This is a genomic window from Micromonospora haikouensis (assembly GCF_900091595.1).
Lineage (GTDB): Bacteria > Actinomycetota > Actinomycetes > Mycobacteriales > Micromonosporaceae > Micromonospora > Micromonospora haikouensis.
The window spans coordinates 137,337-252,679 of sequence record NZ_FMCW01000002.1 but is presented as its reverse complement, the minus strand read 5'-3'; the positions used below and the strand labels follow the sequence as shown (position 1 = coordinate 252,679).

95 protein-coding genes, 2 tRNA genes, 2 pseudogenes, 1 CRISPR repeat array and 1 riboswitch (1 of these 101 only partly in view) are annotated in these 115,343 nt (G+C 74.4%); of the genes and pseudogenes, 40 read left to right on the top strand and 59 right to left on the bottom strand.

The genetic code is table 11. The features are described 5' to 3' along the window. From GA0070558_RS02825 to GA0070558_RS02810, 4 genes are all read right to left on the bottom strand, one after another. Positions 1–1,350, bottom strand: the 5' portion of a protein-coding gene (locus GA0070558_RS02825) for an ABC transporter permease (RefSeq protein WP_256091725.1). The gene continues 444 nt to the left of window position 1, outside the view; 1,350 of the gene's 1,794 nt are visible here — the first part of the coding sequence; its start codon is at positions 1,348–1,350; the stop codon falls past the left edge of the window. Then, positions 1,347–2,420 (bottom strand): ABC transporter ATP-binding protein, encoded by a 1,074-nt coding sequence (locus GA0070558_RS02820; protein WP_091275255.1) that lies wholly within the window; start codon positions 2,418–2,420, stop codon positions 1,347–1,349. Before GA0070558_RS02820 ends, GA0070558_RS02825 begins: the two co-directional genes overlap by 4 nt. A 151-nt stretch (positions 2,421–2,571) precedes the next feature. Next, a complete protein-coding gene (locus tag GA0070558_RS02815; protein ID WP_077938857.1) occupies positions 2,572–3,618 on the bottom strand; it encodes an extracellular solute-binding protein in 1,047 nt (348 codons plus the stop codon). 61 nt (positions 3,619–3,679) lie between these two features. After that, the gene (locus GA0070558_RS02810) at positions 3,680–4,843 is read right to left on the bottom strand and encodes an ROK family protein (RefSeq protein WP_091275251.1); all 1,164 of its coding nucleotides are present in this window, start codon (positions 4,841–4,843) and stop codon (positions 3,680–3,682) included. Between the two features lie 249 nt (positions 4,844–5,092). Between GA0070558_RS02810 and GA0070558_RS02805 the strand changes: the two genes are divergently transcribed. Further along, on the top strand, positions 5,093–7,597 hold the full coding sequence (locus tag GA0070558_RS02805) for a sugar-binding protein (RefSeq protein ID WP_141722154.1): 2,505 nt from the start codon (positions 5,093–5,095) through the stop codon (positions 7,595–7,597). A gap of 103 nt (positions 7,598–7,700) precedes the next feature. On the opposite strand, the gene GA0070558_RS02800 is transcribed toward GA0070558_RS02805, so the two are convergent. From GA0070558_RS02800 to GA0070558_RS02785, 4 genes are all read right to left on the bottom strand, one after another. Next, on the bottom strand, positions 7,701–10,031 hold the full coding sequence (locus GA0070558_RS02800) for a hypothetical protein (protein WP_091275243.1): 2,331 nt from the start codon (positions 10,029–10,031) through the stop codon (positions 7,701–7,703). Beyond that, positions 10,028–11,032, bottom strand: coding sequence for a glycosyltransferase family 2 protein (locus GA0070558_RS02795; RefSeq protein ID WP_256091724.1), 1,005 nt, complete (start codon positions 11,030–11,032; stop codon positions 10,028–10,030). Before GA0070558_RS02795 ends, GA0070558_RS02800 begins: the two co-directional genes overlap by 4 nt. Positions 11,033–11,136: 104 nt before the next feature. Then, positions 11,137–12,873, bottom strand: coding sequence for a glycoside hydrolase family 3 protein (locus tag GA0070558_RS02790; RefSeq protein ID WP_091275239.1), 1,737 nt, complete (start codon positions 12,871–12,873; stop codon positions 11,137–11,139). Between the two features lie 138 nt (positions 12,874–13,011). After that, entirely contained in the window at positions 13,012–13,503 is a 492-nt protein-coding gene (locus tag GA0070558_RS02785) for a DUF3145 domain-containing protein (RefSeq protein WP_043966937.1), read from the bottom strand. Positions 13,504–13,828: 325 nt separating this feature from the next. Here GA0070558_RS02785 and GA0070558_RS02780 point away from each other — a divergent pair, with 325 nt between their 5' ends. From GA0070558_RS02780 to GA0070558_RS02760, 5 genes are all read left to right on the top strand, one after another. Continuing rightward, positions 13,829–14,158, top strand: coding sequence for a hypothetical protein (locus GA0070558_RS02780; protein WP_091275236.1), 330 nt, complete (start codon positions 13,829–13,831; stop codon positions 14,156–14,158). Between the two features lie 262 nt (positions 14,159–14,420). Then, entirely contained in the window at positions 14,421–15,344 is a 924-nt protein-coding gene (locus GA0070558_RS02775; RefSeq protein WP_091275233.1) for an alpha/beta fold hydrolase, read from the top strand. A 204-nt stretch (positions 15,345–15,548) separates the two neighbouring features. Then, positions 15,549–17,666 (top strand): HelD family protein, encoded by a 2,118-nt coding sequence (locus GA0070558_RS02770; protein WP_091275228.1) that lies wholly within the window; start codon positions 15,549–15,551, stop codon positions 17,664–17,666. A gap of 106 nt (positions 17,667–17,772) precedes the next feature. Continuing rightward, the gene (locus GA0070558_RS02765) at positions 17,773–18,687 is read left to right on the top strand and encodes a cation diffusion facilitator family transporter (protein WP_043969258.1); all 915 of its coding nucleotides are present in this window, start codon (positions 17,773–17,775) and stop codon (positions 18,685–18,687) included. Between the two features lie 153 nt (positions 18,688–18,840). After that, positions 18,841–18,970, top strand: a riboswitch (cyclic di-AMP (ydaO/yuaA leader). A gap of 4 nt (positions 18,971–18,974) precedes the next feature. Next, positions 18,975–20,048: a coiled-coil domain-containing protein gene (locus GA0070558_RS02760; RefSeq protein WP_091275224.1), complete on the top strand. Its 1,074-nt coding sequence runs from the start codon at positions 18,975–18,977 to the stop codon at positions 20,046–20,048. A gap of 49 nt (positions 20,049–20,097) precedes the next feature. Here GA0070558_RS02760 and GA0070558_RS02755 read toward each other — a convergent pair whose 3' ends face one another. Next, on the bottom strand, positions 20,098–20,547 hold the full coding sequence (locus GA0070558_RS02755; protein ID WP_043966927.1) for an SRPBCC family protein: 450 nt from the start codon (positions 20,545–20,547) through the stop codon (positions 20,098–20,100). A gap of 77 nt (positions 20,548–20,624) precedes the next feature. Continuing rightward, entirely contained in the window at positions 20,625–20,987 is a 363-nt protein-coding gene (locus tag GA0070558_RS02750; RefSeq protein WP_043966924.1) for an STAS domain-containing protein, read from the bottom strand. A gap of 340 nt (positions 20,988–21,327) precedes the next feature. Between GA0070558_RS02750 and GA0070558_RS33245 the strand changes: the two genes are divergently transcribed. Together GA0070558_RS33245 and GA0070558_RS02745 are read left to right on the top strand one after the other, a co-directional pair. Continuing rightward, entirely contained in the window at positions 21,328–21,474 is a 147-nt protein-coding gene (locus tag GA0070558_RS33245) for a hypothetical protein (RefSeq protein WP_165878219.1), read from the top strand. Positions 21,475–21,629: 155 nt separating this feature from the next. After that, on the top strand, positions 21,630–22,037 hold the full coding sequence (locus GA0070558_RS02745; RefSeq protein ID WP_091275222.1) for a hypothetical protein: 408 nt from the start codon (positions 21,630–21,632) through the stop codon (positions 22,035–22,037). Between the two features lie 133 nt (positions 22,038–22,170). Here GA0070558_RS02745 and GA0070558_RS02740 read toward each other — a convergent pair whose 3' ends face one another. The 3 genes from GA0070558_RS02740 to GA0070558_RS02730 all read right to left on the bottom strand — a co-directional run bounded on the left by GA0070558_RS02740 (position 22,171) and on the right by GA0070558_RS02730 (position 29,972). Next, positions 22,171–24,963 carry a cellulose-binding domain-containing protein gene (locus GA0070558_RS02740; protein ID WP_091275219.1) on the bottom strand — a complete coding sequence of 931 codons (2,793 nt, stop codon included), beginning with the start codon at positions 24,961–24,963 and terminating at the stop codon, positions 22,171–22,173. A gap of 228 nt (positions 24,964–25,191) precedes the next feature. After that, the gene (locus GA0070558_RS02735) at positions 25,192–26,982 is read right to left on the bottom strand and encodes a hypothetical protein (RefSeq protein WP_091275610.1); all 1,791 of its coding nucleotides are present in this window, start codon (positions 26,980–26,982) and stop codon (positions 25,192–25,194) included. 188 nt (positions 26,983–27,170) lie between these two features. Then, positions 27,171–29,972 carry a LuxR family transcriptional regulator gene (locus GA0070558_RS02730; protein WP_091275216.1) on the bottom strand — a complete coding sequence of 934 codons (2,802 nt, stop codon included), beginning with the start codon at positions 29,970–29,972 and terminating at the stop codon, positions 27,171–27,173. Positions 29,973–30,164: 192 nt separating this feature from the next. Here GA0070558_RS02730 and GA0070558_RS02725 point away from each other — a divergent pair, with 192 nt between their 5' ends. From GA0070558_RS02725 to serS, 5 genes are all read left to right on the top strand, one after another. Continuing rightward, entirely contained in the window at positions 30,165–30,656 is a 492-nt protein-coding gene (locus GA0070558_RS02725; protein WP_256091722.1) for a hypothetical protein, read from the top strand. After that, complete coding sequence (locus tag GA0070558_RS02720) at positions 30,653–31,828, top strand: alcohol dehydrogenase catalytic domain-containing protein (RefSeq protein WP_091275213.1); 1,176 nt, start codon at positions 30,653–30,655, stop codon at positions 31,826–31,828. The genes GA0070558_RS02725 and GA0070558_RS02720 overlap by 4 nt, the downstream gene beginning before the upstream one ends. Before the next feature lie 47 nt (positions 31,829–31,875). Continuing rightward, complete coding sequence (locus GA0070558_RS02715; RefSeq protein ID WP_091275207.1) at positions 31,876–33,054, top strand: saccharopine dehydrogenase family protein; 1,179 nt, start codon at positions 31,876–31,878, stop codon at positions 33,052–33,054. A 141-nt stretch (positions 33,055–33,195) separates the two neighbouring features. Continuing rightward, positions 33,196–34,359 (top strand): DNA polymerase III subunit beta family protein, encoded by a 1,164-nt coding sequence (locus tag GA0070558_RS02710; RefSeq protein WP_256091740.1) that lies wholly within the window; start codon positions 33,196–33,198, stop codon positions 34,357–34,359. Positions 34,360–34,616: 257 nt separating this feature from the next. Then, complete coding sequence (serS, locus tag GA0070558_RS02705) at positions 34,617–35,903, top strand: serine--tRNA ligase (RefSeq protein ID WP_077938841.1); 1,287 nt, start codon at positions 34,617–34,619, stop codon at positions 35,901–35,903. On the opposite strand, the gene GA0070558_RS02700 is transcribed toward serS, so the two are convergent. The 4 genes from GA0070558_RS02700 to GA0070558_RS02685 form a co-directional block, all read right to left on the bottom strand. Then, the gene (locus GA0070558_RS02700) at positions 35,887–36,840 is read right to left on the bottom strand and encodes a cytochrome c biogenesis CcdA family protein (RefSeq protein ID WP_439709561.1); all 954 of its coding nucleotides are present in this window, start codon (positions 36,838–36,840) and stop codon (positions 35,887–35,889) included. The genes serS and GA0070558_RS02700 overlap by 17 nt on opposite strands. 61 nt (positions 36,841–36,901) lie before the next feature. Next, positions 36,902–37,570 carry a TlpA family protein disulfide reductase gene (locus tag GA0070558_RS02695; protein WP_091275198.1) on the bottom strand — a complete coding sequence of 223 codons (669 nt, stop codon included), beginning with the start codon at positions 37,568–37,570 and terminating at the stop codon, positions 36,902–36,904. Positions 37,571–37,649: 79 nt separating this feature from the next. Then, positions 37,650–39,116: an NADH-quinone oxidoreductase subunit NuoF family protein gene (locus GA0070558_RS02690; RefSeq protein WP_043966916.1), complete on the bottom strand. Its 1,467-nt coding sequence runs from the start codon at positions 39,114–39,116 to the stop codon at positions 37,650–37,652. After that, complete coding sequence (locus GA0070558_RS02685) at positions 39,113–40,966, bottom strand: hypothetical protein (protein ID WP_091275195.1); 1,854 nt, start codon at positions 40,964–40,966, stop codon at positions 39,113–39,115. The genes GA0070558_RS02690 and GA0070558_RS02685 overlap by 4 nt, the downstream gene beginning before the upstream one ends. A 302-nt stretch (positions 40,967–41,268) precedes the next feature. On the opposite strand from GA0070558_RS02685, the gene GA0070558_RS02680 reads away from it, so the two are divergent. Further along, positions 41,269–42,717 (top strand): alpha-amylase, encoded by a 1,449-nt coding sequence (locus GA0070558_RS02680; protein WP_091275191.1) that lies wholly within the window; start codon positions 41,269–41,271, stop codon positions 42,715–42,717. Positions 42,718–42,812: 95 nt separating this feature from the next. Continuing rightward, on the top strand, positions 42,813–43,718 hold the full coding sequence (locus tag GA0070558_RS02675) for a L,D-transpeptidase (protein ID WP_091275187.1): 906 nt from the start codon (positions 42,813–42,815) through the stop codon (positions 43,716–43,718). A gap of 33 nt (positions 43,719–43,751) precedes the next feature. On the opposite strand, the gene GA0070558_RS02670 is transcribed toward GA0070558_RS02675, so the two are convergent. Next, positions 43,752–44,006 (bottom strand): hypothetical protein, encoded by a 255-nt coding sequence (locus tag GA0070558_RS02670; RefSeq protein ID WP_091275184.1) that lies wholly within the window; start codon positions 44,004–44,006, stop codon positions 43,752–43,754. Next, positions 44,003–44,323: a DivIVA domain-containing protein gene (locus GA0070558_RS02665; protein WP_091275180.1), complete on the bottom strand. Its 321-nt coding sequence runs from the start codon at positions 44,321–44,323 to the stop codon at positions 44,003–44,005. The genes GA0070558_RS02670 and GA0070558_RS02665 overlap by 4 nt, the downstream gene beginning before the upstream one ends. A gap of 362 nt (positions 44,324–44,685) precedes the next feature. Here GA0070558_RS02665 and GA0070558_RS02660 point away from each other — a divergent pair, with 362 nt between their 5' ends. From GA0070558_RS02660 to GA0070558_RS02645, 4 genes are all read left to right on the top strand, one after another. Next, a complete protein-coding gene (locus GA0070558_RS02660) occupies positions 44,686–45,564 on the top strand; it encodes a helix-turn-helix domain-containing protein (protein WP_176734083.1) in 879 nt (292 codons plus the stop codon). Next, positions 45,557–45,757, top strand: a complete 201-nt coding sequence (locus tag GA0070558_RS02655) for a DUF397 domain-containing protein (protein ID WP_091275174.1) — start codon at positions 45,557–45,559, stop codon at positions 45,755–45,757. The genes GA0070558_RS02660 and GA0070558_RS02655 overlap by 8 nt, the downstream gene beginning before the upstream one ends. A 172-nt stretch (positions 45,758–45,929) precedes the next feature. Then, positions 45,930–47,238: a CRISPR direct-repeat array (repeat unit 28 nt; unit sequence CTGTTCCCCGCGCACGCGGGGGTGATCC). 124 nt (positions 47,239–47,362) lie between these two features. Continuing rightward, positions 47,363–47,620, top strand: coding sequence for a type II toxin-antitoxin system VapB family antitoxin (locus GA0070558_RS02650; protein ID WP_256091739.1), 258 nt, complete (start codon positions 47,363–47,365; stop codon positions 47,618–47,620). Beyond that, positions 47,617–48,036, top strand: coding sequence for a PIN domain nuclease (locus GA0070558_RS02645; protein WP_091275167.1), 420 nt, complete (start codon positions 47,617–47,619; stop codon positions 48,034–48,036). The genes GA0070558_RS02650 and GA0070558_RS02645 overlap by 4 nt, the downstream gene beginning before the upstream one ends. 653 nt (positions 48,037–48,689) lie before the next feature. On the opposite strand, the gene GA0070558_RS02640 is transcribed toward GA0070558_RS02645, so the two are convergent. Further along, positions 48,690–50,759 (bottom strand): prolyl oligopeptidase family serine peptidase, encoded by a 2,070-nt coding sequence (locus GA0070558_RS02640; protein ID WP_256091721.1) that lies wholly within the window; start codon positions 50,757–50,759, stop codon positions 48,690–48,692. A gap of 111 nt (positions 50,760–50,870) precedes the next feature. Here GA0070558_RS02640 and GA0070558_RS02635 point away from each other — a divergent pair, with 111 nt between their 5' ends. Continuing rightward, positions 50,871–52,013 carry a site-2 protease family protein gene (locus GA0070558_RS02635; RefSeq protein ID WP_091275161.1) on the top strand — a complete coding sequence of 381 codons (1,143 nt, stop codon included), beginning with the start codon at positions 50,871–50,873 and terminating at the stop codon, positions 52,011–52,013. 9 nt (positions 52,014–52,022) lie between these two features. Here GA0070558_RS02635 and GA0070558_RS02630 read toward each other — a convergent pair whose 3' ends face one another. Together GA0070558_RS02630 and GA0070558_RS02625 are read right to left on the bottom strand one after the other, a co-directional pair. After that, on the bottom strand, positions 52,023–52,946 hold the full coding sequence (locus GA0070558_RS02630; protein WP_256091720.1) for an alpha/beta hydrolase family protein: 924 nt from the start codon (positions 52,944–52,946) through the stop codon (positions 52,023–52,025). Between the two features lie 86 nt (positions 52,947–53,032). Continuing rightward, a complete protein-coding gene (locus GA0070558_RS02625) occupies positions 53,033–54,298 on the bottom strand; it encodes a D-arabinono-1,4-lactone oxidase (protein WP_091275600.1) in 1,266 nt (421 codons plus the stop codon). A gap of 148 nt (positions 54,299–54,446) precedes the next feature. Here GA0070558_RS02625 and GA0070558_RS02620 point away from each other — a divergent pair, with 148 nt between their 5' ends. Both GA0070558_RS02620 and GA0070558_RS02615 read left to right on the top strand, forming a co-directional pair. Further along, positions 54,447–54,875, top strand: coding sequence for a hypothetical protein (locus GA0070558_RS02620; RefSeq protein WP_091275157.1), 429 nt, complete (start codon positions 54,447–54,449; stop codon positions 54,873–54,875). A gap of 69 nt (positions 54,876–54,944) precedes the next feature. Then, positions 54,945–55,385, top strand: a complete 441-nt coding sequence (locus GA0070558_RS02615) for an Rv0361 family membrane protein (RefSeq protein WP_091275153.1) — start codon at positions 54,945–54,947, stop codon at positions 55,383–55,385. Between the two features lie 70 nt (positions 55,386–55,455). On the opposite strand, the gene GA0070558_RS02610 is transcribed toward GA0070558_RS02615, so the two are convergent. The 4 genes from GA0070558_RS02610 to GA0070558_RS02595 all read right to left on the bottom strand — a co-directional run bounded on the left by GA0070558_RS02610 (position 55,456) and on the right by GA0070558_RS02595 (position 61,247). Further along, positions 55,456–57,081, bottom strand: a complete 1,626-nt coding sequence (locus GA0070558_RS02610) for a hypothetical protein (protein WP_091275149.1) — start codon at positions 57,079–57,081, stop codon at positions 55,456–55,458. 146 nt (positions 57,082–57,227) lie between these two features. Continuing rightward, on the bottom strand, positions 57,228–58,157 hold the full coding sequence (locus tag GA0070558_RS02605) for an LLM class F420-dependent oxidoreductase (RefSeq protein ID WP_091275145.1): 930 nt from the start codon (positions 58,155–58,157) through the stop codon (positions 57,228–57,230). 113 nt (positions 58,158–58,270) lie between these two features. Continuing rightward, positions 58,271–58,933 (bottom strand): response regulator, encoded by a 663-nt coding sequence (locus GA0070558_RS02600; protein ID WP_256091719.1) that lies wholly within the window; start codon positions 58,931–58,933, stop codon positions 58,271–58,273. Then, positions 58,923–61,247, bottom strand: a complete 2,325-nt coding sequence (locus GA0070558_RS02595) for a sensor histidine kinase (protein WP_091275141.1) — start codon at positions 61,245–61,247, stop codon at positions 58,923–58,925. The genes GA0070558_RS02600 and GA0070558_RS02595 overlap by 11 nt, the downstream gene beginning before the upstream one ends. Before the next feature lie 377 nt (positions 61,248–61,624). On the opposite strand from GA0070558_RS02595, the gene GA0070558_RS02590 reads away from it, so the two are divergent. Then, positions 61,625–62,797, top strand: coding sequence for an acyl-CoA dehydrogenase family protein (locus GA0070558_RS02590; RefSeq protein WP_091275138.1), 1,173 nt, complete (start codon positions 61,625–61,627; stop codon positions 62,795–62,797). Between the two features lie 110 nt (positions 62,798–62,907). Here the strand turns inward: GA0070558_RS02590 and GA0070558_RS02585 are convergent, their stop codons facing one another. Beyond that, positions 62,908–63,480: an FtsX-like permease family protein gene (locus tag GA0070558_RS02585; protein WP_256091718.1), complete on the bottom strand. Its 573-nt coding sequence runs from the start codon at positions 63,478–63,480 to the stop codon at positions 62,908–62,910. A gap of 837 nt (positions 63,481–64,317) precedes the next feature. Here GA0070558_RS02585 and GA0070558_RS34930 point away from each other — a divergent pair. Next, a pseudogene (locus GA0070558_RS34930) lies at positions 64,318–64,476 on the top strand (ATP-binding protein); the annotation flags it as partial. A 193-nt stretch (positions 64,477–64,669) separates the two neighbouring features. Continuing rightward, on the top strand, positions 64,670–65,278 hold the full coding sequence (locus GA0070558_RS02575) for a response regulator (RefSeq protein ID WP_091275597.1): 609 nt from the start codon (positions 64,670–64,672) through the stop codon (positions 65,276–65,278). A gap of 102 nt (positions 65,279–65,380) precedes the next feature. On the opposite strand, the gene GA0070558_RS02570 is transcribed toward GA0070558_RS02575, so the two are convergent. After that, positions 65,381–65,755, bottom strand: coding sequence for a VOC family protein (locus tag GA0070558_RS02570; RefSeq protein WP_077938810.1), 375 nt, complete (start codon positions 65,753–65,755; stop codon positions 65,381–65,383). Between the two features lie 345 nt (positions 65,756–66,100). Between GA0070558_RS02570 and GA0070558_RS02565 the strand changes: the two genes are divergently transcribed. From GA0070558_RS02565 to GA0070558_RS02535, 7 genes are all read left to right on the top strand, one after another. After that, complete coding sequence (locus tag GA0070558_RS02565) at positions 66,101–66,346, top strand: FitA-like ribbon-helix-helix domain-containing protein (RefSeq protein WP_074474644.1); 246 nt, start codon at positions 66,101–66,103, stop codon at positions 66,344–66,346. After that, positions 66,343–66,771, top strand: a complete 429-nt coding sequence (locus GA0070558_RS02560) for a type II toxin-antitoxin system VapC family toxin (RefSeq protein ID WP_256091717.1) — start codon at positions 66,343–66,345, stop codon at positions 66,769–66,771. The genes GA0070558_RS02565 and GA0070558_RS02560 overlap by 4 nt, the downstream gene beginning before the upstream one ends. Positions 66,772–66,911: 140 nt before the next feature. Continuing rightward, the gene (locus GA0070558_RS02555; protein ID WP_091275133.1) at positions 66,912–67,763 is read left to right on the top strand and encodes a siderophore-interacting protein; all 852 of its coding nucleotides are present in this window, start codon (positions 66,912–66,914) and stop codon (positions 67,761–67,763) included. A 63-nt stretch (positions 67,764–67,826) separates the two neighbouring features. After that, positions 67,827–68,765 (top strand): ABC transporter substrate-binding protein, encoded by a 939-nt coding sequence (locus GA0070558_RS02550; protein WP_091275129.1) that lies wholly within the window; start codon positions 67,827–67,829, stop codon positions 68,763–68,765. After that, positions 68,762–69,811 carry an iron chelate uptake ABC transporter family permease subunit gene (locus GA0070558_RS02545; RefSeq protein WP_256091716.1) on the top strand — a complete coding sequence of 350 codons (1,050 nt, stop codon included), beginning with the start codon at positions 68,762–68,764 and terminating at the stop codon, positions 69,809–69,811. Before GA0070558_RS02550 ends, GA0070558_RS02545 begins: the two co-directional genes overlap by 4 nt. Further along, positions 69,808–70,884 carry a FecCD family ABC transporter permease gene (locus tag GA0070558_RS02540; RefSeq protein WP_218106947.1) on the top strand — a complete coding sequence of 359 codons (1,077 nt, stop codon included), beginning with the start codon at positions 69,808–69,810 and terminating at the stop codon, positions 70,882–70,884. Before GA0070558_RS02545 ends, GA0070558_RS02540 begins: the two co-directional genes overlap by 4 nt. Further along, positions 70,881–71,759, top strand: a complete 879-nt coding sequence (locus GA0070558_RS02535) for an ABC transporter ATP-binding protein (RefSeq protein ID WP_218106950.1) — start codon at positions 70,881–70,883, stop codon at positions 71,757–71,759. The genes GA0070558_RS02540 and GA0070558_RS02535 overlap by 4 nt, the downstream gene beginning before the upstream one ends. Here GA0070558_RS02535 and GA0070558_RS02530 read toward each other — a convergent pair. The 3 genes from GA0070558_RS02530 to GA0070558_RS02520 all read right to left on the bottom strand — a co-directional run bounded on the left by GA0070558_RS02530 (position 71,689) and on the right by GA0070558_RS02520 (position 73,568). Continuing rightward, on the bottom strand, positions 71,689–72,492 hold the full coding sequence (locus GA0070558_RS02530) for a hypothetical protein (RefSeq protein ID WP_091275125.1): 804 nt from the start codon (positions 72,490–72,492) through the stop codon (positions 71,689–71,691). The genes GA0070558_RS02535 and GA0070558_RS02530 overlap by 71 nt on opposite strands. Positions 72,493–72,969: 477 nt before the next feature. Further along, positions 72,970–73,263, bottom strand: coding sequence for a type II toxin-antitoxin system RelE family toxin (locus GA0070558_RS02525; RefSeq protein ID WP_091275123.1), 294 nt, complete (start codon positions 73,261–73,263; stop codon positions 72,970–72,972). Positions 73,264–73,283: 20 nt separating this feature from the next. Continuing rightward, the gene (locus tag GA0070558_RS02520) at positions 73,284–73,568 is read right to left on the bottom strand and encodes a type II toxin-antitoxin system Phd/YefM family antitoxin (RefSeq protein WP_077938803.1); all 285 of its coding nucleotides are present in this window, start codon (positions 73,566–73,568) and stop codon (positions 73,284–73,286) included. A 344-nt stretch (positions 73,569–73,912) separates the two neighbouring features. On the opposite strand from GA0070558_RS02520, the gene GA0070558_RS02515 reads away from it, so the two are divergent. Both GA0070558_RS02515 and GA0070558_RS02510 read left to right on the top strand, forming a co-directional pair. Continuing rightward, positions 73,913–74,191 (top strand): type II toxin-antitoxin system Phd/YefM family antitoxin, encoded by a 279-nt coding sequence (locus tag GA0070558_RS02515; RefSeq protein WP_091275120.1) that lies wholly within the window; start codon positions 73,913–73,915, stop codon positions 74,189–74,191. Beyond that, a complete protein-coding gene (locus tag GA0070558_RS02510; RefSeq protein ID WP_091275118.1) occupies positions 74,188–74,598 on the top strand; it encodes a type II toxin-antitoxin system VapC family toxin in 411 nt (136 codons plus the stop codon). Before GA0070558_RS02515 ends, GA0070558_RS02510 begins: the two co-directional genes overlap by 4 nt. Before the next feature lie 285 nt (positions 74,599–74,883). Here the strand turns inward: GA0070558_RS02510 and GA0070558_RS02505 are convergent, their stop codons facing one another. The 6 genes from GA0070558_RS02505 to GA0070558_RS02480 form a co-directional block, all read right to left on the bottom strand. Next, a complete protein-coding gene (locus tag GA0070558_RS02505; RefSeq protein WP_077938802.1) occupies positions 74,884–75,198 on the bottom strand; it encodes a transcriptional regulator in 315 nt (104 codons plus the stop codon). Beyond that, positions 75,198–75,638: a type II toxin-antitoxin system RelE/ParE family toxin gene (locus tag GA0070558_RS02500; RefSeq protein WP_091275116.1), complete on the bottom strand. Its 441-nt coding sequence runs from the start codon at positions 75,636–75,638 to the stop codon at positions 75,198–75,200. Before GA0070558_RS02500 ends, GA0070558_RS02505 begins: the two co-directional genes overlap by 1 nt. A 45-nt stretch (positions 75,639–75,683) precedes the next feature. Next, positions 75,684–75,757: transfer RNA gene (locus GA0070558_RS02495), tRNA-Ile, on the bottom strand. Positions 75,758–75,890: 133 nt separating this feature from the next. Beyond that, positions 75,891–77,132 (bottom strand): NAD(P)/FAD-dependent oxidoreductase, encoded by a 1,242-nt coding sequence (locus tag GA0070558_RS02490; protein WP_091275113.1) that lies wholly within the window; start codon positions 77,130–77,132, stop codon positions 75,891–75,893. Then, on the bottom strand, positions 77,122–79,236 hold the full coding sequence (locus tag GA0070558_RS02485; RefSeq protein ID WP_077938799.1) for an MMPL family transporter: 2,115 nt from the start codon (positions 79,234–79,236) through the stop codon (positions 77,122–77,124). Before GA0070558_RS02485 ends, GA0070558_RS02490 begins: the two co-directional genes overlap by 11 nt. A gap of 312 nt (positions 79,237–79,548) precedes the next feature. Beyond that, positions 79,549–79,621: transfer RNA gene (locus tag GA0070558_RS02480), tRNA-Asn, on the bottom strand. A gap of 285 nt (positions 79,622–79,906) precedes the next feature. On the opposite strand from GA0070558_RS02480, the gene GA0070558_RS02475 reads away from it, so the two are divergent. The 3 genes from GA0070558_RS02475 (at position 79,907) to GA0070558_RS02465 (ending at position 82,029) form a co-directional block, all read left to right on the top strand. After that, a complete protein-coding gene (locus tag GA0070558_RS02475; protein ID WP_077938798.1) occupies positions 79,907–80,335 on the top strand; it encodes a hypothetical protein in 429 nt (142 codons plus the stop codon). 153 nt (positions 80,336–80,488) lie between these two features. Beyond that, positions 80,489–80,767, top strand: a complete 279-nt coding sequence (locus tag GA0070558_RS02470) for a hypothetical protein (protein WP_218106946.1) — start codon at positions 80,489–80,491, stop codon at positions 80,765–80,767. 77 nt (positions 80,768–80,844) lie between these two features. Continuing rightward, a complete protein-coding gene (locus tag GA0070558_RS02465) occupies positions 80,845–82,029 on the top strand; it encodes an ROK family transcriptional regulator (protein ID WP_091275110.1) in 1,185 nt (394 codons plus the stop codon). Between the two features lie 141 nt (positions 82,030–82,170). On the opposite strand, the gene GA0070558_RS02460 is transcribed toward GA0070558_RS02465, so the two are convergent. The 21 genes from GA0070558_RS02460 to GA0070558_RS02360 all read right to left on the bottom strand — a co-directional run bounded on the left by GA0070558_RS02460 (position 82,171) and on the right by GA0070558_RS02360 (position 109,036). Next, on the bottom strand, positions 82,171–83,178 hold the full coding sequence (locus GA0070558_RS02460) for a sugar phosphate isomerase/epimerase family protein (RefSeq protein ID WP_043966839.1): 1,008 nt from the start codon (positions 83,176–83,178) through the stop codon (positions 82,171–82,173). A 268-nt stretch (positions 83,179–83,446) separates the two neighbouring features. After that, entirely contained in the window at positions 83,447–85,162 is a 1,716-nt protein-coding gene (locus GA0070558_RS02455) for a ThuA domain-containing protein (RefSeq protein WP_091275107.1), read from the bottom strand. Between the two features lie 75 nt (positions 85,163–85,237). Next, complete coding sequence (locus GA0070558_RS02450; RefSeq protein ID WP_091275104.1) at positions 85,238–87,955, bottom strand: carbohydrate-binding protein; 2,718 nt, start codon at positions 87,953–87,955, stop codon at positions 85,238–85,240. Between the two features lie 397 nt (positions 87,956–88,352). Then, complete coding sequence (locus GA0070558_RS02445) at positions 88,353–89,432, bottom strand: polyprenyl synthetase family protein (protein ID WP_077938794.1); 1,080 nt, start codon at positions 89,430–89,432, stop codon at positions 88,353–88,355. 32 nt (positions 89,433–89,464) lie between these two features. Next, the gene (locus GA0070558_RS02440; protein WP_091275101.1) at positions 89,465–90,856 is read right to left on the bottom strand and encodes an alkaline phosphatase family protein; all 1,392 of its coding nucleotides are present in this window, start codon (positions 90,854–90,856) and stop codon (positions 89,465–89,467) included. Continuing rightward, a complete protein-coding gene (gene eboE / locus GA0070558_RS02435) occupies positions 90,853–92,037 on the bottom strand; it encodes a metabolite traffic protein EboE (RefSeq protein ID WP_091275097.1) in 1,185 nt (394 codons plus the stop codon). The genes GA0070558_RS02440 and eboE overlap by 4 nt, the downstream gene beginning before the upstream one ends. Continuing rightward, positions 92,037–92,966: a TatD family hydrolase gene (locus GA0070558_RS02430; protein WP_091275586.1), complete on the bottom strand. Its 930-nt coding sequence runs from the start codon at positions 92,964–92,966 to the stop codon at positions 92,037–92,039. Before GA0070558_RS02430 ends, eboE begins: the two co-directional genes overlap by 1 nt. A gap of 2 nt (positions 92,967–92,968) precedes the next feature. Continuing rightward, positions 92,969–93,646: an EboA domain-containing protein gene (locus GA0070558_RS02425; protein WP_176734067.1), complete on the bottom strand. Its 678-nt coding sequence runs from the start codon at positions 93,644–93,646 to the stop codon at positions 92,969–92,971. Between the two features lie 34 nt (positions 93,647–93,680). Next, positions 93,681–94,694, bottom strand: a complete 1,014-nt coding sequence (locus tag GA0070558_RS02420; RefSeq protein WP_091275084.1) for a sugar phosphate isomerase/epimerase family protein — start codon at positions 94,692–94,694, stop codon at positions 93,681–93,683. After that, positions 94,691–95,536, bottom strand: a complete 846-nt coding sequence (locus tag GA0070558_RS02415; RefSeq protein WP_091275080.1) for an SCO3242 family prenyltransferase — start codon at positions 95,534–95,536, stop codon at positions 94,691–94,693. The genes GA0070558_RS02420 and GA0070558_RS02415 overlap by 4 nt, the downstream gene beginning before the upstream one ends. After that, positions 95,533–96,744, bottom strand: coding sequence for an inositol-3-phosphate synthase (locus GA0070558_RS02410; protein ID WP_091275077.1), 1,212 nt, complete (start codon positions 96,742–96,744; stop codon positions 95,533–95,535). Before GA0070558_RS02410 ends, GA0070558_RS02415 begins: the two co-directional genes overlap by 4 nt. A 418-nt stretch (positions 96,745–97,162) precedes the next feature. Then, entirely contained in the window at positions 97,163–98,356 is a 1,194-nt protein-coding gene (locus GA0070558_RS02405; RefSeq protein WP_176734079.1) for a Gfo/Idh/MocA family protein, read from the bottom strand. Between the two features lie 53 nt (positions 98,357–98,409). Beyond that, on the bottom strand, positions 98,410–99,468 hold the full coding sequence (locus tag GA0070558_RS02400; protein WP_091275074.1) for a substrate-binding domain-containing protein: 1,059 nt from the start codon (positions 99,466–99,468) through the stop codon (positions 98,410–98,412). A gap of 120 nt (positions 99,469–99,588) precedes the next feature. Next, the gene (locus GA0070558_RS02395; RefSeq protein ID WP_091275071.1) at positions 99,589–100,728 is read right to left on the bottom strand and encodes an ABC transporter permease; all 1,140 of its coding nucleotides are present in this window, start codon (positions 100,726–100,728) and stop codon (positions 99,589–99,591) included. Beyond that, positions 100,725–102,299, bottom strand: a complete 1,575-nt coding sequence (locus GA0070558_RS02390) for a sugar ABC transporter ATP-binding protein (RefSeq protein WP_091275068.1) — start codon at positions 102,297–102,299, stop codon at positions 100,725–100,727. Before GA0070558_RS02390 ends, GA0070558_RS02395 begins: the two co-directional genes overlap by 4 nt. Further along, on the bottom strand, positions 102,296–103,474 hold the full coding sequence (locus tag GA0070558_RS02385; RefSeq protein ID WP_077938787.1) for an ROK family protein: 1,179 nt from the start codon (positions 103,472–103,474) through the stop codon (positions 102,296–102,298). The genes GA0070558_RS02390 and GA0070558_RS02385 overlap by 4 nt, the downstream gene beginning before the upstream one ends. A gap of 529 nt (positions 103,475–104,003) precedes the next feature. Next, complete coding sequence (locus GA0070558_RS02380; RefSeq protein ID WP_077938786.1) at positions 104,004–104,546, bottom strand: hypothetical protein; 543 nt, start codon at positions 104,544–104,546, stop codon at positions 104,004–104,006. Continuing rightward, entirely contained in the window at positions 104,546–106,420 is a 1,875-nt protein-coding gene (dnaG, locus tag GA0070558_RS02375) for a DNA primase (RefSeq protein WP_091275065.1), read from the bottom strand. Before dnaG ends, GA0070558_RS02380 begins: the two co-directional genes overlap by 1 nt. Positions 106,421–106,521: 101 nt before the next feature. Next, entirely contained in the window at positions 106,522–107,352 is an 831-nt protein-coding gene (locus GA0070558_RS02370) for a siderophore-interacting protein (protein ID WP_091275062.1), read from the bottom strand. Positions 107,353–107,438: 86 nt separating this feature from the next. Next, complete coding sequence (locus GA0070558_RS02365) at positions 107,439–108,674, bottom strand: deoxyguanosinetriphosphate triphosphohydrolase (RefSeq protein ID WP_091275059.1); 1,236 nt, start codon at positions 108,672–108,674, stop codon at positions 107,439–107,441. An 11-nt stretch (positions 108,675–108,685) separates the two neighbouring features. Further along, positions 108,686–109,036: a VOC family protein gene (locus GA0070558_RS02360; RefSeq protein ID WP_091275055.1), complete on the bottom strand. Its 351-nt coding sequence runs from the start codon at positions 109,034–109,036 to the stop codon at positions 108,686–108,688. 279 nt (positions 109,037–109,315) lie between these two features. Here GA0070558_RS02360 and GA0070558_RS02355 point away from each other — a divergent pair, with 279 nt between their 5' ends. Beyond that, positions 109,316–109,816, top strand: a complete 501-nt coding sequence (locus tag GA0070558_RS02355) for a roadblock/LC7 domain-containing protein (protein WP_228986780.1) — start codon at positions 109,316–109,318, stop codon at positions 109,814–109,816. Positions 109,817–109,938: 122 nt separating this feature from the next. On the opposite strand, the gene ppdK is transcribed toward GA0070558_RS02355, so the two are convergent. After that, positions 109,939–112,647 carry a pyruvate, phosphate dikinase gene (ppdK, locus tag GA0070558_RS02350; RefSeq protein WP_091275052.1) on the bottom strand — a complete coding sequence of 903 codons (2,709 nt, stop codon included), beginning with the start codon at positions 112,645–112,647 and terminating at the stop codon, positions 109,939–109,941. 313 nt (positions 112,648–112,960) lie between these two features. On the opposite strand from ppdK, the gene GA0070558_RS02345 reads away from it, so the two are divergent. Further along, positions 112,961–114,709 (top strand): beta-N-acetylhexosaminidase, encoded by a 1,749-nt coding sequence (locus GA0070558_RS02345; RefSeq protein ID WP_091275049.1) that lies wholly within the window; start codon positions 112,961–112,963, stop codon positions 114,707–114,709. A 446-nt stretch (positions 114,710–115,155) separates the two neighbouring features. Then, positions 115,156–115,343: pseudogene (locus GA0070558_RS33790) on the top strand (C39 family peptidase); the annotation flags it as partial.

Below are 115,343 nucleotides of genomic sequence, written 5' to 3'. Positions count from 1 at the left end.
GCTGAACGCGTTGCCGGTGCTGAACGCCGAGATGAGGTTGATCGCCACCACCGTGCCGGGCAGCGCCCAGGCCAGCATGACCGCCACGTCCAGCAGGCCCCGGCCGCGGAAGTCCAGCCGGCGCACCGCGTACGCGATGAGCACGCCGACCACGACGCAGGCGACGGTGGCGATGAGGCTCATCTTGAGCGAGTTGAGGATCGGCTGGAACGCCCTCGGCTCCGCGAAGATCGTGACGAAGTTCTGCATCGTGTACTGCGCGGGGATCACCTCGGTGGTCCACGAGCCGTCCCGGGAGAACGCCACCAGGGCGATCGTCGCCACCGGCGCGAGCAGCACGGCCGTGGCCAGCAGGGACGCGGCCAGGGCGAGCCACCGGCCGAGCGGGTTGGTGATCTCCCGCCGGTGGGCGGCGACGCCCTTGGACTGGGAGCGGTAGCTGCGCCGCCCCTCGTACCAGCGCATGCCGAGCAGGAACAGCACCGAGACGACGCCGAGCACCGAGGCGTAGGTCGACGCCATCGGCAGGTCGCCGTTGGTGCGGTTGATGTAGATCTGCATGGTCATCGTTTGGTCCACCCCGAACAGCAGCGGGGCGGTGTACGACGCCAGGGACGTCATGAACACCAGCAGCGACGCCGACACCAGCGCCGGGGTGAGCATCGGCAGCAGCACCGTGCGCCACACCCGCACCCGCCCGGCGCCCAGGTTGTAGGCGGCCTCCTCCACCGACGGGTCCATCCCGCCGAGGGCGGCGGAGGCGGACAGGTAGAAGTACGGGTACATGGTGAACGTGTGCACCACCAGCACCCCGGCGATGCCGCTGAACGGCAGCACCGGATTCTCCGCGCCGAAGAGCTGCTGCAGGCCGCGCGGCAGGATGCCGGTCTCGCTGTAGAGGAGCTGGAACGAGATCGCCCCGATCAGCGGCGGCAGGGCCGCCGGCACCAGGATGATCGCCTCGATCAGCTTGCGGCCGGGGAACGAGAAGCGCTTGAGCAGGAACGCCATCGCCACGCCGACGATCCCGCAGAGCAGCACGCTGGCCGCCGAGATGATCAGCGAGGTGACCAGCGACGACCGGGCCACCCCGCCGCCGGTGAGGAAGCTGCCGTAGTTCTCCACCCCGTCCACGCCGACGCTCTCGGCGAAGGTGGCGAACATGGGCTGCACGACGTACCCGAAGAGGACCAGCGCGAGCGGGAAGACCAGCACGTACGGGAACCAGCGGGAGCCGGTGCCCCCGGCGAACCGGTCGGCCAGCCGGCGGCGCGGGCCCGGCGGCGGCGTCGGCTCCTTCGTGACCGGCGCGACGGTGGCCGGGCCCGGGGTGGCGGGGATGGTGGTCACGGACGCACCACCCACATCCGGTCCCGGTTGAGCCGCAGCCCGACCTGGTCGCCGACGGCGATGCCGGCCGGCACGTCGACGGCGGCCACCTGCATGCGCTCCCCGGCGGTGTCGACGACCAGGTTGGTGGCCATCCCGGTGAACTCCAGCTCGGCGATGCGGCCGGGCAGCGCGCCCGCCTCCGTGGTGGAGGTGAGGCCGATGTGCTCGGGGCGCACCGACACCTGGGCGGTCTCGCCCTGGCGCAGCCCGTGGTCGGCCGGGGCCGGCACGTCGATCTCGCCGCCGCCGGGCAGCCCCACCGTCACGGTCCGTTCCGTGGCGCCCTGCACGGGCAGGGTGAGCACGTTGCTGCGCCCGATGAACCGGGCGACGAAGCTCGTCGCCGGGCGGTGGTAGATCTCCTGCGGCGCGCCGATCTGCTGCACCCGGCCCGCCTGCATGACCGCGATCCGGTCCGACATGGCCATCGCCTCGGCCTGGTCGTGGGTGACGTAGATGCCGGTGGTGCCGGCCTCCTGCTGGATGCGGCGGATCTCCGTGCGGGTCTCCTCGCGCAGCTTCGCGTCGAGGTTGGACAGCGGCTCGTCGAGCAGCAGGGTCTTCGGCCGGATCACCAGGGCGCGGGCCAGGGCCACCCGCTGCTGCTGGCCGCCGGAGAGCTCGTCGATGCGCCGGTCGCCGTACCCGGCGAGGTGCACCTGGCCGAGGGCCTCCTCGACGCGCCGCCTCGACTCGGCGCGGCCGACCTTGCGGATCTTCAGCCCGTACGCGACGTTCTGCGCGACGGACAGGTGCGGGAAGAGCGCGTAGTTCTGGAACACCATGCCGGTGTCGCGCTTGTTCGGCGGACGCCGGGTGACGTCCTCCGTGCCGAACCGGATCCGGCCGGAGGTGGGGAAGTAGAACCCGGCCACCATGCGCAGGGTGGTGGTCTTGCCGCAGCCGCTCGGGCCGAGCAGGGTGAAGAACTCCCCGGCGGCGATGGTGATGTCGACGTCGGCCACGGCGGCGGTGTCGCCGCCGCGCGCGAAGCGCTTGCTCACCGACTCCAGCGTGACATCGATCATGGCGTCCTCTCCTGTGGTGGCTGGGTGGTCTCGGGGCGGGCGCTGTGCAAGGAAGGGCCCCTTGTTAACGCCTGCGGTAGAGAAGGGTCCCCTTCTCACCCCGCTGGGCAGGGCCCAGGGCGCGCCGCGCCCGCCCCGGGTGCCGCCGTGGTCAGCCCTTGTTCTTGATCTGGCTGTTCCAGTGGTTGATCCACTCGGTCTCGTTCTTGCCGATCACGTCCCAGTTGACGTCCAGCGGCTTGAGGTTGAGCTCGGCCAGCCACTGCGGCTTCTCGGCGATCTCCACGGCCGGGATCTGGTAGTAGTCCTTGGCCAGGTCGGCGCGGAGCGCGTCGTCGAAGAGGAACTCCATGAACTTCTGCGCGCCGGTGGTGTTGCCGCCCTTGACCGCGGCGATGCCGTCGACGAGCACCGGGGCGCCGGAGGCCGGCATCACGTAGCCGAACGGCATGTTCGACTGGTTGGCCTGGAGCAGGATGTCCTGGAGGTTCCAGGCGCTGAGCACGCCCTGCTGGCGGGAGAGCTTGAGGTAGAGGTCGGCGGGGTTGGCCGCGTACGAGCCGGTGTTGGCGTCCAGCTTCTTCAGCCAGTCGTAGCCGGGCTGCGGGTTGCTGCCGTCCGGGGACTGCCGCATGATCATCGACGCGTAGATCGACCGCATGGTGCCGGACGCGGCGACGTCACGGATGACGATCTTGTCCTTCCACTCCGGCTTCAGCAGGTCGTCCCAGTCCTTCGGGGCCTGCTCCGGGGTGAGCGCCTTGTTGTTGTACATGATGACCTCGGGCAGCAGGATCTCCCCGAACCAGCGGCCCTCGGCGTCCTTGTACTTCGCGTCCATCTTGGCGGCGAACGCCGGCTGCCAGCCGGTCAGCAGGTCCTCGGACGCGCCCGCGGAGAGCCCCTGCTGGGTGCCGCCCCACCAGACGTCGGCCTGCGGGTTGGCCTTCTCGGCCCGGACCCGCTCCAGGATCTCCTGCGCACCCAGGTTGAGGATCTCCACCTTGCCCTTGTACTCGGGGTACTTGGCGGTGAACTGGTCCACCACGAAGGTGGAGACCTTCTTGTCGCGGGCCGTGTAGATGGTGAGCTTCTCGGCGCCCGCGTCGCCGGACGCGTCGTCGCCACCGCCGCCGCAGGCGGTGCCTGCGGCGAGGACTGTGGCCAGCGCACCGGCGAGGAGAAGGCGACGTCTCATGGGGTACCTCCGAGGGGTTCGGGTCGGGTGGAGCCAGGGGGTGGGCAGCTGAGGGGCGGAGCTAGGGGGCGGGTAGCAGGGTGGGCAGCCCGGTGGCCGCCGCGGAGAGGGCGTAGCTGACCGCGCCGTGCAGCACGGCCCGGTCGCCGAGCACGGCCCGGCGGACCTCGGTGGTGCTCGGCGCGGCGGCGGCGACCAGGGCCTGGAGCCGGTCGACGGCCGGGTCGTCGAGCTGGGCGGCGGCGCCGCTGAGCAGCACCCGGCCGGGGTCGATGACGCAGACGCAGGAGACGATCAGCCGGGACCAGGCGGTCAGCACCTCGTCGAGGTACGCGGCGGCGCGCTCGTCGGCGCGCGCCAGCTCGACCAGGGCGGCCACCGGGGCGTCGGGCCGCCGGCCGGGGGCCAGGGCCACCACCCGCTCGGCGACGGCGTTCTCCGACCAGCGGGCCTCGAACGGGCCGACCCCGTCGTGGCCCCGGTCGGCCGGGTCCAGCGGCAGGAAGCCGACCTCGCCGGCCGCCCCGCCCGCGCCCCGGCGGACCTGGCCGTCGAGCACCAGCCCCGCGCCGATGCCGTCGGCGACGTGCAGCAGCAGCAGGTCGGCGACGTCGCTGCCCGCGCCGGCCGCGTGCTCGCCGGCCGCCATGAGGTTGACGTCGTTGTCCACCACCACCGGCACGCCGAGGTGCCGCTGCACCGCCTCCCCTATCGGCCGGCCCTCCACGAGGCCGACCGAGGGGGCGAGCCGGACGGCGCCGCCGGAGGAGACGCCGGGCGCGGCGATGGCGACCCCGCGCAGCGCCGGCAGGCCGTCGCCGGCCAGCTCGGGCACCGACCGGCAGATGGTGTCGATGATGTCGCCGGCGAGGCGGACGGTGCGGTGGGCGACGACCGTGCCGTCGCTGTCGGCGATCTCGCAGCTGAGTCGGGACGGCTCCAGGGAGACGGCGGCGACCAGCTCGGCGCGCGGGTTGAACTCCAGCATCGCCCGGGGGCGGCCGGCGCGGGACGCCCCGGGCCCCCGCTCGATGAGGTAGCCCTCGGCGATCAGCTCGCGCACGAGTGGGGTGAGCGTGGCGGGGCTCAGGCCGGTGAGCTCGGTCAGCTCGGCGCGGGAGAGCACCCGCACCTGGCGGGCGGTGGAGATCACGGACAACCGCTTGATCTCCTTCGACCGCTCCCGGCTCACCGGGCTCGTTGGTGGCGTCACCACGTCAGTCACACTTCCTTCCTACGGCGAACGAACTATCGAGTCAAGTAACGAAAGCGTCTCGGCCCACCCGAGGAACCCTCACGAACAGGGAAAACGCCCCGCTTCGGCCCCGATGTCGGATCGGGGGCGCGCGACCGGGCCGGCACCCGGAGAGGTGGACCGGCCTGAATTTATTTCTTTTGCAAAGAAAGAAAGACCTTGCAAAGCATTGACGGGCCGCCGCGCCGGTCCCTAGCGTCACCGGGCGAAGGCCTTCCAGTGTGTACGGACACCCGCGCCGCCGCTGTACCCGGTGACGGAGTCCGCGCCGCTGCCGGCCTCGAAGAGGGCCCGCCGCTCGGCATCATCCGCGAACGCGAGGAGCGCACCGCGATCGGCCGGGCCGGCGTGGAGAACCTCTACAACCTCGACCGGGTCGACTTCTGGTACACGGCGTCCGCGCCGCTGTCCGAGCGGATCTGGGGACACGACGACACGCTCGGCCAGATCGTCCGGGTGATCCGGCAGACCCGGCCCGAGATCGTCATGACCATGAACCCCTCGCCGACCCCGGGCAACCACGGCAACCACCAGCAGGCCGCCCGGTTCGCCGCCGAGGCGTTCCACGCCGCCGCCGACCCGGCCGCGTTCCCCGAGCAGCTCCGCAAGGAGGGCCTCAAGCCGTTCCGGGCCGCGAAGTTCCTGCGTACGGGCGGCACCGGCACGTCGGCCGCCGGGCCCGAGTGCGCGTCCAGCTTCGTGCCGACCGTCCCCACCGACCAGGTCTTCGGGGTCTGGGAGGGCACGCCGAGCGCCACCGGCAAGACCTGGGCCGAGATCGAGGTCGACGCCCGCCGGGAGTACGTCACCCAGGGCTGGGCCGGCACCGCCGCCGCCCCCACCGACCCGACGAAGATGCGCTGCGACTTCTACACCCTGGTCGACAGCCGCGTCCCGTACGACCCGGCGGACGCCTCCCCCGAGGCGATCCTGCGCGGCTCCGTGCTGCCGAACGCGGCCGGTGGGCTGCCCCGGGGCACCGAGCTGTACCTCACCACCGACCGGTTCGACCTCGCCCCCGGCGAGACCGTCAAGGTCACCGCGCACGTGCGAGCGCCCCGGGACCGGGCACTGGCCGCGCCGCGGATCGACCTGCGGCTGCCGCAGGGCTGGACCGCCAAGGGCTCCGGCGCGCTGCGGGGCAGCGTGCCGGCGGGCAAGGAGCGGACCGCGACGTTCACCGTCACCGTCCCCGCCGGCGCCGACACCAACCAGCAGCAGCTCGTCGGCGCGACCCTGACCACCCGGCAGGGCGTCGGGCGCACCGACCGGGCCGTGCGGGTCGTCGCCGACGTGCGCGGCACCCTGGAGCCGCTGCCCGAGGTGGGGCTGTTCCGCGAGTGGGCCGGCGAGGGCGGATACCCGCAGCTCGACACGCTGATCAAGCCGGTGCTCACCATCGGCTCCGGCAAGAGCCGGTCGGTCCGCGTCGACCTGCGCAACCACGGCGAGGCCACCCGCAGCGGCACCGTCACCCTCGGCCTGCCCGCCGGCTTCACCGCCGACGCGGCGACCAGGAGCTACACCGGCCTGGCCCCCGGCGCGACCGGGGCCGTCACCTTCACCGTCACCAACACCGACACCACCCTGCCCACCGCCAACGCGGGCGGCACCGACGGCGACTACGGCATCACCATCACCACCACCAGCGCCGCCGGCAGCACCGTGGAGACCGGCGCGCTGGAGATCGTGCCGACCACCGAGGTCCCGCAGGCCGGCCACGACCACGCGGTCGACGGCGTGGCCTCGGCCGGCGAGTACCCCGGCGAGGAGCTGGACTTCTCCCGCATCTGGGAGGGTCAGGCCACCACGCCGCAGGACGCCTCGGCGAAGGGCCGCATCGCCTGGACCGCCGACGCCCTCAAGGTGTTCGTCCAGGTCACCGACGACGTGCTCGGCCGCAAGGTCGTGCCGCAGGACTGCAAGCGGCAGCGGCGCACCGACAGCGTCGAGATCATCGTCGACCCGAAGGGGAACTCGACCGACACCTCCACGGTGTTCAAGGCCGGCATCTTCCCCGTCACCGACGACCCCGCCAACGGTGACCCGCCGTGCTGGCAGCGCGACGCCGACAACCGGCAGGGCCCGGGGGCGACGACCGCGCCGGGCATGACCGTGGTCAGCAAGGTGACCAGCCCGTACGCCGGCTACACCATCGAGGCCAGCATCCCGTTCGCGGTGCTGCCCGACGCGGTGGACCCGAACCGGATGGGCTTCAACGTCCTGGTCTACGACTCGGACACCCAGGATCTCAGCTCCCAGTCCCGGCTGGGCTGGTCCACGTTCACCGGCGTACGGGCCGACCCGTACCGCTACGGCCTGGCGACCCTGCCCGGCTACACCCCGGCGGCGCGGCAGCCCAGCGCCCCGGTCTTCCCGGACACCGCCGCGCGCAGCGTGCACAGCCCGCAGACCATCGCCCAGTCGGCGGTCGACGGGGTGGCCCCGGCCGCCGTGGCGCGGCTGCCCGAGAAGGCGCTGCGGCTGACCGACCAGCGCCGGGTCCCCGGCGGGGTGAAGGTCACCCTGCGGGCCGACCGGTCCGGCACGGCCTACCTGTACGCCTGGGACGGCTCCGCCGCCCTCGGTGACCGGACGGTCGAGCTGAAGGCGAACCGGTCGGTGACGGTCGTCGTGCCGGTCGCCTCGGGCCGGCCGACCGCTCTGCTGGCCGCGTACGAGTCGCACGGCGCGGCCGTGGCCCGCAGCCTCCCGCTGCGCTGACCCTCCTGAAGGAGGGGCCCCTTGTTAACGCATTCTGTTGTACAAGGGGCCCCTCCTAACACCTGGGCGCGCCGGGGCGCACCGGGGCCGACCGGGGCGCGCCTCAGCGGAGGCGGTAGACCGCCATCCGCGCGTTCGTGTAGCGCAGGTCGGCGAGCGTGGCCAGGGCCGGGGACTCCGGCGCGACCCGCCGGTCCGCCACCAGCCAGCGCACGCCGTACGTGTCGCGCAGGTCGGCCAGCCCTGCGGCGGTGGGGGCGGTGAACGCGGCGTCGTTGGCGCGCAGCCGCCCGGCGTCCCAGAACGGGGCGTACGGGCCACCGGGCAGGCCCACCATCCGGGGCGCGAACGCCCACCCCTCCACCAGCACCGAGCGCTGCGTGTAGGCGCTGACCCAGAACGACCGGGCGTCGCACCAGCCGTTGACCACCGCCCGGCAGTGCGCGTTGGTGGCCACCACGTCGCCGGGCGCGCTGTGCTCCTGCACGTAGCGGGCCGCCGCCACCCGGGTCGCCGGCATCCGCTCCACCGGGTACGCCCCGCCGTTGGGGAACCGGTGCGCGGCGGCGGCGTCCAGCACCAGCCCTGGCGCGCCCGCGACCAGGGCGGCCGTGAGCAGCACCGCCCCGCCCCGGCCGGCGAGCCCCGGCCAGCGCCCGACCAGCGCCGGCCAGCACAGCCCGACCAGCAGCGCCACCGCCGCCAGCGCCGCCGCCCAGGTCAGCAGCGGCAGCACCGGCGCGTACGCCGGGGTCGACGGCGACGCCGCCGGACGCCACAGCTGGACGGCGGTGAGCAGCACGGCGAGCCCGGCCGCGCCCGCGCCGAGCAGCGCCCGGCCCCGCGCGCCCAGCGCGGCGGAGTCGACCAGCTCGGCCCAGCCCCACGCCGACAGGATCACCCCGAACGCGAAGCCGGCCCGGGTGAAGTACTGGTTGCTGCTGCCCGGGTGCCCCACCAGCAGATAGATCGCCGGGCCGGCGAGCGCGCCGCCGAGCAGGAACACCTGCACCGGCTCCAGCCGCCAGCGGCGCAGCCGCAGCAGCGCCACCGCCCCGGCCAGCCGGAGCTGGAGGTTGAGCAGGAACGCGACGGACACCGCCACCCACAGCAGCGCGGTCGTCCCCGCCGGGCGGCCCGTGCCGACGTACGGGCGCAGCCCCGAGAACGGGTCGACCGTCACCCCGTGGCTCTCGAACGCGAACAGCACGGCGGTGGCGAACAGCTGCGCGGCCAGCGCCAGCCCGGCCGCCGCCAGCACCGCCCGGGGCAGGGTGCGCCGGAACGCCAGCGACACCGCCGCGGTGAACGCCAGCGCGGCCAGCACCACCGGCACCGAGCTGGCTTTCGCCCCGGTCGAGGCCGCCAGGAACAGCGCCGCGAGCACCCACGTGCCGCGCCCCAGCGCCGGCACCGCCGAGCCCCGGGCCCGCCCGACCAGCTCGCCCAGCGCCGCCACCAGCGGCAGGAGCAACACCCAGCTGTACGTCATCGACGGGCTGCCCCACACGATGAACGTGGCCTGGGTGCCGAAGAGCTGGCGGATCCCGTTCTCGTAGCCGAACTCGCCGACGGTGAACATCAACGCGGCGGCGGCCACCCCCGCGTACGGCCGGCCGGTGACCCGCCAGCCGACCACCGCCGCCAGCACGGCCGCGAGCGCGCAGAGCGTCGGCACGCCCAGCCGGAAGAACACCGTCGGCAGGTCCACGCCGCTGACCAGGCTGGCCGCCGCGAAGTGGGCGAAGCCGAACCAGTGGTAGTGCAGGGGCTCCCCCGCGACCTGCGGCACGTCCAGCGGCACCTGGTGGGTGGCCGCACCGGCCAGGGAGAGCTGGAACGCGAGGTCGATGTATTGCGCCTGCCCCTCGTCGGTGGGCAGCACCGGGTTGACCCGCAGGAACGACTCGTAGAGATAGAGGGTGAAGCCGGCGACGACCCCCGCGAGGGCCCAGGCCCAGCCCGTCGGCACCGGGGTGTGCCCGGTGGCCCGCCAGTGCCGGCGCAGCCGGGGCACGACCGCGAACGGCACGAGCACCGCCAGGGGCCACAGCCACAGCAGGTGGGGCAGGCCGGCGGCGGTGAACGCCGCCCACCCGGCCAGCTCCAGCACCAGGCCGACGGCCGCGCCGAACGCCACGTCCTCGACGAGGGTGTGCGGGCGGCGGCGCAGCGCGCGGAACACCAGCGTGCCGGGCAGCAGCACGGCCAGCAGCGCGTAACCGGTCCAGCGGGCCACGTCGGGCGCGGGGGTGCCGGTGGCCAGCAGCGCGGCGACGACGACGGCGTAGCCGGCGACGGCCGGGGCGTACCGCAGGGCGGCGGGACGCCGGGCGGGCCCGCTGCCGGACGCGGGGTCGACGGTCGCGCGGTCGGCGGTCGCGTCGCGGCGGGGGCCGGCCGGGTCGGTGCCGCCGGAGGCGAGCGCGGTCACCGGAGGCTGTCGGCCAGCTCGGCGGTGCCGCCGGCCGCCGGCCCGTCGGCGTCGGCCGCGCCCGGCCCGCCGGTGTCGCTCGCCACGAAGTACGCCGGGCGGCCCTGCACGGCCGTGTAGATCCGGGCCACGTACTCGCCGAGCAGGCCGAGGCAGAGCAGCTGCACCGCGCCGAGGAAGAGGATCGCCACGTACAGCGAGGGCCAGCCGGTGACCGTGGAGCCGGCCAGCCAGGCGGCGACGGCGACCACCACCAGCACCCCGCACACGGCCACCCCGACCAGCCCCAGCCAGGTGGCCACGCGCAGCGGCGCGGCGGAGAAGCTGGTGACGCTCTCGGCGGCCAGCCCGGCCATCCGGGACAGCGGGTACTTGGTGCGGCCGGCGGCCCGTTCCTCGCGCTGGTAGGTGACCTCCCCGCTGGGGAAGCCCAGCCACGGCACCACCAGCCGCAGCACGGGGCTGCGCTCGGGCAGCTCCCGCAGGGCCTCCACGGCCGCCCGGCTGAGCAGCCGGAAGTCGCCGGCCTGCGCGGGCACCTGCTTACCGACCAGGCGACGCATCAGCCGGTAGTAGCCGGTGGCGGTCCACCGCTTGAAGCGGGTGTCGCGGCTGCGGTCGGCGCGCACCCCGTACACGATGTCGAGGCCGTCGGCGCGGGCCCGGCGCAGCATCTCGGCGACGGTCTCGGGCGGGTCCTGGAGGTCGGCGTCGAGGCTGACCACCCACCGGCCCCGGGCCCGCAGCACCCCGGCGACCAGGGCCGCCTGGTGGCCGCTGTTGCGGCGCAGCCGCAGCACCCGCAGCTGCGGCCAGCGGGCGCGCAGCCCGGCCAGGCCGGCGGGGGTGCCGTCGGTGCTGCCGTCGTCGACCACCAGCACCTCGTACGGCTCGCCGAGCGCGTCGAGGACGGCCCGCAGCCGCGGGGCGAACAGCGGCAGCACGCTCTCCTCGTTGAACATCGGCACCACGACCGACAGCGCCGGCTCCGGTGGCGTCACGGGGCTCGCCTCCGTCTCGTCTGCGGCGCTCGGACAGCCGCACGCTACCAGCCGGGCCCGGCCCGCAAGGCCCGCGCGCGCCGACCTGCGACCGCCGGCCCGGGTCAGTTTCCGCAGGTCGTCGCGGGCAGCCCCGACACCGGCACCGGGGAGCGGCCGGTCGGGCGGGCCCGGCCCGCGAGCACGTTCGCCAGCGCGGTCATCGACGCGGCGCTGGAGGAGTACGTCGCCAGCAGCGTCGGCGACTTCGCCTTCGCCAGCACGTACGGGGTGTCCATCGCCACGGTCACCGCCGCGTCGGCGGCGAGGTCGCCGCTGCCGTCGCCGTACCCGACGAGGTGGACCCGGGTGCCGCCGCTCGGCACCACCTTCACCCCGGCGGCGGTGAGCGCCTGCGTCAGCAGGTCGCGGGTCTTCTCCCGGCCGCCGGAGGAGGTGACCGTGACGGGGCCGGGGACCCCCTTCGTGCAGGAGCCGCGCAGCACGGTGACCGCGCCGGCGGCGAGCGCCTCGGCGGCCCTGCGGTGCTCCGGGCCGTTCAGCGTGGACATCGCCGGGGCGGGCGTGCCGGCCAGGGTGAACTTCATGGTCAGCACCCGGGTCACCGCCTCGACCAGCCGGGCCCGGGGCAGCGAGCCGTCGCGCAGGGCGGCGAGCAGCCCGTCGTACGCCTGGGTGACGTTGGGCGGCATCAGGATCAGGTCGTTGCCGGCCTTGAGCGCCCGCACCGCCGCCTCCCCCGGCGACCAGCGCTTGGCGGGGGCCATGTTCATGCCGTCGGTGATCACCACGCCCTGGAAGCCGAGCTGGCCGCGCAGCACGCCGGTGAGGACCTGGTGGGAGAACGTCGCCGGGGTGCCCGGGTCGACGGCGGTGACGTCGAGGTGGGCGGACATCACGGCGAGGGCACCGGCGTCGATGCCGGCAGAGAACGGCGGGAACGCCGTCGAGTCGAGGACCTTGCGGCTCTGGCCGATCACCGGCAGCTCCTCGTGGGAGTCGGCGGCGCTCAGGCCGTGGCCCGGGAAGTGCTTGACGCTGGCCGCCACCCCGGCGCCCTGCAACCCGCGCACCGCGGCGGCCACCTGGGCCGAGGCGCGCTTCGGGTCCGCGCCGAACGACCGGGAGCCGATCACCGTGCTGCGGGTGACCAGCACGTCGGCGACGGGGGCGAAGTCGAGGTTGATCCCCATCGCGGCCAGCTCCTGGCCGGCGGCCCGCCAGGCGGCCTCGGTCAGCGCCGGGTCCCCGGCCGCACCGGCGGCCAGCGGGCTGGGCAGCAGGGTGACCCCGTCGGTGATCCGGGTGACCACCCCGTACTCCTGGTCGGTGCCGATCAGCAGCGGGGCCGCGCCGGCGGGCAGCTTCCCGGCCGCGTCGCGCAGCCCGGTGGTCAGCTCGCGGACCTGCTGCGGGTTGTCGACGTTGGTGGTCTCCTGGTTGCCGGAGGTCGGGTCGTCGGCGCTGAAGCCGACCAGGATGAGCCCGCCCAGCCGGTACTTCGCCACCATCTCGGCCGGGGTGTCCACCCCGGCGAGGGCCCGGTTGCCGGCGGCGGAGCCGGTGGAGACCTTCGTGGCGTTGTCGCCGTACGCGTAGGGCATGAGGACCTGGCCGACCAGGTCCTCGTCGGCGAGGGTGCCGACCAGGGCGGCGGCGCGGGCGGCCGGGTCGGCGGTCGCGGTCGGCGCGCCCGACGGGGTCGGGTCGGCCGCGGCGGGGCTGGCCGACGGGGCGGGGCGGGGCCGGTCCGGCTCCCCCGTGCACCCGGTGAGCAGCACGGCGGTCAGGGCGGCGAGCGCGACGCCGGCACGTCGCGGGGAGTTCGACACGCGGTCCATCCCACCAGTTCACCCCTTATCGGGGCAACTCGGCCCGGTCAAGCCGCCGCGCCGACACCGGGGGTGACCGGCCGCATCCGGGCGGGGAGGCGGCCGGGGTGATCGGCCACATCCGGGCGGCGCTGGAGGGGGCGGCCCTCAGCCGACGCGGGTGAGCAGCGTCACCGGCGCGCCGTCGCCCGCGTACCGGTAGGGCTCCAGCTCGGCGTCCCAGGCCGTGCCGAGCGCCTTGTCGAGCGCGTGCGCGAGGGCCTCGGGGGCCCGCGCGGCGGCCATGATGCCGCGCAGCCGGTCCTCGCCGAGCTGGATGTCGCCGGCCGCGCCGACGGTGGCCCGGAACAGGCCCCGCCCCGGAACGTACATGAAGCGTTCGCCGTCGACGCCCGCGCTCGGTTCCTCGGTCACCTCGAAACGGATCATGGGCCACTGCCGGAGGGCAGCAGCCAGCTCGGCGCCCGTCCCCGGGCGACCGGTCCACCCGCACTCGGCACGGCGGGCGCCGGGATCGACGGGCTGGGCCGTCCACTGCAGGTTGACCGGCGCGGCAAGGACGCGCGCGATCGCCCACTCGACGTGTGAGCACACGGCGAGCGGGGTCGAGTGGACGTATACGACGCCACGCGTTGGCACGGTGACCTCCCGGAGAGCGAGGTGCGTCTTCCCCTACGACCTCGACACCCGAGTGGCTGTTGAAACACATGATGACTGGTGGGACGGATGGTGCGCCAGGGAATCGGAAAATTCGCCGCCCCGGACGGGGACGGAATGCCGGGCCGGCGGCCTCGGTTGTGCCCTCCGACAGTCGCGGTGACCAGCCAGGCATCGTGGTCGTGTACAGTTCTCTCGGCGGCTTGTGCCGCGCACATCTTCGGCGGGGCGAGGCTCTTCCCGGGCGTCCCCCGTCACAGCCCCCGGACGTTCCCCGTCCTCCCGTACGTCTCCAAGGAGTACCTCCGTGGCGAGCAACACCTCTAAGACCGCGCGCGCGTCAGTCCGGGCCGGCCAGGCTGGCCAGGGTGGGGCCCTCAGCGTGCTGGGCGAGTTCAAGTACCTGATCCCGCTCAACGGCGGCAAGCACGCCTACGTGCGGAACCTGACCAACGGCAAGACCGCGCACCTGCGCACCGACTCCGACGCCTTCGTCGAGGAGATCCGGGTGCTGGCCGCCGCCGGCCACGCCGCCAAGATCCGGGCCGAGCTGAACAGCCTCGCGGCCGCCCTTCCCGACCACGGCTGGGACGCCACCGAGAAGCGCCTCGCCGAGGCCGGTGTCTTCGGCGGCTGAGCCCGCCCGCGACACCCGCTCGACCGCTTCACCTGCGCCACCTCGAACCGCCCGCCGGGCCACCCGGCGGGCGGTTCGCCGTCTGCGCCCCGCCCCGCGCTCCGGGCCGTCGAAGGTGAGAAGGGGACCCTTCTCTACCGCAGGCGTTAAGAAGGGGCCCTTCCTTGCACAGGGTTGGCGTGGTGTCATGGCGGGTAGTCGGTTTGTTACTGCTGGGTCACCCGGCGGTGAAGTTTCCGTGGCGGCCCGAGGGGAGGCGGCGATGCCGGAACACGTGGAGGTGCGGCTCACGGACGACGTGCGCCTGCACGTCGAGACGTCCGGGCCGGCCGACGCCGAGGTCACCGCCGTCCTGCTGCACGGCTGGACGCTGGACGGGCGCAGCTGGCACCGGCAGCTCGCCGAGCTGCGCGAGCGCTTCGGCGACCGGGTCCGGGTGGTCACGTACGACGCCCGGGGGCACGGCCGGTCCGGCTGCATGGCGCTGCGCACCGCCACCCTGGCCCAGCTCGGCGACGACCTGGCCGCCGTGCTCGACGCCGTCGCGCCGGCCGGGCCGGTGGTGCTGGTCGGGCACTCGATGGGCGGCATGACGATCATGGAGTACGCGCACCGGCACCCCGGCCACTTCGCCGCCCGCACGGCGGGGCTCGTGTTCGTCTCGACCACCGCCGAGGGGCACACCCACACCGTCTACGGCCTCTCCCCCCGCATCGCCCGGCTGATCCGGCTGGCCGAGACCACCGGCGCGGGGGTGCTGGCCCGCTGCGGCGCGTGGCGTCCGCCCCGGGCGCTGCTGCGCGCCCTGCGGCCCAGCATCCGCTGGATGCTCTTCGGCGACCGCTGCGACCCGACCGACATCCGGCTGGTCACCTCGGCGGTGGCCCGGGCCACGCTGCGCTCGATCGGCGGGTTCCGGGCGTCGATCGGGGCCCAGCACCGGCTGGACACCCTCGCGGCACTGGCCCGCCTGCCGGCGGCGGCGCTGGTCGGCGACCGGGACCGGCTCACCCCGCCGCCGTGCGCCGAGTCGATCGCGGCGGCCCTGCCGGCGACGGAGCTGACGGTCTGCCCGGGCGCCGGGCACATGCTGATGATGGAGCGGCCCGAGCAGGTGAACGCGGCCCTGGCCGGGGTGCTGGGCCGGGTGCTGGCGGGCGCGCCGGAGGCGTCCGCGCCGCGCTGACCGGGGGCCCCGACGGGGCCTGACCGGGGCCGCGGCGGCGCCGACCGGGGGACCCGCGCCGGCCGCCCGGGACGTGGGGTGGATCGCGGCGGCGGCATGGCCCCGCGAAGCCGTCGGCTGCTGGCCGTACCCTCACCCGGTCACCCCGGCGCGCCGCCGCGCCCCTGGCGCGGCCGACGCCGCCGTCTGCGAGGAGCCCGTACGTTGACCGACCGCACGACCCTGGAGCAGGAGATCGCCGCCGAGCAGCGGCACCTCGACCGGGTGTACGCCCGCCTCGCCGAGCTGCGCCGCTTCGCCGCGCAGGCCGAGAAGGACGGCTACCGCCTGGCCCGGGTGGGCAACTTCGGGGCGCTCGTCGAGCGGGACGCGATGGTCTTCCACGCCGCCCAGCGCCGGCACGTGCTCGACGCCGAGCACGAGGGGCTGGTCTTCGGCCGGCTGGACCTGCGCGAGGGGCAGGTGCTGCACGTGGGGCGGCTCGGGGTGCGCGGCGAGGACGCCGAGACCCTGGTCGTGGACTGGCGGGCCCCGGCCGCCGCCGCCTTCTACCAGGCGACGCCCGCCCAGCCGCTGGGCGTGGTGCGGCGGCGCACGATCTCCTCGTCGGCGGAGCGGGTGACCCGGATCGAGGACGACCTGCTGGATCCGGCGGCGGCCCCGCCGGACATGGCGGTGGTGGGCGACGGCGGGCTGCTGGCGACCCTGTCCCGGGCCACGGGCCGGGGGATGCGGGACATCGTGGCCACCATCCAGCGCGAGCAGGACGAGGCGATCCGCTCCCCCGCCTCCGGGGTCACGATCGTCTCGGGCGGGCCGGGCACGGGCAAGACGGCGGTGGCCCTGCACCGGGCGGCGTACCTGCTCTATTCGGACCGCAGCCGCTACGCGGGCGGCGGCATCCTGGTGGTGGGCCCGTCGGCGGTGTTCGTGGAGTACATCGCCTCGGTGCTGCCGTCGCTGGGCGAGGAGACGGCGACGTTGCGCTCGCTGGGGTCGATGTTCCCGGGGATGGGCGCGACGCGCACCGACCCGCCGGAGGTGGCGGCGGTGAAGGGTTCCCTGCGGATGCGCCGGGTGCTGGAGCGGGCGGTGCGGGACGCGGTGCCGGGCGGGCCGGGCGAGTTGCGCCTGCTCTACCGGGGTGAGCTGCTGCGGCTCGACCGCCGGGAGCTCGACGGCATCCGGGACCGGGCGCTGGGCCGGGGGGCCCGCCGCAACGAGTCTCGCCGGGCGGGCTTCGACGGGGTGTTCGCGGCGCTGTGGGCGCAGGCCCGGCGGCTGGGCATCGGCCGGCTGCCGGAGCAGCGCGCGTTCGAGGACGAGATCGCCGAGCGGCCCGAGTTCCGCGAGTTCCTCAAGGCGTGGTGGCCGCGGCTGCACCCCCGGCACGTGCTGGGCTGGCTGGCCCGCCCGGACCGGCTGCGGCGATACGCCGCCGGGGTCCTGTCCCGGGCGGAGGTGGGCCTGCTCGTCGAGGCGTACCGGGCGCTGGACGTCGAGGGGCTCACGATCGCCGACGTCGCCCTGCTCGACGAGCTGGACGCGCTGCTGGGCAAGCCGCTGCAGCCGAAGCGGGCGAAGCGCGACCCGTTCCAGCTCGCCGGGGGCGTACGCGAGCTGAGCACGCATGCCGACCGGCAGCGCGCGGCGCGGGAGGCAGCCCGGGAGCGGCCGGAGGACTACCGCGACTTCGCGCACGTGGTGGTCGACGAGGCGCAGGACGTGTCGCCGATGCAGTGGCGGATGATCGGCCGGCGCGGCCGGTTGGCGTCCTGGACGGTGGTGGGCGACCCGGCGCAGACCGCGTGGACGGGCGACCCGGAGGAGCTGACCCGGGCCCGGGACGCGGCCCTGGGCCGGCGGCGGCGGCACCAGTTCGAGCTGACCACCAACTACCGCAACTCGGCGGAGATCTTCGCGGTGGCGGCGGCGGAGATCCGCCGGCTCTACCCGGACCTGGCGCTGCCCCGGGCGGTGCGGTCCACCGGCGTGGCCCCGGTCGAGCTGACCGTGCCGGCGGCCGAGCTGGAGGCGGCGACCGTCGCGGCGGTCGGCGACCTGCTCGGCGAGGTGGAGGGCACGGTCGGGGTGATCACGCCGGTGCCGCGCCGCGACGAGGTGGCGGGCTGGCTGGCGGGCCGGGCCGCGCCGCGCCTGCAGGTGGTGACCAGCCTCCAGGCCAAGGGCATGGAGTACGACGGGGTGGTGCTGGTCGCCCCGGGCGAGATCCGGGCCGACCCGGGGTCGGGCGTGCGGACGCTGTACGTGGCGCTGTCCCGGGCGACCCAGCGCCTCGTCACCGTCGAACCCACGGGCTGATCCGGCGCCCGGCCGTTCCCCGGCCGGACCGCTGTCGATCACTTGCACATATTGCGATGTGAGCATAGATTGAGCCGGGCGGGGATCACGGACGGAGGGTGTGGGCGTGGGCGCAGGTCATGACCACCACCACGGGGCGGCGAACGCGGCGGACCGCCACTCGGGGCGGCTCTGGGCGGCGTTCGCGCTGCTCGCCGCGCTGATGATCGTCGAGGCGGTGACCGCGCTCGGCACCGGCTCGCTCGCGCTGCTCTCCGACGCCGGGCACATGTTCACCGACGTGCTCGGCATCGGCATGGCGCTCGCCGCGATCACCGCCACCCGCCGGGCCACCGCCGACCCGCAGCGCACGTTCGGGCTCTACCGGCTGGAGGTGCTCGCCGCGCTCGGCAACGCCCTGCTGCTCAGCGGCGTCGCCGTCTACGTCCTCGTCGAGGCCGTCCGCCGCTTCGGCGACCCGCCCGAGGTCACCACCGGCCCGATGCTCGTGGTGGCGGTGCTGGGCCTGCTCGCCAACGTCGCCGCGTTCGCCCTGCTGCGCAGCGGGGCGAAGGAGAGCATCAACCTGCGCGGGGCGTACCTGGAGGTGCTGGGCGACCTGCTCGGGTCGGTCGGCGTGATCGGCGCGGCGGCGCTGATCATGGCCACCGGCTGGTGGTGGGCGGACCCGGCGGTGGCCGTCGCGATCGGCGTGTTCATCCTGCCCCGCACCTGGCGGCTCGGGCGGGCCGCGGTGCGCATCCTGGTGCAGGCCGCGCCGGAGCACCTCCAGGTGACCGCCGTGCACGACCGGCTGGCCGCCGTGCCCGGCGTGGTCGAGGTGCACGACCTGCACGTCTGGACGCTGACCTCCGGCATGGAGGTCGCCTCGGCCCACCTGACCATGGCGCCCGGCGCGGAGGTCGGCGCGGTGCTGACCGCCGCCCGCACCGCCCTGCACGAGGACTTCCACATCGAGCACGCCACCTTGCAGGTCGAGCCGGGAGCCGCCCGCGACGGCTGCGGGCCGGCCGGCTGGTGAGACCGAGGCTCATCAATTTTCGCGACATTCGTGGCCGAATGACTGACTTGACAGGCTTCATCCGCGTACCCTCCGTCACGGAAGCAGCGCTGGTCCCACGCGCACCGGTAGGCTCGGCCCCGGCCATCGCCGGGCGGCGCCCTCCGGCGCCTGTGGTGGCCGCCGCCTAATCGCCTGCGGGCGAGCCGGGGAACCATGTTTGTGGGGTGCATCCGCTCCAGCGGTAGGGATCTTCCGTCCCGAACCCGTCAGCTAACCCGGTCGGCGGCTGACGGAAGGACACGCATATGCCAGTAGTGGCACCTGTAGGAAGGCTCGCCGCCCGGGTGGCGGCGGCGCTGGTGCTGACGCTCGCCGTCGGCCTCGGGGTCGCGCCGGTGACGCCGGCCGGGGCCGCGCCGCCCGTCGGCCTGCTCGCCGCCGCACCCGGCGACGACGAGGAGGGCGGCACGCCCGCCCTGCGCGCCCAGCTCGAGGCGGCGAGCAAGGGCTACCTGGAGGCCAAGACCGCCCTCGACCGGTCGGTGAAGCGGCAGCAGCAGCTCGGCGGCCAGCTCAAGACGGTCGAGGCCGAGCTGGTAACCCGCGGCACCAAGGTCGGCGAGATCGCCGGGGTGGCGTACAAGAAGGGCCGGCTCACCGCCGCCTCGGTGCTGCTCGACAGCAGCTCCCCCGAGGGGTTCCTGGACCGGGCCGCCGCGCTCGACACGATCGCCGCGAACGAGGACCGGGCGCTGCGCGAGCTGCTGACCACCCGGGACGAGGCGACGAAGACCCGGCAGGCGCTCGACGGCGAGATCCGCGAGCAGCGCAAGCAGGTCGCGCTGATGGGCAAGCGCAAGGAGCAGGCCGAGCGGGCGCTGACCGTGGCCAACAACAAGGCCAGCAGCAGCGGCGGCGGGTCCAGCCCGGGCGGCACCTCCAGCGCGAACGCCACCCCCGCGAAGCGCAACTCCGACGGCTCCTGGCCGGCGGAGTCGTGCAGCGTCAACGACCCCACCCCCGCCAACGGCTGCATCACCCCGCGCACCCTGCACGCGCTCAACCAGGCCAAGGCCGCCGGCTTCACCCGGTACGTCTCCTGCTACCGGCCCGGCGGCTCCGGCGAGCACCCGAAGGGCCGGGCCTGCGACTTCGCCGCGCAGAAGGGCGGCTTCGGCGGCGTGGCCAGCGGCGGGGACCGCACCTACGGCAACAACCTGGCGGCGTACTTCGTGCGCAACGCCGACCGGCTCGCCGTGCTGTACGTGATCTGGTTCAAGCAGATCTGGCTGCCCAGCAGCGGCTGGAAGGCGTACAGCGGCGGAAACGGGGACCCGTCCAGCGACCACACCAACCACGTGCACCTGTCGGTGATCTGACCCGCGCCCGCCCCGGCGGCCCGCCCCCGTTGGGACGGTCGCCGGGGCGCTACGCCGCCCGGCCGAGCACCTCGCCGAGCCGGCGGGCCAGCCCGAGGTGCGCCGAGCGGGCCTGCCGGAAGGCGTACGCGAACAGCGGCGTCGGTGCGACCAGGGTGATCTCCACGTCGACGCGGACGAGGCCGTCCGGCTCGTCGCGCAGCCGGGTGTGGTTACGCACCGTCGTGGCCGGCCGCTGCCGGGCCACCGTGACGATCTCGTCGTCGGTCACCACGAGCACGTCCGCCTGGTACGTCACGCCGAAGCGCACCGGCCCGGCGGCGAGCTGGTCGGTGATCGCGTAGCTGGCCAGGGCGCCCGGTCGGGGCGACAGCCGGCGCACCCGCGTGATCAACGGATGCAGCTCGGTCTGCCGGGCGGGATCGCTGAGCAGCGCCACCGCCTCCGCCCGCGAGCAGCGGGCCTGGACCGAGTACTGGAAGCTGTCGCGCCGGGGCATCCGTCGATCGTCCCCCACCCGGGGGCGTGGGGGAAGGGTCGAAGGCCCCGGCGCGTGGACCAGCGCCGGCGGCCGCGTCAGGCGCCGGGCAGCACCTCGGGGGTGGCCGTGCCCGCGAGGTAGGGCTCCGGGGCACCGAAGAGCCCGAGCAGGCCGGTCACCCAGAGCTGCCGGTGCACGAACCGGCTCGGCTCGGTGACGACCAGCTTCACCCCGCTGACCTCGGCGGTCTGGAAGCCGGCCACCATCGCGCTGATGCCGACCGAGTCGATGAAGGTGACGAGACGCATGTTCAGCTCGATGCGGGCGGGCCGCCCCTTGGTGAGCACCTCGGCGATGGCTTCACGCACCTCGTACGCGGTGTCGACGTCGATCTCACCGCGCGGGGCGATCTCGATGACACCACCGGAAAGAACCGACTTCACGATCGACAGGCTCACGCGAGCACCTCCACTCGCCCGTTGACGGGCGCCTCATCAGTACGCGGGCCGCGACCGAGAGTATTCCTCCGATGGCCTCGGTCGCCACCCCTCGGGATGAGCAATTCGTGGATCAGGACAAAACATGTTGCCCTTATCCGGACTTTTCAGATCCTGTTTGCCGCACGACCGGCCCGGGGGCCGGTGTCGCCGACCCAGGGTAGCGGTCCCCTCCGACCTTTGCGCGCACCCCGCACCCCGGGCGTGTGCCCACCCGGCCGCCACCGGCGGGACACGCCACCGTTGCCCGCCCCGCCTAGCATCGGCGACGTCCACACCCGTAGCTCGGAAGGGACCACCCATGATCCGGAGACTGGCCGGCCTGGCCGGCGTCGGCGCGCTGCTCGCACTCATGCTGGCCTGCGGCTTCGGCGGCGCCGGGGACGACGACGATGACGATGACGACGACGACTTCGCCCGGGGCGCCGCGGTGGTGTCCGTACGCTGAGGGCACGGCCGGCGCGCCGGGGGTTTGCGGTGGCGTCGGGTGGGGCACTGCCCCGGTGGGCGGACCGCGCCGGGGCAGACCCCGGGCGACCGCCCACCGGACCCACGCCGCAGTCCGAAGTGGCCGCAAGCTTCGGCACCCGAGGAGGTAGCACGATGTTCGGAACCCACCTGCTGGAGCGCCGCAGCAAGCCCGAGCGGATAGCGGACCAGGCGTGGCAGCACCTGGCCTCCGCCGTCGCCTCCGCCGGGGACAGCGTCCGCGACACCGCCCGCTCCGCCCGGCGCAGCGGCTCGGGCCTCGCCGACGAGGCGGGTGACCTGGTCGGCTCGGCGGCCGACGAGGCGCGCCGCCGGGCGGTGCTGGCCTTCGACGCGCTCGCCGGTCGCCGGCCCGCCCTGCCCTGGGCGCTGCTGATCGGGGCCGCCCTGGCCGGCGCGGCGATCGGCTGGGCCGCCGGTTCGGCGGCGCGCGCCGCCGGGCGCCGGGGCGAGCGCGACGTCGAGGAGATCGAGTTCGTCGACGTCGACCGGCCCAACTCCCCGGTCGGCCTGGACGGCTGAGCCGCCGGCCCGCCGAGGGGCACCCTGAGACCAGGGCGGGACCCCGGGGCCCTTCGAGACGCGAACCGGGCCGGCCTCCGTGCGGGGAGGCCGGCCCGGCGTTTCGGGACCGCGCGGGGCGGTCAGTGTGCGGTCAGTTGGCCGTGCAGGTCAGGATCGCCGGGGTCGAGTTGGCTCCGGTCCCGCTGGCGACGAAGCCGAAGGTGGTGCTGCCGCCGACGGGCAGCGTCCCGTTCCAGCCCGCGTCCCGCACCACGACCTGCGCCCCGGTCTGGGTGTAGGTGCCGCCCCAGAGCTGGGTGATCTGCTGGCCGCCGGGGAAGTTCCAGACCACGCTCCAGAAGCTCTTCGCCGAGCCGCTGTTGTTCTTCACGGTCACCTCGCCCTGGAAGCCACCGGACCAGGAGGTGGTCACCTTGTACGTCGCCGAGCAGGCCCCGGCCGGCACGGGCGTGCCCGTCGGGGTGGCCGGAGGCGTCGTGGCCGGGGGCGTGGTCGCCGGAGGCGTGGTGGCCGGCGGCGTCGTCGCGGGCGGCGTGGTCGCCGGCGGGGTGGTCGCCGGCGGGGTGGTCGCCGGCGGGGTGGTCGCCGGGGGCGTCGTGGCCGGCGGGGTGGTGGCGCCGCCGAGCCGGTCGGCGACGATGATGCCCCGCCCGTTGGTGCCCAGGTAGGCCCGCCCGTAGACGCGCGGGTCGCCGGTCAGGGCCTCGCCCGCGTTGCCGTACTGGTGCTTGTCGTCGTTGATCCGGACCCAGGCCGCGCCGGTGTTGTCCGACCGGAACAGGCCGGCCTGCCCGTCGACGGTGCCGAAGACGAACAGCGCCGGGTACGTCTGCCCGGGGGCCGCCTTGCCGAAGCCCACGTTCACCGCCGACGACACGCCGGCCTGCTTGGCGAAGGTGGCCCCGGAGTCGGTCGAGCGCCACAGCCCGCCCTCGCCGGCCAGCCAGATCTCGCCCTCCTTGCCGGGCAGCGCCTTGAACTTGACGTTCCCGGTGCTCGGCAGCCCGGTGGCCGCCGACGCGGTGAAGCTCGCCCCGCCGTTGGTGCTGACGTAGAACTTGCCGCCGGAGAAGCCGTAGAACTTGTTCTTGTTGACCCGGTCGGACTCGACGACGGCGTTGGCCGGGATCCCGGTCGCCGCGGTCCACGAGTTGCCGAAGCCCACCGAGCGGACGACCTGCTGGCCGGCGTCGCCCGGCGACCAGACGAACTGGCTGCCGTCGGCGGACGCGGCGACGGTGCCGCCGTTGTTGATCCCGCCCGGCTCGCTGCCCTGGAACCAGTTGGCCCCGCCGTCGGTGGAGAACGCGACGTGGCTGTCGTTGGGGCGGTCGGCGTCGGTGAAGTTGCCGGCCCGCACCATCGTCGCCGGGTTGGTCTCGGCGTAGTCGATGCTGGTGGTGCTGGTGAAGACCGGCTGGCTGAAGATCTTCGCCGGCACCGCGTCGAGGTCGGTGTGCCGGAAGCCGCCGAGGTCACCGAGCGCGCTGACCAGCGGGGCCCCGGTGGGCGGGCTGATCAGGTCGAGCACGGCGGTCTCCTCCAGGCCCTTGACCATCGGCTTGATGGTGAGCTGGCCGCCGGTGTCCCACTTGGTCAGGTCGGTGCTGCCGTAGATGGTCGCGCCGGTGCCGTACATGAAGCGGTTGGAGTCGTGCGGGTCGATCTCGACCGACTCGTTCATCCAGCCCAGCTTCGGCGTCTCCTCCGGCGGGGCCGGGTTCGTGCCGAAGGTCAGCCACGGCACCGAGGAGATGTCCATGGTGTACTTCTTGCTGCGGTCCGGGTAGCTGGTGAACTCCCAGATCCGGGACCAGGTCGCGCCCCCGTCGGTGCTGCGCCAGAAGATCGCGTCCGGCCACCAGGAGATCTGGGTGGCCACCATCAGGGTGTTCGGCTTCTGCCGGTCGATGGTCAGGCCGGAGTAGCCGAAGTACGCGTCGGCGCTCGACGACGGGATCGGGCTGATCTGCGTCCACGCGCCGGTGGCCCGGTTGAACTTCCACACGTCGCCCTTGGCGCCGTCGTACGGGCCGCCGGTGTCGCTGGTGGCGATGTAGAGGTAGCCGCCCACCGGGTCCACGACGCCCTTGTGGGCGAGGTAGCCGGTCGGCTGGCCGGGGATCCGCTCCCAGGTGGCGCCGCCGTTGGTGCTGCGGTAGACCGGGTTGGCCTTGTCGGCCACGCCGACGTAGATCGTCTGGGTGGTGTTGCCGGCCGTGCCCGTGCTCTTGTCGAACGACACCCAGGTCAGGCCCTGGTTCTGGCTCTGGTAGCCGGTGGTGTCGTTCGGGTCGGCCTGGTAGTTGCCGACGTTGGGGAAGTTGGCGACCTTGGCCCAGGTCGCCCCGTAGTCGGTGCTGCGCCACAGGCCGTTGCCGCCCTCGGCGCCGTAGTAGATCGTGCTGTTCTTGTTCGGGTCGACGGCGAGCCGCTCACCCATGCCCCGGCCGGGCATGTTGCCGCCGTTCTTGAACGGCAGCTCGGTGACCTGCCAGGTCGCGCCCTTGTCCGACGAGCGCAGGATCGCGCCCTTGTTCGGGTCCCAGTCGTTGGTGTACATGCCGACGGCGGCGTACACCCGGTTGGTCTGCACCGGGTCGGTGGCGACGCTGACCACGCCGTTGTAGCCCCACTTGTCCGCGCCGACCCAGTCCAGCAGCGGCGTCCAGGACTGGCTGGCCTGCTCCCAGCGGTACAGTCCGCCGATGTCGGTGCGGGCGTAGATCAGGTTCTTCTCGGTGGGGTTGTAGACGATGCCGGGGACGAAGCCGCCACCGTCGATCCGTACGTTCTTGAAGGAGTACGGCTCCGAGGCGGCCGCGGCCGCCTCGGTGGACGGGGCGACGGTGAACTGAACGGCCACGACTGCCGTGGCAGCGGCCAGCACGGTGGTGACCGCGCCGACGAGACCTCTCCGCATCTGCGGTTTCCTCTCGGGGATGCCCGTGATGGTGGGACGAGCACGACGTCGGCGGTCGACGGACGACCGTGCCCAGGCCCGACGTCGGGGCGCGGGAAGCCTGCCCTGGCTTCCCACCGGCGCGCGTGGCTCCCGCTGCCGAGGAAGGCATTCACGGTAACCTCTACCGGGCCGAGTTAGGAAGCACTCCCAACAAACTCGCCCGGCCGGCGGGCCGGCGGCGGCCGATCAGTCGAGGTGGTAGACGTACCCGTCGCCGACGGCCTCGCGCCGCACGCCCAGCCCGTCCACCGGCCGGGTCTCCGCGCCCTGCCACGGCGTGCCCGCCGTGTACGCCGGCAGCACCACCACCGTGCGCACCCCGACCCCCCGCAGGTACGCCACCGACGCGGCGTCCGGGAAGCCCGCGCTCGCCGCCCGGATCTCCTGCTGCTTCGCCGGGACGAACGACGCCAGCCCGTTGACGATCTTCGGGAAGCCGTCGGTGGACCAGAGCATCACGTGGAACTCCCGGATGCCGTCGCTGGGCAGCACCAACGCCGGTCCCTGCAGCCCGTGCATCGCCGCCGGCGCGACCGGGGCCGGCACGTGCGGGGTCCGGTTGACGCCCTCGGCGAGCACCAGCAGCACCGGCAGCACCAGCACGAGCCGCCCCCAACGCCGCCACCCGCCGCCGGGCCTCCCCGCCGCCGCAGCCGGCTCCGAATCGGTGTCGATGGTCAGCGCCCCGGCGGCCAGGACGCCCAGCAGCAGCGTCGTCCACAGCACCAGCCGGCCCGGGGTGCGCACGCCGTCCCAGCCCGGCACGTGCTCCACCAGCGTGACGTACCCCGGGTCGCCGTCCCCGCCCAGCGTGCTGCCGGCGGCCAGCGCCACGGTCACCAGCACCCCGACGGCCAGCGCCACCCGGTGCCGCACCCGCCACGCCGACACGAACAGCCCGGCGGCGGCCAGCCCGATCAGCACCATCCCGGGCAGCAGCGTCATCTCCCCGGCGAAGCTCAGCGAGGCCCGCGCCGTCTCGTGCCGCTCCCCCCACAGCCACGACTCCGGCGGCGCGGTGAGGAACCCGCGCAGCGGCGGGGAGAACATCGCGATCTGCTCGACCGTGCGCCGGCCGTCCGGGTGCCGGGCCACCACCTCGAAGTAGGGCGCGGCCATCAGCAGGGTCACCCCGGCGAAGAACACCCCGCCGGCCAGGTCCGCCACCAGCAGCCGGCGGCCGAACGCCGGCCGCTGCCGACGCCGCCACCACGACCAGCCGTACCCGCCGGCCGCGCCGAGGCAGAGCAGCGCCAGCGCGTACGCGAAGGGCAGGCCGATGCCGAAGCCGAGGCTGACCTGCCAGGCGGCGACCGCCCAGCCGGCCCCCGCCCAGCCGGGGCGCACCCGCTCGGGGCGGTAGCCGTGCCGCAGCGACCAGCCGTGGCCCCGGGCCAGCATGGCCAGCGCCAGGGCGATCCCGCCGATGCTGAGCACGTGCAGGTGCCCGGCCTGGGCCAGCTTCCACGGCGCGTACGCGAAGGACGCCCCGGCCACCGCCGCGCCCGCCCGGCCCGCGCCGAGCTGCCGCGACAGCGCGTACGCGCCGACGAAGGCGAGCGCGTGCACCAGCACGTACAGCAGGTTGTAGCGGGCCACGGCGGCGACCGGCCCGTCGCCGAAGAACCCGAACGGGGCGTAGCCGAGCAGCGTGTCCGAGTACGCGTACGTGTACGGCTCCGGCCAGAACGTGTTGGAGTGCCAGAGCTGCGTCGGGTTGGTGAGCACCGCGTGCCCGCCCCAGGCGACCTGCCACGCCTGCAACGTGGGGTCGCCGACGTCCTGCGGGATGGTGCCGGTCAGGTCGCGCACCGTCGGCCAGGTCAGCACCACGGCCAGCACCAGCGACCCGAGCACCGCGAGGGTCCACTCGTGCCGGGCGAACCGGGCGAGCCGGTCGGCGACCGCCCGCCCCCGACCGGCGGTCGCCGGCGGCCCGGCGACGTCGACCGGTGCCGCCTCGCCAACCTCACCCATCGCCTGCTCCCCGCTCCCGACGGTCAACGCCGCCCCAGATCGTGCCGGACCGCGCGCCGTCTTGTCGACCACCATCACTGTAAGGAAGGGCCCCCTGTTAACGCTTTCTGCATAGGAAGGGCCCCCTCCTAACCGCCCGCCCCCGGGGCCGGCGGAGCGGGGGCGGTGGGGGCGGTGGGGGTGGGCCGTCAGATCAGGTGCAGCTCGCGGGCGCGGCGGACGGCCTCCCGGCGGCGGGTCGCGTCCAGCTTGCGGTAGATGTTGCGCACGTGCGTCTTGACGGTGTTCACCGACAGGGACAGCTCGGCGGCGATCTCCACGTTGGACAGGATGCTCTGCAGGTAGCGCAGGATGGTCAGCTCCCGCTCGGTCAGCGGCTCGTCCAGCTCCCGGCCCGGCTCGGTGCCCGGCCGCGCGGGCGGCTCCTGCGCCACCCGGACCAGGTCGCTCACCGTCGGCCAGTGCGCCGTGCCGGAGTCCAGGTGCGCGGCGAGCAGGTCCCGCACCCCGGGCTCGGCGCGGGTGAACGGGCGGCGGAACCCCTCGGCGGCGGCCAGCTCCAGGACCCGCTCCAGCGTCCGCCCGGCCCGCCGGGCGTCCCCGGCCCGCCCGGTGAGCACCGCGTCGAGCAGGCCGGCGTCGAGGCGTACCGGCAGCGGCCAGGCGGCGGCCTCCGGGCCGTCCCAGGGCGGCAGGGCGCGGGCGGCGGCGGCCGGGTCACCGGCGCGCAGCTCGACCCGGGCCAGGGCCACGGCGGGCGCACCGGCCGGCGTGCCGGCCAGCAGCTCCCGGGCGGCACCGGGGTCGCCGTGCGCGGCCCGCAGGTCCGCCTCGGCGGCCAGCAGCCAGGCGGCCAGCTCCCCCGCGCCGCCCCGCCCGGCCTCCAACGGGGCGCCGGCGGTCGGCGGCGACGCCCACCGGTCCCCGGCCGACAGCGGCGCGGACCCGGGCGCGCCAACGGCCGGCGCGGGCCCGTCGCCGGCCGCCAGCGGCGCGAGGGCGTCCCGGGCCGCCGACAGCAGGCGCAGGCCGGTGGCCGGTTCGCCGCGGTCGCGCAGCAGCGTCGCCCGGCACAGCGCGGCGAGCGCCGCCACCGCCGGCTCGTCGGCGGTCGGGCCGGCCAGCGCCAGGTGCGCCTCCGCGTCGTCGGGGAGGTCCCGGTGCAGCGCGACGACGGCCAGCGCCAGGTGGGCGTACGCGCAGTCGGTGCGGCAGGACCAGCCCTGACAGGGCGGCATCGCCAGGGCCTCCCCGGCGGCCCGCTCGGCCGCCCGCAGCTCGCCGAGGGCCGCGTGCAGCAGGGCGGAGCGGCTCACGCAGAGCAGCTCGGTGCGGGCCCGACCGGCCGCCCGGGCCGCCGCGAGCGCGGCGTCGAACTCGGCCGCCGCGCCGCGCAGGTCGCCGCCGGAGAGCGCGACCAGGCCGAGGGCCGCCCCGGCTGCCGCCGCCACGTCGGCGTCGTCGGCGGCCCCGGCGCGCGGGTCGTCCGCCGGCCCCCCGGGGGTACGCGTGGCGAGCAGGCGCGACGCCGCCCGGCGTACCTCGTCGGGGTCGCCGGTCAACCGGGCGAGGGTGACCTCCACGGCGACGGCCAGCCGGCGGAACCGGTCCCGGCGCGGCACGGGCAGCGACCGGGCGTGCCCGGCGGCCCGGCGCAGCTGCGCGGCGGCGGCGTCGACGTCGCCCGCGTGGGCCCGTTCGGCGGCGGCGGCCAGCGCCAGCTCCGGGTCCCGCCGGACCTCGGCCTCCGGTGGCGCGGCGGGGACGGGCCCGCCCGCGCCCTCGTCGTCGTACGGCACGAGTTCCGGCCAGCCGGTGACCAGCAGCTCGGTGGCCGCGTCCCAGCGACCGGCGGCGAGGGCGTGCCGCAGCGCCTCGGCGGGGCGGGCGTGCCCGGCGTACCAGTCGGCCGCCCGCCGGTGCAGGTCCCGGCGTTCCTCGGCGGTCAGCTCGCCCAGCTCGGCGCGGAGCAGGTCGGCCAGCAGCGGATGGCAGCGGTACCAGGGGGGCCGGCTGTCGTCGCGGTCCACGAAACCGCCGGCCGTGGCCAGCGCGGTCAGCGCCCGCTCGGCGTCGCGGCGGCCCGTCAGCGCGTCGACCAGGTCGGCGCTGACGGCGTCGGCCACCGCGCCCCGGCGCAGCGCGTCGCGGGCCGCGTCGTCGAGCGGGCCGAGCACCTCCGCGCGCAGGTAGCCGGCCACGTCCGGCTGGTCGCCGCCGAACTGCTCCAGCCAGCGCACCGGGTCCGGGCGGTCCCGGGCGGCCAGCGCGGCCAGCCGCAGCCCGGCCGGCCAGCCGCCGGTACGCGCGCGCAGCCGGGGCACCGCCGCGGCCGGCAGGAACACGCCGTGCGCGACGAGCAGGTCGGCCACCTCGTCGTCGGTGCAGGCCAGCTCGCCGGGGCCCACGGTGGTCAGCTCACCGGCGAGCCGCAGCCGGTGCAGCCCCGCCGGCAGGTCGGTGCGGGCCCCGGCCACCACCCGCAGCCGCCCCCCGGTGTGGCGGAGCAGGAACTCCAGCACGGTCAGCGCCGCCGGATCGGCGACCCGGTGCACGTCGTCGAGGACCAGCAGCACCGGGCGCTCCCGGGCGGCGAGCGCGGCGGCCAGCAGTTCCAGCCGGTCGGGCCGGGGCGGGTCCGCGAAAGGCCCGCCGGGCGCGTGCAGGCGCAGGGCCGCCGTCAGGTACGACCAGAGCCGCGCCCCCGTGTCGCCCGCCTCGACCGACACCCACGCCGGTGCCGGCTCGACGGTCCGGGCCCACGACCCGAGCAGCGTGGTCTTGCCCCAGCCGGCGGGCGCGGTGACCAGGGTGAGCGCCCCAGCCGCGCCCTCGTCCAGCCGGCGCAGCAGGCGGGGCCGGACCAGCACCGGCTCGGGCAGCGGGGCCGGCGCGAGCCGGGACGCCAGCAGCGGCGCCGCGTCCACCGCGGCGGAAACGGGGTCGACCCCGACCGCCACCCTCGCCCCGGCCACCTCGTGCTGCGTCATGCGGCACCCCCACGCCACGCGTCCCTCCCCGGCTCGTGCGGCGGGCGGTTACCCGGCCCCGGCCGGTTCACCCCTTCGGGGGGATCCCGGTTCACCCGGCCGCCGCCGACGCTGGGGGCACCGGCCGTCGGGCCCGCCGACGGCTGCACGGCGACGAGAGGCCGCACCGGCGACGAGAGGCGGGTGGGACGGATGGGACGGGGCAGGCGGGGCGGTCGGGCGCTGGCCCGTACCGCCGGGGTGGTGGCCGGCGCGGTCGCCGGGGTGACGGTGGCGCGGGTGCTGCGCGGACCCTTCCGGGGTGGCCGCCCGCGCCCGGCCGGCCCGCGCGACGGCTGGCAGGTGGTCACGATCGACCGGCCGCCGGAGCGGGTGCTGCCCGGCGGCCGGTGGCCGGAGCCGCTGCGCCGGCTCGACGGCGCGGTGGAGGTGGCGCAGGGGCCCGCGCCCGGCGGACGCGGCACCGAGCTGGCGGCCCGGCCCGTGCGGGGCGTGCCGGTGACCGGGATGGCCGCCCACCTCGTCGGCGGCGGCGACCCCGCGCCGCTGGTCCGCGAGGCGCTGCGCCAGGCCAAGCAGCTCGCCGAGACCGGTGAGCTGCTGCGCGCGGACCGCTCCCCGCTGGAGGGCCCCCGACCGAGCGGCCCGGTGGGGCCCGGCGACGGCCCGGTGGTGCCCGGATGAGGGCGCTGTGCTGGCTCGGCGCGGACGGCCTCGCGGTGCGGCAGGTGCCCGACCCCGAGCTGCGCAACTCCGCCGACGCGATCGTCCGGGTGCGGCGCAGCGCCACCTGCGGGGCGGACCTGCCGCTGCTCGCCGGGCGGGCCCCGGCGCTGTCCGTCGGCGACGTGCTCGGGCACGAGTTCCTCGGCGACGTGGTGGAGGTCGGCCCCGGGGTCCGGCGGCACCGCGTCGGCGACCGGGTGGTGGTCTGCGCCGCCGTGGCCTGCGGCAACTGCTGGTACTGCCGGCAGGGCCTCTACGCCTGCTGCGACAACGGCAGCACCGGGCCGGCGGCGGCCGAGGTGGCCTGGGGGCAGCCCACCGGCGGCTGCTACGGCCATCCCCGGTCGGCCGGGGGCTTCGCCGGCAGCCACGCCGAGTACGTCCGGGTGCCGTACGCCGACGTCGGGGCGTTCGCGGTGCCGGAGCCGGTCGACGACGACCGGGCGGTCTTCGCCTCGGACGCGGTGCCGGCCGGCTGGCTCGCCGCCGAGCTGGGCGAGGTGTCCCCGGGCGACGTGGTGGCGGTCTGGGGCGCGGGCGCGGTGGGCCAGATGGCCGCGCAGGCGGCCCTGCTGCGCGGCGCGGACCGGGTGGTGGTGATCGACCGCTACCCGCAGCGGCTGGGCCTGGCGCAGCGGCACGTCGGCGCGGAGACCCTCGACTACCTCAGCGTCGACGTCCCGGCCGAGCTGCGGGAACGCAGCGGCGGGCGGGGCCCCGACGTGTGCGTGGAGGCCGTCGGCATGGCGTGGGACGACACCGAGCCCCGGTCGCTGGCCGAGCGGTTCGCCGCCGCCGCGCTGCCCGGCGCCGCCCCCGACCGGCCCATCGCGGTACGCGAGGCGGTGCACGCCTGCCGCAAGGGCGGCACGGTGGTGGTGCTCGGCACGTTCACCGGGTTCGTCGACACGTTCCCGCTGGGCGCGGTGATGCAGAAGGGGCTGACCGTGCGCGCCGCCCGGCAGCACGGGCAACGCTGGATCCCGATGCTGCTGGACCGGATGGCGCGCGGCGAGATCCACACGGGGCACCTGGCCACCCACCACCTGCCCCTGGAGCAGGGCGCGCTTGGCTACGACCTGTTCCGCACCCGCGCCGACGGCTGCCTGCGGACGGTCTTCACGCCCTGAGCGCCCATCGTGGTGCCGGTGCCGCCCGGCGGTGGCAGACTCGCGGGATGCGTGAGGATCGGGCGTACGACGTCGTGCTGTTCGGGGCGACCGGGTTCACCGGCGGGCTCACCGCCGAGTACCTCGCCCGGCACGCGCCGCCGGGGCTGCGCTGGGCGCTGGCCGGGCGCAACCCGGCCAAGCTGGCGGCCGTCCGCGGGCGGCTGGCCGGCATCGACCCGGCCCTGGCCGGGCTGCCGCTGCTCACCGCCGACGTCACCGACCCGGAGTCGCTGCGCCGGGTCGCCGGGGACGCCCGCGTCGTCGCCAGCACCGTCGGGCCGTACGTGCACCACGGGGAGCCGCTGGTCGCCGCGTGCGCGCGGGAGGGCACCGACTACCTCGACATCACCGGCGAGCCGGAGTTCGTCGACACCATGTACGTGCGGCACCACGCCGAGGCCGTACGCACCGGGGCCCGCCTCGTGCACGCCTGCGGCTTCGACTCGATCCCGCACGACCTGGGCGTCTGGTACACGGTCACGCAACTGCCGGCCGACGGGCCGGTCACCGTGGACGGGTTCGTCCGGGCGGGCGGCCGGTTCTCCGCCGGCACGTACCATTCGGCGCTCACCGCATTGTCCCGGGCCGCCGAGGCGGGCCGGGCGGCGAAGGCGCGGCGGGCCGTCGAGCCGCGCCCGCCGGGCCGCCGGGTCCGGGCGGTGCCGGGCAGGGTCGGCCGGTCGGCGGAGCTGGGCGGGTGGGCGGTGCCGCTGCCGACCATCGACCCGCAGGTGGTCCGCCGGTCGGCGGCGGCCCGGCCGGAGTACGGGCCGGACTTCCGCTACCGGCACTTCGCCGCCGTGCGGCGGCTGCCCACGATCGTCCTCGGCGCGGTCGGGCTCGCCGGGCTGACCGGGCTGGTGAAGGTGCCGCCGGCCCGACGCTGGCTGCTCGGCCGGCTCGCCTCCGGGCAGGGGCCCAGCGCCGAGCAGCGGGCGAAGTCGTGGTTCCGGGTGCGCTTCGTCGGCTCCGGCGGCGACCGGCGGGTGGTGACCGAGGTGGCCGGCGGCGACCCCGGCTACGACGAGACGGCGAAGATGCTCGCCGAGTCCGCCCTCTGCCTGGCCCTCGACGACGACCTGCCGCCCGTCGCGGGCCAGGTGACCCCGGTGACCGCGATGGGCGACGCGCTGCTGCGCCGCCTGACCGCCGCCGGCCTCACCTTCCGCACGCTGCAGGTGTAAGGAAGGGCCCCCTGTTAACGCTTTCGGTATAGGAAGGGTCCCCTGCAAACATCGCCGCCCGGCGGGCAACATGGGCGGCGTGGGCGGCGGCTTGACCCTCGACCTGGTGGAGGGCACAGGATCCTCGGCGTGGAGAGCGAACTGCGCAGCATCGGCGAGCTGGCCCGCGCCAGCGGCCTGACCGTCAGCGCCCTGCGGTTCTACGACCGCTCCGGGGTGCTGGTGCCCGCGCTGGTCGACCCGGTCACCGGCTACCGCTGGTACGCCGACGACCAGGTCCTGCCGGCCCGGCTGGTCGCCGGGCTGCGCCGGGTCGGGATGCCGCTGGCGGAGATCGCCGCCGCCGTGCGGCACCGGGCCGAACCGGCCGTGGTGGGCCGGCTGCTCGACGCGCACCTGCGCCGGCTGGAGAACGGCCTCACCGACGCCCGCCGCGAGCTCTCCCGGGTCCGAGCCCTGATCGACCACGAGGAGCACCCCATGACCACCCGTCTCGTCCTGTCCCCCGCCGACCTCGCCGCCGCGATCGACGCGGTCCGCTTCGCGGTCGGCACCGACCCGGAGCTGCCGGTGCTCTCCGGCGTCCTGTTCGACGTGGCCGCCGACGGCGTACGCCTGGTGGCCACCGACCGGCACCGGATGGCGGTGGCCCGGGTCCCCGGCGCGGTCGACGGTCCCGCCCGGCGGCTGCTCGCCCCGGTGGCCCTCGTCGATGCCGTCCGCGAGCTGCTGGGCGGCGGCACCGGCGACGGGCGCGGGCTGCCGGGCGGCACCGGCGACGTGGGCGTGGCGCCGGGCGGTACCGGCGACGGTGTCCGCGAGCTGTCGGGCGTCGACGGCGGGGCCGACGCCCACCTGCGCCTGGACGGGGCCGGCCTCACCGTCACCGTCGCCGGCCGGGAGGTCGGCGGGGCCGCCCTGCCCGACGAGTTCCCCGACTACCAGCGGCTGCTGGGCACGCGCGTGCCGGCGTACCGGATCACGGTGGACGTGCCGGCGCTGCGCGCGCAGGTCGCCGGCCGCCCGCCGGCGCGGGTCCTGCGGCACGAGGGCGTCGACGTGCCGGTGACCGTGCTGGGCCTGGACGACGCGGGCGGCCTGCGGGTCCTCGACGACGCCGCGCTGGCCGACGCCGCGCCGGACGCGGTGCGGCTCGGCGTCAACGGGCGGTACCTGCTCGACGCCCTCGACGCGGGCGATCGGGGGCAGCTCCTGCTGGAGCTGGACGGGCCAATCGCCCCGCTGGCGGTGCGCCGCCCGGACGACGCGGACGCGTACTCCATCCTGATGCCGATCCGGCTCTGAGCCCGCGCCGCGCCGCGGTGCCGGCGCGCCGCCCGGTGCCGCGCCGCCCGGTGCCGCGCCGGTGCCGGCGCGCGATGTCGGCGACGTCGCGGCTTCCCGCCCCAGGGAACCCCGCGATGTCGCCGACATGGCGCGACCGCATCGCGGCGCGACGGTCCCGGCCGGTGGGCTCACGGCCGGGGCCGGGCGGGGGAGGCGGCGACGGTAGCATCGGTGGGTTCCCACCTGAGATTCCCGGACGGAGGCGTACGGAGCGCATGCTCGACATGGAGTTGATCCGGAAGGATCGCGAGGCGGTGGCGACCGCGCTGGCGAAGCGACTGGATCCCGCCGAGGTCAACCGGGCGCTGGACGAGATCCAGCGGCTCGACCAGGAGCGCCGCGCCCTCATCACGGAGATCGACGCCGAGCGGCAGCGCCGCAAGGCCGAGGCGCGGGCGTACGCGGCGGCGAAGCGGGCCGGCACCGCGCCGGAGAGCGTCGCCCCGGAGGCCGAGCGCAAGCAGCTCGCCGAGCTGGAGTCCCAGCTCGACGAGGTGCAGTCCCGGCTGCGTGAGCGGATGAGCGAGCTGCCGAACCTGCCCGCCGACGACGTCGTCCCCGGCGGCAAGGAGGCCAACCGGGTCGTGCGGACGTTCGGCGAGCCGCCGGCGATCGAGAAGGTCCGGGACCACGTCGAGCTGAGCCGCCTGCTGGGCCTGGTCGACCACGAGCGGGGCGTCAAGCTCGGCGGCTCCGGCTTCTGGATGTACACGGGGCTGGGGGCCCGGCTGGAGTGGGCGCTGCTCAACTGGTTGATCGACCAGAACATCGCGGCCGGCTACGACTTCCTGCTCCCGCCGCACCTGCTGCTGGACACCGCCGGCTTCGCCGCCGGCCAGTTCCCCAAGTTCTACGACGACGTCTACCACCTCGACCGGGAGTCCGCCCCGCGCGGGCAGTTCCTGCTGCCCACGGCGGAGACGGCGATCCTGGGGGCCTACCAGGACGAGATCCTGGACACCGCGACCCTGCCGCTGAAGCGGTTCGCGTACACCCCGTGCTACCGGCGGGAGGCGGCCGGTTCGCACTCCGACGAGCGCGGCACCGTGCGGGGCCACCAGTTCAACAAGGTGGAGATCTTCCAGTTCACGCTGCCCGAGCAGGCCGCCGCCGCGCTGGAGCAGATGGTCGCCCACGTGGAGGGCCTGGTCGCCCGGCTCGGCCTGCACCACCAGACCAGCCTGCTGTCGGCCGGCGACGCCAGCGCCTCGATGAAGAAGACCCTCGACATCGAGGTGTGGATGCCGAGCACCGGCAAGTACAAGGAGGTGTCGTCGGTGTCCTGGGCCGGCGACTACCAGGCCCGCCGGGCCGCGATCCGGTACCGCGAGGCGGGCGGCAAGCAGACCCGCTTCGTGCACACGTTGAACGGCTCGGCGCTGGCCACTAGCCGGCTCTTCCCGGCGATCCTGGAGCAGTTCCAGCAGGCCGACGGCTCGGTGCTGGTGCCGGAGGTGCTCCGCGACCGGGTCGGCACGGACCGGCTCACTCCGGGTCGCTGACCGTCACGCTGTCGGCGGGGGTCGGGGTAACCCGGCCCCCGCCGCTTTCGTTACGACCCCGTGCCCTGCCGGAGGTGTTAAGAAGGGGCCCCTGCTCTACCGAATGCGTTAACAGGGGGCCCTTCCTTACCCCGAGCGCAGCGAGGGCGGCGAGGGCGACCGCCAGCAGGGCCGGGCCGGCCGCGTCCAGGGCACCGACGAGGGCCTGCTGGACGCGGGCCGCGGCGACCACCACCGGGTCGCCGAACGCGTCGTGCCGGCCCTCGGCGAGCCGCACCTCGTACCAGCCGTACCAGGCGACGTAGCCGCCGGCGGCCAGCAGCACCAGGCCGCTGAGCCGGGGCACCCACCGGCCGGCCCCGCGCAGCCGGGCCACCACCCGGTCGCGCAGCAGCGCCACGCCGAGGGCGGCCACGGCCACCACGAGACCCATCCCGAGGGCGTACGCGACGAACAGCGCCAGTCCGCGCGGCGTCGAGCCGGCCTGGAGGCTGGTCGCCACGATCGCCAGGAACGGGGCGATGGAGCAGGTCAGCGACGCCAGCGCGTACGCCGCGCCGAACAGCACCATCGACGGCAGCGTGCGGGTCAGCCGGGGCGCGCGGGCCAGCGGGCGCGGGGTGGGCAGCCGCCGCCCGGCGAGCAGCCAGCAGCCGAGCAGCACCAGGCCCACGCCGAGGGTGACGGTGAGCCAGGGCAGCCGGGGGCGCAGCCAGCCGGCCAGCGGCGCGAAGGCCAGCCCGAACGCGCCGAAGACGAGCACGTATCCGCAGGTGAGGCCGGCGGCGGCGGTGAGCGCCCGGCCGAGTGCGGCGCGTCCGTCGCCGGGCCCGGCCACCAGGATCGACAGGTACGCGGGCAGCATCGCGAACCCGCACGGGTTGACCGCGCCGAGCATCCCGGCGGTCAGCGCCAGCAGCAGCGGGGCGTCCATCAGGCGGCCGAGGCGGTCAGCAGCGGGGCGGCCAGGCCGACCGGCGGCAGGAGCGGGGCGGCCATCAGCCGGCCTGGGTGGCCAGGGCGGCGACCCGGCGGGTGAGGTCCTCCCCGTCGAGGAAGCCCTGGTGGATCACCTTCCCGTCGCGGTCGATGATCAGAAACGTGCTCTGCTCGACGACCTCGAAGCGCCGCCACAGCTTCCCGGCCGCGTCGTCGAGCTGGAGGGTGCCGCCCAGCTCGAACTCGGTCACGAAGTCCCGCATCGCCGTGCGCTGCCCGAGGCCGGCGACGCCGACGATCGGCACCCGGTCGCGGTACTGCGGGGCGATCTCGGCGACCGTCCACGCCTGGCTGGCGCAGGTGGCGCACCAGGGGGCCCAGAACCACAGCACCACCGGCCTGCCGGCCAGGTCGGCGGCGGCGAACGGCTTCCCGTCGAGGGTGGTGCCGGTGAACCGGAGGCTGTCCGGCACCCGGGCCGGGGCGGCCGGCGTCGGCGGCGCGCCGGTGGGCGTACCGGTCGGGGTCGCCGTGGGGTCACCGGTGCCGGTGGGCGCGGCGGTGGCCGCGTCGACCGGCGGCCCCGGGGGGTCGACGGCGCAGGACGCCGCGCCCAGCAGGGCGGCGGCCAGGGCGGCGACCAGGGTGGCTGTCCCGGCCCGCCGTCGGCGGGGCGACCGTCCACCCGGGCCGGTCCGGCGGCGCGACGGCCGGCGGAACAATCGCATCCGCGTCTCCCTTCGGTAGCGGGCCGCGCGGGGCGGGGCACCACGGCGGCGCTCCGGCGTCCGACGGTCCCGGGGTGCGCTACTCGGCCTTGACCAGCCGCAGCGCGAGCTCGGGGCACACCTTGACGGCCTTCATGGCGCCCTCCCGCAGCCAGGTCGGCACGGGGGTGGTGGGGAAGGCGGGGTAGCCGTTGCCGTCCAGCCGGATGAAGTCGGGCACGACGTGGGCGCAGAGCCCGTGGCCGTCGCAGCGGGACCAGTCCAGGGTCAGCTTCCTCGGGTCGGCGTCGGGGGCACCGGGCAGGCCCATGACGCCCTTGGTGCGCTTGCCACACCCCTCGCCCGTGGTGTGCAGCTTCAGGTCGTCGGCGAAGACCTCCATGGCGGAGAGGGCGAACCGGGCGGTGCCGTCGGGGTGGCTGCACGCGCCGCGGCCCTTCACGTCGCCGGCCGCGGCGCGGACGATCTCGACCGGGGCGCTGCCGGAGACGGCCAGGTCGACGGCGCGGGCCAGGTCGGGCAGGCCCATCTTGCAGGGGCCGCACTGCCCGGCGGACTCGCCGGCCAGGTAGCGGACCACCTGGGCGGCCTCGCCGAGGGGGCAGGTGTCGCGGGCCAGCGGCACGATGATGCCCGCGCCGAGGGTGCCGCCGACGGCGGTGAGGCCCTTGCGGGACACCTCGGCCCGCTGCGCGGCCTCGGCGGTGATCCACTTGCCGTGGTACCCGCCCATGAGGATGCCCGGCCCGTCGGGCACCTCGCACAGTTCGAGGATGTCGCGCAGGGGGGTGCCGGCGGCGCACTCGACGACGGCGGGCCGCTTGGCCGCGCCGGTCACCGTGAGCAGGACCGTGCCGGGTTCGTCGTCGGTGCCCAGGGCCGCGTACTCGTACGGGCCGAGCCGGGCGGCGACGGCGAGCTGCGCGTACGTCTCGGCGTTGGACAGCAGGGTGGGCAGGCCGCCGACGCCGGAGTCGCTGGAGCGCTTCTTGGTGCCCGGCGGGATGTGCGGCAGCCCGTTGATGCCGTTGACCAGCGCGCCGCCCTCGCCGGAGATGAACCGGTGCGGCACGGTCACGATGCTGGTGGGCACCGGCATCCGGCGTTCCTGGAGCGCCTCGGTCAGCGACGGCCGACCCACGTCGTCGTCGGCGACGCCGATGACGATCTCGTCGGCGTCCAGCGCGTACGCGACCAGGGCCGCGCCGTCGAGGATCAGGTGCGGGGCCCGGGTGAGCAGCACCTTGTCCTTCCAGCTGGCCGGCTCGCCCTCGGTGGCGTTGACCACGACCATGGCGGAGGCGTCCTGCCGCTCGCAGGACTCCAGCACGGCGCGCAGCTTGCGGGCGAACGGGAAGCCCGCACCGCCCTTGCCCTTGAGCTGGATGGCCTCGGCCAGCCGGAGCAGGTTGGCCGGTTCCATCGGCCCGATGGGGCCGTGCACCTCCTCGTGGGCCATCAGGTCGAGGCGGCCGAACTCGGCGAAGCCGGCGGTGAGCCGGGGCTCGCCGACGCACGCCACGGGGGGCACCGTCGTGCGCATCACTTCGCCTCACCCCGCAGCCCGGCCCAGTACGCGCCGTCGATCGCGTCGGCGTTGGCCCGGTCGCGGTCGCGGTCGCGGTCCCGGTCGCGGTCCCGCTTGCGTCGGCCGGGCTTGCCGTCCCCGGCGGCCCGCAGCGCCCGCCGCGAGGCCAGGTCGACCAGGGTCGGGGTGTCGTCCATGGGCGGCAGGTCCTCGGCGACGAACCGGGCCGGGGGCCGCCAGTAGTCGGGCTCCTCCGGGACCTCGTCGTCGACGCTGTGCCGGCCGGACCCGCTGCGCGGGGCCGCGGAGATCGGTTCGGCGGAGACGGGCGTCGAGGACTCCCAGCGGCGCGGGCTGTCCCAGGGCTCCTCGGGCTCGTCGGCGCGCTGGGGCGGCGAGGAGTAGCGGGCGACGAGGTCCTCGTCGTCGCGGCGGGACCGGCGGCCCGGCGACACGGGGGCGACATCCTCGTCGCGCCGGGAGCGGCGGGGGCTGGAGACCGGGGCGACGTCCTCGTCGTAGCGGGCCCGGCGGCCCCCCGAGACGGGGGCGACGTCCTCGTCGTAGCGGGCCCGGCGACCGCCGGAGACCGGGGCCACGTCCTCGTCGTAGCGGGCGCGGCGGCCCCCCGACACGGGGGCCACGTCCTCGTCGCGCCGGGAGCGCCGGGGGCTGGAGACCGGGGCGACGTCCTCCTCGGAGCGGGAGCGGCGGGGGGCGGAGACGGGTGCGTCCGCGTCGCGCCGCCGCCGGCTCGACCGTTCCTCGGCGGAGTCCGCGCCGCGCCGGGTGGCGGGCTCGGCGGTACGCCGGGCGGCCGACGTCAGCTCGCGCTCGCCGCGGCGGGCCGGGGCGTCCAGTTCCCCGTCGCGGCGACGGGTGGCCCGTACCGGCTCGCGCAGGGTGCCCGGCTCGGGCACCACCGGCACGGTGAACCGCTCGGGGTCGCGTCGCCCGCGGGCGGTGCCGGTCGGCATCGCCCAGGAGCCGGTGGTGGCGGTGGTCTCCGCCCAGCCGCCGGCGGCACGGGTACGCCCGGTGCGGCTCTCCCGCTTCTCCTCGGCGTCGTCGCGCTTGCGGCCGATCTTGCCGAGCAGCATCGTGGTCGTCTTGCCGTCGTCGGTGGACTTGCCGGCCATCGCCTTGTTCAGGGCGGCGGCCTGGTGCTGCTCGCGGCTGCGCTTGCCGAGGTGCACCGAGAGCCGGACCATCAGCGCCAGCACCACGAGCACCACGCAGGCGAAGTAGCTCAGGGTCACCCAGGACGCCGCCGGCCGGCCCGCGTTCAGGCCGTGGAACAGGGCGAACGGCCAGGACAGGTACGCCATCGAGTGCAGCCCCCGCCAGAACCACTTGGGGCCGACGCCGACGAACCGGGCCCGGATGATGCCGGTCCACAGCACGCTGACCATGAGGAACGACGCCACCGTGCCGAGCCCGACGTAGAGCCCCCGCCCCCCGATGAACGGCACGAGGGCGTCGGTCGGCCCGGCCCGGCCGATGGCGATCTTGGTGATGACGTGGAACACCAGCCCGGCGACGCCGAGGATGCCGGTGGCCCGGTGCGCCGACTGCAACAGCACCCGGTGCGGGATGCGCAGCACGAGCCGGTCGGTGGCGAGCAGGCCCATCATCACGGTGAGGCTGAGCGACACCAGGGCGACGACGCCGGCGAAGAACTCGGTGAAGAAGAAGCCGTACGCGTACATCGCCGTGCCGGCGCCGGCCAGCTCGACGCCGGCCCAGACGATCGCGAGCGCCGACCCGGCCATCAGTGCGATGGAGGTCTTGGACCTGGTCCGCACCCCGCGGCTGCTGCTCGTGGTACGGACGGTCGTGGCCTTGGTGTTCTGCTGTGCCCGAGCCATCTGCTCCTCGATCGTGTAGCGGCGGCGCCCCCACCGGCCGACCCTGCTCCCCCATCGAGTACGGAGCACCGGGTTCAACGGATCAGCCGGGTCGTGAATTTTCCCGGGCTTTTTCCGTGGCACCGTCGAACCGTTCCGGCGTGGGCTGCGTGTAGGGCTTCCCGCGCAGCGACGCCCGTCCATCCGTTGACACCCGCCGCAACGCGCTTGTAACCTTTCCGAAAATTTCAACACTGACTGCAAGATGCCGGCAAGCAGCAGTTCAGACCGCCCCCTCCCCCGACCCCCGTCAGGAGTCCCCGATGCATCGACGTCGATGCCGCTCGGCGGTCCTCGCCCTGGGCGTGATCGCCGGCCTGCTCGCACCGACCGCCGTGGCGGCACCCCCGGCCGCCGCCGCCCCGGCCGGCACGAAGAAGGTCATCGCCAACCTGTTCGAGTGGAACTGGCCGTCGGTGGCCAGCGAGTGCACGAACGTGCTCGGCCCGAAGGGCTACGGCTACGTGCAGGTCTCCCCGCCCCAGGAGCACGTCCGGGGCAACCAGTGGTGGCTGGCGTACCAGCCGGTCAGCTACCGCATCGAGTCCCGCAAGGGCACCCGGGCGCAGTTCCAGGCCATGGTGAACACCTGCCACGCCGCCGGCGTGAAGGTGATCGTCGACGCCGTCGTCAACCACATGTCCGGCCAGGACGCCGGCGGCACCGGCTGGGCGGGCTCCTCCTACGGCCACTACGACTACCCCGGGATCTACCAGACCCAGGACTTCCACCACTGCGGGCGCAACGGCGGCGACGACATCGCCAACTACAACGACCGGTACGAGGTGCAGAACTGCGAGCTGGTCAACCTGTCGGACCTCGCCACCGAGTCCGACTACGTCCGGTCGAAGATCGCCGGGTACCTCAACGACCTGCTCTCCCTCGGCGTCGACGGGTTCCGGCTCGACGCCAGCAAGCACATGCCGGCCGCCGACATCGCCGCCATCAAGGGCAGGCTGTCCCGCTCGGCGTACCTCGTGCAGGAGGTCATCTACGGCGCGGGCGAGCCGATCCAGCCGACCGAGTACACCGGCAACGGCGACGTGCACGAGTTCCGCTACGGCAAGGACCTCGCCCGGGTGTTCCGCAGCGAGAAGCTCGCGTACCTGAAGAACTTCGGCGAGGGGTGGGGCCACCTGCCCAGCGGCTCGGCGGCGGTCTTCGTCGACAACCACGACACCCAGCGCGACGTCGGCGGGGTGCTCACCTACCGCGACGGCGGCATCTACGCGCTGGCCAACGCCTTCATGCTGGCCTGGCCGTACGGCTCCCCCACGGTCATGTCCAGCTACACCTTCAGCAACCGGGACGCCGGCCCGCCCTCCGACGCCAACAACAAGACCCTGAACACCACCTGCTACTCGGGCTGGGAGTGCGAGCACCGCTGGCGGGTCGTCGCCAACATGGTCGGCTTCGCCAACGCCACCCAGGGCGCGGGCGTCGCCAACTGGTACGACAACGGCAACAACCACATCGCGTTCAGCCGCGCCGGCAAGGGCTACCTCACGATGAACGACGAGGACGGGGCGGTCACGGGGCGCTCGTACCACACGGGGCTGCCCGCCGGCCGGTACTGCGACGTGATCCACGGCGACTTCACGGGCGGCACGTGCAGCGGCCCGGTGATCACGGTGGACGCGAACGGCTGGTTCACGGCGAACGTCCCGGCCCACGACGCGATAGCCATCCACACCGCCGCCAAGCTGAGCTGAGGTGCAAGGAAGGGCCCCTTCTTAACGCTTTCTGTATAGGAGGGGCCCCCTGCAATCACCCCCGCCACCGGCCACCCACCGCCTACAGTGCTTTTGTGCTGTTTGACCGGATTGTGTCGCGGTGGGGGCTGGGCTGGCTGGCCGCCGCGCTCGGCGTACCCCTGTTGTTGGCGACCGGGCTGGTCACGGCCCGGGCGCTCACCCCGGAGCCGGCGCGGGTCGCCCCGCCGCCCGCCGCCCCCACCGCGCCCGCCACGGAGGCAACGCCCACCGGCGAGCCGGTGCCCGCCGCCGCGCCCGCGCCGGCCACCCTGCCGGTCGTCACCTACGACCCGGCGCCCGCCGGCTTCCCCGCCGACCCGCGCCCGTCCGATGCCACCCCGCTCACGGAGGGGCTGACGCCGACCCGCAAGGTCGCCGCCTACGACGCGCCCGGCGGCCGGCCGCTGGCCTTCCTCGCCCCCACCATCAACGGCGTCGAGGTGACCGTGCCGATCGTCGAGCGCCGCACCGGCTGGACGGCCGTCCTGCTGCCCTCGGCCACCCGGCGGATCGCCTGGCTGCCACCCGACGGCGACTGGGCCACCGTGCCGCTGCGCGACCAGATCGTGGTGGAGCGCCGGCCGCACCGGCTCACCTGGTACCGCGACGGGCACGCCCAACGATCGTGGCAGGTCAGCCTCGGCATGCGCGACCAGGAGACCCCGCTGGGCCGCACCTTCGTCCTCGGCCGCACGCCCCCACCCGAGCCCGTGTACGGCGGCGTCGACGTCTTCGCCCTCGGCGCGATCCCCGACGACCCGGACGCCATTCCACCGGGCCTGGCCGGCGCGCACATCGGCCTGCACGCCTGGGAGGACGACGACACCCTCGGCGAGGACGTCACCAACGGCTGCATCCGGCTGACCCGCAGCGGCCAGCGCCAGCTGCTCGACGAGGTGCGGCCGGGCAGCGTCGTGCTCGTCGTGGACGCCCTGCCCAACCCGCCCGCCACCGCGTGACACCGGCCCCGGCCGCCGGGAGACACCGCACGCTCACCGCCGCCCCGGCCGGCGGGAACACGCGCCGTCGTGGTCCGGCCGCAGCAGGCACCGCCGGCCACCGTCCATGATCCGGTCGCAGAAGACCCAGTGTCGTACGTTCTGGTCGTCCTCCCGCGACACGGTCGCGCCCCCGGGCTCGGTCTGCGGCAACACGTGCGTCCAGTGCGCCACCACCCGGGCCAGCCGCTGGGCCGAGAGCAGGTCGTTGGCGACCACCGGCAGGTGGATGACGAACCGCTCGCTCACCGGCCCCGCCCCCGCTCGTTGCGGGCGGGCGACGCCTCGGAGCGCAACCGGCACAGCGCAACCTTGACCTCGCTGGCCTCCCGACGGCTCTGCGCGAGCGCCTCGTGCGCGGCGGCCATCTCGACGGCGACCCGCTCCAGGAACTCCCGCACCTCCTGCGGGTCGAGGCCACGCCGACCGAACCGGGCCGACCGGAACCGCCGCTCACGCACCTGCCAGGGCAGCAGCCGGCGACCCACCGCCGGCTGACGCCCGGCCGCGCCGTGGACCGGCGGCCGGCGACGCGGCCGGCCCCGGCGGAACAGGAAGACGCGCATGACAGACCTGCCTCTCGTCGAGATTGACCTGTGGAGGGACGGGTCCGCCGGCCCGCACCGCACCGGCGGACCCGCCCGGCACCTGCCACCGCAGCCTTCGATCAGCGAGTACGACAGCAGGGCACCCATGGCCACTGAGCAGCAGAAACTCCACAGTGCCCGCAGAGGCAGTGAAGCACTGCGTCTGCTCAATTGCAATGTCTCAACGGAGCAGTCGGAGATGTGGATTCTCTATAGCTCAGCACTCGCTGTAACGTGTCTATTGCTAAAGGAGCAGGAGGCGGGTTCAATTGGACGCTCGGGTGTCGACGGATCGCGAGCAGCGGAGGCGAAGAGTGTCACAGGCGGTGACCGCATCGACCATGTTGCGGCGGCAGATCGGGCGCAAGTTCGAGTCGCTCCGCAAGGCGGCAGGGCTGACGATGGAGCAGGCCGCCGAGCGCCTGGACCGGGCACGCGCGACGCTGCACCGGATCGAGAACGGCGCGGAGCACGTCCGCTTCCGGCAGGCTGACGTGCAACAGATGCTCGACCTCTACGGCGCGTCCGCCGAGGACAGCGAGCTGCTTCTCGCGATGACAGCGGCCACCCGGGAGAACAAGAACTGGTGGCACGACTACATCGGCTCCGGCCTGCCGAGATGGTTCCAGCTCTACATCGGACTGGAGGCCGGGGCTTCGCACATCCGGCAGTACGAGGCTGAGCTGGTCCCCGGGCTGCTCCAGACTCCCGCCTACGCGGAGCAGGTCTTCCGGATGCCCGGTGGCGCGATCGACGCGGAGGCCACTGAGGAGCAGCGGCGGGCCATCCAGCTCAGGACCGAGCGCCAGACCCTCCTCACCCGGTTCTCCCCGCCGCAACTGAGCGTGATAATCAACGAGGCCGTGTTACGCCGCCCGGTCGGCAACGCAACGATCATGGCCGAACAACTCCATCAGATCCTGAAGGCCACCCAGCTACCCAACGTGACCGTGCAGGTGCTTACTTTTTCTGCCGGATTGCATGCCGGGGCAATGTCCGGAGCTTTCTCGATCTTGGAGTTTCCACGGGACGAGCATGGCAAGGAGGTGGAACCACCGGTGGCCTACCTGGAAGCCGCAACCGGAGCGATCTATCTCGACAAGCCGCACGAGACAGCCGCCTACAACACCATCTGGGCCGACATGGCCAGCCGCGCCCTCAACGAGTCCCGATCCCAGAGCCTGATCCAGCAAGCCGCAGAGGAGTACTCCCGTGCCTGACCTGACCGGTGCCGTCTGGCGCAAGTCGACCCGAAGCAACAACGGCGGCAACTGCGTCGAGGTCGCCGACAACCTCCCGGGCGTCGTCGGGCTACGCGACAGCAAGGACGTGGCCGGGCCAGTGCTGACCTTCACCCCGTCGTCCTGGGCCACCTTCATCGAGGACGTCAAGGCCCAGCCACCTGGCCGCTGAAACTGGCAGGAGGCTGCGCCACGGTTCCTCTCCTGCCCACCGAAAACGCCGGTCAACTCGTAGGCTGTTCACCACCTAGCCTGGACGCCCAGCCACCACTCAGGATGTGATCTTGACCAGCAAAGTGAATGAAATCCGCAGAGTTGATCTATAGCGCCCCAGGTCAGGAAGTCTGTTCCCCGCGCACGCGGGGGTGATCCCGGCTCGCCGCCGGCCTGAAGAACGGCCTTCAGCTGTTCCCCGCGCACGCGGGGGTGATCCCGCTCCCGCCGTCGGCGTCGACCCCACCGAAGACTGTTCCCCGCGCACGCGGGGGTGATCCCCGCTCATCCCAGCCTGAGGAGGCAACCCATGACTGTTCCCCGCGCACGCGGGGGTGATCCCCCGTCAACAGCCGACGCGATGGTGCTGGACCCCTGTTCCCCGCGCACGCGGGGGTGATCCCGCCATGCCGGTGATGCCGGTGGTGAGGCCGTGCTGTTCCCCGCGCACGCGGGGGTGATCCCCAGGTCGTCTGCGTGGCGACCCAGATGATCGCCTGTTCCCCGCGCACGCGGGGGTGATCCCTTCTGCGCCCGGGCGAGAGCCTCACCGTCACCCTGTTCCCCGCGCACGCGGGGGTGATCCCCGACCAACGCGCGCCGCCTGCTGGCCGCTGAGCTGTTCCCCGCGCACGCGGGGGTGATCCCTGGGCCGCGTACGGCCTGTTCCGGGGCCCGTGCTGTTCCCCGCGCACGCGGGGGTGATCCGGACTGGGGCGGGTGGCGGGTCTGGAAGGTTGACTGTTCCCCGCGCACGCGGGGGTGATCCCCCGGCCAACACGGAGGGCTGATCGATGCCGAACTGTTCCCCGCGCACGCGGGGGTGATCCCATGATGGCCTTGGCGTCGCGGCGATTCTCCAGCTGTTCCCCGCGCACGCGGGGGTGATCCCACCGGCTCCGAAGGCCGGGCCACCCGCTCTGGCTGTTCCCCGCGCACGCGGGGGTGATCCCGAAGCAGTCCTCGGTGCGGACCATCCAGCGCTCTGTTCCCCGCGCACGCGGGGGTGATCCGCTGAAGGACGGCGACGACCGGCCCCTGTGGGTCTGTTCCCCGCGCACGCGGGGGTGATCCCAGCGGGAGCTGCTCGAGGTGACACTCCATGTACTGTTCCCCGCGCACGCGGGGGTGATCCGTGGTCGATCGCGGCCCGGGAGTCCGGGCAGGCCTGTTCCCCGCGCACGCGGGGGTGATCCCGCGTTGTTGATGGACAGGGAGGTGTGCTCGTCCTGTTCCCCGCGCACGCGGGGGTGATCCCGGAAGGGTGTTGACCGCCTCTCGGAGCTGGGACTGTTCCCCGCGCACGCGGGGGTGATCCTCGACGCACGATACCGAGAAGGAAAAGCCCCACCTGTTCCCCGCGCACGCGGGGGTGATCCCGCGAAGAACCCGATGATCGCCGGGGTCACCCCCTGTTCCCCGCGCACGCGGGGGTGACCCGCTCAACCCGGCGATCGTCCCGGAGGCTCGTTGTGCTGGCAGCCGGGCGATGCACACTGCGGTCGAACCTAAAGAATCGTTCTTGATCTAGTTTTCTCGTGATACCCACCAGCGCTTGATATACATGCCAGAGGAAGTTGATATCATCCGGAGGACCTACGAGAGAGGCAGGCCAGTGTCCCGAACCATTCTCGACGTCGATGACGAACTACTCAGCGAGGCGGCGAAGATCTTCGGCACCACCACCAAGAAGGCCACCGTCAACGCAGCCCTGAGGGCGGCGGTCGACCGGGAGAAGCGTCGGGAGTTCGCCGACTGGCTCAAGAGCGGCGGCCTTCCCGACCTGACAGAGCCAATCGCTGACGAGCGGGACGCCGCGTGAGCCGTGAGATCTACCTGCTCGACAAGTCGGCGTTGGCCCGCTGGCCGAAACCGGTCGTCGCGCCGGTCCTCGACGAACTGTCCGACCGTGGACTACTGGCGGTCTGCGGCGCGATAGAGATAGAAGTGATTCAGAGCGCCCGAACGTCCAAGGAGGCCCAGCGCGCCCGCTGGCTACTCGAGGGCTTCCACTGGCTCGCGATGCCGGACGAGATCTGGGACCGGGCCATCCACGTCCAGGTCCAGGCGTTGCACAAGGGTCACCACCGCGCACTATCCATGGCCGACCTGCTGATCGCCGCCACAGCAGAGCGCCACGGTGCCACCGTGCTGCACTACGACGGCGACTACGACATGATCACTGCGATTACCGGGCAGCCCACCACTTGGGTCGTCCCAGCCGGCACCGCTGACTGACCACCTCAGCGGTGATCCTCGCGGTCATCGCCCGCAGGGTGCCGAGTCGGCGCCCCCGCAACTCTCCCGCCAGCACAGATCTTGGACGGTTAACGTCATCGACAAACATTAGTTGTCCAAGATTTCGCTGCACGGTTCTGGCACCACCTCGGAGTCGGCCCCGCTCGCGTTGCCCCCAAACCGATCCAGCTCAGGCTGAGTGGAGTGAGCGCGGGGAGGAGGCGAGAGTCGACCCGTTCACGAGGTGCCAATCCGTTGCCGGCCGGAGCACCTCCGGCATAGCGAGGCATTCCCCAGGACACGCGACAACAGGGCAACGGCAACCGGCACGCGACAACCAGTCATGATCGTCTGCTGATTATGGAGACGGGCGGCGGCGTGTCGTCTCCATGAATGACAAACGATCATCGTCGAACCGGCCGCGCTCCCGCCAAGGAGACGCCGGCCGGCGCGACGGGCATCCCCCCTCCCTCCCCGCCCGCGCCGATCATGCAGTTGGGGCTCAGGCGAAAGGGGTGAAGCACCCTCCTGCGGGGCCCTAAGTGCAAGATCGGCGCGGGCGGGGCAGGATGAAGCATCGAGCGACTTCGGCACACGCAGCGCCGCCTCGGGTGACGGAGCCGCGCCCCGGGTAAGGCGCAGCCGCGAGGGCGCTACACCTGCTGCGCATTACCGCCCAGATGCCGCCAGAGGAACTCCAGGGTCAGGGCCCACACGAACGCCCGTTGCGCGTTGTTCGCCGCCGCGCCGTGCCCGCCCTCCACGTTCTCGTAGTACGCCACCTCGTGCCCGCGTTCGCGCAGCCGGGCGGCCATCTTGCGGGCGTGCCCGGGGTGCACCCGGTCGTCGCGGGTGGAGGTGACCAGCAGCGTCGGCGGGTACGCCCGGTCTTCGTCGACGTTGTGGTACGGCGAGTACTCGCGCAGGTAGGCCCAGTCGGCGGGGTCGTCCGGGTCGCCGTACTCGGCCATCCAGGACGCCCCGGCGAGCAGCTTGTGGTAGCGGCGCATGTCCAGCAGCGGCACGTGCGCGACGACCGCGCCGAACAGCTCGGGATAGCGGGTCAGCATCACGCCCGCCAGCAGGCCGCCGTTGCTGCCGCCCTCCATGCCGAGGCGCGCGGGGGTGGTGATGCCCCGGGCCACCAGGTCGGCGGCGACGGCCGCGAAGTCCTCGTACGCCCTCGGCCGGTTCTCCCGCAGCGCGGCCCGGTGCCACGCGGGGCCGTATTCGCCGCCGCCCCGGATGTTCGCCACCACGTAGCTGCCGCCCCGGGCCAGCCAGCCCCGGCCGACGATGCCGCTGTAGTGCGGCAGCTCGGGGACCTCGAAGCCGCCGTACCCGGTGAGCAGGGTCGGCCCGCCCGCCGCGTCGGGGTCGCCCACCAGGAAGTACGGCACCCGGGTCCCGTCGGCGGAGGTGGCGAAGTGCTGGCGTTCGGTCAGGCGGGCGGCGTCGAAGAACGCCGGTGCCCGCTTGAGCGTCTCGACGGGGCCGCCGACCTGCCCGAGCCGCAGCGTCGCCGGCTGCCGGAACCCCTCGGAGGCCAGCAGGTACGCGTCGCCGACGTCCGGGTCGGTGTCCACGAGCCGGGTGTGCTCGAACTCCGGCACGCCGGCGAGCGGCTCCCGCCGCCAGTGCCCCGCCGAGCCGGGAGCGCCGGGGACGCCGGGGGTGAGCACCTCCAGTCTGCTGCGCACGTCGGCGAGGGTGGCCAGGATCAGGTGGCCGCGGGTCCACGCGTGGTAGCTCAGCGCGGTGCGCTCGTCCGGCGTGAACAGCGTCGTCAGCTCCCGCGCACCGGCGAGGAACCCGTCGAACGGGGCCGCCAGCAGCGCGCCCGCGGGATGGGTCACCCCGTCGACCGTCCACGGCGAGCGCAGGCCGATGACCAGCCACTCCCGGTGCGCGTCCCAGTGGGCGTCGGACGGCACGTCGATGCGTACCTGCTCGCCGGCCGGCGTCAGCAGGTACGACTCCGAGCGGAAGAAGTCGAGGCGGCGGCCCACGAAGGTGCGCTCGAAGCCGGGCGTGTGGTCGTGCGAGGCGTACGCGGAGACGTCGTCGGCCTGGCCGGCGAAGACGACCTCGGCGGACGGCAGTGGCGTGCCCCGTCGCCACCGGCGGACCGTGCGGGGGTAGCCGGAGGTGGTGAGCGAGCCGGGCCCGAAGTCGGTGGCGACGAGGATGTGGTCGGCGTCGACCCAGGTGACGTCGCTCTTGGCCTCGTCGAGGGTGAAGCCGTCGGCGACGAAGGCCCGGCGGACCAGGTCGAACTCGCGCACGACGGTGGCGTCGGAGCCGCCCCGGGAGAGCCTGACCAGGCAGCGGTCGTGCCCGGGGCGCAGCACCGTCGCCCCCTGCCAGATCCAGTTTTCACCCTCCTGCGCGGCCAGCGCGTCGACGTCGAGCAGGACGTCCCAGTGCGGCTCGGGCCGGCGGTACTCGTCTCCGGTGGTGCGCCGCCAGATCCCCCGGGGGTGGGCCGCGTCGATCCAGAAGTTGTAGTAGAGGTGGTCGCCGCGCCAGGTCGGGTAGGGGACGCGGTCGTCGGCGTCGAGCACCTCGCGGATCTCGGCCCGCAGGACGGCGAACCGGGCGCCGCCGGTGAGGGCGGCCATGGTCTCGGCGTTGCGGTCGCGCACCCAGCCGGCGGCGTCCGGGCCGTCCAGGTCCTCCAGCCAGCGGTACGCGTCGTCATCCTCGTCGATCAGCCTCGTCACGTTTGCCACTATTCCCGGCCGGGTCAACCCCCCGGCGACGCCGCTGGTGACGCGGGTGCGGGGGACCATCGGCCCTGGCATGGGCCGCGTTTCGCGGGGTATGACGGGCAGATGAGGGCGAGTTTCCGGATCGGCCGGATCGCGGGCGTACCCGTCGGGGTCAACTGGAGCGTCCTGGTCATCTTCGGGCTGATCGCCTGGGGGCTGGCGGGCAGCCAGTTTCCCCGGTCGTACCCGGACCGGCCGACCTGGGCGTACGTGCTGGCGGGGCTGAGCGCGGCCGTGGTGTTCTTCCTCGGGCTGCTCGCCCACGAGGTGTCGCACGCCGTGGTCGCCAAGCGCAACGGGCTGGAGGTCTCCGGGATCACCCTGTGGCTGTTCGGCGGGGTGGCCGAGCTGCGCGGGGAGGCCCGCGACCCGGGGGCGGAGCTGCGCATCGCCGGCGTCGGGCCGCTCGTCAGCCTGATCATCGGCGTGTTCTTCGGCGGCGTCGCGGCGCTGCTCGCCCTGGCCGGGGTGCACGGGCTGCTGCTCGGCGCGCTGGCCTGGCTGGCCGGCATCAACATCCTGCTGGCGGTCTTCAACGTGTTGCCGGCCGCCCCGCTGGACGGGGGCCGGCTGCTGCGGGCCGCCGTGTGGAAGGCCACCGGCGACCGGACGCGGGCGTCGGTGGTGGCGGCCCGCGCGGGCTGGGTCCTCGGCGCGCTGCTGATCGCGCTGGGCCTGTGGCAGTTCCTGCGCGGGGCCGGGGTCGGCGGGCTGTGGCTGGCGCTGATCGGCTGGTTCCTGATCGGGGCGGCCGGGATGGAGGAGCGGCAGGCCCGGATGGGCAGCGCGCTGCGCGGGGTGCGGGTCGCCGACGTGATGACCCCGCAGCCGCAGACCGCGTCGGGCGACATGACCGTGGCCGACTTCGTCGACCACTACCTCTTCGCGTACCGGCACTCGGCGTTGCCGCTGACCGACGAGGGCCGGCCGGTCGGCCTGGTCACCCTCGACCGGGTACGCGGCATCCCGGCCGACCGCCGGCCGGCGACCACGCTGGCCGAGGTGGCCTGCCGGGCCGACCAGCTCGTGCTGGCCGACCCGGACGAGCAGCTCACCGACCTGCTGCCCCGGCTCAGCGAGTGCGCCGACGGCCGGGCGCTGGTGGTGGCCGGCGGGCGGCTGGTCGGCATCGTCTCGCCCAGCGACATCAGCCGGGCGGTGCAGCGCGGCAGCCTCCGCGACCAGCCGACGCGGGCAGGCGGCTGAACGGGCCGGTCAGGAGTGCGGGCAGGTGTCGCGGTACTCCTCGATCGCGCTGCCGCGCGGGGCGGGGCAGAGGAACTGCTCGTAGCGGGTGTCGTCATCGACGAACCGCTTGAGCCAGGAGATGCTGTACTTCGCGATGGTCACGTTCGGCGAGGTGGGCGCGGAGTGGCTGGCGGCGTTCAGCTCCAGGTACGCCTTGTCGAGGCTGGCCGGCAGGCTGGTGTAGAACGGCTCGGAGTGTGAGGTCACCGGGGCCACCGTGTCGTTCTCGGCGCCGACGACGAGGGTCGGCACGCGTACGCCGGACCAGTTCTTGGTGGTGTGCCAGCCGGTCAGCGGGATCGCCGCCTGCAGGGAGGGCCGGGTGTTCGCCGCCGCGAGGGTGCCCCCGCCGCCCATGGAGTAGCCCATGACGGCGAGCCGGTTGCGGTCGATGCGGCTGCGCACGGCGCTGGTGCCGACCAGGTAGTCCAGGGCCGCGAGGAGCTGGGTGCCCCGGCTCGCCGGCTGGTCGTACACCGAGAGGGTGTCGATGGTGGCCACGACGAAGCCCTGGGAGGCGAGGCGGGGGCCGAGCCAGGCCACGGCGGACTGGGTGTTGGTGAAGCCGGGTGCGATGGCGACCACGCCGAAGGTGCCCTCGGCGGTGCTCGTCGGATACCACACGGTCGCGCCGCCGAAGCCGGTCACGGCGGAGCGGGCGACGGTGAGCTGGGCGGTGGCGAACGGGCCGGTGGTCGCCTCGATGCTCGCCACCGTGGGGTCGGGGCCGCGCTCGTAGGGGTTGTCGGCGTGGGCGGGGGTCGAGCCGGCGACGGCCAGGGCGAGGGTCGTGGCCAGCGCGGCGACGACGCGCCACGGGCGACGGGGCGCTGCCGGCCGGGAGCGGCCGGGCACACGGGGGGCGGACAGCACGCCAGGATAAATCGACATGCATCATTTTTCCCCGCAGCGGCCGGGCCGGGCCAATCCCGTCGCGCTCCTGTCACGGGGTTATGCCCGGGCCCCGCCCCGCGCCGTCAACGGGGCAGGTAGCGGTCCAGCAGGTCGGTGCGGAACTTCCCCGCCGGGTCCAGCTCGCGCGCCAGCGCCGCGAAGTCGGCGAACCGGGGGTACGCGGCGGCGACCGCCGCCGGGTCGAGCGTGAACACCTTGCCCCAGTGCGGCCGGGGCACGAACGGGGCGAGCGCCCGTTCCACCTCCGCGAGCACGGGGGCCACCGCGTCGCCGTCGCCGATCCAGGTGAAGTGCACGGCGAGGCTGTCGCGCCCGTACTGCGGGCTCAGCCACAGCTCGTCGGCGGCGACCGTACGCAGCTCGCAGATCTGGAGCACGGCGGCGATCCGGTCCGCCAGCGGGTCCAGCGCGGCCAGCGCCCCGGCCGCCGCCGCCCGGGGCAGGTGGTATTCCGACTGGAGCTCGTCGCCGCTGCTCGGGGTGAAGCCGAGCCGGAAGTGCGGCAGCCGCTCGTGCCACGGCCCCGGCTCGCCGAGCTGGGCGGTGCAGTTCTGCGCCGGCATGCCCGGCACCGGGTGCACGGGCCCGGCCGCCGCCGTGGTGCCCAGCCAGTCGGCCGGCGGCGGCGGGGCGTCGGCGAGCTGCTTGCGCCACACCTGGCCGATCCGGCCGGCCGCGCCGCGCGGGTCGTCGGCCCCGCCGCGCCAGTCGGTGAAGAGGCTGACGCTGTACGCCGACGCGAACGCCTCGTCCAGCGCCGCCCTCGGCAGGCCGAGCCGGACGTACTGCCGCACCTCGAAGGCGGGCACCACGTCCAGGGTGAGCCGGGTGACCACGCCCAGCGCGCCGAGCGCCACCACCATCCCGGCGAACCGGTCGCCGTCGGCGTCCCGGCGTACGGTCAGCAGGTCCCCGTCGGCCGTGACCAGCTCCAGCGCCGAGACGGCGGTGGCCAGGTTGCCGATCCCGTCGCCCGAGCCGTGGGTGGCGGTGGCCACCGCGCCGGCCACCGAGATGTGCGGCAGCGACGCCATCGTCGGCAGGGCGAAACCGGCGGCGTGCAGCCGGGTGGCCAGGTCGCCGTAGCGCATGGCGGCGGCGACGGTGACCGTCGCCCGTTCCCGGTCGACCTCGACCGTCTGCGGCAGCCCGGCCAGCGAGACCAGGTCACCGGCGGTGTCGCCGAGCCGGTTGAACGAGTGGCCCGTGCCGACCGCCCGGATCCGGTCGCTGCCGGCGACGAGGCTGCGCAGCTCGTCCAGGCCGGTCGGGCGGTGCCGCCGCGCCGCCGCGTAGCGGACGTTGCCGGCCCAGTTGCGCTCCGGCACGCCGGTGCCCGGCCCGGTCCCGCCTGGCTTCCCGTCGGTCGCGTCCACGTGCCCTCTCCCGTCACTCGGCGTCATCGGGTCGACACCCGGGCGGCACCGGCGGGCCGGGCACTGGTTGCCCGGGGCGTCGTCGGGGAACCATACGCCCATGAGCAGCTACCCGGATCCCGCCCTGCGCGGCGACGTGTACCCGTCCGAGGAGGAGATCGACCCGACCGGCGTCGGCCCGGACCCGCAGACCGACGCGCCGCTCGGGGCGTACCCGCAGGTCGCCCCGGTCGTCGGGGCGTACCCCGCGCCGTCGCCCGCACCCGGGCCCGCGCCGAGGCCGGCGCCCGGGCCGGTTCCCGCGCCGTCGCCGGGGCCGGCCCCGCGCCCGCCGGTCGAGTCGCACTCGATCGTCACCCACCACCTCGACGGCTCGACCGAGGTGGTCACCGACCTCGACGGCGACGGCATCGCCGACGTGGTGCAGTTCGACCTCGACGGCGACGGCGTCCCGGACATCACCTACCTGGACAGCGACCGGGACGGCCGCCTCGACACCGTCGTCCGCGACCCGCGCCCGACGGGCTGAGGGGCAGCGCCACCGCCGCCTTCCGCCGCCCGGCGCCGGGGCGTTGCCGGCCGTCCCTACCCTCACGGCATGGCCGACAAGGCGAACATGTCCACCCGGGGATTCGAGATCACGCTCTTCGTCGTCGTCGCGCTCGTCTGCTGCGGCACGCCGATCAGCGGCTTCTATCTCCAGCGCAAGGACAAGGCGGACGAGCCGGGCATGCGCGCCGCCAGCGAGGCGTACCTCGGCGCCGCCGTGCGGGGCGACAACGGCACGGCGTACGACCTGCTCTGCGCGGCCGGACAGCGCGGGCGGTCCCGGGCGGACTGGGACGCCACCGCCAGCGCGATCGTCGACCCGACCGGATTCCGCATCACCGACCTCGCCGTCCGGCGGAGCAGCGAAGCCCCCACGCAGTACGTCGTGACCGCCGACATCACCTACCCGGGCCTCCCGAGCAGGGAGGTGCAGTTCCACCTCAAGAAGCAGGACGGCGGCTGGAAGGTGTGCGGCCCGCCGCCGCTGTGACCTGCGCGGGCCCGCGCCGGCCCGCCCCGCCCGGCGCTCCTGCCGGTCACCGGCCGGGCACGCAGATCGGTCACCTGCCCGGCACGCAGACCCGGGCCGTGAACGCCGGGTCCGGCTCCCGGACGTCCGCCCACGCCGGATTGGCCGAGATGTCCAGCGGCGGCGCCTGCCAGGCGGCGGTGAGCCGCTGGATCAGCGTGTACTCGGCCCGGGTCCGCTGCACCGACGCGCCGGCGAGGAAGGCGACCAGGTTGTCCCGGACCTGCGTCCGGTCGAGCAGGCCGCCGTGCACGCCGATGGTCTGGAAGACCGGGATGCCGGTGTAGTCGCCGGGCGGCGCCTCGGCGGCCGTCGTGTACGGCAGGAAGGCCACCATCCGCACGCCGGGCACCGGGCACATGAACCCGTTGCGGTAGAACGGCGCGTCGTCGAGCAGCGAGCGGATGAACGGCTCGTCCGGCCCGTTGCCGGGCCCGCCGCTGAGGCGGACGGGTTCGTAGAGGGCCCGCAGGTACCAGCCGGTGACCAGGCCCCACCCCCGGCGCACGCCGGGCGGCGGATAGTAGGCCCGGCCGGCCCCGATCAGCGGGCTGAACATGGCCAGCGCGTCGACCGCGGGGTGGGGCCGCTCGGCGAGGTAGGTGCGGGCCACGAGCGCCCCCTCGCTCTCCCCGACCAGGGCCACCTTCCGGCCGGTCTGCCGGTGCAGCCGGTCCACCTGGTCGGCGAGCAGCCGCACGCTGTCGGCCATCGAGATCGTGGTGTCCGTCGGCCCGTAGGGCCGGGGCCTGCCGTCGGGGTCCAACCCCCGGTAGGAGAACCACTGCACCCTCGGGTCGTTCGGCTGCTCGCCCCCGTACGCGGAGCCGTAGCCGGCCAGCACGACCACCGCCTGGGTGATCTCCGGTGGCAGCGGCCGGTCGAGCAGCACCTGCTCGGCCCGCAGGCTGGCCGGCACCGCGTCCACCGCCAGCGGGATCAGCACCGGCACGGCGAACGCGACCAGCACCACGAACGGCGTCACGGGCACCCGGGCCCACCTCGGCGGCGGCGCGAGCAGGGCCACCCGGAGGATCCGGATCCACAGCAGCCCGTTCACCACGCCCGCCACGGCGGAAACCGGCACCGTCCACCAGCTCGGCACGCTCCACGCCACCGCGCCGGCCAGCGTGAGCGCCACCAGGTTCAGCAGCGACCAGCCGACCAGCCGGATCGACGGCAGCCCGCCCCACCACACCTTGACCATGGCGGCCCGCTGCATGAACGGGGCGATCAGAAACATCGGCAGCAGCGACGCGAGCAGCACCCAGGACAGCGCCACCACCGACGCGGCCACCGAGATCACCGCCCACGGCGAGACGACGACCGTGACCACCACGGCCAGGAGGAAGCCCCGCCGGAGCATCCAGGGCACCGACGGCATCGGCATCCCCTCCGGCCACGCCAGCCGCACCATGAGGGTGTGGTAACCGGTGCGGGCCAGCACCACCAGCCAGAACGTCGTCAGGAACTCCGGCCACGACTGGTGGTAGACGAACATCCACCGCAGGTCGTGGTAGGTGTCGTACGGCCAGACGGCACCGGTCTGCGGCGCGAGCCCCTCGGCGGCCACGAAGCCCATCGCCACCAGCACGATGGCCTCGACGGTGGGGAACAGGCCGGTGAGGACGAGCAGCCCGACCTGCCTGCGGCCCACGCGCCCCCACCTCCGCCCGAAGCTCCCCTCGCAGGTTCCACCAGCGGGGCCCCGGTGTCAGCGAATCCGGCGAACTCGCCCAGGCGGCGGGCCCCCGGATGGCGGGACCTCCCGCCCCGGTGGCCGGTCCCGCCCGGTGGCGGCCGTCAGAGCTGGGGCATCACCTCGGCGGCGACCAGCTCGACGTGGTCCAGGTCGGCCAGGTCGAGGACCTGGAGGTAGATCCGGCCGCTGCCGGTCTCGGCGTACCGGCCGATCCTGTCGACGACCTCGGCGGGGGTGCCGGCGAGGCCGTTCTCGCGCAGCTCGGCCGGCTCCCGCCCGATCGCCTCGGCCCGCCTGCGCACCTCCGCCTCGTCCCGCCCGCAGCACAGCACCAGGGCGTTGGACCAGTTCATCCCGGCCGGGTCCCGGCCGATCTCCGCGCACGCGGCGCGGACCCGCTCGAACTGCGCGGCCGTCTCCTCGATCGAGACGAACGGCAGGTTGAACTCGTCGGCGTAGCGGGCCGCGAGGCGGGGCGTACGCTTCGGCCCCTTCCCGCCGAGCAGGATCGGCGGGCGCGGCTGCTGCACCGGCTTGGGCAGGGCCGGTGAACCCTGCACCGGGTAGTAGCGCCCGGCGAAGTCGAAGGTCTCGCCGGCCGGGGTCTCCCAGAGCCCGGTGATGACGGCGAGCTGCTCCTCCAGCCGGTCGAACCGCTCCCCCAGCGGCGGGAACGGGATGCCGTACGCGCTGTGCTCCTCGGCGAACCAGCCGGCGCCGATGCCCAGCTCCACGCGTCCGCCGCTCATCTGGTCGACCTGCGCGACGGTGATCGCGAGGGGCCCGGGGAACCGGAAGGTGGCGGCCGTCATCAGCGTGCCGAGCCGGATCCGGGAGGTGTCCCGGGCCAGCCCGGCGAGGGTGGTCCAGGCGTCGGTGGGTCCGGGGTCGCCGCTGACCGCGCCCATCTTCAGGTAGTGGTCGGAACGGAAGAACGCGCCGTAGCCGGCGTCCTCGGCGCAGCGGGCCACGGCGAGCAGCTGGTCGTAGCTGGCGCCCTGCTGGGGTTCGGTGAAGATCCGCAGTTCCATTCCCCGAGCATAGGGAGTGGCAAGGAAGGGCCTCTTGTTAACGCCTCCGGTAGAGAAGGGGACCCTCCTCACGCCCCGGGCCCGCCCCGCGACGCCCACGTCGGGTGGGCGGGTCAGGGCTGGCCGAGGCCGGCCTCGCGGGCCCGCCGGATGGCCTGGCTGCGGTCGGCGACCTGGAGCTTGCCGAGCACGTTGGACAGGTGGTTGCGGACGGTCTTCGGGCTCAGGGTCAGCCGGCGGGCGATGACGAGGTTGCTCAACCCCTGGGCGACCAGGTCGAGCACCTCGCGCTCCCGGTCGGTCAGCTCGGGGAAGGGTGCCGGGCCGCTCGCCCGGCCCCCGGCCAGGAAGCCGATCGCCCGGCTCGCCACCACCGGCCCGAGCAGCACCTCCCCGTTGGCCACCGCCCGGACGGCGCGGTCCACCTCGCCCGGCGCGGCGCCCTTGAGCAGGTAGCCCCGTGCTCCGGCGCGCAGCGCGGCGAAGACGGAGTCGTCGTCGTCCAGCATCGTCACCACCAGCACCCCGGTCCCCGGGTGCCGGCCGACGATCTCGCGGGTGGCCTCCACCCCGGATCGGCCGCCGCCGAGGTGGAGATCCATGATGATCACCTGCGGGCGGGTGAGGTCGGCGACCCGGACGGCCTCGTCGGCGTCCGCGGCCTCGCCGACGACCTCCAGCCCGGGGGTGGACGCCAGCAACGCCGTCATGCCGAGCCGGAACACGGGATGGTCGTCGACGACCGCCACCCGGATCGCCGCCTCGTCACCGACCACGAACGGTCACCTCCGACCCGCCCGACGCGACCCCCACCGGCGGCACACCGCCGACCGGCAGCAGACCGCCCTCCACCCGTGCCGCGCCCACCGGCAGCAGACCGCCATCCACGCGCGGCACGTCCACCGGCAACGGCGCGTCCACCGGCCGCGCAGCACCCACCGCAGCTCCCACCGGCCGCGCAGCACCCACCGGCCCGGCACCGTCGGCCGGGGTCCCGGCCGGGAGCGGCGGGGACGGCGGGAGCTGCGAGGGTGGCGGGAGCCGGTCGGCGGGCACGCGCACGCTGACGACCGTTCCGCCGTCCGGCCCCGGCCCGACCGCGCACACCCCGCCGATCCCCTCGGCCCGCTCCCGCATCGAGAGCATGCCGACCCCGGCCGGGATGCCCGCCCCGATGCCCCGCCCGGCGTCGGCGACCCGCACGGCGAGCCCGTCGGCGTCGCGCTCGACCAGCACCGTGCAGACCGACGCGCCCGAGTGCCGTTGGGCGTTGCGGACGGCCTCGGCGACGATGCCGTACACGGCGGTGGCCACCGGCTCGGGCAGCGGCAGCGGCGGGGCGTCCACCTGCACGACCAGCCCCGAGCCGTCGTACCGCCCGGCCAGCTCGTGCAGGGCGGGGGCCAGCCCGCGCTCGCCGAGGACCGGCGGCAGCAGGCCTCGGGCCAGGTCACGGACCTGCTCGACGCCCTGGTCCGTCTCGTCGCGCAGCCGGTCCAGCAGCCGGCCGGCGGCGGCCGGGTCGACGCCGAGCAGGTTGCGGGCCGCCTGGAGGCCGAGCGCCACCCCGGCGAGGGTGGGGCCGAGGCCGTCGTGCAGGTCCCGGCGCAGCTTGCGGCGTTCCGAGTCGCGGGCCTCGGCCAGCCGGGACCGCGAGGCCACCAGCGCCCGGCTGGTGGCGGCGAGGCTGGCCGCCGAGGCGACCACGGGGGCCAGGTCGACCAGCGCCGATCGGGTACGCCCGTCGAGCCGCTCGCCGGCCCGCGCCCACGCGGTGAGCCGCCCGACCTCCCGTTCGCCCCGCCGCAGCGGCAGCACCAGCGGCTCGCCCACCGGCCCGGTCGAGGCGCAGTGGGCGGTGCAGGGCTCCGGGCCGTCCACCTCGATGCCGCACGCGCCCAGCCGCAGCGAGTCGGTGAGGCTCCGCGCCACCCCGGTCAGCACGTCGGCCGGGTCCTCGCTGGCGCTGATCCGGTCCCCCACGCCCCGGACCACCCCGAGCGGCTCGGCGGCGGCACCGTGGATGAGCCGGTCCACCCGCCGCTGCACCCACCAGCGGCCCGGCTGCACGGCGGCGGCGACGAGGGCCGTGACCAGCACCCCGGGCACCGCCCGGCTGGCCGGGAGCAGGGCGTCCAGGGTGGTCACCCCGACGACGTACGCGGCGACCAGCAGGAACGTCAGCAGGAACCAGACCAGCGTACGGCGGACGGCGATCTCGATCCCCCAGAGCCGCTGCCGCAGCACGACGGCCAGCACGGCGGCCGGGAAGAACGCCTGGGCGGCCAGCATGCCCGTCGGGGGCAGCCAGGGCGGCACCAGGTGCGCCCGGTCGGCGGGCAGCGCCACCGGGGCGAAGCTCACCGCGAGCAGCGCCGTGCCCACGGCGAGCCAGCCCAGTCCGACCCGTTCGGTGGTCGACGCGACCCGCCGCCGCCACAGCAGCCCACCGGCGGCGATCAGCCCGAGCACCGGCACCAGGGCGGCGAGCACGGGCAGGACCAGCTCGACCAGCGTCGCCCAGCCGGCGCTGCGGATCGGCAGCGGCACGTCGGAGCCGGTGGCCCCCGGGCCCGGCCAGGTGAGCTGGCACAGCTCGAAGGCGGCCACGACCGCCGCGCCCGCCGTCACCGCCACCCGCGCCGGCACCGGCAGCCGCCCCTCCCGCACCAGCCACGGCAGCACCACGATCAGCGACAGCATGCCCGGCGCCCAGCCCCAGTGCCGGGCCGAGGTGAGCCAGGTGATCTCGGGCAGCCCGGGGTGCACCCGGAGCAGGTCGGCGTACTGCGCGCCCAGGGCGGAGAGCCCGCCGCCGATCCCGGTCACGGCCAGCAGCCACGCGACCGGGTGCCCCCGGCGCAGCAGGACCAGCCAGGCCACCGTCCCGTAGACGGCGCAGTCGGTGAAGTCGACGAGGAAGTAGAGCTGGGCGAGCCCCCACGGGCGGTGGGCCAGCGCCCAGCACAGCGCGGTGCCGGTGAACAGCAGCGCGCAGGCGACGGCGACGGCCCGGGCGGCGACCGGGCGGCGGTGGTCGTCGCCGACGCTCGGGACGGGGCGGGCACGCGGCGGCGGGTCGGCCAGCATGACGTGATCCTGTCAGCCGCGTCGTCGGTTGCCGATGGCCCGTTGCTCCAGGGCGGATGTCGGTCCCGCGACAGTCGCCCGCCGGCCGGCGGGGACGGGGTGGGCGCTGACGGACACGGAGACCTCCGGGCTGACGGCTCGTGGGCGTGGGCCGGCGGGTCGCGGTGCGGGCGACGGCCCCGGCCCGTCGAGCATCCCGGTCCCGGTGTCCCGGCCGCCTGGTGCGTGCCGTCCCGGTCGGTCGGGAACTTCTGCCGTACGCCGCGGGCCCGGCCCGCCGGTACCGCTGTCCCTTCCCGCCGGGACGCCGGGCGACGCACCGTCTGTGCCGTGGCGTCGCAGGGACGTCGCGTGCCAGGTGTGACCAGGAGGCGGCAGTGGACGACCAGGACCGGATTCGCTTGATCGACGCCGTGCGGGAGCTGGCCCCGGAGCTGGCCCGGCGGGCGGAGGAGATCGAGGCGGCCCGGGGGCTGCCCGTCGACCTGCTCGACCGGCTGCGGGCCGCCGGCTGTTTCCGGATGTTCGTGCCGCGCAGCCACGGCGGGTACGACGCCGACCCGCACACCGGCCTGGCGGTGCTGGAGGCGCTGGCCCGCGCGGACGGGTCGACGGGCTGGACGGTGATGATCGGCGCGGAGACCCCGCACCTGCTGGCGATGCTGCCCCGCGACCAGTTCGACAAGCTGTACGCCCACGGCCCCGACGTCGTGGTGGCCGGCGGCTTCGCCCCGCAGGGGCGGGCGGAGCTGGCCGACGGCGGTTTCCAGGTGACCGGGCGGTGGGCGTTCGCCAGCGGGTCCCGGCACGCCGACTGGATCTTCGGCAACTGCGTGCTCACCGGCGACGGTCAGCCGCTGCCCGGCCCGGCCGGCCAGCCGGTGGAGGTCCGCTCGATGCTGCTCCCGGCCGGGCAGGTGACCGTGGAGGACACCTGGCACGCCCTCGGGCTGCGCGGCACCGGCAGCCACGACGTGCGGGTCGACGCCGTCTACTGCCCGGTCGAGCGGAGCTTCGACCTGTTCACCGGCGTGCCGTGCGTGCCGGGGCCGGGTTTCGTCGCGCCGCTGGCCCAGTTCGTCCTGCACCTGGGCGCGGTGGCCGTCGGGATCGCCCAGGGCGCCCTGGACGACACGGTCGCCCTGCTCGACGGGGGCCGGCGGCGGCTCTACGCCCGGCAGCCGCTGGCCGACTCGCCGGCCTTCCGGGAGCGGCTGGGCCGGGCCGACCTGCACGTCCGGGCGGCCCGGGCGCTGCTGCGGTCGCTGGCCGACGACCTGTTCCGGGCGGCGCACGGCGGCGGGCCGGCCGCGTTCGCCGCGTTGCAGCCGCGCATCTCGGCCAGCCTGCCCTGGGTCACCGAGGTCACCGCCGCCGCCGTGGACGCCTGCTACCGGGCGACCGGGGGCGGCGCGGCGCGGGACTCCTCGCCCGTGCAGCGCCGCTTCCGGGACATCCACACGTTCTCGCAGCACGCGGCGGCGGCCGAGGGCTGGCTGGGCAACAACGGCAGCCAGCTGCTCGGCCGCCCGGTCGAGCTCGCCTACTGACCCCGGGGCGGCGGCCACGGCCCGACCGCACCGAGGGCGGCCCGACCGCACCGGAAGCGGCCCGGCCGGACCACGATCGGTCCGGCCGGGCCGAGCAGGGCCGGGCGGGGTCAGTCGCCCGCGCCCAGGGCGACCACCGGGCTCACCCGGGCCGCCCGGCGCGCCGGCAGCAGCCCGGCGAGCGCCGTCGCCACCGCGAGGGCCAGCACGACCCCGGCGAGCTGCCCGGCCGGGAACTCGACGGGCGCGTCCTGGCCGAGCGCCGCGACGGTCAGCCACGAGTACGGCCACGCCAGCAGCAGGCCGAGGGCCGCGCCGAGGACGCCGTACAGGCCCGCCTCGACCGTCAGCATCGCCCCGAGCCGGCGACGCGACATCCCGACGGCCCGCAGCAGGCCGGACTCCCGGGTGCGTTCCACCACGGACAGTGCCGTGGTGGTGCCGACGCCGACCACGGCGACGACCACGGTCAGGCCGAGCAGGGACAGCAGCACCCCCAGCAGCGCGTCGAGCCGGCCGTCCAGCTCGTCGCGGTCGTCGGCGGTCACCACGATGCCCACCTGCTGACCGCCGGCCGCGCGCAGGGCCCGCACCGCCGCCGTCCGGGCCCGGTCGTCGTCGCCCGCCACGTCGGCCAGCAGCCCGGTCGGGCCGGCCGGCACGCCGAGCCGGTCCAGGTCCACCGGGTCGACCAGCAGGCCCGCGCCGACCGGGGTGTTCGTCGACCGCCGCGACGGCCGCCGTGGGGTCGGGATGGTGCGTCGTCATGTTCTCCTCCACCTCCGGTGCCGGTCACCGGACGCCGCAGAGCCTCCCGGTGGCCGGGCCGCCGGCGCATCCGTCCGGGGTCGGGTCCGCGCCCGCCGGCTCCGACTTTCGGCAGATCCGCCGGGCCGGCCGGGTGGCTACGGTGGGGGCGATGACCGGAACCCTCAGCGGCGGGTGGCGGCGGGCCGGCCAGGCCGTCGCCCTGGCCGGCATGGCGCTGCTCGGCCTCGTCGACGTCGTCGGCGGCCGGATCTTCCCCGTCGCCGGCACCCTGGCCGTGCCGGCCGCGCTGGCGCAGGTCGCGCTGGCGGTCGCCACCGCGGCGGTGTGGTTGCCCGCGCACCGGCAGGGCTCCCGCCGGCTGGCGGCGGCCGGCGGCGCGGTGGCGGCCTGGTCGCTGGCGACGACGGCGGCGTACGCCCTCCTACGCGGCACCTATGGCCTGGACGGCCGGGTGCCGGTGCGGGAATCGGCCCACCTGTGGGGGCTGGCCGAGTCGGTCGGGCTGCTCGGGGTGGTCTTCGTGCTGGCCCGGCGGGCCGCCCCGCTGCCGGCCCTGGCCGCCGTGGCCGCGACCGGCCTCGCCGCCGCCGCACTGCCGCTGCGCGCCGAGGTCGACGCCGACCACCTGATCATCGGCATGGCCTACGCGTTGCTCGCGGCGGGGGCCGCCGCCGCCGGCGTTCACCGCCGCCGGCCCGGTCCCGGCCCACCTGCACGCCGACGGGCCGCTCGGGGACCTGCCGGTCGAGGTGACCACGTCGGCGTACCGGGTGGTGCTGGAGGCGCTCACGAACGTCCGGCGGCACGCCACCGGGGCCCGGCGGGTGGACGTGCTGGTCAGCCGTACGCCGCAGTGGTTGTCGGTGCGGGTGGCCGACGACGGGCGGGGGCAGCGCGGCGGCCGGCCGGGATACGGGCTGACCGGGCTCACCGAGCGGGTGGGTGCGCTCGGCGGCCGGCTGCGGGCCGGGCCCGGCGTCGACGGCGGATGGGTGCTCGACGCGGCCCTGCCGCTGGGCGGCGGGTCGCCTGCCGGGCGGGGCCTTACCGGCCCGGCGGCGCGGGGGCTCACGGGCGGGGAGGGTGGCCGACGACCAGGCGATGGTGCGTACCGGTTTCGGGATGATCATCGGCGCGCAGCCGGACATGGAGCTGGTCGGCGAGGCCGGCGACGGCGTCGAGGCGGTCGAGCTGACCCGCCGGCTGCGGCCCGACGTCGTGCTGCTGGACATCCGCATGCCGAGGCTGAACGGGCTGGACGCGCTGCGCCGGCTCGCCGGCCCCGGCGTCGTGGACCCGGTGCGGGTGGTCGTGGTGACCACGTTCGACCTGGACGAGTACGTGCACGCCGCGCTGCGCAACGGCGCGTGCGGGTTCCTGCTGAAGGACTCCGGCCCCGCCCTGCTGGTGGAGGCGGTCCGGGCCGCCGTCTCCGGCGAGGCCCTGATCAGCCCGTCGATCACCGTACGGCTGCTGCGGCACCTCAATCCGCCGGCGCCGGCGCGCCCCGACCCGGCGGGGCTGTCGCCCCGGGAGCTGGACGTGGTGCGGCTGGTGGCGCGGGGCGCGACCAACGCGGAGATCGCCTCGAGGCTGTTCATCTCCGTCGGCACGGTCAAGACGCACCTCGGCAGCGTGCAGGCGAAGCTGGACGCCCGTAACCGGGTGGAGATCGCCGCCTGGGCCTGGGAACGCCGCCTGGTCGGCTGACGGCGACCGTCGCCGCCGCACCGGCACGCCGCGGCACCCGAACTCATCGGTCGCCCGGGCCGACGGCCGGGCGGTGGACAGGCCGCCCGGCCGCAGAACCGGCTACAGGTACGGGCGGGTGATCAGCTCGATGGCGTGGCCCGCCGGGTCCTTGAAGTAGACCCCCCGGCCGCCGTGCTCGGTGTTGGTCTCGCCGGGGCGGCGCATCTGCGGATCGGCCCAGTGCTCGATGCCCTGCTCGCACAGGCGCTGGTACGCCCGGTCGAACAGGTCGTCGTCGACCAGGAACGCGTAGTGCTGCATCTGGATCTCCACCGGCGGCTCGGCGAACTGGAGCAGCACGCCGTCGGTGAGCTGGATGTTGGTGAACGGGCCCCAGGACGGCGCTTCCGGCAGCTCCAGCAACTGGCGGAAGAACCGGGCCGACTCGGCGCGGTCCCTGGCGGCGATGATGGTGTGGTTGAACGTGACTGACATTCGGTTGACCTCGCGGTGCTCGACACGGATGGGGGCCTGCGGTGCACAGGCCGCCGGGAGGTCCGCGTGCCGAGCCTGGAGGGTGCCCTGCCGGCACCCGCCGTGCGGTCAGCCCTCCACCGGATCGCCGATCCGTGCGTGGCGAGATGCCGGTCCGGTGTTCACGATCGGTGACGCTACTTGAGGCGTATCGCCACCGCAAACATGATCCCCGCTACGGCATCCGTCCGGGTCTGGGCAGCCGCCCGTTCGGCCTGCGCAGGTCGCGGTGCCGGCCGGCGGAGGCGGGGCCACCCGGCGCCGGGTGCTAGCATTGCTCTCATGACCCAGGTCGGAGGATAAGCGATGGCAGCCCTCAGCATCAGGGATCTCGACGACGCGGTGCGGGAGAAGCTGCGCATCCGCGCCGCGCAGCACGGCAAGTCCATGGAAGCCGAGATCCGGGACATCCTCACCGCGGCCGTCGCCGAGGACACGCCAGCGACCGACCTGTTCAGCGCACTCGCCGAGCGCTTCGCCCGGCTGGGCGGCGTCGACCTGGAGCTGCCGTCGCGTTCCACCTCACCCCGCGCCGCGAGCCTGCCCGAATGATGATCGTTCTCGACACCAACGTCGTCTCCGAACTGATGCGGGCCGAGCCCGCGCCAGCGGTGCTCACCTGGCTCCGACAGAGGTCAGGCGCCAGCCTCCACACCACGGTTGTCACTGTCGCCGAGATCCGCTACGGCATCGCTCGGCTGCCCGAGGGCCAGCGTCGAGAATCGCTGCACCAGGCCGCCAACGAGATCTTCGCCGCCTTCCCTCGACAGGTGCTGCCCTTCGACCTCGCGGCAGCCAGCGCCTACGCCGACGTGGTCGCCGGCAGGGAAAGGCTCGGCCGCCCGATCGACGGGTTCGACGCCCAGATCGCCGCCATCTGCCGAGCCCAGGCCGCCACCCTCGCCACCCGCCACATCAAGGACTTCGCCGATACGGGGATCGGAGTCATCGACCCCTGGCAGGCCACGAACGCCTGAGACCACCGCCCTGCCGCGCCGGGTTGGGCACGGCTCGGTGCGGCGGCGCACGCGGCACGCCGTACGACAAGCCGGCCCGCCCGTACCACGCAGCACCGGCTCGACGAGTCGCCGGTCAGGTTAGGCTAACCTTTGTCGGCATGTCGACCTTCCGCAACTCGCCCAACGTGCTGTTCGAGACAACCGTGGCGGCGACCCGGCGACTGTCGCCCGGGTTCGTCCGCGTCACGCTCGGCGACGAACGACTGCGGGAGCTGGCCCCGCACCAGCTCGACCAGCGCATCAAGATCATGCTGCCGATCACCGGCGACTACCCGGCCGGGCTGCGGGCGGGGCTGCCCGAGCAGGGGTGGCGGCGCGCGTGGCGGTCCACGCCCGACCGCGAGCGGCCCCTGCTGCGCAGCTACACCGCGTACCGGACCCAGCCGGCGGCGGGCGAGCTGGACCTGGACTTCTACCTGCACCAGCCGCACGGCCCGGCGAGCGGCTGGGCGGCGAGGGCCCGACCGGGCGACCGGCTGATGCTGTCGGGTCCGCACGTCCGGGCCGGCCAGCCCGGGTACGGCGTGCAGTGGGAGCCGGGGCCGGCGACGCGGGTGCTGATCGCGGCGGACGAGACCGCGTACCCGGCGGTGCGGGGCATCCTGCCCAGCCTCGGGCCGGGGGTGCGGGCGACGGTCCTGCTGGAGGCCGGCGTCGCGGCGGACGCCGCCACCCTCGACGACGTGACCGCCGGCCACTCGATCCAGGTCGGGTTGCGCAGCGGGGCCCGGGGCGGGACGGTGCTGACCACCATGGTGAGTGACTGGTTGGTCGAGCACGGCGCGGCGGCAGCCGGGGCGGGGACCGACTTCTACGCCTGGGCGGCCACGGAGAGTAGCAGGATCGCGGACCTGCGTCGGCTCTTCGCCGAGGCGCGCATCGACCCGGATCGGGTTCACACGCAGGGGTACTGGCATGATCGCCCGGCCCGCGAGGAGGCAGAAGATTAGGTTACGCTAACCTAATCCCGCCGCCCTGGCATCACCATAAGTCACCAGACGGGAACCTGCACCATGCGCTCGACACCCCCTCGAACAGCCCGCCGACGCCTCCTCGCCCTCGCCGTCGCCTCGACGACGGCGCTCGTCGTGGCCGCCTGCGGCTCCGCCGACTCCGACCCGGCGGGCAGCGTCGGTGACACCAGAACCGTCGAGCACGCGCGCGGCAGGACCGACGTGCCGAACAAGCCGACCCGGGTCGTCGTCCTCGAACCGGTCCAGCTCGACACCGCCATCGCCCTGGAGATCACCCCGGTCGGCGCGGCCGTGCTCAGCGAGGCCGCCGGCGTGCCCAGGTACCTCGGCGACAAGGCCGCCGGCATCACCACCGTCGGCACCGTCCAGGAACCCAACGTGCAGAAGATCGCGGCCCTCAAGCCCGACCTGATCATCGGCACCGAGTCCCGGCACTCCGCCCTCTACGACCAGCTCACCGCCGTCGCCCCGACCGTGTTCATGGCGTCCCAGACCGACCCGTGGCAGGACAACGTCACGTTCACCGCCACCACGCTCGGCGGGGCGGAATCCGCCGCCAAGCTCCTCACCGGCTACCAGCAGCGGTGCGCGGAGATCGCCGGGAAGTTCGGCACCGCCGGGAAGACCGCACAGCTCATCCGGCCGCGCGACGGCGTCCTCACGCTGTACGGGCCCACCTCGTTCGCCGGCAGCACGCTGGAGTGCGTCGGCTTCAAGACCCCCCAGCGCGACTGGGAGAACTCCATCTCGGTCGACATCTCCCCCGAGCGGGTGCTGGAGGCCAAGGCCGACCACGTCTTCGTCACCACCGTCGACGTCAACGACCGCAGCACCATACCGGCCTCGGTCGACGCCAACGCCGCCGCCTTCCCCCGCCTGCACCTGGTCGACCAGTCCTTCTGGATCACCGGGGTCGGCACGGTCGGTGGACAGGCCGTCCTCGACGACCTCGAACGCATCCTCGCCGCGTCGAATTGACCACCACCACACCCGCACGCGCGGCACCGCCGACCACCGGCCGTGCCGCGCGTCGCCGTACCATCTGGCGCTGGCTGGCCGGGGCGGTCGCCGTACTCCTGGGGTCGGTGGTGTTGTCGGTCTTCGTGGGCGCGAACCCGGTGCCCCCGGCGGACGTCTGGGGGGCGCTGCGGGGCGCGGGCAGCGACACCGCGCAGTACGTCGTCTGGGGACAACGCCTGCCGCGCACCCTCGCCGGGCTGCTGGTCGGCGCCGGGCTCGGGGTGGCGGGCGCCCTGATGCAGGCGTTCACCCGCAACGCGCTCGCCGAACCGGGCATCCTCGGCGTCAACGCCGGAGCCGCCGCGTTCGTCGCCGCGGGCATCGCCTTCCTCGGGGTCACCTCGCCGGCCGGCTACATGTGGCTCGCCCTGCTCGGCGCGCTCCTGGTCGCCACCGCCGTGTACGCCGTCGGGGGCGCGGCGGACCTGCGCGCCACCCCGACCCGGCTGCTGGTGACCGGGGTGGCGACCGGCGCCGTGCTGGCCGGCCTGACCACCGGGATCACCCTCACCCACCCCGACACCTTCGACCGGATGCGCGGCTGGAACGCCGGCAGCCTGCTCGAACGCGACGCCGCCGTGGTGCTGCCGGTGCTGCCGCTGATCGTGGCCGGGCTGCTCGCCGGGCTGCTCGCGGCCCGCAGCCTGAACGCGCTCGCGCTCGGCCCCGACCTGGCCGCCGCGCAGGGCGTCAGCCTCGTCCGGACCCGGCTGCTCGTGCTGGGTGCGGTGACCCTGCTCGCCGGCGGGGCGAGCGCCATCGCCGGGCCCATCTCGTTCGTCGGGCTCGTGGTGCCGCACCTGGTGCGCTGGGGCGTCGGCACCGACCAACGCCGGATCCTCGCCGGCTCCCTGCTGGCCGGCGGGGTGCTGGTGCTGCTGGCCGACGTGGTCGGCCGGATCGCCGTGCTGCCCAGCGAGATGCCGGTCGGCATCGTCACCGCGTTCGTGGGCGCGCCGGTGCTGATCGCGCTGGCCCGACGGCGACGGGCGACCGCGCTGTGAGCGCCGGGAGCCGGCCGGTCCGCCGCACCGCCGGAGGCCGCCGGCTGGTGCTCGGCACCGACCGCCGGCACGTGGCCGTCGGCGTACGCGAGGCCGCCGTCTGCGCCGCCGCCGCGCTCGTCGTCGCGACGCTGGCGGTGGTCGGCCTCTGGCTGGGCGACTTCCCGCTCCGCGTCGACGAGGTGCTCGGCGTGCTCGGCGGCCGGATCGGCGGGCTGACCCGCACCGTCGTGCTGGAGTGGCGGCTGCCCCGCGTCGCCGCCGCCGTCGCCTTCGGCGCGGCGCTCGGCGTCGCCGGGGCGATCTTCCAGACCATCACCCGCAACCCGTTGGCCAGCCCGGACATCATCGGCCTGGCCAACGGCTCGTTCTCCGGAATGCTGATCGCCCTGCTGCTGCTCGGCGGCGGCTGGCACCTGCTGATGCTCGGCTCGCTCCTCGGCGGCCTGCTGGCCGCGCTGGCGATCTACCTGCTCGCCTACCGGGACGGCCTCTCCGGATTCCGGTTCATCGTCGTGGGCGTCGGCGTCTCCTCGATGCTCGCCGCCACCAACACCTGGCTGCTGCTCCGGGCCGACCTGGAGACGGCGCTCTTCGCCGCCGCCTGGGGCGCCGGTTCCCTCAACACCGCCACCGCCGAGGTGGTCTGGCCCGCCGCCGGGGTCGTCCTGGCGCTGCTGGCGGTCACCCCGCTGTGGGCGGCGGCCCTGGCCCAGTTGGAACTGGGCGACGACGTCGCCGCCGCCAGCGGCGTCGCGGTCGACCGGAGCCGCGCCATCCTCGTCCTGATCGCGGTCGCCCTGGTCAGCGCCGTCACCACCGTCGCCGGCCCGATCTCCTTCGTGGCCCTGGCCGCCCCGCAGATCGCCCGCCGGCTCGTCCGGGCACCGGGCCTGCCGCTCGCCGCCACCGCCGGGGTGGGGGCGGTGCTGCTGCTCGGCGCCGACCTGGTCGCCCAGCACGTGATCCCGCTGACCGTGCCGGTGGGGGTGGTCACGGTCACCCTCGGCGGCGGGTACCTGCTCTGGCTGCTCGTCCACGAGATCAGGAGGACCAGATGGTCGACCAGCTGAACGCGCGGCTGCGGGCGGAGAACGTCACCCTCCGCTACGACCAGCGGATCGTCAGCGAGGAACTGTCGTTCGCGGTGCCGGACGGCTCGTTCACGGTGCTCATCGGGCCCAACGCGTGCGGCAAGTCGACTCTCCTGCGGGCCCTGTCCGGGCTGCTCCGCCCCGCCGCAGGCCGGGTCCTGCTCGACGGATCGGATCTCGGCGGCCTGCCGGCGAAGGAACGCGCCCGCCGGCTCGCATTGCTGCCGCAGACCATGACCGCGCCCGAGGGGATCACGGTGCGGGAACTGGTCGGCCGGGGCCGCTACGCCCACCAGCGGGTGCTCCGCCGCTTCTCCCACGCCGACGAGGAGGCCGTCGAGTCGGCGCTGGCCGCGACCGGCACCACCGAGCTGGCCGACCGGCGGGCCGACGAGCTCTCCGGCGGGCAACGGCAGCGGGCCTGGATCGCCATGGTGCTGGCCCAGGAGACGCCGCTCGTCCTGCTCGACGAGCCCACCACCTACCTGGACGTGGCGCACCAGATCGACGTGCTCAACGTGCTGCACCGGCTGGTCACCCGGGGCCGCACCGTCGTGGCCGTGCTGCACGACCTCAACCACGCCGCCCGCTACGCGACCCATCTCGTGGCGATGCGCGACGGCCGGATCGTGGCCGAGGGCCCGCCCGCCTCGACGGTCGACACCGGGCTCGTCACCGAGGTGTTCGGGATGCCGAACCAGGTCGTCCCCGACCCGGTCACCGGAGCGCCGCTCGTCGTGCCGGCCGACACCCGGGAGCCGAGGTTCCCCGGCAGGCCGCACGCTACCTCGCGAGGAGTTCCAGGAGCGGTCCGTCCGCCTGAGCAAGGGTCGGTGGGCCGGCCAACGGGCTGACCAGGACACTTCGGCAGTGGTCGAGTTCGACGTACAGCTCGCCGCCCGTGCCGTCGCCGGCCCGCAGCACGGCGAACCTGTCGGCAGCGCCCACGCACCGTCCGGCCGGAGGCAGCGCGGCCAGCACCCGCAGCAGCGCCTCCCGTTCCGAGGGCGGGAGGGACCGCCCGTACGCGAACGACCCGGCGGGCTTACTCGTGCCCTGCTGGTCTGCCGGCACGCGGAACACACACAGCCGCAGCGGTGCGGTCGGCGGGAAGGGCGGCACGATCCGACCGACTCGTGGCCGGCTGCCCTGCTGACCGGTTTCGGTGGCGACCATGTCCGACCAGGACTGACCGCAGCCCGAGGCGGCCGCCCCGGCCGACTCGATCTCCCGCACCACGGTCCGGGACGTGATGCTCAGTCGTAGGCTCCGGACCGCCTGCTGGACCTCGGGGAGGGGCTTGCCGCAGCCGTCGACCGGCAGCCCCGGTCTGATCCACCGGCCTGACACGTCGAACAGCAGCAGGTTGGGCACCGACGGGAGTTCCAGGGTGCAGGCGTCGGTGGTGGGCTCGCCGTCAGGCAGGCGCAGGGCGGCGAGCAGGCCGGTCAGCTCGGTGGAGCGCCCCTCGGTGAGGACCAGGTCCGTGCCGCCGTCAGGGCGGCGGGTCGGCTCCTGTCGGCAGAGGACCGCCGCCGTGGCCGGGAAGCCGGTGCCGAGGCGGGGCAGGGTGAGAGCCTCGGTCAATGGGCCAGCGAAAGCTTCGGGCGCGTCGACCGCGCAGGAGGTCCAGCCTGACTCGACCGCCGGCGTTCCGGTTGTCCGGGCCACCGGTGGAGCCGGCCGCGAGTCGGCTGGCGGCCCGGCGACCGCGCCGCACGCCGCAAGCGCGGCCACGGCCACCACGACGACGACCTCGCGAACGACAGCGCCCATGTCATTCCCCAACGATCCGCCGCGCCGAGCCGTTGCGCGGAGTTGGACGACGATCACCCGCTGGATGGTTTCCGTCGCCGCGATCGCCACCTGCCAAGGAAGCAGGACTGCCTGTAGCAAGCCCCGGCCAGAACTGACCCAGGAGTCCACCACACCACCACGATCGCCGGCGATCCCCTGCCAGTGAGTTCAGCCAGCTCGCAGCGCTGCTATCCCAGCTACGGAGTCACGCCGCCGCCGTTGCACCAGCGGCGGCACGCCCGGACATGGCCACTCGTGAAGGGCGTCCTACCAACGGTAGGCGTCGCGCCGGTGGCGGATCGAGTGGATCTCCACGACTCGTTTCGGCTCGTTGATCCGGTAGACGATCCGGTAGGTGCCACGCCGGGCGGAGTGGAAGCCGTCGAAGGGTTCGTCGAGAGGCTTGCCCACCCGGAACGGGTTGATCGCGATCGCCCGCTGGATGGTCTCCGTCGCCGCGATCGCCACCTCCAGCGGCAGGTCCTCGTGCAGGTTGCGACGAGCCTGACGGGAGAACATCACCGTGTACGGGCTGAGCGGTTCGTCTGCGTGGTCGTCCATCCGCCTGCCTCCCGGAGGCATCAGGCCGCCCTGCTTCGACGCCGCTCCAGCTCGGCACGAACCTCGTCCACCGAGAACGTGTCGCCGGCCGCGAAATCCTCCCGCGACTGGCGCAGGTCCGCGAGGGTCTCGTCGTCGGACAGCAGGTCCAACGTCTCCCGCATCGACTCGTACTCGGCCACCGAGATCAGCATCACGTCGGCCCGGCCGTTACGGGTGATCGTGAAGTGATCATGCTCCCTGGCGACCCGGTCGGCGAGCTCGGCAATCCGGGCCTTGGCTTCCGTGATCGGAATGGTCTCCATGTCGACCACTTTAGCGACCGGTCAGGATCATGGCCAACGCGACCGCTCATCCCGACGACCACGGCTCGCCGCCATGCTGGACGAGCGCACTGGGCCGGAGGCACCACGATGCGAACCACACCGCCACGATCACCGGCGGCCCACTGCCCGTATGTTTGCCCAGTTCACGGGCGTCGGAAGGTGCTCGATGACCTCATCGGGCACGATGATCCCGACCCCAACCAGCCCAACCGCCAGCCGGTCGCCATGACCTGGGCCACTTCGACCCCCTCTGGTCGGCAACGAGACAGCCCTGATGACGCCAGAAGCTGGAGCGGTAGAACATCTCGTTCTACACTTTATTCATGGAGCGCATCGGTGTCCGGGAGCTGAACCAGAACACGAGCCAGGTGCTGGCTCGGGTGAGCGGCGGCGAAACCGTCGAGATCACCGATCGCGGGCACCCAATCGCCCGACTTGTTCCAGTAGGGGGCGACCGGTCGATGCTAGCCAGGCTGGTAGCTGCGGGGCGGGCCGTCGCCCCGACCGGCGGCGGTCCTGTTCCGCTTCCGCCGCAACTCGGTGACGAGGATGTGGACGTAGCCGCCACGCTCGCCGCGATGCGGGACGAGGAGCGCTGGTGATCTACCTCGATTCCGCCGCCGTCGTCAAGTTGGTTCGGCAGGAGGCGTGCAGTGCTGACCTCGTCTCCTGGCTCAACGCTCACGACGACGTGCCGCTGGTCTCCTCCGCACTCGTCGAGGTGGAAGTGCCCAGAGCGTTACGCCGGTCGGCTCCGCAAGCCTTGATCGGCGTGCCGGCGGCAGTCGGACGGCTCTTCCGACTGGAGATCGACAGCACGATCCGCGCAACCGCGGCCGCGTTCGATGAGCCGAACCTGCGTAGCCTCGACGCCATCCACCTGGCCACCGCCCAGCTTATGACCAACGAGTCCGGAACGGCACTCATCGCCTTCGTCACCTACGACCGACGACTGCTCGAACACGCCAAGGAAGCAGGACTGCCTGTAGCGAGCCCCGGCCAGAACTGACCCACGAGTCCACCACTCTGGGTGTGCAGCACGGCAGCAATGCCACGGCGTCGGCCGTGGCCTGCGGCTTCGTCGCGCTGACCCCTCCGTTCGGGTATCCGTTTCGGTGGGCCGGAGGTGCCACCATGCGAACCACACCGCCACGATCGCCGGCAACCCGCTGCCCCTAGGTCTGCCCAGCCTGCGGGCGCCGAACGGTGCTCGATGATCTCGGCTTGCCGACCGGTGCGGGTCACCGGAACGACTCGCCTCGTCGTACGTGATGTCGGCCGAGGCGCGCGGGGATCAGGCGATCTGACGGAGGTCGCTGCCGTAGTCGAAGATGATCCGCATCCGGGCACCGAGCGCTCGCGCGTACCGGCTGAGGGTTGCCACCTCGTTGGCGTCCAGGTCGCCGTTTTCGATCTGGCTCACCCGACCGGGCGTGACTCCCATCAGCTCGGCCACCTGCCGCTGGGTGAGACCGAGACGCTTGCGCTCCTCGGCGAGGTGGAACGCGCTGACCCACGCCTCGGTGCGGGCGCGCTCCACATCGAGCGCGTCGTCGTCCCCATCGTGCAACTCGGCGCGAATGTCGTCCCAGTCATGGAAGTCGACCATCAGCCCTCCCTCCGTTTCCTCTCGAAGGCTAGCCAACCCTCGTAGGCGACCTCGGCGATCGGGATCGCGTTCTCGTACCACCGCGTCCAGTCTCCGGCCTTGTTGCCGGCGACCAACAGCACCGCCTGCGACCATGGATCGAAGACGAACAGAAGCCGGATGGCGACGTCGCGGCCGGATCTCGGCCGCAGCTCCTTGAGGTTGCTGATGCTCGAACCCCGGAGAGTGTCGACCAGCGGACGCCCCAGACCCGGACCGGTCTCGGCGAGCATGTCGATCGCTGCGTTCACTGACCGGTACGCCGCCGGGTCGGTCTGACGCAGGGCCCGTAACCAGTCACGGACATCGCCTGTCGTCCTGATCGCCCAGCGGTGGGCTGGCCCATTGGTCACGGGACAACTATAGCTCAGGCTATACACGCCAGGCCGTGCTTCACTCATGCGAACCGTGGAAGCACAGGTCAACAGCGAGATCATGTTACGCGGTGGGGCGGACGGGACTCGAACCCGTGACCGAGGGATTATGAGTCCCCTGCTCTAACCCGCTGAGCTACCGCCCCGCAACCGCGCCGGATCGTAACCCGGCCGGCGATCACCGGCCAGCACGAAACAGCCCCACCCGCCGGCAACCGATCGATGATCCAGCACGATGGGCAACGCGAGGATAACAGCACGCAGCCGTCCGCGACGGCCTCAGCCCTGGACGCGCAGCTCGGCCAGCACGGCCCCGGCGGCACGCCAGCCGCTGGCCAGCGCGCCCTGGATGGACGGGCTGTCGCGGTGGTCCCCGGCGACGAAGAGGCCACCACCGAGCGCCACCGGTTTGCGCAGCCGGCCCTGCGGCGGGGGCGCGGCGGGCAGCGCAGCGGGGACCTCGACCGTGGTCAGGTGCTCCCAGTCCGCCGTGGGGCGGCCGTAGAGGCGGGCCAGCTCGGCGCGGACGACCGGTTCGGGCGGGACGGACGGGCCCACCACGGAGGTGGCGACGAGGTGCCGCCCGGCGGGCGCGTACGTGGGCGCGGCCTGGCTCAGCACGACGGTGTTGGCGACCAGTTCCCGGCGGTCGCCGTCGACGAGCAGGATCGGCTCGTCCAGGGGCGGGGTGTCCGTGGCGTGGTAGTAGGTGGTGTAGGCGTGCATGCGTACCCGGCCGAGGGCCGGCAGCAGCGTGCCGGCGGTGGGCGGGTCGACGGCGACGAGCACGGCGCGGCAGCGCAGCTCGCCGGGCTGCGTGCGTACCCGATGAGGGCCGACCTCGGCGACCGGCGTGCGCAGCTCGACCAGGTCGGCGGGCAGCGGCGCGGCGATCGCCCGGGGCAGCGCACCCATCCCCTGCGCGGGCACGCCGACGCGCCCCCGGGCGAACGAGCGCAGCACCATCGCCAGCACGTGGCTGGAGGTCTCCAGCGCCCGGTCGACGAGCACGCCGGACAGGAAGGGCCGCAGCAGTTCCTCGATGATCGCGTCGGAGAGGCCGGCGCGGCGCAGCGCCCCCTCGGCGGTGGTCTCGGGGGCGTCGAGCAGCCGGCCGGGCGGCAGGGTGGCGCAGCCGGTGGCCAGCGCCGCGAACCGGAGCCGGTCGCGCAGCGAGCCGACGTCGGCCAGCGCGGTGCCCGCCGCCCCGGCGGGCTCGCGCAGCGGGTTGACCAGCCGGGCGACGGCTTCGCCGCGCCGGACCAGCACCCCGGGGGTGAACCAGCCCAGGTCGAGGGTGGCCAGGTCCAGCAGCGTGCCGAGCCGGGGGTACGCGGTGTTGAGCACCTGGAAGCCCCGGTCGATCAGGTACCCGTCGATCGTGTCGGTGGCGACCCGGCCGCCGAGCCGGTCGCCGGCCTCCAGCAGCCGCCAGGACACGCCGGCGCGGTGCAGCCGGCGGGCCGCGGCGAGGCCGGCGAGGCCGCCGCCGACGATGACGACGTCGGGCTCAGCGGGCATGACGCGCCTCCCGGTCCGTGCGGCTCAGCCGGCCGGGCCACCAGATCCGCGCCCCGATGTCGTACGACAGGGCGGGCACCAGCAGCGAGCGGACGACGATGGTGTCGAGCAGGACCCCGACGGCGACGGCGACGCCCAGCTCGACGAGGACGACCAGGGGCAGCACGGCGAGTGCGGAGAACGTCGCGGCGAGCACGATGCCGGCGGAGGTGATGACGCCGCCGGTGACGGCGAGGCCGGCGAGCACGCCGGGGCGGGTGCCCCGGTGGACCGATTCCTCGCGGACCCGGCTCATCAGGAAGATGTTGTAGTCGATGCCGAGGGCGACGAGGAAGACGAACGCGAACAGCGGGAACGACTGGTCGACGCCGGGGAAGTCGAGCAGGTGCCGGAAGATCAGCGCGCACAGCCCGAGGGTCGCGAGGAACGACAGCACCACGGTCGCGATGAGCAGCAGCGGGGCGAGCAGGGCGCGCAGCAGCAGGGCCAGGACGACGGCGATCACCAGCAGCACCACGGGGATGATCACGTTGCGGTCGCGGGCGGACGCGTCGGAGGTGTCCACGTTGATCGCGGTGAACCCGCCGACGACCGTGTCCGAGCCGGGTACGCCGTGCACGGCCTCGCGCAGGTCGCGGATGGTGCGCTCCGCGCCGTTGCTGTCGGGCGGGTCGGCGAGGGTGGCCTCGAACTCGACGCGGCCGTCGACCACCTTCGGTGGGGCGTTCGGGTCGGGCGGGCCGGCCTGGCTGCCCTGGGTGACGGGGCGGACGGCGGCGACGCCGGGCACCCGCTGGGCCACCTCGGCGACCTGCTGGGCGCTGGCCTGGTTGGTGAAGATGGTGGCCGGGCTGCCGGTGCCGGCCGGGTAGTGGGCGGCGATCACGTCCTGGCCGGCGACGGAGTCGGTGCGCTGGGTGAACAGGTCGGTCTGGCCGAGGGTGGTGACGCCGAGCTGGGTGAGGCCGATGGTGAGCAGGGCCAGCACCGCGGCGGTGGCGAGCCAGACGACCCGGGCCCGGCGGGCGACGAAGCCGGCGATGCGGCTCCACAGTCCGTGCTCGGTCTGCGGGTCGGCCTGGTCGACGGCGGGCCGGCGCGGCCAGAACGCCCAGCGCCCGCCGAGCACGAGCAGGGCGGGCAGGAAGGTCAGCATGACCAGCAGGGTGGCGGCGATGCCGATGGCGGCGATCGGGCCGAGCGCCCGGTTGGAGTTGAGGCTGGACAGCAGCAGGCAGAGCAGGCTGAGGATGACGGTGCCGCCGGAGGCGATGATCGCCGGGGCGGCGCCGCGCCAGGCGGCCCGCATGGCGTCCCAGGGGCGCCCGTGCCGGTGCAGTTCCTCCCGGTAGCGGGCGATGAGCAGCAGCGCGTAGTCGGTGCCCGCGCCGAAGACGAGGACGGTGAGGATGCCCTGCGCCTGCCCGTTGAGCTTGACCACGTCGTGGTCGGCGAGGAGATAGACGAAGACCGCCGCGAGGGCGTACGACGTGCCGGCGGCGAGCAGCGGGAAGATCCACAGCACCGGGCTGCGGTAGACGACCAGCAGGATGACCAGCACCACGCTGAGGGTGACCAGCAGCAGCGGGCCGTCGATGGCGCCGAAGACCTCGATGAGGTCGGCGAGCAGCCCGGCGGGCCCGGCGACGTCCACGGTGAGGCCGTCGCGGTCGCCGCCGGCGATGGCGCGCAGTTCGTCGACGACCTGCCCGATCCGCTCCCCTTCGGCCTCGTCGATGGGGACGACCACCTGGAGGGCCTGGCCGTCCTGGCTGGGGACGGGCGGCGGGATCGGTGTGACGACGCCGGGGACCTGGGCGAACCGGGCGGCGTCGGCCGCGGCCCGCTGCCGGTCGGCGTCGGTGATGCCGGTGGTCCGCGCGTAGACGACGAGCGCCGGGGTGGTCTGCCGGTCGGCGAACTCGGCGGCCAGGTCCTGCGCCCGGGTGGCCTCGGCCTCGGCGGGCAGGAAAGAGGCGTTGTCGTTGGTGGAGACCTCCCCCAACTTCCCCGCGTACGGCCCGGCCACCCCACCGACGACCAGCCAGCCGATCACGACCAGCGCCGCGACCAGCGTGGCGGTGCCGCCCCGTCTTCCGGCCATCCCACCCACCCACCTCTTGAATCGACGCAGCGATCGACGCAGCGGGAGTCTAAGTCGACATCGACCATCCTGCCGGCCGAACGCGCCCAGGCGGGCGGAAACGGCCCCGTTACCCCCGCCGGGCCACCGCCGTCGCGGGCCGCGCGCCGCCCCTCACACTCGCTCGCCGGGCGCGCGGGGCTTCGCGGGGTGAGAGCGGGGTGAGAAGGGAACCCTTCTCTACCGCAGGCGTTAACAAGGGGCCCTTCCTTGCACCAAGCACGCATGCGAGAAGGCCCGCCGGCTGTGGCCGGCGGGCCTTCTCGCTGTTTGCTCCCCCGTTTGGACTCGAACCAAAAACCTGCCGGTTAACAGCCGGCTGCTCTGCCAATTGAGCTACGGGGGACCGCTCATCGCCCGGATCGGATCTCTCCGACACCCTCGGCGACGGCACAAGAGTACAGGATTCACCCGGGGTTTGGTCCAGGGGGTTCCGACGCGGGGCGCACCGGCGCCGGGGGTGTCCGAACCGCCCGGCAGGCGGACAATTCGCCATCCGGGCACAACCAGGTATGAGCGCGGTGGAGGATGGGTAGTTAGCTGCCGACAGAGGACGTAGGCGCGAGATGCTCGTCGCCCACGGGGTCCACCCCGGGGAGGCGACGGCGCGTCAGGTACGGAAGGAGCCGCCATGCGCGGAAAGATCATGTTTCTTGGCGGGCTGGCTGCGGGATTCGTCCTGGGCGCCCGTGCCGGCCGGGAGAAGTACGAGGAGCTGGTCGTCCGGGGCCGCAAGGTGCTCGACCACCCGACCGTCCAGGAGGCGGCCGGCGTCGCGCAGGCCCAGGCCAACCGGCTCTACAGCGAGGGCAGGGAGAAGCTCAGCCAGTCGAAGATCGGCGAGAAGCTGGGCAGCAACGGCAGCAGCGGGGGCGACAGCGGCAAGCACGAGCTGACCGCCGCTGACAAGCCGTTCGCGGGCACCCCGGCGACGGTCGGCGCGAAGGCGGGCGGGGGCCCGTCGGGCACCGGCGCGTCCGGGTCGACCACGAGCGGGTCGGCCTCCGGCCCGGCCCGGACGAAGCCGTCCGGCACGGGCACCAACGGCAGCACTCTCTGACTCACGGTTAGCGACGGGCCGGCCACCTTCGGGTGGCCGGCCCGCTTGCCGTGCCGGCGGCGCACCCTGCCGCACCGGGCCGCCCGCCTGCCGTGCCGGCACGCCTTGCCATGCTGGGCCGCTACCGGGGCGTCAGCCCAGCTCATCCCACTTTTGCTGACGCCAAGCCACATCGGCACCGGCTCCGACCCGACCAACAGCAACTACAAGGCCGACTGGGACGCCGCCGCCGAGTGGTGGAACATTCTCGGCGAGATGGCCGCCTCGCGCGGGCTGAAGCTGTACACCCACAACCACGACGCGGCGTACAACTTCCTGCCCGACAGCGGCCCGCTGGACGACCTGGGCCGGCCGACCCGGTCCTCCGGCATCCGGAAGCTGGAGTACTTCTTCGCGCAGACAGCCGACCCGAGGGGGCCGCGTCCGGGGTGACCTCGCACTCGTTGTCGCCCTCGACGGGCGCGGCCGGGGGACGACGGGGGAGGATTCCGGACGGAGGTGGTCACGACATGACGTACGACGGCCCGGACAACGCCGACCAGGCCCGGCTGCTGCGGTTGCTCCGCGACGACGGCCCGCGCTCCCGGGTCGAGCTCGGCGACGCCGCGGGGCTCAGCCGGGCGCGGCTCGTCGCGGAGGTCGACCGCCTGGTCGCCCTGGGCCTGGTGGAGACCGCCGGCCCGGCCGCGTCCCGGGGCGGTCGCCGCTCGTCGCTGCTGCGCATCGCCGGCGCGGTCCGCTTCGCCGGGATCACGATCGGCCCCCGGGAGATCGACGTCGCGGTCACCGACGGCGAGCTGTCCGTCCTGGCCCGGCGCCGCGAGCCCGTCGACGTCCGCCTCGGCCCGGAGGCGACCATCGCCCGTACGCTCGAACTACTCGGCAAGGTCCGCGCGAACCTCGGCCTGGGCCGGCTCACCGGGGTCGGGGTGGCCCTGCCCGCCCCGGTCGCCTTCCGCGAGGGGTCGCCCGTCTCCCCGCCGGCCCTGCCCGGCTGGCACGGGTACGGCGTGCGCGACGCGCTCGCCGCGGAGCTGGGCTGCCCGGTGCTGGTCGACAACGACGCCAACGTGATGGCGCTCGGCGAGCAGCACGCCGGCACCGGCCGCGCCTTCGACGACTTCCTCTACGTCAAGCTGGGCACCGCCATCGGCTGCGGCCTGGTGCTCGGCGGCGCGCTGCACCGGGGCGCCACCAGCGGCGCGGGCGGCATCGCGCACCTGCGGCAGAGCGACGACGGCCCGACCTGCGCCTGCGGCGAGACGGGCTGCCTGGAGGCGTACTGCTCGGACGAGGCCCTGGTCCGGGAGGCGCTCGCAGCGGTCGAGGACGGGCGGTCGCCGGCGCTCGCCGCCCGGCTCGCCGAGGCCGGCGCGATCACCGTGGCGGACGTGGGCCGGGCGACGGTGGCCGGCGACCCCGCCGCGCAGACGCTGGTCCGCGACGCGGCCCGGCGGCTCGGCCGCGTCCTGGTCGGGCTGGTCAACTTCGTCAACCCGGGCATCGTGATCATCGGCGGGACGGCCGTCGGCCTCGGGCCGACCATGCTCGCCGAGATCCGGTCGGTGGTCTACCGGCGGTCTCCGCCGCTGGCCACCGGCAACCTGCCGATCGTGCTGTCCGACCTGGACGACACGGCCGGGGTGGTGGGCGCGGCCCGCCTGGCCAGCGACGACGTCTTCGGCGCGGCGTGACCGGCGGGCCGGGCCAGCGGGGCGACCGGCGGCGCTGCCCGGCGGGGGAGGCGGCCCTGCCCCACAGGTGACCGGCGCGGCCGGCCGGACCCGGGTGGGCCCGACCGGCACGGCCGGCTCAGTCCTCGGTGCTGCCGAGCGTCAGTCCTTGCTGCTGAACGCCGCGTCGAAGGCCGCCGACGGGGCGTCGAAGGCGAGCCGCCGGACGAACTGCAACGCCTCGGGGGCCCCCACGAGGCGGTCCATTCCGGCGTCCTCCCACTCGATGGAGATCGGGCCGGAGTAGCCGATGGCGTTCAGCGCCCGGAAGGAGTCCTCCCACGGCACGTCACCGTGGCCGGTGGAGACGAAGTCCCAGCCCCGGCGCAGGTCGGCCCAGGGCAGGTGGGACGCCAGCCGGCCGCGCCGGCCGTCGCCGGTGCGCACCTTCGCGTCCTTGCAGTCGACGTGGTAGATGCGGTCGGCGAAGTCGAAGATGAAGTTCACCGGGTCCAGCTCCTGCCACACGAAGTGCGACGGGTCCCAGTTCAGCCCGAACGCGGGCCGGTGACCGATCGCCTCCAGCGTGCGCTTGGTGGTGTAGTAGTCGTAGGCGATCTCGCTGGGGTGTACCTCGTGGGCGAAGCGCACCCCCACCTCGTCGAAGACGTCGAGGATCGGGTTCCACCGGTCGGCGAAGTCCTGGTAACCGCGCTCGATCATCTCCGGCGGCACCGGCGGGAACATCGCCAGGGTGTGCCAGATCGACGAGCCGGTGAACCCGACGACGGTGTCCACGCCCAGCTTCGCCGCCGCCCGCGCGGTGTCCTTGATCTCCTCGGCGGCCCGCTGGCGGACCCCTTCCGGCTCGCCGTCGCCCCAGATCCGGGCGGGCAGGATCCCCTGGTGCCGCTCGTCGATCGGGTGGTCGCAGACGGCCTGGCCGACCAGGTGGTTGGAGATCGTGAAGACCTTCAGGTTGTGCTTCGCCAGGGTCGCGAGCTTCCGTTCGACGTACGAGTCGTCGGCGAGGGCCTTGTCGACCTCGAAGTGGTCGCCCCAGCAGGCGATCTCCAGCCCGTCGTAGCCCCACTCGGAGGCGAGCCGGCAGACCTCGTCGAACGGAAGATCGGCCCACTGGCCGGTGAAGAGCGTGATGGGTCGCGCCATGAGTCCTACTCCCCTGTGGTGGTAATGGGGGATTCCGTGTGCGTGACCGGGGCGAGGGTGACCGGGCTGGGCCGGGCTGGTGCGCGGCGGACCGGGCGGGGTGCCGGTGGGCGCGGAGCAGCGCCTGGGCCCAGCGGGTTGCGCCTCCCGCCGGGTCACCGGCAACCGCGTACGGTCGCCGCCGCTCACTCTATGGCCGCCTGCGGCGGTTAGGAAGGGCTCCCTGTGCAACAGAATGCGTTAACAGGGGGCCCTTCCTTACCTCCAGCTAGCTGGGCAGGGTCCACTTCTGGTTGGCCCCACCGTGGCAGGACCACTGGTGCACGACCGCGCCGTCGGCCGAGTTGTTACCCGAGACGTCCAGGCACTTGCCCGACTGCGTGTTGCGCAGGCTCCCGTCGGACTGCGCCGCCCACCGCTGGGCGCCACCGCCGTTGCACGACCAGAGCTGCACCTTCGCCCCGTCGGCCGAGGAGCCGCCGTTGACGTCCAGGCACTTGCCCAGCGACCGCAGCGTGCTGTCCGTGCCCACCGTCCACTGCTGCCCGGCGGCGCCGTTGCAGGTGAACAGCTGGATCTGGGTGCCGTCGGCCGAAGAGCCGTTGCGCACGTCCAGGCACTTGCCGGCCAGCCCGACGATCCGCCCGGTGCGGGTCGTCGGCGGGTTCGTGCCGCCCAGCTCCTTGATCCGGACGTTGCGGAACGACACGTCGTCGCCGGTGCCGTGGTTCTGGATGCCGACGTAGCCGGCGAGCGAGCGGGCCGGGTCGGTGTTGGTGAAGTCGTTGATCTTCACGCCGTTGAGCAGGACCTGGAGCCGCTCCCCCTCGACCAGCAGCTCGTAGGTGTTCCACTCCCCCGGCGGGTTGAGCGCGGCGTCGCGGGCGGCCAGGTCGGCGGACTTGACCCCGTAGATCGAGCCGGTGGTGCGGTCGTCGGAGTCGGTGGCGTCGATCTGCACCTCGTACCCGTTGGTCATCGCCGAGTTCGGGTCGGTGGAGGCGGGGAAGCCGACGAAGACCCCGGAGTTGTCGTCCCCCGGGATCCGCCAGTCCAGCTTGAGCGAGTAGTTGGTGAACTGCTTCGCGCTGTACCAGTACAGGCCGAGGCCGCCGGAGGAGCTGAGGGTGGCGTCGGTGTTGGTGAAGCCGCCCGGCCCGGCCTGGCTCCAGCCGGTCGTGGAGCCGTTGTAGAGGGCGGTGTAGCCGGTCTCGGGCCGGCAGTCGGCCTTCGTGCGCCCGGCCGCGTACCGGATGCCGCCGAGCAGGTGGGACCGGAACGCCGCCTCGGAGTACGACGACTGGCTGTGGCCGCCGCCGGTGTAGAAGGACCGGCCGCCGCTGTAGGTCTTGCACCAGGCGTGCGGGTGGTCGCCGCCCATCGCCCCGCCCGAGTACGACGACTCATCGAGGCTGGCCAGCACGTGCGCGGTGGAGCGGGCGTTGGTGCGGAAGTCGTACCACTCGTCGGTGCGGGTCCAGGTCTGGCCGAGGTGCGCGGTGGCGGCGTGCGCCCGGTCCTCCACCTTCACCCGGGCCTGCTGGATGGCCGGGTGGGAGGCGAACCACGCGCCGACGAGGTTGCCGTAGAACGGCCAGTTGTATTCGGTGTCGGCGGCGGAGTGCACGCCGACGTAGCCGCCGCCGGCGCCGATGTACGACTCGAACGCCGCCTGCTGGCTGTCGTTGAGCACGTCGCCGGTGGTGTTGAGGAAGATCACCGCCTCGAAGCGGGCCAAATTGGCGGTGGTGAACTGGGCGGCGTCCTCGGTGGCGGTGACGGTGAAGCTGTTGGCCGCGCCGAGGTCACGGATGGCCTGGGTGCCCACGGCGATGGAGTCGTGCCGGAACCCGGCGGTCTTGGAGAAGACCAGCACGTCGTACGGGGCGTCGGCGGCCGACGCCGGGGTGGCCGGGGTGGTGCAGGCGAGCACGGCCAGGGCGGCGGTGGCCGCCCCGAGGAGGGGACGGAGGAGTCTTCGCATGTCGTTCTCCTGGGTGTGGTGGCGGTGCGGTCCCCCGCCCGGGGCGGGGGACCGCAGGGAGACCGCAGAGGTGCCTTAGGGCAGGGTCCACTTCTGGTTGGCCCCGCCGTTGCAGGTCCACAGGTGCACGACCGTGCCGTCGGCGGAGTTGTTGCCCGAGACGTCCAGGCACTTGCCCGTCGGGGTGTTGCGCAGCGAACCGTCGGACTGCGCCGCCCACCGCTGGGCGTTGCCGCCGTTGCACGACCAGAGCTGGACCTTCGTCCCGTCGGCCGAGGCGCCCCCGTTGACGTCCAGGCACTTGCCCAGCGACCGGATCGTGCTGTCCGTGCCCACCGTCCACTGCTGCCCGGCGGCGCCGTTGCAGGTGAACAGCTGCACCTGCGTGCCGTCGGTCGACGAGCCGTTGCGCACGTCCAGGCACTTGCCGGCCAACCCGACGATCCGGCCGGTGCCGGTCGGCGGCGTCACGGTGCCGGTGTTCAGGGTGAACGCGTCGACGTCGTACAGCGTCCCGGAGCCGCCGGCGAAGGTGAGGTGGAGGGTGGTGGTGCCGGTCGGCGGGTTGGAGATCGACCCGGTGACGGTGGTGAAGGTCTCCCACGACCCGGTCACCGGGACGGTCACCGAGCCGAGCACGGTGCCGGTCGGCGAGCCGGTGCGGACCTGGAGCGTGCCGCCCGCGCCGGCCGAGGAGACCCGGGCGGTGAACGAGGTGACGTTCGCGATCCGGTACGGCTCGAAGGCGATCCACTCCCCGTTCTGGATGTCGCCCACGGTCTTGCCGCCCTCGGCGGTGGTCTTGTCGTAGGTGCTGATGCCGGACGAGGTCTTGAAGTGCTCGGCCTGCCGGTGCCGGGGCTGCAGGATGTGCTGGGTGTGCGTGGTCAGGCCGCCGGCGTCGGTGTACTCGGCGTCGAAGACGGCGAAGATGTTCGCCGCGTCGTCGTGCTCGCCGTCGACGGGGATGGTGATGGTGCCGGAGCAGCCGTTCTGCGAGGCGATCTGGTGGCCGTGCTGGTCGTGGCCGAGCACGTAGGTCATCTTGACCTTGGTGCAGTCGATCGAGCCGTCCTCGGGGTCGGTCACGGTGATGCTGAACGGCACGTTGTCACCGAAGGAGAACAGGCTGCCGTTGGCCGGCCCGGTGATGGTGACCGTCGGGGCGGTGTTGCCGACGTTGACCGTGACGCTGCTGGAGCCGGTCGCGCCCTGCGGGTCGCGCACGGTCAGCGTCGCGGTGTACGACCCGTCCGCGGTGTACGTCTTCGCCGGGTTGGCCGCCGTGGAGGTGGTGCCGTCGCCGAACGCCCACGAGTAGGTCAGCGCCCCGCCCTCGGGGTCGGCGGACCCGGCGGAGGAGAAGTTCACGGTCAACGGGGCCGGTCCGGAGGTCCGGTCGGCGCTGACGCGGGCGGCCGGCGCCCGGTTACCGACGCCGACGTAGTCGAAGCGGTACAGCGCCGAGTTGGCGTCGCCGTTGTAGTAGCCGGTGCCGTAGTCGAGCACGTAGTACGCCCCGTCGGGGCCGAACGCGGAGTCCATCACCTGCTTGCCGACCCAGGGGAAGCTGTCGATGGTGCCGGGCGACCCGTCGGTGTTGAGGTGGATCGGCTTGATCCAGCCACGGCCGAACTCGGTGGCGAAGAACTGCCCGTCGAAGGACTGCGGGAACTTCGTCGCCGAGGGGTTGTTGGCGTCGAACCGGTAGACCGGGCCGGCCGCCGGCGACTCGGAGCCGCTGCCGAACGCGGGCGGGCTGCCGGAGTCGCCGCCGTACTTGATCCAGGAGGGCTTGGCCGGCGGGAGGGTGCTCAGGCCGGTGTTGCGGAACGAGTTGTTGGTCGGCCCGCCGGTGCAGTTGAACTTGGGGCCGGTGGAGTTGCTGGCGAAGTCCCACTCGTTGTAGGTCTCGGCGGTGGTGTTGGTGCCGGTGCAGTACGGCCAGCCGTAGTTGCCGGGGCCGGTGACCCGGTTGAACTCGACCTGGCCGGCGGGGCCCCGGTTGGAGTTGGTGCTGCCGGCGTCCGGCCCGTAGTCGCCGACGTAGACGATGCCGGTGGCCTTGTCGACGCTGATCCGGAACGGGTTGCGGAAGCCCATCGCGTAGATCTCGGGGCGGGTCTTCGCGGTGCCGGGGGCGAAGGGGTTGCCGGCCGGGATCGAGTACGTGCCGTCGGCGTTCACCTTGATCCGCAGGAGCTTGCCCCGCAGGTCGTTGGTGTTGCCGGCGCTGCGCTGCGCGTCGTACGCCGGGTTGCGGTTGGTGCGCTCGTCCAGGGGCGAGTAGCCGGCGGAGTCGAACGGGTTGCTGTCGTCGCCGGTGGACAGGTAGAGGTTGCCGGCGGCGTCGAAGTCCATGTCGCTGCCGACGTGGCAGCAGATGCCCCGGTCGGTGCCGATGTCGAGGATGTCGACCTTGCTGGACATGTTGATGGTGAAGTCGGAGTTCAGGGTGAAGCGGGACAGCCGGTTGACGCCCTGCCAGGCGGACCAGTTGGTGCCGGAGGCGTCGGTGCGCCGCACCGTGCCGTTGCGGGCGGTGTGCAGCACCGACCGGTCCGGCAGCACGGCCAGCGACATCGGCTCGCCCATCTCGGAGACGCCGCGGGCCAGCTCGACCTGCTGGAAGTCGCTGGCGTTGATGGTGTGCGCGGCGGCCGGCGCCGCCGACACGGCGACGGCGGTGGCCGCGGCGACCACCGTGAGCAGGGCGGTGCCCGCCGCCTGCCAGCTCCGGGCCGGGCCGTGGTGACCGGCGGCGCGGCGGTGGTGACGAAGTCTTCTATACATGCAGGGGTGCCCTCTCTGGCCGGTGGTGGGGCGCGTCGTCGCGCCGGATACCGCGACGGACGTCCCTTCGGCACACCGGTGGACGTTCCTCGGCGGGCTGGGCTCGTCGGCAGGGACGAGACCGTCGGCACGCGGGGACGGAGATTGCGGCCGGCAGCCGACGACGAGGGCACCGCGCCCACTGGAGACACCTCGTCGAACCGATTCGCAGCACATTCACATAAATCGATGTGCGCGGTTGTGTCGAGGATGTTTCGAAAATGTGCGCCCGCCGCCGGCCCGCAGGAAAGGGCTGCCGAGCAGCACCGCCGGCCCGGCGGCGGGCTGGCCCCGCACCGCCGGGCCCGCACCACGGGCCCGCACCACCGGGCCCGCACCAGCCGGCCCGGCGGCGGCGTCAGACCGTGCGGGTGATGGTCCGGGCGGCCAGCCCGGCGAGCGCCTCCCGGGCCGCGGGGGCGAGCGGCGCGTCGGCCAGGGCACGCAGGCCCGCGTTGGCCCGCATCCGGATCATCCGCTCGATCTCGTCCCGGGCGCCCGTGGCCTCGATGATGGCCCGCAGCTCGGCGGCACCCTCGTCGTCCAGGTCGGCGTTGCCGAACAGCTCCCGCAGCCGGGCGCTCTGCGCCCGGTCCGCCGACTGCCGGGCCAGCGCCATCATCACCGTCGGCTTGCCCTCACGCAGATCGTCCAGGACGGACTTGCCGGTGACCTGTGGGTCGCCGAAGACGCCCAGCACGTCGTCGCGGAGCTGGAAGGCGTCGCCGACCGGGTCGCCGAACTCGGCCAGCGCCTCCGCCAGCTCCGGCGACCCGCCGGCCAGGGCCGCGCCGATCTGCAACGGCCGGGTCACCGTGTAGCGCGCCGCCTTGAGCCGGATCACGGTGAGCGCGCTGGCCACCGAGCCGTCGCCCACCCCGGAGACCAGGTCCAGGTACTCCCCCGCGATCACCTCGGTGCGCATCAGCGCGAACACCGCGTACCCGCGCAGCAGCTCGTCGCGGCGCAGCCCGCACTCGTGGAACATCTGGTCCGCCCAGGCGGCGCAGAGGTCGCCGCAGAGCAGGGCGGTGTTGCGCCCGTACGCCTCCGGGTCGCCCCGCCACGCGGAGCGGGTGTGCAGGTCGGCGAAGATGCGGTGCACCGACGGCGCGCCCCGCCGCCGGTCGCTGTGGTCGAGGATGTCGTCGTGGATCAGCGCGAAGGCGTGGAACAGCTCCAGCGCCGCCGAGGCGACCAGGATCGGGGTGCCGTCCCCGCCGTCGTCCTCCCCGCCGGCACCCCGCCAGCCCCAGTAGCAGAACTGCGGGCGCAGCCGCTTGCCGCCGGCCAGGACGAACCGGTGCAGAGCGGCGAAGATGCCCCGGGGTGCGCCGTCGGGCCAGTCGGGAGCCTGCCGCTCGAGGAAGGCGGCCAGCTCGGTGTCGACCCGGGTGCGCAGGCCGCTCGCGTCGCTGGGCGCGGCCGTCACCGTCATGTTGTGTCTCCCTGTTCAGTGGCGGGGCCGGTTCACCCGTGACGGGTCAGGCCGGCCAGCTCCAGCAGCAGCGCCTTCACCTCGGTCGCCGCCACCGCGTCGCGGGCCGGGCCGGGGTCGGAGCAGAGCAGCACCGGACCGTCGGCCGGGTCGGCCGGCAGCCGGCCGTGCGACCCGCGCACCGCCCGCGCACCGGCGTCCAGCCCCACCACGCTCATCAGATACCGCATACCCAACTTCTTACGGGCGAGCGCGGTCGCGGCCCGGCGCTTCGCCGCGCCCGGGGCGGCCGGGTCGAAGAACAACTCGGCGGGGTCGTACCCGGGCTTGCGGTGGATCTCCACGAGCCGGGCGAAGTCGGGGGCGCGGGCGTCGTCGAGCCAGTAGTAGTACGTGAACCAGGCGTCCGGCTCGGCCACCAGCACCAGCTCGCCGCTGCGCGGGTGGGCCAGCCCGTACGCGGCCTGGCCGTCGGCGTCGAGCACCTCGGCCACCCCGGGCAGCCCCGCGCAGAGCTTCGCCACCGCCGGCACGTCGGCCGGGTCGCGGACGTACACGTGGGCGATCTGGTGGTCGGCCACGGCGAACGCCCGCGACGTCCACGGGTCCAGGTACTCCATGCCGTCCTGGGTGTACACCCGCAGCAGCCCCTCGGCGCGCAGCAGCCGGTTGACGTCCACCGGGCAGGCCACGTCGGTGATGCCGTACTCGGACAGGGCCACCACCGTGGCGCCCTTGGCGCGGGCCGCGTCGATCAGCGGGCCGAGCACCTTGTCCAGCTCCGCCGCCGCGGCGGCGGCCTGCGGCGAGGACGGCCCGAACCGCTGCAGGTCGTAGTCGAGGTGCGGGACGTAGACCAGGGTCAGGTCGGGGGCGTGGTCGGCGAGGATCTGCTCGGCCGCCCGGCAGATCCACGCCGACGACGGCAGCCCGGCCCCCGGCCCCCAGTACGTGAACAGCGGGAACGTGCCCAGCTTCGCGGTCAGCTCGTCGTGCAGCTCGGGCGGGTCGGTGTAGCAGTCGGGCTCCTTGCGGCCGTCGGCGTAGTAGACCGGGCGGGGGGTGACCGTCCAGTCCACGTCCGCGCCCATGGCGTACCACCAGCACACGTTGGCCACCGTGTAGCCCGGCTCGACCTTCCGGGCGGCCTGCCACAGCTTCTCCCCGCCGACCAGGGCGTTGTGCTGCCGCCAGAGCAGCACCTCGCCCAGCTCCCGGAAATACCAGCCGTTGCCGACGATGCCGTGCCCAGTCGGCGGCTCACCGGTGAGGAACGTGGACTGCACCGCGCAGGTGACCGCCGGCAGCACCGTGCCGAGCGGGGCGGTGAAGCCGCCGTCGGCCACCGACCGCAGCCGGGGCATGTGGGCCAGCAGGCGTGGGGTCAGGCCCACCACGTCCAGCACCACCAGTCGCTTGCTCACCGCAGCACCCCCGTCCCAAGTGATGTGAGGCCCACGGCGACCAGCTCGTCGCGGGCGAAGGCCAGTTCGGCGGCGATCCCGGCGGCCAGCTCGGCCGCGTCGCGGGGCCGCCGCGCCGCCGGCAGCACCCCCCAGGTGTACGTCTCGACGTCGAGGTGGTCGCACCCGGCGACCGGGCCGGCGAACAGCGCGGCCAGCGCGGCGCGCAGCACCGGCACGGTCGCGGTCAGCGGCGGCTCGGGCGGGGCGTGCAGCGGCACGTGGTAGTGCACCCGCCACGCGCCGGGCAGCGACGCGGCCAGGGCCGCGTCGAGGTCGTCGGCGGCGTACACCGGGTCGGCCGGGTCGGCGGCGTGGCCGCAGCCGGCCGCGCGGGTCTGGTGCAGGAAGCGCGGCTCCACCCACGGGCGCAGCGCCTCCACCGCGCCGGCCGGGGCCTCGATCGCGGCGGACACCTGCACCTTCACCACCGGCAGCCCAGCGGCGGCGAGCCGGCCCAGGGCGGCGGCCGGCTCCTCCCACGCGCAGGCCAGGTGGGCCAGGTCCAGGCAGACGCCGAGCCGCGCCGGGTCGGTGCCGGCGAGCAGGGCGGCGGCCTGGCCGGTGGACTCCACCACGCAGCCCGGCTCCGGCTCGAAGCCGACCCGCACGGTGCGGCCGGTGTCGCGCTCGATGCCGGCCAGCCCGGCGGCCAGCGCGTCGAGCCGCCGCCGTGCCGCGTCGGCCCGGTCGGCGTCCCATGGGGTGCGCCAGGCCAGCGGCAGGGTGGAGACCGAGCCCCGGGCCGCGTCGTCGGGCAGCAGGTCGGCCAGCACCCGGGCCAGGTCCAGGGTGTACGCGAGCCGCTCGGGCGTCGTCCAGTCCGGGTGGTAGACGGCGTGCTTGACCACCGGGGCCTGGAACGCCGCGTACGGGAAGCCGTTGAGCGTCACCACCTCCAGCCCGCGCGCGGTCAGCTCGGCGCGCAGCCGGCGGCGCAGGCCCTCGTCGGCGGCGAGCGCGGCGGCCACCGGGACGGCCAGCCACAGCCCCAGCCCGAGGCGGTCGGAGCCGAGGGCGCGGCGCACCGGCACGGCGTAGGTGTCCAGTTGGGCGAGGATGCCGGCGAGGTCCTCGGCCGGGTGCACGTTGGTGCAGTAGCCGAGGTGCACGGTCTCGCCGCCGCCGTGGCGCAGCCGCATCAGCTGCCGCCGCGCAGGATCGAGTTGCCGGCGAACGTGCCGCCGGCCGAGGCGGCCCCGCCGGCACTGCCGGCACCGCCCGCCCCCGGCTGCCCGCCGGCCGCGCCCGGGGCATCGGCGTCGGCGTCGTCGACGCCGGTCAGGTCGAGCCGGCCGGACTGGGCGTAGAACTCGACCGGGTTGCGCCACAGCACCCGGTCGACGTCGTCGGCGGTGAACCCGGCCAGCAGCATCGCCTCGCCCGTGGCCCGGGTCAGCAGCGGGTCGGACCGGCCCCAGTCGGCGGCCGAGTTGACCAGCATCCGCTCGGTGCCGTACAGCCGCAGCAGCTCCACCATCCGCGGCGGCGACATCTTGGTGTCGGGATAGATGGAGAAGCCCAGCCAGCAGCCGGAGTCCCGGACCAGGCCGGCGGTCACCTCGTTGAGGTGGTCGAGGACCACCCGGCACGGGTCGATGCCGGACTCGGCGACCACGGCGAGGCTGCGCTCGACGCCCCGGGCCTTGTCCCGGTGCGGGGTGTGCACCATGGCCGGCAGGCCGTGGTCGACGGCCAGGGCGAGCTGGGCGGCGAACGCCTCGTCCTCGGCCGGGGTCATCGAGTCGTACCCGATCTCGCCGACCGCCACCACGCCGTCCTTCTCCAGGTAGCGGGGCAGCAGGTCGAGCACCGGCCGGCAGCGGGGGTCGTTGGCCTCCTTCGGGTTCAGCGCGATGGTGGCGTGGTGCCGGACGCCGAACTGCGAGGCCCGGAACGGCTCCCACCCGATGATCGCGTCGAAGTAGTCGGCGAAGCTGTCCGGGCTGGTGCGCGGCTGGCCCAGCCAGAACGCCGGCTCGACCACCGCCCGGACCCCGGCGGCGGCCATCCGCTCGTAGTCGTCCGTGGTGCGGGAGGTCATGTGGATGTGCGGGTCGAAGATGCGCATGGTCACGCCTTCCGGGCGTCGGACGGTACGGCGGGGTCCGCGACCGGGCTCGCGGCGGGGCCTGCGGCAGGGCCCACGGTGGGGCTCCCGGCGGCGGTGAGCCGGTCGAGCAGGGCGGCGGCGTCGGCCGGCACCTCCCGGCCGGCGGCGCGCCGCTCGACGGCGAACCCGCCCAGCATGGCGGCCAGCCCGGCGTCGGCGCGGGCGTCGAGGTCGTGCACCACGGCCAGCGGCACGCCGGTGAAGACGCACTTGAGCACGGCCTGCCGCCAGGCGTCGGCGTCGAGGTGCCGGGAGTACGGGCCGAGGGCGGCGGCGATCAGCCGGGTGTCGTTGGTGCGGATCGCGTCGTGCAGCAGCGGCTCGCACTCCGCGCCGATCGGCAGCAGCGGCAGGGCCCGCAGCACGGCAAGCTTCTCGGCGGCGTCGCCGTGCCGGTAGACGTCGGCGGCGTGGCCGGCGTGGTCGGCGGGCAGCGCCGCCAGCAGCAGCGCCCGCGCCGCCTCGTCGGCCGTCCAGCCGGGGGCGTCGGGCAGCGGGCCCCGGCCGCAGCGGCGGGCGGCGGCGGCGAAGAACCGCGGGACCGTCGCCGGGTCGGCCGCGACGCGCTCGATCGCCGCGTCCAGCCACTCCGGGTCCGGTACGCCCCGCAGGGCGGCGCGTAGTCGTTCGGGTGTCATCCCGGTCTCCCTTCCGAGCTGGTGCGGACGGTGCTCAGCCGCCGCCGGGGTGGTCGGACGGTGTGCCGGGCCCGGCGGCGGCACGGCCCGCGACGGCGCGCTCGGCGGCGACGGCGTGTTCGGCGGCCACGGCGCGCTCGGCGGCGGCCCGCAGGAAGTCGAGCGACCGGGCGGCCACCTGCGGGGCGGCGTGCGAGTGCCGGGGCAGCTCCACGGCGACCAGCGCGGCGTAGCCGACCTCGGCGAGCGCGGCGAGCACCGGCGGGAAGTCGATCTCGCCGGTGCCGAACTCCAGGTGCTCGTGCACGCCCCGGCGCATGTCGTCGATCTGCACGTTGACCAGGTGCGCGCCGACGGACCGGACGCAGTCGGGCACGTCGACCGGCTCCAGGCAGCGGCAGTGTCCGATGTCGAGGGTGAGGCCGAACGCCGCCGGACGGCCCAGGGCGTCGTGCAGCCGCCGCCAGCCGGCGATGTCCTCGACGAGCATCCCGGGCTCCGGCTCGAAACCGAGCCGCACCCCGGCGGCGTCGGCCGCCGCGCAGACGGTGGCGCAGCCGGCCACGAGGCGGTCCCAGGCGACGGCCGGCGCGACGTCGGCGGGGCGCACCCCGGCCCAGAAGGAGACCGCCTCGGCGCCCAGGTCGGCGCCGACGGCGACGGCCCGGCGGAGGAACTCGACGCGGCGGGCCGGGTCGTCGTGCAGCAGGGTCGGCGCGTGCTTGTGCCACGGGTCGAGCAGGAACCGGGCCCCCGTCTCGACCACCACGGCGAGCCCGAGCGCGTCGAGGCGGCGGGCCACGGCGGCCGTGCGGCGGGCCAGGTCGGGGGCGAACGGGTCGAGGTGGTCGTGGTCGAGGGTGAGCGCCACCCCCCGGTAGCCGAGGTCGGCGATGACGGCGAGCGCGTCGTCGAGCCGGTGGTTGGCGAAGCCGTTCGTGCCGTAGCCGAACCGCAGCGAGCCGGGCCCGGCCGGGGCGGCGGGGCGGTCGGCGGGGGCGGGGGCGGGTCGGTCGGCGGCGGGGCCGGCCGGCGGGTCGGCGGTCACGTCGGGGACACCTTCCGGGCCAGCAGCCGGCCCAGCGGCGCGGCGGCGGCGACCGCCAGGCCGAGCAGCCCCGCGCCGGCCCGGGCGGTCAGCGCGCCCTGCAACGCGGGCAGCCCGGTGATGCCCGCGCCGACGGCGGCCCGGACCCGGCCGGCCGAACCGTCGGCGAGCACCCGGACCTGCGCCCCGCCGTAGCGGGCGAGGTAGCCGGCGGCGAGCGCCGCCGGGGCGGCGGCGGGGCGGGGGCCCACGGCGGCGGCCGCGACGAGGGCCGTGCCGGCGAGGGTCGCGCCGGGCAGGGCCCGGTCGGTCCCGCCGACCTCGCGGCGGGACAGGGCGGTGACCGTCCAGGTGTGCGCGGCGACGGTGGCCGCCGCCGGCACGGCCCGGGACAGCCGGCCGCCGGTCGCGCCGAGCAGCACGTCCAGCCCCCGGCAGGCCGCCATGACGGCGGGGCCGGCGGCGGTGTTCTTCGCCGCCAGGTCGTACGCCCAGACGGCGGCGGCCAGCGGCACGGCGACGGCGGCGGCGCGCCGGCCGCCCGCCACGGCGGCCAGGGCCACCCCGGCGGCGGTCAGGCCGGCGGCGACGCCGAGCGCGGCGGGCGGGCTGACCCGGCCGCTGGGGATCGGGCGCTCCGGGCGCTCGACCGCGTCGAGCCCCCGGTCGGCCCAGTCGTTGGCGGCCATCCCGGCCCAGTACAGCAGCACCGACGCGGCGGCCAGGCCGGGCGTACGCCGGCCGAGCGCGCCGGCCGCCGCCGCGCCGGCCAGCACGTCGCCCGGCACGGAGAGCCCGGCCGGGGCGCGGACCAGCTCGGCCAGGTCGGCGAGGGTGCTCACGCGGCACCGCCGGCCGGCGGTGTGCCGGCCCCGGCGTGCAGGTCGGCGGCGAACGCGGCCAGCCGGACCCACTGCTCGCCCAGCGCGTGGCTGGGGGCCCGGTCGGCGGTCGCACCCGCCTCCGGCACGCAGTCGGCGGGGCCGAGCGGGTCCTTGAAGAAGAACGCGAGGTCGGTCAGGGGCCCGTGCCGGCCGGCGGCGTGCGCGGCGGCGGTGATCCGGGCCAGGTCGAGCACGAGCGGGGCGGCCAGCGCGGAGTCGCAGCCGTGCCAGGTGAACTCCAGCCGCATGCCGGTGCCGAGGAAGCCGGCGAAGGTGATCAGATCCCAGGCGGTCTTGAAGTCGCCCAGTTCCTCGACGTAGTCGATGCGGGTGTCGCCCTGCGGGACGTACCCGAGGATCTCGCCGAGGACGCGCTGCTTGCTGGCGACCTTGGCGGCGTTGGCGTCCGGCTGGGCCAGGGTCGCGCCGTCGCCACCGCCGAGCAGGTTCGTGCCGGACCAGGAGCGCACCGCGAGGTGCCGCATCGCGAACATCGGGGCGAGCACCGACTTGAGCAGGGTCTCCCCGGTCTTGCCGTCGTGCCCCGCGTACGGCACGGCGTGCCGGGCGGCCAGCGCCGCGAGGGCCGGCAGCCGGGCCCCGGTCGACGGGGTGAAGTCCACGTAGGGGCAGCCGGCGGTGAACGCCGCGTACGCGTACAGCGAGCTGGGCGGCAGCACCTCCTCGCCGGCGGCGAGCGCGGCGGCCAGGGCGTCGGGGTCGGCGTGCGCGGGGTGCGGGCGGGCGGCCGGCTCGGTGGCCGACACGTTGACCACCACCACCCGGTCCAGCCCGTGCCGCTCGCGGAACGCGGCAAGGTCGGCGACGACGGCGGCGGCCCGGTCGGCCTGGGTCCCGTCCACCGGGGCGGGGCGCACGTCGTCGTCGACGGCGGCCAGTTCCTCGCCGAGCGCGGCGACCAGTCGGGCCGGGACCACCCCGGCGTCGGCCAGGGACTCGGCCCGCTTGGCCAGCGGGGTGGCGGCCACGTCGTGACCGCCGAACACGAGGTCGGCGAACGAGGGCCACGCGGGGCCCCGCAGCTCGGACAGCTCGGTGACGCAGCCGGTCGGGCCGGTCAACCCGGCCCGCAGGGCGAGCGCCCCGACGATGCTGGTGGTCGCGACCGAGCCGCGCGCCCCCACCAGCCAGACACCCGTACGCATGGTGCTCCTTCCGCCAGTGGCTCCAGCATAGATCAACGTCGATATTATGCGCCCCGCCCGGCCGCCCGGCCCGACTCCCCACGTCCGGCGCCGAAAGCGGCGACAACGGTGCCGGGTGGGTTCGCCGGATCGGGCGGCGGACGAGGCTGGCAGGCAGGGTCGGTCGGCGTCCCGTCCCTGTCTCCCCCGCAGTGCGTGGTGCGTGGTGCTCGGCCCTCCGGCGCGACCGGGGAATCCCGGTCCGGCCGCACCGGAGGTGCCGTCGTGCTGTCGTGCGCGCCGGGCGGATGCCCGCCGTCGCACGCCTTCCGGAGCCGACCCCGTCCCGCCGCGGGGCGCAACCGCGGCGGGTCCCTCGCCGGCCGGTCCGGAAAGCCTCTGGTCGGGCGGTGTGGCACGGGGCCGCACCGCCGTCCGGTCAGGCGGCGACCGCCTCCAACGCCGGCGCCACGTGGGTCCAGGTGGAGCCCAGCTCCGCCGAGCGGGTCACCGCGTCCAGCACGAGCTGGACCTGCAACCCGTCGACGAACGACGGCGCGGGGTCGACGCCGGTGGCGATCGCCTCCACGAGATCGCGCGCCTGGTGGGTGAAGCTGTGCTCGTAGCCGATGATGTGGCCCGGCGGCCACCACGCCGACATGTACGGGTGCTCGGCCTCCGTCACCAGGATGCGGGTGAAGCCCTGCTCGGCGGCGGGTCGCGTCGCGTCGTAGAACTCCAGCTCGTTGAGGCGTTCCAGGTCGAAGACCAGGGTGCCCAGCGAGCCGTTGATCTCCACCCGCAGCGCGTTCTTACGGCCGGTGGCGAAGCGGCTCGCCTCGTACGTGGCCAGCGCGCCGTCATCGAGCCGGGCCACGAAGACCGCCGCGTCGTCCACGGTGACCGGTCCCAGGTCCGGGCCCTGCCCGTCGGCCGCGCCGTTGCCGGCGGCCTGCGCGGCCAGGCCGCTGTACTCCGCCGGCAACGGACGCTGCTTGACGAACGTCTCGGTGATCGCACTGACCCCGGTGATCCGCTGGCCCGTGACGTACTGGGTCATGTCGATGATGTGCGCACCGATGTCACCCAGCGCGCCGGAGCCCGCCTTGTCCTTCTGCAACCGCCAGACCAGCGGGAACTGCGGGTCGACGATCCAGTCCTGGAGGTACGCCGCCCGGACGTGGCGGATGGTGCCCAGTCTTCCCTCGGCGACCATCTGACGCATCAGGGTGACCGCCGGGACCCGGCGGTAGGTGAAGCCGCACATGGACCGGACCCCCGCCGCCTGCGCGGCGACCGCCGCGGCGGCCATCTCGCGGGCCTCGGCGACCGTGTTGGCCAGCGGCTTCTCGCAGAGCACGTGCTTGCCGGCGGCCAGCGCGGCCAGCGCGATCTCGGCGTGGCTGTCCCCCGGTGTGCAGATGTCGACCACGTCGATCTCGTCGGACTCGACGAGGCGACGCCAATCCGTGGTGTGCGCCTCCCAGCCGAGCCGGTCGGCGGCCTCGGCCACCTTTCCGGTGTCCCGGCCGCAGACCAGCGCCATCCGCACCTGCGCCGGCAGGTCGTACACCCGGTTCACGGTGCGCCACGCCTGTGAGTGCGCGGCGCCCATGAACGCGTAGCCGACCATGCCGACCCGCAGTTGACTGTGGTGAGTGGACAAGGTGGGTCTCCCCCCGTGTGTCAGAACCCGAGCTTGAGGTAGTTGCTCGCGTTCTCCTTGGTGATCGTCTCGGAAGCCAGCACGATCTCCTTGGGCACCTGGAGCTCCACCAGGTCGGACATGCCCTTGCCCTGGCCGATGAGCCGGGCGAGCGAGATCGCGGAGGACGCCATCGACGGGCTGTAGGTGACGGTGGCCTTCAGGACCGTGTTGTCGGCCTGGATGTCCTCCATCGCCTTCTTCGAGCCGGCGCCGCCGACCATGAAGAATTCCTTGCGGTTGGCCTGGTTGACGGCGGCGAGCACCCCGATGCCCTGGTCGTCGTCGTGGTTCCAGATCGCGTCGATCTTCGGCAGCGCCTGGAGCAGCCCGGTGGCCTCCTGCTGGCCGGAATCCGCCGTGAACCGGGCCGCTCGACGATTGGCCACCTTCAGCCCGTAGGAGGCGAGGGTGTCGGCAAAGCCCTTCGAGCGCTCCTGGGTGAGCTCCAACTCGTCCATACCTGCGATCTCGCCGATGACCGGGGCGCTCACCCCCTTCGCCTTGAGCTGCTCGGCGATGAAGGTGGCCGCGGCCACCCCCATGCCGTAGTTGTCGCCCTTGATCTGGAGCCGGTAGGCCCGGGCGTCCGGGAAGGCCCGGTCCAGGTTGACCACGGGGATGCCGGCCTTCATGGCCTCCAGGCCGAAGGCGTTGAGCTCCTTGCCGTCGTGCGGCAGCAGCACGATGACGTCCGGCTTCTGGGCGACCAGGGTGGACAGCGCCGCGCGCTGGGCCGCCGCGTCCGCGCCGGCCTCGACCGACGTGAACTTCACGTCGGAGTACGCGCCGGCCTGCGCCTTCGCGTTGTTGGTGATGGCGGCGATCCAGCCGTGGTCGGCGGCCGGGGCGGAGAAGCCGATGGTCACCTGCTTGCCCGGGGTGCTGTTGCCGCCGGCGGCGGCCTCGGCCACCTTGGTCTGCGCCGCGGTGGGCGCCGCCTCGTTGCTGGTGCACGCGGTGAGCAGCGCGCCCGCGCCGAGCGCGGCCCCGCCGAACAGCAGCCGCCGACGGGACAGGTCCCGACTGTGCTGGGTCATGACGACCTCCTGGAAGAGGGTGGTGGGCGGAAGAAGGGTGTGGTGCGCCGAGCCACCGTCGGTGCGACGGTCGCCGGATGTGCTGGGCGGTGTGGTGCCTCGGGTGGTGGTGCGGGTGGATCAGGTGGTGGTGAGGCGGTTGCGGCCGAGGAACTGGGTGAAGCTGCGGAACTGGAACTGCTGGATCAGGACGGCGGCCACGATGATCCCGCCCTTGACCATGTTCTGGGCCTCGGTGGAGAGGCCGTTGATGGCGAAGAGGTTGGTGATGGTGGAGAAGATGATCACCCCGAGCAGGGAGCCGACGATGGTCCCCCGCCCGCCGCTGAGCAGCGTGCCGCCGATGATCGCGGCGGCGATCGCGTCCAGCTCGTAGAGGTTCGCCATCGCCGCCTGGGCGGAGTTGGCCTGCGCGGTCAGCATGATCGCGGCGATGCCGCAGCAGAGGCCGGAGAGCGCGTAGAGCAGCACGGTGTGCCGCCGCACGTTGATGCCGGCGAGCCGGGCCGCCTCCGGGTTGCCGCCGACGGCGACGGTGCGCCGGCCGAACGTCGTCCGGTTGAGCAGCACCCAGCCGGCGATCACCACGGCGGCGAGGATGTAGACCAGCAGGGGGATGCCGAGCGGGCTGGTGCTGGCGATCCCGTTGATCACACTGTTGCCCGACACCTGGGTCTGCTTGTCGGAGATCTCCGCGGCCAGGCCCCGGGCGGCCACCATCATGGCCAGGGTGGCGATGAACGGCACCAGCTTCCCGTACGAGACGAGCAGGCCGTTGACCAGGCCGACGCCCAGCCCGACGGCGAGCGCCGTGAAGATCATGCCGCCCGCGCCGTAGCTCTGGGTGGCCAGCGTGGTGGCCCACACCCCGGCCAACGCCACGATCGCGCCGACCGACAGGTCGATCCCGCCGCCGATGATCACGAACGTCATGCCGACGGTGACCACGCCGACCACGGACGCGAGCTTGAGGATGGTGAGGATGTTGTCCCACACCCAGCTCGAGTTGCCGTACAGGTCGGGGCGGGTGGCGATGCCGATCACGACCAGCACGACGAGGACGCCGATCAGGCCGAGGTTGCGCCGGGCGCCCTCGCCGCTGTCGCCGCGCCAGAAGGAGAGCCGGCCGGTGGCCGGGGCGGCCCCGTGATGACCGGGGCTCTTGGCGGCCGCCGAAGTCGCGGCGGGGTCCACGGGCGGGGACTGGGCCGGCAGCTCCGCCGGCCGCTCCGGTGTGGCGGTGGGTGTGCTATCGGTCATGCTGGTGCGCCTTCCATCAGCGACCCCGCCATGACGAGGTCGAGCACCGTGTCTTCGTCCAGTTCACCGGCGGGCGCCTCGCGCACCATCCGGCCCTCGCGCATCACCAGCACCCGATCGGCCAGGCCGAGCACCTCGGGCACCTCGCTGGAGACCAGCAGCACCCCGACGCCCTGGGCGGCCAGCCCCCGGATCACCTGGTACAGCTCCGCCCGGGCGCCGACGTCGACGCCGCGGGTGGGCTCGTCGAGCAGCAGCAGCTTCGTGCCGCCGAGCAGCCAGCGCCCGACCACGACCTTCTGCTGGTTGCCGCCGGAGAGGGTGCGCACCGGCCGGCGCACGTCGCGGGGACGCAGCTCCAGGGAGTCGGCGACCCCCTCCGCCTCGGCCCGCTCCCGCCCGGCGTCGGTGAAGCCGAGGCGGGCGAACCGGCCGAACGTGGCCAGCGTGACGTTGCGGAAGATCGGCTCGCCGAGCAGCAGCGCCTGACTCTTGCGCTCCTCGGGGGCCATCCCCATGCCGGCCCGTACCGCCGCGCCGACGCTGCCCGGGCGCAGCGCGCGCCCGCCCATCCGGACCGCGCCGGCGTCCGCGCGGCGGGCGCCGTAGATGGTCTCCAGCAGCTCGGAACGGCCGGAGCCGACCAGCCCCGCGATGCCGACGATCTCGCCGGCCCGCACGCGCAGCGACACGTCGGCGAACTCCCCGGCCCGGGTCAGCCCGTCGACCTGGAGCAGCTCCGCGCCGGCGCCGGTGTCGGCGGGACGGTCCGGGAAGACGTACTCGATGTTGCGGCCCGTCATCTTCGCAACCAGCTCGCTGGTCGGGGTGTCGCGCGCCGGCAGGTTCGCCGCCGTGGTCCGGCCGTCCTTGAGTACGGTCACCCGGTCGCCGATCTCGCGGATCTCCTCCATGCGGTGGGAGATGTAGATGACGGCGATGCCCTGCGCGGTCAGCTCACGGATGATCCGGAACAGGTTGCCCACCTCGTCGTGGGCCAGCACCGCGCTCGGCTCGTCCATGATGATCAGTCGGGCCTCGTGGGAGAGCGCCCGGGCCATGCTGACGATCTGCTTGCCGGCCGCCGGCAGCGCCCGCACCATCCGGCCCGGCGGGATCTCGCCGTGGCCGAGCCGGCCCAGGATCTCCCGGGTCCGGCGGGCCATGTGGCCGCGGCGGACGAAACCGCCCCGGCGCGGCTCGTGGCCGAGGAACGCGTTCTCGGCGACCGACAGGTCGTCGACCAGGTCGAGTTCCTGGTAGATCGTGGCGATGCCGGCGCGCATGGCGGCCTGCGGGTTGGCGAACTCGACCGGCTGGCCCCGCCACTGCACCTCGCCCGAGTCGGGGCGGTGCACCCCGGCGAGGACCTTGATCAGGGTGGACTTGCCGGCGCCGTTCTGGCCGAGCAGGCAGTGCACCTCGCCGGCCCGCACCTCGAGCTGCACCCCGCCCAGCGCCCGTACGCCGGGGAAGGTCTTCACCACGTCGGTCAGCCGCAGCACCACCTCACCGGCCACGGTGTCGGCGGGGGCCTCGACCAGCGGGGCCGCGTTGTCGTCCTGGCTCATGACGCCTCCCCGAAGGCCACATCGCTGGCGAGCACGGCGGCGCCGGCCACCCCGGCGCGCGCACCCAGCTCGGACAGGACGACCGGCAGGTTGCCGGTGGCCAGCGGCAGCGACCGGCGGTAGACCACGCTGCGGATCTCGGCGAGCAGGATGTGGCCCAGCCTGGCCAGCCCGCCGCCGATCACGATCATCGACGGGTTGGTGAAGCTGACCAGCCCGGCCAGCACGCCGCCGACCCGCCGGCCGCCGTCGCGGATGAGCTGGATGCAGACCACGTCGCCCTCGATGGCGCCCTCGGCGACGTCCTCCGCCGTGACGGTGCCCCGGGTGGACAGTCGCTCGGCCAGGGCCGGCGAGGAGCCGTTGCGCGCGGCGGCGTTCGCGTCGCGGGCCAGGGCGGCCCCGCTGAACAGCGCCTCCAGGCAGCCGGCGTTGCCGCAGGAGCACGTCGGCCCGTGCGTGTCGACCTGGATGTGGCCGATGTCCCCGGCGCAGCCGTCGGTGCCCCGGTAGACCTCGCCGCTGAGGTAGATCCCGCACCCGATACCGGTGCCGATCTTGACGAACAGGAAGTCGTCCACCGAGTGGGCGACGCCGCCGTGCCGCTCGCCGATCGCCATGATGTTGACGTCGTTGTCGACCACCGCGGGGCAGCCGTGCTCGCGGGTCAGCAGCTCGCGGACGGGGAAGCGGTCCCAGCCGGGCATGATCGGCGGCGAGACCGGCACGCCGTCGCGGAAGCTCACGGGCCCGGGGACGCCGATGCCCACGGCGTGCAGCCGCTCGTACGCCCCGTCGACCCGGAACTTGTGCAGCAGCTCGTTCACCCGCTGGAGGGTCACCTTCGGACCGTTGCGGATGTCGGCCGGCTCCGCGTACGCGGCGACCGGCTCCAGCCGCCCGTTGACCACCTCGACGTCGATCGAGCTCGCGCCGAGGTCGACCGCCGCGAAGCGCAGCTGCGGGTTGAGCTCGACCAGGGTCGACCGGCGCCCGCCCCGCGACGCCGCGAGGCCGGCCTCGGCGACGTAGCCGAGGTCCACCAGCCGTTCCAGCTCGGCGAGCAGCCGGGGACGCGGCATCTCCAGCCGGTCGCCCAGCTCCGCCCGGGAGACAGCTCCCTCGTCGCGGAGCAATCGCAACAGCCGCAGGTGCAGGGGCTCCACCGTTCGCACCGGCAACTCACCTCCGCATCGGAGTCGTTCACATCGACGAAATCGCGACGTGTTGTGTGCGACACAGTAGAAGCGTTCTGCAGCTGCTGTCCAGAGCTTCGGCCGATCTGACCACAACTTTCGTCCGTTCGAACAAAAGCAAGTAGTTGATCTGGGAAAGGTGCGGACGAAACCGTCAGCCGGCCACCGACCCGCCACCAAAGGGACACGGTCCGCCAGCCGCTACCTCACCGTGGGTGAACACGGGCGCGGCGAGGGGGCCGAGCCGGGGCCTCACGCTGCGTGTCGACCTGCCCGCCCCGCCAGAGACCCACTGTCCCCTTTGCTCTGCACCCACCCGCGCAACGCTCGCCTGAGCAGCGCATCTGCGGCGTCCGTCAGGGCGGGCCTGCCGACCCCGGACAGCGCTGCGTAACCCGCTGCGTCCGTGGGTGCAGAGCAAAGGGCCGAGGACGGGTGGCGGGGGTCGGGCTGGTGGTAGCGCTGCGTCACGCGCCGAACGAGCGTCGCCGACCTCGTCGGCGGGACCCTAGAGGTCGGTGGGGGCCGTGGCGGCGCGGGCGGCGGCGACCAGGCGGTCGGTCTCGGCGACCACCGCCTCGTCGTCGGCGGGGGTGCCCGGGTCGTAGCGGACCGTCCAGGTCAGACCGTCCGCCCCGGGCACGCGGCGGGCGGCGATCCGGCCGGCGCCGCCGGGCACCGGGTGGTGCTGGGTGTACGCCACCGAGCGGGTCACCCGCGCCCGCACCTGGTGCGGCAGCTCACCCGGTTCGAGCAGCAGGTACGTCTCGGCGGGGCCGTCGGCCACCAGCACGTACCCGGCGCGTTCGGCGAGCCGCTCGGCCGGGGTGACGGTCAGCTCCCGTCCCGACCAGACGGCCTTGAGGACGTCGTGCCAGCCCAGCCGGGCGTCCCGCCCCGGCAGCCAGAGCCCCAGGTTGGTGGCGACCAGCACGCCGGCGCCCGGACCGCCGGCCTCGCCTGCGGCGGCCCAGGCCAGCACCCGCTCGGCGTCGGCCAGCGGCGGGCGGGCCGCCGCAGGCAGCTTCGGCTTGCGACTGAACAGCCCCATCACAGCCCTCCCGCGGCCTGCTCGCGCAGCGCCCGTGCGTGCTGCTCCAGCGACAGCAGCTCCCCGAAGAGCGCGAAGTACTCGTCCTTGTTGCTGACCGGGTTGATCCGCTGGATCTTCGACTTGAGGTCCCGGATCCGGCCGGTCACCGAGCCCCACTGCAGCCGGGCGATGGTCACCGAGACGTACCGGGGGTCGGGCTCCCCGTCGATGCGCAGCGGCTCCACGGCCAGCTCGCCCACCAGGGCCTGGGCGGCGAGGTCGGCGCAGGCGTCGCGGACCGCCTCGACCCAGACCGCGCCCTGCGTGGCGGCGGCGGCCCCGCCGGCCGCCGCGATCGCCTCCCGCACGGCCACGTGCACCGGGTGCTGGTATTCCGCCGCCTCGACCGCGTCGAACATCGGCCCGGCCAGCACCGGCTCCTGGAGGGCGAGCTTCAGCGCCTCCCGCTCGACCAGCGACATCGGGCTGTCCGCGCCGGGCGCGGGCCGGGCGGCGCGCGCCGGTGCCGCCGCCGCGCCCCCGGCGGGCTGGCCGGCGGCGGCGGCGAGCACGGCCCGCTGCACCGGCTCGATCTCCATGCCGAGGTCACCGGCGAGCTTGCGGACGTACTCGGGGCGCTTCTCCCGGTCCTTGATCTTCGCGACGATCGGCGCGGCCCGGCGCATCGCCTCCACCCGGCCGTCGACGGTGTCCAGGTCGTACCGGTTGATGACGTGGCGCAGCGCGAAGTCGACAAGCGGCTCGCGGCGGGCGACCAGGTCGCGCACCGCCAGGTCGCCCTTTGCCAGGCGCAGGTCGCACGGGTCCATGTTGTCGGGGCTGACCGCGATGAAGGTGCGCCCGACGAAGCGCTGGTCGTCGTCGAACGCGCGCAGCGCCGCCTTCTGCCCGGCGGCGTCGCCGTCGAAGGTGAAGATGATCTCGCCGGCCACGTCGTCGGTGTCCAGCAGCAGCCGGCGCAGCACCGAGATGTGGTCCGCGCCGAACGCCGTGCCGCAGGTCGCCACCGCCGTCGGGACGTCGGCCAGGTGGCAGGCCATCACGTCGGTGTAGCCCTCGACGACGACCACCTTGCCCTGCTTGGCGATCTCCCGCTTGGCCTGGTCGATGCCGTAGAGGACGTGCGACTTCTTGTAGATCGGCGTCTCGGGGGTGTTCAGGTATTTCGGGCCGTCGTCGTCGTCGAACAGCTTGCGGGCGCCGAAGCCGATCGGGTCGCCCGTGATGTCCCGGATCGGCCACATCAGCCGGCGGCGGAACCGGTCGATCAGGGTGCCGGAGCGCGACGGGCGGGACAGCCCGGCCGTGACCAGCTCGTCGTGGGTGAAGCCCTGCTGACGCAGGTGCTTGGTGAGCAGGTCCCAGGCGTCCGGGGCGAAGCCGCAGGCGTAGCGCTGGGCGGCGGCCCGGTCGAAGCCCCGCTGGGCGAGGAACTCCCGGGCCGGGCGGGCGCCGGCCGTGCCGAGCTGCGCCTGGTAGAACTCGACGGCGGCGGCGTGCGCGGCCACCAGGCGCTGCCGCTGCCCCTGCTGGGGGCGGGCGGCGCGCGGGGCGGCCTGGTCGTTCTCGACGTACCGCAGCTGGATGCCGGCGCGGGCGGCGAGCCGCTCGACGGACTCGACGAAACTGAGGTGGTCGGCGTCCATCAGGAACTTGATCGCGTCGCCGCCGGCCCCGCAGCCGAAGCAGTACCAGACGTTGCGGGCGGGCGAGACGTTGAACGAGGGGCTCTTCTCGTCGTGGAACGGGCACAGCCCCTTGAGGTTGCCGCCGCCGGCCGACCGGAGCGTCACCGTGTCCGAGATGACCTCGGCGATCGAGGTGCGCTCCCGGACCAGCGCGATGTCCTCGTCGCGGATCCGCCCAGCCATTCGCCACCCCCTCGGCCCTACATCCTGCCCTGCCGGGGTGACCCACGCGGCGTCGGGGGGACGGCGGGCGGAGGCGTCCCCCCGACGTCCCGATCACCGCGTCAGGCGGGCGTGGTGGCCTCGTCCGCCTCGACCTGCCGGTTCCAGTCGGGCTTCGTCGAGCGCCAGCCCTCGTCGTCCATGCCCCGCCGCCAGTAGCCGGAGATCGACAGCCACTCCCGGGGCACGCCGCGCTCGACGCGCAGCAGCCGGCGCAGCTCGCGGACGAAGGTCGCCTCGCCGTGCACGAACGCGTGCACCGTGCCGGGCGGGAAGTCCAGCGCCCGCACCGCCGCCACCAGCGCCTCGCCGACCGGCCGGTCGCCCCGGTGCAGCCAGGTCAGCTCGACGTCGCCCTTGCTGGGCAGCGGCTGCGCCTCGGCGGCGTCGGCCACCTCCAGGTAGACCCGCGCCGGGGCGCCCGCCGGGAGCCGTTCCAGGGCGGCGGCGATCGCCGGCAGCGCGCTCTCGTCGCCCACCAGCAGGTGCCAGTCGGCGTCCGGGCTCGGCGCGTACGCCCCGCCGGGGCCGACGAACCGCACCGGGTCGCCGGGGCGCAGCCGGGCCGCCCAGGGGCCGGCCACCCCCTCGTCGCCGTGGTGCACCACGTCGATGGTCAGCTCGCCGGCCGCCGCGTCGAAGGATCGCACCGTGTACGCGCGCAGCCGCGGCCACTGCTCGGCGGGCAGGCGGCGGATCGCCGCGAGGTCGACCGGCTCCGGATAGGTCACCCCGTCCGGCGGGAAGACCAGCTTCACGTAGTGGTCGGTGTGCTCGCCCACCGGGAGGCCGGTCAGCTCCTCCCCGCCGAGCACCAGCCGGATCACGTGCGGGGTGGGCCGCCAGGTCCGCAGGACCCGGGCGGTGGTGACCTTCTTCGGGCGCTCCGTCATGCGCTTAGGCTAGCCTAAGTCCGCTCGGGTGCCCACCGGCCGCCCGCCGCCGCCCGCCGGCCCGTTCGCGCCCCTGGCCTCGGCGTTCAGTCGGCCCGCAGCCGCTCGTGCCAGGCAACGGCGGCCGGGTCGGTGAGCGAGGCGACCTGGTCGATCACCACGCGCAGCCGGGCGGCGTCGTCCGGGGCGTCCCGCCACAGCGGGGCGAAGACCGGGTCCAGCGCCTCGGGGGCCCGTCGGGTCAGGGCGGAGACCAGCTCGGCGAGGATCTGCCGCTGCCGCTCGTACCGGCACCGCGCGCCGGGGCGGCGCATCACGTAGCGCAGCGCCAGCCCCTTGAGCAGCGCGCACTCGGCGCGGACCCGGCGCGGCACCACCAGGTCGGCCGCGTACCGACGCAGCGGGCCGGGCCCGCAGCGCTCCCGGGTGGCGGCCACCGCGGTCGAGACGAACCGGCCGGTGAGCACGCTGGTGGTCGCCTTCAGCGCGGCCTGGGCCCGGTGGCTGCCGTCGTAGCCGGCGAGCGGGGCGAGCACCGGGTCGGCGAGCAGCTCGACCAGCACGACGCCCAGGTCCGCCGGGGACTCCCCGGAGTAGGTGGCGGCCACGTCGGCGCAGAGCGCGGCCCGCTCGTCGGGGTCGGCCAGCAGCGGGCCGAGGCCCACGTACCCGCCGTGGACGCCGTCCTCGACGTCGTGCACCGAGTACGCCACGTCGTCGGCCCAGTCCATCACCTGGGCCTCCAGGCAGCGCCGCCCCTCGGCCGGGGCACCGGCGCGCAGCCAGTCGAAGACCGGCCGGTCGTCGGCGTACACCCCGAACTTGCCGCCCGCCGGCCGGCGCGGCCACGGGTACTTCGCGGTGGCGTCGAGCGACGCCCGGGTCAGGTTGAGCCCGGCGGACCCGCCGCCCGGGGCGAGCACCTTGGCCTCCAGCCGGGTGAGCACCCGCAGCGTCTGCGCGTTGCCCTCGAAGCCGCCGCACGACGCGGCGAGCTGGTCCAGGGCGGCCTCGCCGTTGTGCCCGAACGGCGGGTGACCGAGGTCGTGGGCCAGCCCGGCGGTGTCCACCACGTCGGGGTCGCAGCCCAGCCGGGCCCCCATCTCCCGGGCGATCTGCGCCACCTCCAGCGAGTGGGTCAGCCGGGTACGCAGGAAGTCGTCGGTGCCGGCGGTGTGCACCTGGGTCTTCGCGGCGAGCCGGCGGAACGCGGCCGAGTGCAGGACCCGCGCCCGGTCCCGCTCGTACGGCGAGCGGCCCGCGCCGGTGTCCTTGGCCGGCTCGTCGACCCAGCGCGCGCCGGCGGAGTGCTGGTCGCTCACCCGCGCACCGGCTATCCCCGCTGCCGCAGCACGCAGAACTCGTTGCCCTCGGGGTCGGCGAGCACCGTCCGGCCGGCGTCGCCCTGGCCGACGTCGACGTGCCGGGCGCCCATGTCGACCAGCCGCTCGACCTCGGCCTCCTGGTCGGCCGGGCGCAGGTCGAGGTGGAGGCGGTTGCGGCCCTGCTTGTCGCCGGAGACCGGCAGGAAGACGATGCCGGGGAGCCGGTCGGCGGACTGCCGGATCTCCACCTCGCCGGGCCGCTCGGCCACCACCCGGTAGCCCAGCGCCTCGGCCCACCAGCGGGCGAGCCGGGCCGGATCCCGCGCGACCACGGTGAGACTCTCCCAGACGCTGGTCATGCGGTTCCACCCTCCACCGGCGATACGACATCCTTCGCGAGCGCCCCCAGGCTACGCCTGACGGCTGCCGACGGCGCGGCGACGACTCCCCGCGCGACGAGTCCCCGCCCGGCGGCGCGCAACAGCCGATCAGTCGAGAGTTGTCGGCTAATCGCCGACCGTGACGGGTCGCGGTCCACCATGGCGACCGGTAGCGTTCCCAGAGCAGAACGTTACCGATGATCCGCACACCTGAATCAGATCCGAACCAGATGAATCGGACGACGGGAAGTGACGCTCGTGGACGCTGACACGGTGCTGGAAACGGAACTACGGGGGCTGCGCCAGCGCCGGCCGGAGGTCGCCGGGGGCGTGCTCGCCGGCACCGACGGCCTGCTCATCTCCAGCGACCTGCCGACCACCGACGCCACCCACCTGGCGGCCCTGGCCGCGGCCAGCTTCGGCCTCGGCCACCGGGTCGCCGACACGGTCCGGCACGGCGAGTTCCAGGAGTCGGTCGTGTTCACCGCCCGGGGCTGCGTGGTGACCTACCCGGCCGGCCGGCACGCGCTGCTGACCCTGGTCACCGGGGCCCGCACCGACCTGGAGACCCTGCACCGGGAGGCCCGGGAGGTGGCCGCCCGGACGGGCTCGGCCTTCGACCAGGAGCGCAGCGCGCCCGTCAGCATGCCCGCGCCCGACCCGCGCGCGCCGCTGGCCATGCGGACCCCGATGGCGACCCTGCCGGGGCGCACCCCGAACGCGTCCCGCGCCACCGGCTGGCGGCGTCCGCCGATCTGAGCCCGCCGGCCCCGGTGGGTGATGCGTGCGGCTTCCCCACCGGGGCCGGCGCCGGACGCGGCGGCCGCCGGCCCGTCGTGCGGCCGGGCCCCGCCGGGCCGGCGGTGCGACGGCTCCGTCGCTCAGCGGCTGTCGGAGCCGACCGTCTCGACCGCCGCGCGGCCGGCCTCCAGCCGGGCCACCGGCACCCGGAACGGCGAGCAGGAGACATAGTCCAGGCCGACGGAGTGGAAGAAGTGGACGGACTCCGGGTCGCCACCGTGCTCGCCGCAGACGCCGAGCTTCAGCTCCGGCCGCGCCGCCCGGCCCTCCTCGGCGGCGATCCGCACCAGCCGGCCCACGCCGTCGCGGTCGATCGACTCGAACGGCGAGATGCCGAAGATGCCCAGCTCCAGGTAGCGCCAGAAGAAGGCCCCCTCCACGTCGTCGCGGGAGAAACCCCAGCCCATCTGGGTCAGGTCGTTGGTGCCGAAGGAGAAGAACTGCGCCGCCTCGGCGATCTGGCCGGCGGTCAGCGCCGCCCGGGGCACCTCGATCATCGTGCCGATCAGCACCTCGACGCCGCTGTCCCCGACCACCTCGGCGATGATCTTCTCGGCCTCGGCGCGCACCGTCTCCAGCTCCTGGACCGCCCCGACCAGCGGGACCATGATCTCCGGGCAGGCCGACCCGCCCTCGCGGGTGACCCGCACGGCGGCCTCGGCGATCGCCCGCACCTGCATGGCGAACAGGCCGGGGATGACCAGGCCGAGCCGCACGCCGCGCAGGCCCAGCATCGGGTTCTCCTCGTGCATCCGCCGGACGGCGGCGAGCAGCGCCTCCTCCTTGGCCACGTCCTCGCCGCGTTCCTGGGCGACGGCGACGTCGACCGCGAGCTGCTCCAGCGGGGGCAGGAACTCGTGCAGCGGCGGGTCGATCAGCCGCACCGTGACCGGCAGGCCGTCCATCTCGCGGAAGATCTCCACGAAGTCGTCGCGCTGCAACGGCAGCAGCGCGGCGAGGGCGTCGGAGCGCTCGGTGTCGGTGCGGGTCAGGATCAGCCGTTCGACCAGCTCACGCCGGTCGCCGAGGAACATGTGCTCGGTGCGGCACAGGCCGATGCCCTGCGCGCCGAAGCGCCGGGCCCGGGCGGCGTCCTCGCCCGTGTCGGCGTTCGCGCGTACCGCCAGCCGCCGGGCCGCGTCGGCGTGGGTCATGATCCGGTGTACGGCCCTGACCAGCGCGTCGTCGGCCTCGTCGGGGTCGAGCGTGCCCTCGAAGTAGCGCACCACCTCCGACGGCATGACCGGCACCTCGCCGAGGTAGACCTTGCCGGTGGTGCCGTCGATCGAGACGACGTCGCCCTCGTTCACGGTCTGTCCGGCGACGCTGAACCGCTTCGCCGGCACGTTGACGTCGATCTCGTCGGCGCCGGACACGCAGGTCTTGCCCATGCCCCGGGCGACCACGGCGGCGTGGCTGGTCTTGCCGCCGCGCGAGGTGAGGATGCCCTTAGCGGCGATCATGCCGTTGAGGTCGTCGGGGTTGGTCTCCCGGCGGACGAGGATGACCGCCTCGCCCTCGGCGGCCAGCTCGACGGCGCGGGCCGAGGTGAAGACCACCTTGCCGGACGCCGCGCCCGGCGACGCCCCGACGCCCTTGGCGACCGGCTCGAAGTCGTGGTCGAGCTGGAACCGGGGGAACATGAGCTGGGCGAGCTGCGCGCCGTTGACCCGGTGCAGCGCCTCGTCGAGGTCGATCAGGCCCTCGTCGACGAGCTGGCCGGCGATGACGAACGCCGCCGCGGCGGTGCGCTTGCCGACCCGGGTCTGGAGCATCCAGAGCTTGCCGCGTTCGATGGTGAACTCGATGTCGCACAGGTCCCGGTAGTGCCCCTCCAGCCGGGCCATGATGGCGAGCAGCTCGTCGTAGGACCGCTTGTCGAGGCGCTCCAGGTCCTGCAGCGGCACGGTGTTGCGGATGCCGGCGACGACGTCCTCGCCCTGGGCGTTGGCCAGGTAGTCGCCGTAGATGCCCTGTGCGCCGCTGGCGGGGTCGCGGGTGAAGGCGACGCCGGTGCCGGAGTCGGGGCCGAGGTTGCCGAAGACCATGGCCACCACGTTGACGGCGGTGCCGAGGTCGGCGGGGATGCGCTCCTGCCGGCGGTAGAGCACCGCGCGCTCGGCGTTCCACGACTCGAAGACCGCGCGGATGGCCAGGTCGAGCTGCTCGCGGGGCTCCTGCGGGAAGTCGCGGCCGGTGTGCTTGAGGAAGATCTTCTTGTACGCGTCGACCAGCCCCCGCAGGTCGTCGGCGTCCAGGTCGAGGTCGCTGGTGGTGCCCCGGGCGCGCTTGGCCTCGTCGAGCGCGTGCTCGAACTCCTCGCCCGGCACCTCGCAGACGGTCTTGCCGAACATCTGGATCAGCCGGCGGTAGGAGTCCCAGGCGAACCGCTCGTTGCCGCCCGCCTGGGCGGCGAGCCCGACGACGCTGCGGTCGTTGAGGCCGACGTTGAGGACGGTCTCCATCATGCCCGGCATGGAGAACTTCGCCCCGGAGCGTACGGAGACCAGCAGCGGGTCGTGCGCGTCGCCGAGGCGGCGGCCCATCCCCCGCTCCAGCGACTCCAGGTGCGCCTCGATCTGGCCGGCGAGCCCGTCCGGCTCCCGTCCGGTGGCGAGGTACGCCTTGCAGGCCTCGGTGGTGATGGTGAAGCCGGGCGGCACCGGCAGGCCGAGATTCGTCATCTCGGCGAGGTTCGCCCCCTTGCCGCCGAGCAGGTCCTTGAGTTCCTTGTTGCCCTCGGCGAAGTCGTAGACGTACTTGTGATCGACCGTCTCTTGCGCTGCCACCAGAGCCTCCCACGCGCGCCGGACTGACACTTAACGAAGGTTCAGTTTGCTGATACCCCAGGGCTGACCACCGCTAATCCGGTGCCGTCGCCGATCGGTGGGCGAAGGCTAAGCGAACATCGCATGACCTGGGACTACTTGGTGACAATCGGCACAGCCATCACGACTATCCGCGTCCGTACCGGTTTTTGGGAACGTTTCCACGAGCACGATCACGCATTTCTCGGCTCCCCTCGTACTCTTGACCGCACCGGTTCTGCCGAACTTCACCTTTGCCATATCCCTCGCAAATACACCCCCCGGAGTCCGCACCGTGCCGCCCACCGCGCCCCGCCCCGCCGAGCCCGGCCGCAGACCGCTCGACCCGACCGGACCGGCCGTCGACCCGACCGCGCCCGGGCCGGCCGCCGCCGACCTGGCCCACGCCGCCGCCCGCGCCGCCGTCGACCGGCTCGCGCCACCGGCCCCCGTCCGGCTGGGCGACGTGGTCCCCGCCCCGGAACGGGTCGAGCCCGACCCGGCCGCCGACTTCACGCTCCCCGCCGACGCGGCCGTCCGGGTCAGCCCCGACCCGGCCGCCCGGGACGTCGCCGAGCAGCTCGCGGCCCTGCTGCGGCCGGCCACCGGCTACCCGCTCCCGGTGACCGACGCCACGCCGCCCGCCGAGGGCCTGGCCCTCCAGCTCTCCGGCACGCCCGGCGACGCGCCCGGCCCGGTCGCCGCCGGCGCCGGCCCGGTCGCCGCGCTCGGCGCGGAGGGCTACCGGCTCGACGTGACCCCCGACGCGGTACGCCTCACCGCCGCCACCCCCGCCGGCCTCCTGCACGGCGTGCAGACCCTGCGCCAGCTCCTGCCGCCCGCCGTCGAGAGCCCCACCCCGGTGGCCGCCCGCTGGGCGGTGCCCGGCGGGGTCATCGTCGACCGGCCCCGGTTCGCCTACCGGGGCGCGATGCTCGACGTGGCGCGGCACTTCTTCGGCGTCGCCGACGTGCTGCGGGTGATCGACCACCTGGCCCGCTACAAGCTCAACCACCTGCACCTGCACCTCACCGACGACCAGGGCTGGCGGATCGCCGTCGACGGCTGGCCGAGGCTGACCGCCGTCGGCGGGGCGACCCAGGTGGGCGGCGGCCCCGGTGGGGCGTACACCCGGGCCGACTACCGGCGCATCGTCTCCTACGCCGCCCGCCGGCACGTCACCGTCGTCCCGGAGATCGACCTGCCCGGCCACACCAACGCGGCGCTGACGGCATACCCGCAGCTCGCGCCGGACGGGGTCGCGCCGCCGCCGTACACGGGCACCGAGGTCGGCTTCAGCTATCTCGACCCGGGCGACGAGCGCACGTACGCCTTCGTCGCCGACGTGCTCGGCGAGGTCGCCGCGCTCACCCCCGGGCCGTGGCTGCACATCGGCGGAGACGAGGCGTTCAAGGTCCCGGCCGACGCGTACGCCCGCTTCGTCGCGCGGACGCAGGGCATCGTCGCCGCCACCGGCAAGACCGTGGTCGGCTGGCACCAGATCGCCCCGGCCGGGCACGCCGACGGTCGGGTGCTGCAGTGGTGGGGCACCGGGGGCGACGACCCCGGGACGGCCGAGGCGGTGCGGCGCGGCGCGCGGGTGATCCTCTCCCCCGGCAACCGCGCATACCTGGACATGAAGTACGCCCCGGACACCCCGATCGGGCACGACTGGGCGGGCCTCATCGACGTGGAACGGGCGTACGACTGGGATCCGGGCACGCACCTGGGCGGCGTGCCCGCCGAGGCGGTGCTGGGCGTGGAGGCCCCGCTCTGGACCGAGTCGGTGACCTCGCTGGCCGAGATCGAGTTCATGCTGCTGCCCCGGCTGCCCGCCCTCGCCGAGCTGGGCTGGTCGCCCCGCCGGACGCACGACTGGGCGTCCTTCCGCCGTCGCCTCGCCGGGCACGGCCCCCGCTGGCACACCGCCGGCATCACGTTCCACCCCGCCCCGGAGATCCCCTGGCCGACCACGGGCCCCACCGGGCTCCCCAGCCCTCGCCCGGCACCGCAGCCCACCGCACCCACGGCCGACCTGCCCTGACTCCGGCCGACCGCCCCGACCCGGGCGGGCCTCGGCGGTTCGTGGCCGGCGGGGGTGGAACCGCCTCGGCGCGTCGTGTCGCCGAGGCGGCCACCCATCCGGGCGGGCCGCGACCCGAGGGATGCCCGGTTTGCGCCACGGCGTCCCGTGGGCCGGGTCACCCCGACGGCGGAATCGGCGTGGGGGTGGGGGCGTTGTAACTGGCATGCGACCGGGGCTCTGCCGCCCGGTCGGGCCCCCGAACCGCCCCACCCCCGCCCCGCACGCCGGGACGCCGGGGGCCGGGAACCCCGGAATGCCGATGGGGTCGGGGTCGTTACACCCTCCGGACGCCCGAGCAGGCCCCCGCCGCCGGGTCGTCCTTCCCCCGGACTTTTCTTCGCGGTGCCGCCGCGCGTATCCCCCTTTCGCGGTGCCGTCTCCCCCGAGCAGAGGAGCACGCTGACATGCGTACCGATCTGATTCGTCGTACCGCTCTGACCGTTGCCGGTATCGCTGCGACCGCTGGTGGGATCGCGGGTCCGGCGCTGGCCGCGCAGGCCGCTCCCGCCGAGCGGGCCGCCACCGTGCAGGCCGAGCGCCGCCCGGCGGGTGAGCGCCAGCTGGACGTGCGCTACGAGGCGCAGCCCAACTT

Bases quoted from the DNA above. Each gene is read 5' to 3' on its own strand.
- GA0070558_RS02820 (WP_091275255.1), bottom strand. From the start codon at position 2,420: ATGATCGATGTCACGCTGGAGTCGGTGAGCAAGCGCTTCGCGCGCGGC.
- GA0070558_RS02815 (WP_077938857.1), bottom strand. From the start codon at position 3,618: ATGAGACGTCGCCTTCTCCTCGCCGGTGCGCTGGCCACAGTCCTCGCC.
- GA0070558_RS02790 (WP_091275239.1), bottom strand. From the start codon at position 12,873: ATGGACCGCGTGTCGAACTCCCCGCGACGTGCCGGCGTCGCGCTCGCC.
- GA0070558_RS02775 (WP_091275233.1), top strand. From the start codon at position 14,421: ATGCCGGAACACGTGGAGGTGCGGCTCACGGACGACGTGCGCCTGCAC.
- GA0070558_RS02760 (WP_091275224.1), top strand. From the start codon at position 18,975: ATGCCAGTAGTGGCACCTGTAGGAAGGCTCGCCGCCCGGGTGGCGGCG.
- GA0070558_RS02755 (WP_043966927.1), bottom strand. From the start codon at position 20,547: ATGCCCCGGCGCGACAGCTTCCAGTACTCGGTCCAGGCCCGCTGCTCG.
- GA0070558_RS33245 (WP_165878219.1), top strand. From the start codon at position 21,328: ATGATCCGGAGACTGGCCGGCCTGGCCGGCGTCGGCGCGCTGCTCGCA.
- GA0070558_RS02745 (WP_091275222.1), top strand. From the start codon at position 21,630: ATGTTCGGAACCCACCTGCTGGAGCGCCGCAGCAAGCCCGAGCGGATA.
- GA0070558_RS02740 (WP_091275219.1), bottom strand. From the start codon at position 24,963: ATGCGGAGAGGTCTCGTCGGCGCGGTCACCACCGTGCTGGCCGCTGCC.
- GA0070558_RS02735 (WP_091275610.1), bottom strand. From the start codon at position 26,982: ATGGGTGAGGTTGGCGAGGCGGCACCGGTCGACGTCGCCGGGCCGCCG.
- GA0070558_RS02730 (WP_091275216.1), bottom strand. From the start codon at position 29,972: ATGACGCAGCACGAGGTGGCCGGGGCGAGGGTGGCGGTCGGGGTCGAC.
- GA0070558_RS02725 (WP_256091722.1), top strand. From the start codon at position 30,165: ATGGGACGGGGCAGGCGGGGCGGTCGGGCGCTGGCCCGTACCGCCGGG.
- GA0070558_RS02720 (WP_091275213.1), top strand. From the start codon at position 30,653: ATGAGGGCGCTGTGCTGGCTCGGCGCGGACGGCCTCGCGGTGCGGCAG.
- GA0070558_RS02715 (WP_091275207.1), top strand. From the start codon at position 31,876: ATGCGTGAGGATCGGGCGTACGACGTCGTGCTGTTCGGGGCGACCGGG.
- serS (WP_077938841.1), top strand. From the start codon at position 34,617: ATGCTCGACATGGAGTTGATCCGGAAGGATCGCGAGGCGGTGGCGACC.
- GA0070558_RS02695 (WP_091275198.1), bottom strand. From the start codon at position 37,570: ATGCGATTGTTCCGCCGGCCGTCGCGCCGCCGGACCGGCCCGGGTGGA.
- GA0070558_RS02685 (WP_091275195.1), bottom strand. From the start codon at position 40,966: ATGGCTCGGGCACAGCAGAACACCAAGGCCACGACCGTCCGTACCACG.
- GA0070558_RS02680 (WP_091275191.1), top strand. From the start codon at position 41,269: ATGCATCGACGTCGATGCCGCTCGGCGGTCCTCGCCCTGGGCGTGATC.
- GA0070558_RS02665 (WP_091275180.1), bottom strand. From the start codon at position 44,323: ATGCGCGTCTTCCTGTTCCGCCGGGGCCGGCCGCGTCGCCGGCCGCCG.
- GA0070558_RS02660 (WP_176734083.1), top strand. From the start codon at position 44,686: ATGTTGCGGCGGCAGATCGGGCGCAAGTTCGAGTCGCTCCGCAAGGCG.
- GA0070558_RS02650 (WP_256091739.1), top strand. From the start codon at position 47,363: ATGCCAGAGGAAGTTGATATCATCCGGAGGACCTACGAGAGAGGCAGG.
- GA0070558_RS02635 (WP_091275161.1), top strand. From the start codon at position 50,871: ATGAGGGCGAGTTTCCGGATCGGCCGGATCGCGGGCGTACCCGTCGGG.
- GA0070558_RS02630 (WP_256091720.1), bottom strand. From the start codon at position 52,946: ATGTCGATTTATCCTGGCGTGCTGTCCGCCCCCCGTGTGCCCGGCCGC.
- GA0070558_RS02620 (WP_091275157.1), top strand. From the start codon at position 54,447: ATGAGCAGCTACCCGGATCCCGCCCTGCGCGGCGACGTGTACCCGTCC.
- GA0070558_RS02615 (WP_091275153.1), top strand. From the start codon at position 54,945: ATGGCCGACAAGGCGAACATGTCCACCCGGGGATTCGAGATCACGCTC.
- GA0070558_RS02605 (WP_091275145.1), bottom strand. From the start codon at position 58,157: ATGGAACTGCGGATCTTCACCGAACCCCAGCAGGGCGCCAGCTACGAC.
- GA0070558_RS02595 (WP_091275141.1), bottom strand. From the start codon at position 61,247: ATGCTGGCCGACCCGCCGCCGCGTGCCCGCCCCGTCCCGAGCGTCGGC.
- GA0070558_RS02575 (WP_091275597.1), top strand. From the start codon at position 64,670: ATGGTGCGTACCGGTTTCGGGATGATCATCGGCGCGCAGCCGGACATG.
- GA0070558_RS02570 (WP_077938810.1), bottom strand. From the start codon at position 65,755: ATGTCAGTCACGTTCAACCACACCATCATCGCCGCCAGGGACCGCGCC.
- GA0070558_RS02565 (WP_074474644.1), top strand. From the start codon at position 66,101: ATGGCAGCCCTCAGCATCAGGGATCTCGACGACGCGGTGCGGGAGAAG.
- GA0070558_RS02560 (WP_256091717.1), top strand. From the start codon at position 66,343: ATGATGATCGTTCTCGACACCAACGTCGTCTCCGAACTGATGCGGGCC.
- GA0070558_RS02555 (WP_091275133.1), top strand. From the start codon at position 66,912: ATGTCGACCTTCCGCAACTCGCCCAACGTGCTGTTCGAGACAACCGTG.
- GA0070558_RS02550 (WP_091275129.1), top strand. From the start codon at position 67,827: ATGCGCTCGACACCCCCTCGAACAGCCCGCCGACGCCTCCTCGCCCTC.
- GA0070558_RS02525 (WP_091275123.1), bottom strand. From the start codon at position 73,263: ATGGACGACCACGCAGACGAACCGCTCAGCCCGTACACGGTGATGTTC.
- GA0070558_RS02520 (WP_077938803.1), bottom strand. From the start codon at position 73,568: ATGGAGACCATTCCGATCACGGAAGCCAAGGCCCGGATTGCCGAGCTC.
- GA0070558_RS02515 (WP_091275120.1), top strand. From the start codon at position 73,913: ATGGAGCGCATCGGTGTCCGGGAGCTGAACCAGAACACGAGCCAGGTG.
- GA0070558_RS02505 (WP_077938802.1), bottom strand. From the start codon at position 75,198: ATGGTCGACTTCCATGACTGGGACGACATTCGCGCCGAGTTGCACGAT.
- GA0070558_RS02500 (WP_091275116.1), bottom strand. From the start codon at position 75,638: ATGAGTGAAGCACGGCCTGGCGTGTATAGCCTGAGCTATAGTTGTCCC.
- GA0070558_RS02490 (WP_091275113.1), bottom strand. From the start codon at position 77,132: ATGCCCGCTGAGCCCGACGTCGTCATCGTCGGCGGCGGCCTCGCCGGC.
- GA0070558_RS02485 (WP_077938799.1), bottom strand. From the start codon at position 79,236: ATGGCCGGAAGACGGGGCGGCACCGCCACGCTGGTCGCGGCGCTGGTC.
- GA0070558_RS02475 (WP_077938798.1), top strand. From the start codon at position 79,907: ATGCGCGGAAAGATCATGTTTCTTGGCGGGCTGGCTGCGGGATTCGTC.
- GA0070558_RS02465 (WP_091275110.1), top strand. From the start codon at position 80,845: ATGACGTACGACGGCCCGGACAACGCCGACCAGGCCCGGCTGCTGCGG.
- GA0070558_RS02460 (WP_043966839.1), bottom strand. From the start codon at position 83,178: ATGGCGCGACCCATCACGCTCTTCACCGGCCAGTGGGCCGATCTTCCG.
- GA0070558_RS02455 (WP_091275107.1), bottom strand. From the start codon at position 85,162: ATGCGAAGACTCCTCCGTCCCCTCCTCGGGGCGGCCACCGCCGCCCTG.
- GA0070558_RS02450 (WP_091275104.1), bottom strand. From the start codon at position 87,955: ATGTATAGAAGACTTCGTCACCACCGCCGCGCCGCCGGTCACCACGGC.
- GA0070558_RS02445 (WP_077938794.1), bottom strand. From the start codon at position 89,432: ATGACGGTGACGGCCGCGCCCAGCGACGCGAGCGGCCTGCGCACCCGG.
- eboE (WP_091275097.1), bottom strand. From the start codon at position 92,037: ATGCGGCTGCGCCACGGCGGCGGCGAGACCGTGCACCTCGGCTACTGC.
- GA0070558_RS02430 (WP_091275586.1), bottom strand. From the start codon at position 92,966: ATGCGCATCTTCGACCCGCACATCCACATGACCTCCCGCACCACGGAC.
- GA0070558_RS02425 (WP_176734067.1), bottom strand. From the start codon at position 93,646: ATGACACCCGAACGACTACGCGCCGCCCTGCGGGGCGTACCGGACCCG.
- GA0070558_RS02410 (WP_091275077.1), bottom strand. From the start codon at position 96,744: ATGCGTACGGGTGTCTGGCTGGTGGGGGCGCGCGGCTCGGTCGCGACC.
- GA0070558_RS02405 (WP_176734079.1), bottom strand. From the start codon at position 98,356: ATGGTCGGCTACGCGTTCATGGGCGCCGCGCACTCACAGGCGTGGCGC.
- GA0070558_RS02400 (WP_091275074.1), bottom strand. From the start codon at position 99,468: ATGACCCAGCACAGTCGGGACCTGTCCCGTCGGCGGCTGCTGTTCGGC.
- GA0070558_RS02395 (WP_091275071.1), bottom strand. From the start codon at position 100,728: ATGACCGATAGCACACCCACCGCCACACCGGAGCGGCCGGCGGAGCTG.
- GA0070558_RS02390 (WP_091275068.1), bottom strand. From the start codon at position 102,299: ATGAGCCAGGACGACAACGCGGCCCCGCTGGTCGAGGCCCCCGCCGAC.
- GA0070558_RS02380 (WP_077938786.1), bottom strand. From the start codon at position 104,546: ATGGGGCTGTTCAGTCGCAAGCCGAAGCTGCCTGCGGCGGCCCGCCCG.
- dnaG (WP_091275065.1), bottom strand. From the start codon at position 106,420: ATGGCTGGGCGGATCCGCGACGAGGACATCGCGCTGGTCCGGGAGCGC.
- GA0070558_RS02370 (WP_091275062.1), bottom strand. From the start codon at position 107,352: ATGACGGAGCGCCCGAAGAAGGTCACCACCGCCCGGGTCCTGCGGACC.
- GA0070558_RS02360 (WP_091275055.1), bottom strand. From the start codon at position 109,036: ATGACCAGCGTCTGGGAGAGTCTCACCGTGGTCGCGCGGGATCCGGCC.